General features: G+C 43.2%; 89 protein-coding genes, 2 tRNA genes and 1 pseudogene (1 of these 92 running past the window's edge). 47 read left to right on the plus strand and 45 right to left on the minus strand.

The genetic code is table 11. The features are described from left to right. Positions 1 to 308 precede the first annotated feature (308 nt). The gene (locus B4G81_RS12775) at positions 309 to 1355 is read left to right on the plus strand and encodes a DUF6340 family protein (protein WP_294083110.1); all 1047 of its coding nucleotides are present in this window, start codon (positions 309 to 311) and stop codon (positions 1353 to 1355) included. 437 nt (positions 1356 to 1792) lie between these two features. Next, positions 1793 to 3757: a transcription termination factor Rho gene (gene rho, locus B4G81_RS12780; RefSeq protein ID WP_294083112.1), complete on the plus strand. Its 1965-nt coding sequence runs from the start codon at positions 1793 to 1795 to the stop codon at positions 3755 to 3757. 134 nt (positions 3758 to 3891) lie between these two features. Here rho and truA read toward each other — a convergent pair whose 3' ends face one another. The 8 genes from truA to B4G81_RS12820 all read right to left on the minus strand — a co-directional run bounded on the left by truA (position 3892) and on the right by B4G81_RS12820 (position 12271). Then, on the minus strand, positions 3892 to 4641 hold the full coding sequence (truA, locus tag B4G81_RS12785) for a tRNA pseudouridine(38-40) synthase TruA (RefSeq protein ID WP_294083114.1): 750 nt from the start codon (positions 4639 to 4641) through the stop codon (positions 3892 to 3894). Positions 4642 to 4725: 84 nt separating this feature from the next. Then, complete coding sequence (locus B4G81_RS12790) at positions 4726 to 5496, minus strand: 3'-5' exonuclease (protein ID WP_294083115.1); 771 nt, start codon at positions 5494 to 5496, stop codon at positions 4726 to 4728. 10 nt (positions 5497 to 5506) lie between these two features. After that, positions 5507 to 6631: a DNA polymerase III subunit beta gene (dnaN, locus tag B4G81_RS12795; protein WP_294083117.1), complete on the minus strand. Its 1125-nt coding sequence runs from the start codon at positions 6629 to 6631 to the stop codon at positions 5507 to 5509. A gap of 179 nt (positions 6632 to 6810) precedes the next feature. Further along, complete coding sequence (gene xerD, locus B4G81_RS12800; protein ID WP_294083118.1) at positions 6811 to 7704, minus strand: site-specific tyrosine recombinase XerD; 894 nt, start codon at positions 7702 to 7704, stop codon at positions 6811 to 6813. Between the two features lies 1 nt (position 7705). After that, on the minus strand, positions 7706 to 10219 hold the full coding sequence (locus B4G81_RS12805) for a hybrid sensor histidine kinase/response regulator (RefSeq protein WP_294083119.1): 2514 nt from the start codon (positions 10217 to 10219) through the stop codon (positions 7706 to 7708). A gap of 8 nt (positions 10220 to 10227) precedes the next feature. Then, positions 10228 to 11499 (minus strand): sigma-54-dependent transcriptional regulator, encoded by a 1272-nt coding sequence (locus tag B4G81_RS12810; protein ID WP_294083122.1) that lies wholly within the window; start codon positions 11497 to 11499, stop codon positions 10228 to 10230. Between the two features lie 34 nt (positions 11500 to 11533). Continuing rightward, a complete protein-coding gene (locus tag B4G81_RS12815) occupies positions 11534 to 11878 on the minus strand; it encodes a hypothetical protein (RefSeq protein ID WP_294083124.1) in 345 nt (114 codons plus the stop codon). Between the two features lie 90 nt (positions 11879 to 11968). Further along, on the minus strand, positions 11969 to 12271 hold the full coding sequence (locus B4G81_RS12820; protein WP_294083126.1) for an FtsB family cell division protein: 303 nt from the start codon (positions 12269 to 12271) through the stop codon (positions 11969 to 11971). A 208-nt stretch (positions 12272 to 12479) separates the two neighbouring features. On the opposite strand from B4G81_RS12820, the gene B4G81_RS12825 reads away from it, so the two are divergent. The 6 genes from B4G81_RS12825 (at position 12480) to B4G81_RS12850 (ending at position 19986) form a co-directional block, all read left to right on the plus strand. Further along, complete coding sequence (locus B4G81_RS12825) at positions 12480 to 14117, plus strand: C69 family dipeptidase (RefSeq protein WP_294083127.1); 1638 nt, start codon at positions 12480 to 12482, stop codon at positions 14115 to 14117. A gap of 23 nt (positions 14118 to 14140) precedes the next feature. Further along, the gene (locus tag B4G81_RS12830) at positions 14141 to 15892 is read left to right on the plus strand and encodes a phospho-sugar mutase (RefSeq protein ID WP_294083129.1); all 1752 of its coding nucleotides are present in this window, start codon (positions 14141 to 14143) and stop codon (positions 15890 to 15892) included. A 63-nt stretch (positions 15893 to 15955) separates the two neighbouring features. Next, a complete protein-coding gene (locus B4G81_RS12835; RefSeq protein ID WP_294083131.1) occupies positions 15956 to 16414 on the plus strand; it encodes a methylglyoxal synthase in 459 nt (152 codons plus the stop codon). 223 nt (positions 16415 to 16637) lie between these two features. Continuing rightward, positions 16638 to 16973: a hypothetical protein gene (locus B4G81_RS12840; protein ID WP_294083133.1), complete on the plus strand. Its 336-nt coding sequence runs from the start codon at positions 16638 to 16640 to the stop codon at positions 16971 to 16973. Between the two features lie 226 nt (positions 16974 to 17199). Beyond that, positions 17200 to 19626, plus strand: a complete 2427-nt coding sequence (locus tag B4G81_RS12845; protein ID WP_294083134.1) for a TonB-dependent receptor — start codon at positions 17200 to 17202, stop codon at positions 19624 to 19626. 177 nt (positions 19627 to 19803) lie between these two features. After that, positions 19804 to 19986: a hypothetical protein gene (locus B4G81_RS12850; protein WP_294083136.1), complete on the plus strand. Its 183-nt coding sequence runs from the start codon at positions 19804 to 19806 to the stop codon at positions 19984 to 19986. A gap of 440 nt (positions 19987 to 20426) precedes the next feature. On the opposite strand, the gene B4G81_RS12855 is transcribed toward B4G81_RS12850, so the two are convergent. From B4G81_RS12855 to B4G81_RS12940, 18 genes and pseudogenes are all read right to left on the minus strand, one after another. Next, entirely contained in the window at positions 20427 to 21335 is a 909-nt protein-coding gene (locus tag B4G81_RS12855) for a hypothetical protein (RefSeq protein WP_294083137.1), read from the minus strand. A 53-nt stretch (positions 21336 to 21388) separates the two neighbouring features. After that, entirely contained in the window at positions 21389 to 22096 is a 708-nt protein-coding gene (locus B4G81_RS12860; protein ID WP_294083318.1) for an HmuY family protein, read from the minus strand. 74 nt (positions 22097 to 22170) lie between these two features. Further along, complete coding sequence (locus B4G81_RS12865) at positions 22171 to 24531, minus strand: TonB-dependent receptor (protein WP_294083139.1); 2361 nt, start codon at positions 24529 to 24531, stop codon at positions 22171 to 22173. 46 nt (positions 24532 to 24577) lie between these two features. Further along, the gene (locus tag B4G81_RS12870; protein ID WP_414703204.1) at positions 24578 to 25219 is read right to left on the minus strand and encodes a DUF4903 family protein; all 642 of its coding nucleotides are present in this window, start codon (positions 25217 to 25219) and stop codon (positions 24578 to 24580) included. Between the two features lie 6 nt (positions 25220 to 25225). Beyond that, positions 25226 to 25759, minus strand: a complete 534-nt coding sequence (locus B4G81_RS12875; protein ID WP_294083141.1) for a hypothetical protein — start codon at positions 25757 to 25759, stop codon at positions 25226 to 25228. Positions 25760 to 25820: 61 nt separating this feature from the next. Beyond that, positions 25821 to 27236: a hypothetical protein gene (locus B4G81_RS12880; protein WP_294083143.1), complete on the minus strand. Its 1416-nt coding sequence runs from the start codon at positions 27234 to 27236 to the stop codon at positions 25821 to 25823. A 137-nt stretch (positions 27237 to 27373) separates the two neighbouring features. Continuing rightward, on the minus strand, positions 27374 to 30136 hold the full coding sequence (locus B4G81_RS12885; protein ID WP_294083145.1) for an outer membrane beta-barrel protein: 2763 nt from the start codon (positions 30134 to 30136) through the stop codon (positions 27374 to 27376). A 12-nt stretch (positions 30137 to 30148) separates the two neighbouring features. Next, complete coding sequence (locus tag B4G81_RS12890; RefSeq protein ID WP_294083147.1) at positions 30149 to 30850, minus strand: class I SAM-dependent methyltransferase; 702 nt, start codon at positions 30848 to 30850, stop codon at positions 30149 to 30151. Positions 30851 to 31006: 156 nt separating this feature from the next. Next, positions 31007 to 33352: a ferrous iron transport protein B gene (gene feoB / locus B4G81_RS12895; RefSeq protein ID WP_414703205.1), complete on the minus strand. Its 2346-nt coding sequence runs from the start codon at positions 33350 to 33352 to the stop codon at positions 31007 to 31009. Further along, a complete protein-coding gene (locus B4G81_RS12900) occupies positions 33330 to 34382 on the minus strand; it encodes a metal-dependent transcriptional regulator (RefSeq protein ID WP_294083152.1) in 1053 nt (350 codons plus the stop codon). The genes feoB and B4G81_RS12900 overlap by 23 nt, the downstream gene beginning before the upstream one ends. Before the next feature lie 161 nt (positions 34383 to 34543). Further along, the gene (locus B4G81_RS12905; RefSeq protein ID WP_294083154.1) at positions 34544 to 36697 is read right to left on the minus strand and encodes a RagB/SusD family nutrient uptake outer membrane protein; all 2154 of its coding nucleotides are present in this window, start codon (positions 36695 to 36697) and stop codon (positions 34544 to 34546) included. A 249-nt stretch (positions 36698 to 36946) separates the two neighbouring features. Next, positions 36947 to 37345 carry a WYL domain-containing protein gene (locus tag B4G81_RS12910; RefSeq protein ID WP_349678756.1) on the minus strand — a complete coding sequence of 133 codons (399 nt, stop codon included), beginning with the start codon at positions 37343 to 37345 and terminating at the stop codon, positions 36947 to 36949. After that, entirely contained in the window at positions 37297 to 37857 is a 561-nt protein-coding gene (locus B4G81_RS12915) for a helix-turn-helix transcriptional regulator (protein WP_294083156.1), read from the minus strand. The genes B4G81_RS12910 and B4G81_RS12915 overlap by 49 nt, the downstream gene beginning before the upstream one ends. An 869-nt stretch (positions 37858 to 38726) precedes the next feature. Further along, complete coding sequence (locus tag B4G81_RS12920; RefSeq protein WP_294083158.1) at positions 38727 to 39857, minus strand: ATP-binding protein; 1131 nt, start codon at positions 39855 to 39857, stop codon at positions 38727 to 38729. Between the two features lie 151 nt (positions 39858 to 40008). Then, entirely contained in the window at positions 40009 to 40140 is a 132-nt protein-coding gene (locus B4G81_RS12925; protein WP_294083322.1) for a hypothetical protein, read from the minus strand. Beyond that, a pseudogene (locus tag B4G81_RS12930) lies at positions 40135 to 40388 on the minus strand (cell filamentation protein Fic); the annotation flags it as partial. The pseudogene B4G81_RS12930 and the gene B4G81_RS12925, both read right to left, overlap by 6 nt. A gap of 121 nt (positions 40389 to 40509) precedes the next feature. Beyond that, positions 40510 to 42639, minus strand: coding sequence for a S46 family peptidase (locus tag B4G81_RS12935; protein WP_294083160.1), 2130 nt, complete (start codon positions 42637 to 42639; stop codon positions 40510 to 40512). A gap of 144 nt (positions 42640 to 42783) precedes the next feature. Next, on the minus strand, positions 42784 to 44277 hold the full coding sequence (locus B4G81_RS12940) for an oligosaccharide flippase family protein (RefSeq protein ID WP_294083163.1): 1494 nt from the start codon (positions 44275 to 44277) through the stop codon (positions 42784 to 42786). Between the two features lie 269 nt (positions 44278 to 44546). On the opposite strand from B4G81_RS12940, the gene B4G81_RS12945 reads away from it, so the two are divergent. Further along, positions 44547 to 46091 (plus strand): glycine--tRNA ligase, encoded by a 1545-nt coding sequence (locus tag B4G81_RS12945; RefSeq protein WP_294083164.1) that lies wholly within the window; start codon positions 44547 to 44549, stop codon positions 46089 to 46091. Between the two features lie 11 nt (positions 46092 to 46102). Beyond that, entirely contained in the window at positions 46103 to 46651 is a 549-nt protein-coding gene (locus B4G81_RS12950; protein ID WP_294083166.1) for an FKBP-type peptidyl-prolyl cis-trans isomerase, read from the plus strand. Between the two features lie 52 nt (positions 46652 to 46703). Here the strand turns inward: B4G81_RS12950 and B4G81_RS12955 are convergent, their stop codons facing one another. From B4G81_RS12955 to B4G81_RS13005, 11 genes are all read right to left on the minus strand, one after another. Continuing rightward, positions 46704 to 48437 (minus strand): ABC transporter ATP-binding protein, encoded by a 1734-nt coding sequence (locus B4G81_RS12955; protein ID WP_294083168.1) that lies wholly within the window; start codon positions 48435 to 48437, stop codon positions 46704 to 46706. Continuing rightward, positions 48430 to 50226, minus strand: coding sequence for an ABC transporter ATP-binding protein (locus tag B4G81_RS12960; protein ID WP_294083170.1), 1797 nt, complete (start codon positions 50224 to 50226; stop codon positions 48430 to 48432). The genes B4G81_RS12955 and B4G81_RS12960 overlap by 8 nt, the downstream gene beginning before the upstream one ends. Before the next feature lie 89 nt (positions 50227 to 50315). Next, entirely contained in the window at positions 50316 to 51761 is a 1446-nt protein-coding gene (dacB, locus tag B4G81_RS12965; RefSeq protein WP_294083171.1) for a D-alanyl-D-alanine carboxypeptidase/D-alanyl-D-alanine endopeptidase, read from the minus strand. A 70-nt stretch (positions 51762 to 51831) separates the two neighbouring features. Continuing rightward, on the minus strand, positions 51832 to 52077 hold the full coding sequence (locus B4G81_RS12970; RefSeq protein ID WP_294083173.1) for a hypothetical protein: 246 nt from the start codon (positions 52075 to 52077) through the stop codon (positions 51832 to 51834). Between the two features lie 164 nt (positions 52078 to 52241). After that, positions 52242 to 52856, minus strand: coding sequence for a porin family protein (locus B4G81_RS12975; protein ID WP_294083176.1), 615 nt, complete (start codon positions 52854 to 52856; stop codon positions 52242 to 52244). Positions 52857 to 53115: 259 nt separating this feature from the next. Beyond that, a complete protein-coding gene (locus B4G81_RS12980; RefSeq protein ID WP_294083177.1) occupies positions 53116 to 54342 on the minus strand; it encodes a M16 family metallopeptidase in 1227 nt (408 codons plus the stop codon). Between the two features lie 21 nt (positions 54343 to 54363). After that, a complete protein-coding gene (locus B4G81_RS12985; protein WP_294083179.1) occupies positions 54364 to 55320 on the minus strand; it encodes an NAD(P)-dependent oxidoreductase in 957 nt (318 codons plus the stop codon). Positions 55321 to 55486: 166 nt separating this feature from the next. Further along, positions 55487 to 55560, minus strand: a tRNA-Asn gene (locus tag B4G81_RS12990). 30 nt (positions 55561 to 55590) lie between these two features. Continuing rightward, positions 55591 to 55664: transfer RNA gene (locus B4G81_RS12995), tRNA-Asn, on the minus strand. A 109-nt stretch (positions 55665 to 55773) separates the two neighbouring features. Beyond that, a complete protein-coding gene (gene miaA, locus B4G81_RS13000; RefSeq protein WP_294083183.1) occupies positions 55774 to 56688 on the minus strand; it encodes a tRNA (adenosine(37)-N6)-dimethylallyltransferase MiaA in 915 nt (304 codons plus the stop codon). A gap of 2 nt (positions 56689 to 56690) precedes the next feature. After that, positions 56691 to 57248 carry an IS1096 element passenger TnpR family protein gene (locus B4G81_RS13005; protein ID WP_294083186.1) on the minus strand — a complete coding sequence of 186 codons (558 nt, stop codon included), beginning with the start codon at positions 57246 to 57248 and terminating at the stop codon, positions 56691 to 56693. 174 nt (positions 57249 to 57422) lie between these two features. On the opposite strand from B4G81_RS13005, the gene B4G81_RS13010 reads away from it, so the two are divergent. From B4G81_RS13010 to B4G81_RS13040, 7 genes are all read left to right on the plus strand, one after another. Then, on the plus strand, positions 57423 to 57740 hold the full coding sequence (locus B4G81_RS13010; protein WP_294083189.1) for a hypothetical protein: 318 nt from the start codon (positions 57423 to 57425) through the stop codon (positions 57738 to 57740). Between the two features lie 43 nt (positions 57741 to 57783). Further along, complete coding sequence (gene rpoN / locus B4G81_RS13015; protein WP_294083191.1) at positions 57784 to 59235, plus strand: RNA polymerase factor sigma-54; 1452 nt, start codon at positions 57784 to 57786, stop codon at positions 59233 to 59235. 27 nt (positions 59236 to 59262) lie between these two features. After that, positions 59263 to 59877, plus strand: a complete 615-nt coding sequence (locus B4G81_RS13020; protein WP_294083194.1) for a hypothetical protein — start codon at positions 59263 to 59265, stop codon at positions 59875 to 59877. A 174-nt stretch (positions 59878 to 60051) separates the two neighbouring features. Further along, a complete protein-coding gene (gene gcvH / locus B4G81_RS13025) occupies positions 60052 to 60432 on the plus strand; it encodes a glycine cleavage system protein GcvH (protein WP_294083321.1) in 381 nt (126 codons plus the stop codon). A gap of 79 nt (positions 60433 to 60511) precedes the next feature. Then, entirely contained in the window at positions 60512 to 61018 is a 507-nt protein-coding gene (purE, locus tag B4G81_RS13030; protein ID WP_294083196.1) for a 5-(carboxyamino)imidazole ribonucleotide mutase, read from the plus strand. 62 nt (positions 61019 to 61080) lie between these two features. Beyond that, positions 61081 to 63147 carry a dipeptidyl-peptidase 3 family protein gene (locus B4G81_RS13035; RefSeq protein ID WP_294083198.1) on the plus strand — a complete coding sequence of 689 codons (2067 nt, stop codon included), beginning with the start codon at positions 61081 to 61083 and terminating at the stop codon, positions 63145 to 63147. 154 nt (positions 63148 to 63301) lie between these two features. Next, positions 63302 to 64588, plus strand: coding sequence for a bifunctional folylpolyglutamate synthase/dihydrofolate synthase (locus B4G81_RS13040; RefSeq protein WP_294083200.1), 1287 nt, complete (start codon positions 63302 to 63304; stop codon positions 64586 to 64588). Here the strand turns inward: B4G81_RS13040 and B4G81_RS13045 are convergent, their stop codons facing one another. The 3 genes from B4G81_RS13045 to B4G81_RS13055 all read right to left on the minus strand — a co-directional run bounded on the left by B4G81_RS13045 (position 64589) and on the right by B4G81_RS13055 (position 66539). After that, positions 64589 to 65140, minus strand: a complete 552-nt coding sequence (locus B4G81_RS13045) for a hypothetical protein (protein WP_294083202.1) — start codon at positions 65138 to 65140, stop codon at positions 64589 to 64591. A 166-nt stretch (positions 65141 to 65306) separates the two neighbouring features. After that, the gene (locus B4G81_RS13050; protein ID WP_294083204.1) at positions 65307 to 65783 is read right to left on the minus strand and encodes a hypothetical protein; all 477 of its coding nucleotides are present in this window, start codon (positions 65781 to 65783) and stop codon (positions 65307 to 65309) included. Positions 65784 to 65945: 162 nt separating this feature from the next. Then, the gene (locus tag B4G81_RS13055) at positions 65946 to 66539 is read right to left on the minus strand and encodes a DUF937 domain-containing protein (RefSeq protein WP_294083206.1); all 594 of its coding nucleotides are present in this window, start codon (positions 66537 to 66539) and stop codon (positions 65946 to 65948) included. Positions 66540 to 66775: 236 nt separating this feature from the next. Between B4G81_RS13055 and B4G81_RS13060 the strand changes: the two genes are divergently transcribed. From B4G81_RS13060 to B4G81_RS13170, 23 genes are all read left to right on the plus strand, one after another. Then, on the plus strand, positions 66776 to 67570 hold the full coding sequence (locus B4G81_RS13060; RefSeq protein ID WP_294083208.1) for a thymidylate synthase: 795 nt from the start codon (positions 66776 to 66778) through the stop codon (positions 67568 to 67570). Further along, positions 67567 to 68079: a dihydrofolate reductase gene (locus B4G81_RS13065; RefSeq protein ID WP_294083210.1), complete on the plus strand. Its 513-nt coding sequence runs from the start codon at positions 67567 to 67569 to the stop codon at positions 68077 to 68079. Before B4G81_RS13060 ends, B4G81_RS13065 begins: the two co-directional genes overlap by 4 nt. Before the next feature lie 4 nt (positions 68080 to 68083). Continuing rightward, a complete protein-coding gene (locus B4G81_RS13070; RefSeq protein WP_294083211.1) occupies positions 68084 to 68656 on the plus strand; it encodes an RNA polymerase sigma factor in 573 nt (190 codons plus the stop codon). A 315-nt stretch (positions 68657 to 68971) separates the two neighbouring features. Next, positions 68972 to 72238 carry a SusC/RagA family TonB-linked outer membrane protein gene (locus B4G81_RS13075; protein WP_294083213.1) on the plus strand — a complete coding sequence of 1089 codons (3267 nt, stop codon included), beginning with the start codon at positions 68972 to 68974 and terminating at the stop codon, positions 72236 to 72238. Between the two features lie 20 nt (positions 72239 to 72258). Further along, complete coding sequence (locus B4G81_RS13080; protein WP_294083214.1) at positions 72259 to 74253, plus strand: SusD/RagB family nutrient-binding outer membrane lipoprotein; 1995 nt, start codon at positions 72259 to 72261, stop codon at positions 74251 to 74253. 201 nt (positions 74254 to 74454) lie between these two features. Then, positions 74455 to 75597 carry a FecR family protein gene (locus tag B4G81_RS13085; protein WP_294083215.1) on the plus strand — a complete coding sequence of 381 codons (1143 nt, stop codon included), beginning with the start codon at positions 74455 to 74457 and terminating at the stop codon, positions 75595 to 75597. A gap of 243 nt (positions 75598 to 75840) precedes the next feature. Continuing rightward, positions 75841 to 79551 carry a TonB-dependent receptor gene (locus tag B4G81_RS13090; RefSeq protein WP_294083217.1) on the plus strand — a complete coding sequence of 1237 codons (3711 nt, stop codon included), beginning with the start codon at positions 75841 to 75843 and terminating at the stop codon, positions 79549 to 79551. A gap of 12 nt (positions 79552 to 79563) precedes the next feature. Next, a complete protein-coding gene (locus B4G81_RS13095) occupies positions 79564 to 81345 on the plus strand; it encodes a RagB/SusD family nutrient uptake outer membrane protein (RefSeq protein WP_294083219.1) in 1782 nt (593 codons plus the stop codon). Positions 81346 to 81369: 24 nt separating this feature from the next. Further along, a complete protein-coding gene (locus B4G81_RS13100) occupies positions 81370 to 82794 on the plus strand; it encodes a DUF4623 domain-containing protein (RefSeq protein ID WP_294083221.1) in 1425 nt (474 codons plus the stop codon). A gap of 91 nt (positions 82795 to 82885) precedes the next feature. Further along, positions 82886 to 84349 (plus strand): glycoside hydrolase family 10 protein, encoded by a 1464-nt coding sequence (locus B4G81_RS13105; protein ID WP_294083224.1) that lies wholly within the window; start codon positions 82886 to 82888, stop codon positions 84347 to 84349. Positions 84350 to 84394: 45 nt separating this feature from the next. Beyond that, positions 84395 to 86866 carry a glycoside hydrolase family 9 protein gene (locus tag B4G81_RS13110; protein WP_294083226.1) on the plus strand — a complete coding sequence of 824 codons (2472 nt, stop codon included), beginning with the start codon at positions 84395 to 84397 and terminating at the stop codon, positions 86864 to 86866. Positions 86867 to 86923: 57 nt separating this feature from the next. Further along, on the plus strand, positions 86924 to 89875 hold the full coding sequence (locus B4G81_RS13115; RefSeq protein ID WP_294083228.1) for a xanthan lyase: 2952 nt from the start codon (positions 86924 to 86926) through the stop codon (positions 89873 to 89875). 28 nt (positions 89876 to 89903) lie between these two features. Continuing rightward, positions 89904 to 91358, plus strand: coding sequence for a glycosyltransferase family 2 protein (locus B4G81_RS13120; RefSeq protein ID WP_294083230.1), 1455 nt, complete (start codon positions 89904 to 89906; stop codon positions 91356 to 91358). Between the two features lie 62 nt (positions 91359 to 91420). Further along, positions 91421 to 92743, plus strand: coding sequence for a SpoIID/LytB domain-containing protein (locus tag B4G81_RS13125; protein WP_294083231.1), 1323 nt, complete (start codon positions 91421 to 91423; stop codon positions 92741 to 92743). A gap of 105 nt (positions 92744 to 92848) precedes the next feature. Further along, a complete protein-coding gene (locus tag B4G81_RS13130) occupies positions 92849 to 94120 on the plus strand; it encodes an MFS transporter (protein WP_294083232.1) in 1272 nt (423 codons plus the stop codon). Positions 94121 to 94205: 85 nt separating this feature from the next. Continuing rightward, entirely contained in the window at positions 94206 to 95441 is a 1236-nt protein-coding gene (locus tag B4G81_RS13135) for an exo-beta-N-acetylmuramidase NamZ family protein (RefSeq protein WP_294083233.1), read from the plus strand. 81 nt (positions 95442 to 95522) lie between these two features. After that, the gene (locus B4G81_RS13140; protein WP_294083234.1) at positions 95523 to 96695 is read left to right on the plus strand and encodes an acyltransferase family protein; all 1173 of its coding nucleotides are present in this window, start codon (positions 95523 to 95525) and stop codon (positions 96693 to 96695) included. Positions 96696 to 96715: 20 nt separating this feature from the next. Continuing rightward, positions 96716 to 97567 carry an ATPase gene (locus tag B4G81_RS13145; protein WP_294083235.1) on the plus strand — a complete coding sequence of 284 codons (852 nt, stop codon included), beginning with the start codon at positions 96716 to 96718 and terminating at the stop codon, positions 97565 to 97567. A gap of 62 nt (positions 97568 to 97629) precedes the next feature. Then, positions 97630 to 98442, plus strand: coding sequence for an N-acetylmuramic acid 6-phosphate etherase (gene murQ / locus B4G81_RS13150; protein ID WP_294083236.1), 813 nt, complete (start codon positions 97630 to 97632; stop codon positions 98440 to 98442). 52 nt (positions 98443 to 98494) lie between these two features. Beyond that, on the plus strand, positions 98495 to 99313 hold the full coding sequence (locus tag B4G81_RS13155) for an alpha/beta hydrolase (protein ID WP_294083237.1): 819 nt from the start codon (positions 98495 to 98497) through the stop codon (positions 99311 to 99313). A 71-nt stretch (positions 99314 to 99384) separates the two neighbouring features. Continuing rightward, positions 99385 to 100509 (plus strand): lipid II:glycine glycyltransferase FemX, encoded by a 1125-nt coding sequence (locus tag B4G81_RS13160; protein WP_294083238.1) that lies wholly within the window; start codon positions 99385 to 99387, stop codon positions 100507 to 100509. A gap of 143 nt (positions 100510 to 100652) precedes the next feature. After that, positions 100653 to 101222 carry a serine protease gene (locus B4G81_RS13165; RefSeq protein ID WP_294083240.1) on the plus strand — a complete coding sequence of 190 codons (570 nt, stop codon included), beginning with the start codon at positions 100653 to 100655 and terminating at the stop codon, positions 101220 to 101222. 4 nt (positions 101223 to 101226) lie between these two features. Further along, complete coding sequence (locus tag B4G81_RS13170) at positions 101227 to 102696, plus strand: flotillin family protein (RefSeq protein ID WP_294083242.1); 1470 nt, start codon at positions 101227 to 101229, stop codon at positions 102694 to 102696. 351 nt (positions 102697 to 103047) lie between these two features. Here the strand turns inward: B4G81_RS13170 and B4G81_RS13175 are convergent, their stop codons facing one another. Together B4G81_RS13175 and B4G81_RS13180 are read right to left on the minus strand one after the other, a co-directional pair. Beyond that, entirely contained in the window at positions 103048 to 104130 is a 1083-nt protein-coding gene (locus tag B4G81_RS13175) for a 3-oxoacyl-ACP synthase III family protein (RefSeq protein ID WP_294083244.1), read from the minus strand. 119 nt (positions 104131 to 104249) lie between these two features. Next, positions 104250 to 105551: a mechanosensitive ion channel family protein gene (locus tag B4G81_RS13180; RefSeq protein WP_294083246.1), complete on the minus strand. Its 1302-nt coding sequence runs from the start codon at positions 105549 to 105551 to the stop codon at positions 104250 to 104252. Between the two features lie 280 nt (positions 105552 to 105831). Between B4G81_RS13180 and B4G81_RS13185 the strand changes: the two genes are divergently transcribed. The 4 genes from B4G81_RS13185 (at position 105832) to metA (ending at position 109487) form a co-directional block, all read left to right on the plus strand. Further along, positions 105832 to 107034, plus strand: a complete 1203-nt coding sequence (locus B4G81_RS13185; RefSeq protein ID WP_294083249.1) for a saccharopine dehydrogenase family protein — start codon at positions 105832 to 105834, stop codon at positions 107032 to 107034. 80 nt (positions 107035 to 107114) lie between these two features. Then, positions 107115 to 108029: an aspartate carbamoyltransferase gene (pyrB, locus tag B4G81_RS13190; RefSeq protein ID WP_294083250.1), complete on the plus strand. Its 915-nt coding sequence runs from the start codon at positions 107115 to 107117 to the stop codon at positions 108027 to 108029. 42 nt (positions 108030 to 108071) lie between these two features. After that, complete coding sequence (gene pyrI / locus B4G81_RS13195) at positions 108072 to 108524, plus strand: aspartate carbamoyltransferase regulatory subunit (RefSeq protein WP_294083252.1); 453 nt, start codon at positions 108072 to 108074, stop codon at positions 108522 to 108524. Between the two features lie 27 nt (positions 108525 to 108551). Further along, positions 108552 to 109487, plus strand: a complete 936-nt coding sequence (gene metA / locus B4G81_RS13200) for a homoserine O-acetyltransferase MetA (RefSeq protein WP_294083254.1) — start codon at positions 108552 to 108554, stop codon at positions 109485 to 109487. 55 nt (positions 109488 to 109542) lie between these two features. On the opposite strand, the gene B4G81_RS13205 is transcribed toward metA, so the two are convergent. Then, a complete protein-coding gene (locus B4G81_RS13205; protein WP_294083256.1) occupies positions 109543 to 110748 on the minus strand; it encodes a lactonase family protein in 1206 nt (401 codons plus the stop codon). Between the two features lie 198 nt (positions 110749 to 110946). On the opposite strand from B4G81_RS13205, the gene B4G81_RS13210 reads away from it, so the two are divergent. The 3 genes from B4G81_RS13210 (at position 110947) to B4G81_RS13220 (ending at position 112549) form a co-directional block, all read left to right on the plus strand. Then, positions 110947 to 111384, plus strand: coding sequence for a DUF5606 domain-containing protein (locus B4G81_RS13210; RefSeq protein WP_294083258.1), 438 nt, complete (start codon positions 110947 to 110949; stop codon positions 111382 to 111384). Then, positions 111381 to 112223, plus strand: coding sequence for a phosphatidate cytidylyltransferase (locus B4G81_RS13215; RefSeq protein WP_294083260.1), 843 nt, complete (start codon positions 111381 to 111383; stop codon positions 112221 to 112223). Before B4G81_RS13210 ends, B4G81_RS13215 begins: the two co-directional genes overlap by 4 nt. A gap of 107 nt (positions 112224 to 112330) precedes the next feature. Next, positions 112331 to 112549, plus strand: a complete 219-nt coding sequence (locus tag B4G81_RS13220; protein ID WP_294083262.1) for a winged helix-turn-helix domain-containing protein — start codon at positions 112331 to 112333, stop codon at positions 112547 to 112549. 1 nt (position 112550) lies between these two features. On the opposite strand, the gene galE is transcribed toward B4G81_RS13220, so the two are convergent. Together galE and B4G81_RS13230 are read right to left on the minus strand one after the other, a co-directional pair. After that, positions 112551 to 113582, minus strand: coding sequence for a UDP-glucose 4-epimerase GalE (galE, locus tag B4G81_RS13225; RefSeq protein ID WP_294083264.1), 1032 nt, complete (start codon positions 113580 to 113582; stop codon positions 112551 to 112553). Positions 113583 to 113673: 91 nt separating this feature from the next. Next, a protein-coding gene (locus B4G81_RS13230) for a S41 family peptidase (protein ID WP_294083266.1) crosses the window boundary here: on the minus strand, positions 113674 to 115343 show its 3' portion. 1576 nt of this gene lie beyond the right edge of the window; the window shows 1670 of its 3246 coding nt (coding positions 1577-3246); the start codon falls outside the window, past its right edge; it ends in the stop codon at positions 113674 to 113676.

A 115343-nucleotide genomic window follows, 5' to 3' on the forward strand; every position in this document is an offset into this window, starting at 1 on the left:
GCCAACACAATAATGTTAAATGTCATATTCAATTAGATTAGTTTGTCTCTTTCGGATAATAGTCTTTTTCGTTAAACCATTGGACAGAACCTTATTTATCAGAATTCCGCCCTTAATAGAAAAAGTATTTTGAATTAGCACTGCAAATATACATAAAATTTAGCAGCCTGTTCATACCATAGCCAATTTTATAAAAATCATAATTGTGTATTAAACCAAACCCTCAAAAATAAATCTTTATAAGGAAATCATTCTTATTATCGAAAATATGGATGAATTTTGATAACTTTGTTGTAAATTTTAATCGTATGCAAAAAGCGACTCCATTCCTGATAATTTTTCTGATGGCTTTATTGAGTAGCTGTGGGGGAATTCAATACTTCGCAGTGGAAACACGTGAACCGGCACGGGTAAATCTTCCCTCTAACATATTCTCATTAACAATTGTCAATAATGTGGTGCAGCAACCAAATGATGTGGGACATGATAGCATACCGATAGGTCACACACAACCTGAAAGGGTACAAGCAGCATCCGACAGTGCTGCTATTTTCTATACCGAAGCATTGGCCCAATTCCTGAATGAAGAAGATTATTTCCATCAGGTACTATATTATAACAAGCCCTTGAGGAGCGATAAAGATTTCTTCCGCGAAACACCTCTGGATCCCGAGACAATGAATAAGATACGGCAGGAAACCGGTGCCGATGCTATTATTTCCCTCGACAAACTAATCATCGAAACCAAAAAGAGGAATCATTTCCGGCAACAAGGTTATAACTACGCTTCCATGACCGGGAAAATACACTCTGTCCTCCGTATCTATCTACCTACAATGGATGGAAAGGTTCCGGCTGTACAATATAGTGACAGCATCCACTGGGATGGATTTGATATCCAGGACGGGAGAGCTTATGCCGACATCATGCTCCCTTCCCGGGAAGAGGCTATAAAGCAACTGGCTATAAAGGCAGCAGAGAAAATGACTTATGTATTTGCACCTCATTGGGAGATGCAGGACCGATGGTATTATACTCATTCTAATTCATCAATGCGGGAAGGTGAGGCCTACGCTAAAGGATCAGATTGGCTCAATGCAATTGAGAAATGGAAATCGGTCTATAATAGCCGCTCTAAAAAATTAGACAAGGCCAAAGCTGCCAATAATATTGCCTTGGCTTATGAGATGTCTGATGATATGCAACAAGCATTGGAATGGGCTATTATTGCCAATGACCTGTTTATTGAATCTACCGCTCCCAACTCTCTCGAAAGGAGAAGGTCATTACTTTACAGAAATGAAATTGAAAGGCGACTCAACAATACGAACCAAATAAATATGGACGATTTTTAGGAAAAAGGATATTTATATCGTTTTTACAGATTTATTTTGCCTGGATCAAAAAAAAACTGTCACTTAATTTCCTGTTTGTAAAAAAAAGATTACCTTTGTCTTCAATTCTTACAACAGTAATTTTACTCGTAACTGCTGTTTTTTAATTAAACTTTTTCTTTATTAGATTTTTTGAATTTCATTCCGTTATATTTATATTCGGCAAAGTAAGAGGATTCACTCTATTACGGCTATCCAATAGTTCCTTGGAATGATTATCATCAAAAAATAAAAACGGAAAATTCAATTTCATTATTTTAGATTCATTTTCGAAACCAATTATATCTACCCGTTTTATTCATAAAGAATGAAATCAATACATTCATCAATGAAGCCGGACAGAGAATTATTTAACAAAAATATTTATTCAAAAACCATAACGAATTTTAGACATTTACATGGCCTATAACATTATTGAGCTTAATGAAAAGCTTACAACCGAATTACGGGTTCTTGCCAAAGAGATGGGAATAAGACGTCCCGATGCTTATAAAAAGGAGGAACTCATTTATAAAATTCTTGATGAACAGGCTATTGCCGAAACAAAAAAGCTGGGTACTGAAAATGGAACTCAACAGGGGCATGCATCAAGAAAAGGGTCTGACAACAAAACAAATAACCAGAGAAACAAGAATGTTGCCAGGAAGGAAGAACCCAAAGAAACAGGAAAGGATGCGGAGAAGAAAGAAGATCTGGCTCGGCCTCAAAATAAACAGCAGCCTATTCAGTTTGTAGAGAAGCCTAAATTAGTAAAAAAAGAAACTGCCGCAGAGGAAGATGTGAAAACCCCGGCGGTTAAAAATGAAGAAACTCCCAAAGTTTCCCCTGAAACGAAACCGGTCAATAAAAAAAATAGTCCGGAGAAGGATGTAAAAATTGCTGCGAAGAAAGCCGATACATCCGAAAAGAAATCGGAAAATGAGGTCACACAGAAGGCTCCTGAGAAACCTATACAGTTAGTATTCCGTTCGTCCAAACACCGGAATGAAGAGAAAACAGTTGCACCCGCACCGGTTACATTACCCCCTGTAGTTGCAGAAGAAACTCCGGAAGAGAAAGAGGTCATACCGGTGAAAGAAGTCCCCCTCGCAGGAGGAAGGGTTTCCATGATGGATCTTATATCACCGTCACCATTACAACCCAAGCAACCCACTGCACAACAAAACAAAACGCAGCCACAATCCAATCCGGTACAAGGTCAGACATCGGTTCCGCAACAAAAAGAAAAAGATTCAGCATACGACTTTGACGGAATCCTCAATGCTGCCGGTGTATTGGAGATCATGCCCGATGGTTATGGTTTTCTTCGTTCCTCCGATTACAATTATATGTCGTCACCGGATGATATTTATGTCTCCCAATCGCAAATTCGCCTCTTCGGACTAAAAACGGGGGATGTAGTAGAAGGTCCTATCCGTCCCCCTAAAGAGGGTGAAAAATTCTTCCCGCTGGTAAAGGTTGATAACATCAACGGACGAAACCCCGACGATGTACGGGACCGGGTACCTTTCGATCACCTGAAACCTCTTTTCCCTAATGAGAAATTCAATCTGACCAAAGGGCATAACGACAGTTTATCCTGCCGTGTGGTTGACCTCTTCTCCCCTATAGGAAAAGGACAGCGGGGGTTGATTGTAGCGCAACCCAAAACCGGGAAAACGATGCTGTTGAAAGATATTGCCAATGCAATTGCCGATAATCATCCGGAAGTATATATGATTATCCTGTTAATCGATGAGCGGCCGGAAGAGGTAACAGATATGGAACGTAGTGTGAATGCCGAAGTAATCGCTTCTACGTTTGATGAACCGGCCGATCGTCACGTGAAGATCGCCGAGATCGTATTGAACAAAGCACGTCGGTTGGTGGAGTGTGGCCATGATGTCGTAATATTACTCGACTCCATCACCCGTTTGGCACGTGCTTACAATACCGTGCAGCCAGCTTCGGGAAAAGTACTCTCCGGGGGTGTGGATGCCAACGCTTTGCACAAACCGAAACGTTTTTTCGGCGCTGCCCGTAATATCGAGCATGGCGGTTCACTTACCATTATCGCCACTGCACTTACCGAAACCGGCTCCAAGATGGACGATGTGATCTTCGAAGAATTTAAGGGGACCGGTAATATGGAGTTACAACTCGACCGTAAACTCTCCAACAAAAGAATGTTCCCTTCGGTGGATATCATTGCTTCAAGCACGCGTCGTGACGACCTGCTCCTATCGCAGGAAACCCTCAATCGCATGTGGGTACTCCGCAACTTCCTGTCGGATATGAATTCGGTGGAAGCGATGGAATTCCTGCTAAACCGCTTAAGGCGTACTTCCAGTAATGAAGAATTCCTTATTTCAATGAATGATTGATTATCGGGAAACAAAAATCGGGAATCGATCAAGTTTTCCAGATCCATTTTCTATATCCAAATAAAAAAGTGAGTCTTGCACTATTGTTACAAGACTCACTTTTTTATGTCACAAATGATTTGAAAAGACCGTGATTACAACCATATATCCTCGGGATAGATTACTTTTTCCAGAAAAAGGGCATGCCCCGGAGCAGAATCACCCGCCACACTGCGGTTTGCCGCTTCAATAATATGCCGGAACCCCTGTTCATCGAGTCGTCCCCTACCCGCTTGCAGCAATGTTCCCACGATAGCACGTACCATATTTCTTAAAAAACGGTCGGCACGGATGGTAAATTCATAAAGATTTCCTTTTTGTTCCCATCGGGCATATTCAATATGACAGTTATTAGTCTTTACATCGGTATGTAACCTGCTGAAACTGGTGAAATCGTTATATTCCTTCAACACTTCACATAGAGCATTCATTCGTCCGATATCAGGTTGAAAAAATAATCGGTATGTATATTCATGGATGAACGGATCTTTCACCGTTGTCGCATAATATTTATAAGTACGCGAAATTGCACTAAAACGTGCATGAGCATCCGGACGCACCGGCTTTATCGCTGAAAGGGAAATATCTTTGGGTAGAAAATTATTGATTTTATACATCAAGTCGCCGGGAGAAAAAACATCGCCATTCCAATCGAAATGAGCTATCATCTCACGGGCATGCACCCCTGCATCAGTCCTTCCCGCCCCCACCACTGCCACGTCTTGCCGTAAAATGAGAGCAAATGCCTCTTGTAGCATTTGCTGCACACTTTTTCCGTTGGGTTGGATTTGCCAACCCACATAATTCTTGCCATTATAAGAAAGTGTAATAAAGAAACGGGGCATGATTCGATTGCATTACGTGCGAAGCACAAATAACGTGAGCGAAGCGAACGAATAACCAATGAAAATGGAGAAGCCCGGCAACAATTATCCGTTCAACGCCCTCAATCTAATTTTTGTAAGTGCTTGTTTAGTATTGAGAGGAAAGTCCCCATCCATCATCCATGCATAATAACTCGGTTCGGTTTTAAGGACCTCCTCCACCGGTTTTCCCTTATGTTTTCCGAAGTTAAAAACTTCTATACCTTTCTCGTCATATACAAACCGTCCGGCAAAATCCACATTACTGTTAAAACTACAATATTCCTTCGAGAGTGACTCTATATCATTCTGCAGATCAGGATATCTGTCGAGTTGCGATTTCAGTACTTCATAAGTGGCCAGAGTGTCAGCCTCAGCCGAGTGGGCATTCTCCAATTTTTTATCACAATAGAAAGCATACGCCGCCTCCAATGTTCGTTGTTCCTTTTTATGGAAGATAATCTGCACATCTACAAATTTACGTTTGCTCATATCGAAGTCCACACCGGCGCGAAGAAATTCTTCCGCCAGCATCGGCACATCGAACCGGCTCGAATTAAATCCGGCCAGATCGCATCCCTCCAATTGGTCGGCCAATGATCGAGCCATTTGTCTGAATGTAGGACAATCTTTCACATCATCATCGGTTATGCCGTGAATAGATGTGGCCTGTGGCGGGATTGGCATTTCAGGGTTAATACGCCGTGATTTGATCTCTTCCTTTCCATTAGGAAATACTTTCAGAAATGAAATCTCTACGATGCGATCGTGAGTAATGTTAATTCCGGTTGTCTCCAAGTCGAAGAAAACCAGAGGATTTTTTAGGTTTAACTCCATCAAATTGTCATTAATCATTCAACATCATCGGCATCAGCAGTGTCAGCATATCTTCATTTTCTTCTTTCTCAACAGGTAGGATCAAACCGGCACGTGATGGGTCGGATAGTTCCATACGTATATCGGACGAAGGTATATTATCGAGAATATCAATCAAGAATGAGGCTTTAAAACCAATGTTCATTACACTTCCCTGATACGTACAGGGAATAGTTTCTTCTGCCGTAGTCAGAAAGTCGATATCCTGGGCTGTAACCACGATTTTATCTTCTGATAGTTGGAATTTTACCAAGTTGCTGGCCGGATTGGAGAATACAGCTACGCGTTTGAGGGCATTCAGAAGTGTCAACCGGTCCAGGATGAACGAGTTGGGATTATTTTGCGGAATCACCGAATTATAGTTCGGATAACGTCCTTCCACAAAACGACATACCATCTTATAAGACGACATGGCGATATATGCGTTATTTTCATCGAATCTGATCTCAACTTCTCCTGATTCTCTTGGAAGAATCGATTTCAGCAGGTTTGCCGGTTTTTTTGGCAAGATGAACGATGAGCGTCCTTCACCTTTTGTTTCGGTAGTAGTAACACGCACCAGTTTATGTCCATCCGACGCTACGAAAGTAAGGTCTTCCGTAGTGATATCGAAATAGATACCGTTCATAACCGGTCGCAACTCATCATCGGCAGTAGCGAAAACAGTCCGGTTGATTCCCGAAAAGAGTGTATCTGCCTCTACTTTCAATGTCATGAATGACTCTTTAAGCGGTTTCGGCTCAGGATATTCATCACCCTTTAAACCGACAAAGTTATATTTACCATTGTGATAATAGAGAAAAATCTCCAGCGTTTCGTCGTTAATATCGAACGTGAGCGGCTGATCCGGCAGTTCCCGGAGCGGATCAAGCAGGTTCCGGGCATTGATAGCAAGGCTCCCTTCTCCTTCTGCACTATTCACCTCTACCGTCGTCTCTAGTCGGGTTTCGTTATCGGCAGCAGTAAGGGATAGTGTATTGCCTTTCAGATCCAGCAAAAAACAGTCGAGAATAGGTAACGTGTTTTTAGAATTAATAACTCTGCTTATCGCCTGCAAGTGGCTCAATAATGCGGCACTCGATACTACAAACTTCATATGATTAAAAATTTGTTTATTTATTTTTTCAGCAAATATATAAAATTATCCCGGTGCATCGGCTGTTTTCCTGATAAATTTTCAAGAATTCAGACTCAAAATTCAAATTTCATATTTCCAGCCATCAAATCATCCCTACTCGTCCCGATTTATAGAAATCAACAAATCATCACATCAATTTACCGGTTTCTCGGATGATGCTCAATGATTTCCTGACGCAGGAAATGGCGGTCTATATGCGTATAAATCTCTGTAGTAGTAATTTTTTCATGTCCCAGCATTTCCTGGATTACCCTTATATTAGCACCTCTTTCAAGAAGATGGGTCGCAAATGAATGGCGGAATACATGAGGACTGATCTCTTTCTTTAATCCCACCTCTTCTGCATACCGTTTAATATAGTAAAATACTGTAACCCGTGAGATCGCCTTACCTCTCGAACTGACAAAAAGGATATCCTCATATCCCTTCTGGATATGGATTTGATTCCGGTAGCAGAGCCAATCCCTGATCTTTTGTACTGCTACATTTGAAATGGGAACCAACCGTTGTTTACTCCCCTTCCCTTCCACACGTATAAACCCTTCATCGAAAAAGAGATCGGAAAAACGGAGATTTGTCAGTTCTGATATACGCAAACCGCAACTATATAGGGTTTCAATAATGGCATAGTTTCGGGTACCCTCTGGGGTGGACACATCGATAACGGCTAATAGAGAATCAATTTCTTCTACCGAAAGGACTACCGGAAGTTTCAATCCGATCTTCGGAGCCTCCAGCAACTCGGCCGGATCATCGGAGCGTATCTTCTCCAGGAGGAGAAAACGAAAATAGGATTTCATTCCTGAGATGATACGGGCAATAGAACGTGGGGAAATATTTTTATCATGCATTTCCGCAAGAAATTCCTCCAGTTGTGCCGTTTGAATCGACTCATCCAATAAATTCCCGGCATTCATAAAGTCAACCAGTTTCTGCAGGTCGGTCATATAAGCATCAATGGTATTGGCAGAGAGCCCTTTTTCCAGCAGCAAGTATCGTTTATATTTTTCGGTATTTGAATTTTGTGCCATCTTACTCTTCGTCTGTCTTCCTCTTAAGGAACATAGCTTCCCTCAAGTGGGCATCAATATCATGCAGGACAATATCTTTTTCTTCATTCGAAATAGTCTCTCCCTTTTCCAGTCTCTCAATAAGAGATACAAGACGTTTGTTACCCATTAACCGGAACAGGGGTAATGTTTTATGGGCAATTGCCTGCACTTGTTTTAAATCATTTTTCTGCAGTGCTTTTTGCAAATGGTTCCGGCTTTCAGTAGTTTCATCTATAAACGATTGTAGAATAGCATGCGACGTTGGTTTATCCTCTTTTACAAACTCAATCAGCGCCATAGCGCCTTTTTCTCCGAAAGACTGCTTTTGATCCGACAAAGCATCTTCCATAGTATCTCCCCTCTTGACATAATCGTAAATGGTACTATACAACCGTCCGGGAGTGAATGGTTTATTAAGGAAGCCGGTGAATCCTGAAGATTTCATCTTTTCCCTGGATATATCTTCCCTGGCGGATAATCCGATGATCGGAACATTCCGCATCTGTCTTCCTCCGGTACGTCGAATTTTTTCAACCAGCATCAAGCCATCGGTTCCAGGCATTTGGATATCTACAAACATAATATCGAAGGATGCCGATTGAAGAAGGGGTAACACCTTGTCAGGATTCATCTCTGTAACCACTTTTACTTTCTTCATGGCAAGCATTTCCGAAGTCATCGTCAATTGCACAGGATCATCATCGACCAAAAGCACGGAGATACCTTCCAAATTTTGTTGCCCCGATCCGGGATGATCAACCGGAGTTTGGTTATCCTCCTCTTGTGCATCCTGCAAGGGTATCTCCACTATAAATTCCGATCCTTTTCCTTTCATGGAATTGAGACGAATGGATCCATTCAATGCCTCTATAAATCCTTTGGTAATAGCCAAACCCAAGCCGCTTCCTTCTTCCCCGATAGGATTATCCAGCTGACTGAACTCCTGAAAGATCCACTGCTGGTCAACATCATCGATTCCCTTCCCTGTATCCGTCACTGAAAACAGGAGCCGCTCAGGTGACTCTCCGGACTCTAATCCGGCTCTAACCACCACACTACCTTCCTGGGTATATTTCACGGCGTTGGAGATAATATTGTTTATGATCTGCCGTATCATATAGAAATCACTATAGACAACCATTTGTGGCGGCAAATCATTTTTAATTATATACTGAAGTCCTTTTCGTCCGGCCAGCGGCTCAAATCCCGAAGCAGTATTATCAATTAGGGTAGACAAATTAAAATTCGATTCTTTTAATTGCCAGTTACCTTCGTCCAGTTTATGATAATCCAATAAGGCAGACGCAAGTTCCAGAATATGTTCACCTGATTGTTTCATATTATTCAGGTAATTCTCGTTTTTGCGGTCGCCATGAGTATCCATCAACTCAATGAATCCCAGGATTGAGCTCATGGGCGCCTTGATATCATGGGAAATGGTAAGCATCAATTTCTCACGCGAGTCGAGCAAATCAGAAATACGTTTGTTTGACGCTTCTAGTTGCCGTCTGTAGCGCTGGCTTTTATTGATATCCACTAAAAACAAGAGGGCAAAAAAGAAGGCTATACACACTGCCATACAAAAGGCCACAAACATTGTATATTGTGAATTGGAGAGAGTTTGTTCCTTTTCTTTAAGGAGCCAGATCGATTTCTCCAATTCCTCGTTCTCGATTCCTTTCAGCAACTCATCAATGCGGGAGGTAAGCATCTGATTGGCTTCGCTCATCATCTCCCGTCGGTAGAGCAACGCTAATTGGAATTGTCTTTGCCTTTCCAGATCAACCCTCTCCGAATAGCGCACCTTATTGACGATCGTATCTACAATTAGCTTAAGATCGTTATCAGACACAACTGACTGCTTCTGAATCACATAGGTAGAATCTGTGCGAGCCACAAACACATCCCGGACTCGTTCCATGAAGCCTCTTCGGGTACCAACAACGACACTGGTATCACTCTGGTTGAGATCAGCCTTATTCAAATTTTTACTTTCGAGGTATTTGGTAATTTCCTGATTCAACTTCTTGGGTACAAAACTACTCTCCCTCCTCACCACAATTCTTGGGGCACGGCTGATAGAATCAAGCAACACAGCGATTTCCTGCAGATTTACCCTTTTCTGGTCCACCAATAAGGCTATGGTATCCAGTTTGGCTATCCTCAGAGTATCATCTGCCACCTGTTTCAACTCATTGAGATTGGCCTTGATTTTTGGAGATATGGAATCATATTTGAGAAAATATTGTCCGGCATTTTCTGCACTCATCAGATTTTGCTCACTTTCAATCCCGTAAAGCATGGAAAGGGTATTTCCTACGATGAGTAATTCCGAAAAATCTTCACTACTTACCCTTTTATTGGAGTAATCAACCAGATTGCGATAAAGGCTCACCAACGCAAATGCCATTACTATCACCACAAGTATATAACCGATAATAACGGTAAATTTAATCTTTAATGATCCACTCTTTCCTTTTTCTGATGATTGCATACAGTCTTTCAGCTATTAGTAAGGACATTATAAAGCTTGATCTTATTGTAAAGCGTTTTCCTATCGATATTAAGGATAGACGCAGCCATTGTTTTATTGCCCTTGGCCAATTCCAAAGCTTCCATGATCTTTTCTTTCTCGTAATATTCTTTACGAAGCCCTTGTATGGGATTTAACAGGAGCCTTCGATCTTCATTTCTTATTCCATTCTCAAAAAGATCTGTGGCAATAGAGGCAGGTATGGTCGTACCTTCCGTCATCAAAGCCGCCTTTATGAGGCAATTCTTCATTTCCTGTATATTTCCCGGCCAGGCATAATCAACCAACCGCTCCTGTATCACAGGATCTATATTTTTTATTTGTTTATTGAGTGTGGAATTGGCAAATTGCAGAAAATGACCGGCAAGAAAATGGATTACTTCCTTTTTCCCTTCCAGCGTCGGCAATATGATGCAATCCGTTTCAATCAGGTGATAGAGTTTGGGAATAAGATGTTTTTGCAACTCCTCCTTATGCATCTCCGAACTCATGATTATCTGTACAAAATTATCATCCTTTTTTTGTTTCGTGAGAATGCTCAGCAATTCATCCTGCTCGTTGATATCGAGATGTGCCAATTGCCGGATAAATAAAAGCCCACCCTTTGCTTCATTGAATTTATGCATAAGGGGAGATTTGTCCTCGGAACCGTTGGATGACTTTTCATTATCCACAATCACCAGGGGCTTGGAGTTATGTATTCCTTTTTCGTAAATATATTTTACCACTGATAATTTTCCAGTTCCGCTATCACCAATAATCAACCGATGTCTATTATTTTCTGCTGTCGTATCAAGTTCCTTGTAAAGCAGGCTATACTCTTCCCCTGGAAATTTAACGAAATCATCGGGGAAGCGGCTTTGTTTCAACATATTTTCCTGAAGAGCAAACGCTTCATCGATCTTTTTGAAGAGTTGTTCCGGTTCAATGGGTTTGGAAATATAATCCACCGCCCCCGACTTCATTGACTCGACAGCCGACTCGATATCTGCATAGCCGGTCATCATAATTACAAGAATGTCAGAATCATATTTTTTCACCCATGCCAGAAACCCGAAACCATCTGTATCAGGCATTCTTATATCACTCAGTATTAAATCAAATGGCTGCTCTTTCACCTTCCGTTTTGCTTCAACAACACTGGAGGCCGTCTCCACCGTGAACCCTTTCTTTATCAGCCACGATTTTAACATCAGACAAATGGTGAGGTTGTCGTCAATTACCAATATGTTTTTGTGCATGTCCATAATAGAATATTAAGTAAATATACTAAATTTATGGTTTATTTTTTTCTTTTTCCAGTTCACGAGGAATCATAAAGGCTGCATACAATAGAAAAACAGCACCTACGATCATAACCAGCACCCATTCATTGCGCTCCCTGAACATAAGATAAGTCGCTATCATCATCAATATACACGAAAATAACTGAAAATTAAACAGCCTCTTACCGCGAATGCTCTCTCCCGGATAGGGATTGGTGAATGTAATGATAGTAAAAACTGCTACCGAAACCGCCATTACCCATGGTGCTATGTCGGGAAAAAACAGATATAGCATCGCTGAAACCAAAATCAGAATACCGGAAATCCGAAATAAAATATCTTTTAAAGAAAACATTACACCGCTATTTGAGAAATATCAACCAAAATTCGATTATGAACTTACAAATATATTACTTTTTTTAAACTTTTCCGTCAAAATATACCTTCACTTATCCTCTTTAATGATAAAGACCTCTTCATTTTCCTTCTTCATCAGATAATTTTCCCGCGCAAACTTTTCCAGGTCCTCTTTATTGGATTGTAATTCATCCAGTTTCTCCTTGTCCGTTTCGGCTTGTCGACGGTAAAATTCAATCTGGTTTTCAAGATCTTTAATCCTGGACTCGTATCTGATCCTTTTGGTCACACTGCTGTCACTAAAAAAAAATAACATCGCAATCAATATAACCAGAATCATGATCTGATAGAAACTAAGTCCCAATATCCTATTCGTTCCGAATCTCTTCATATATTTATTCATAATACAAACCTAACCACTTAGGTATCGTTTTTTAAATATACAAAAATATCTCTTTTTTCCAATTACGCGAACCATTGCAGGGAAATAAATACAAAATAACCATACCACTCTTTGGCATGATTGAACAAAATAAAGTATCTTTACGCTCACTTTAAGAATCCGGGTTGAGTGTTATTCTAAAATATTATCGAATCATATGAACAAAATTATTACCGCAATTGCGTTGTTATTCGTAACCTTCACATCCTTTCCCTGTACAAACTTACTGGTCGGGAAGAAAGCTTCCATAGATGGATCCACACTTATTTCCTATGCCGCCGACTCTTATGCGTTGTACGGAGAATTGTACCACTGGCCCGCCCAACAATACGGTCCAGGTGAAATGTTGAAAGTCTATGAGTGGGATTCGGGAAAATACATGGGCGAAATACCACAGGTATTGCAGACCTACAACGTGATCGGCAATATGAATGAACACCAACTTGCTATTGGAGAAACAACCTTTGGCGGACGGAGCGAATTATCCGATTCTACGGGCATCATGGACTATGGAAGCCTTATTTATATTACATTGCAACGTGCTTCAAATGCCCGTGAAGCCATCACTATAATGACAGATCTCGTAAAGGAACACGGTTATTACAGTTCTGGAGAATCGTTTTCTATAGCCGATCCGAATGAAGTATGGGTGATGGAAATGATCGGGAAAGGACCGGGAAAGAGAGGTGCTGTATGGGTAGCCATACGTATTCCTGACGACTGTGTATCAGCCCATGCCAACCAGTCACGCATCCAACAATTTCCCCTAAATGATCCTGATAATTGCATTTATTCGTCCGATGTGATTTCTTTCGCCCGGGAAAAAGGATATTTCAACGGCACAGATGCCGATTTTAGTTTTGCCAAGGCATACGCACCCCTCGATTTTGGCGCATTACGCTACTGTGAAGCGCGAGTTTGGTCGTTCTTTAATAAAATAAACAAAGATATGGCCAAATATGTAACTTATGCACAGGGGAAAACCACAGATCCGATGCCACTCTATATCAAGCCCGACAGAAAGTTGAGCGCACAGGATATACAGGAGATGATGCGCGACCATTATGAAGGAACCGAACTCGACTGGCGCTTTGATGTAGGTGCCGGACCATTTAATTCTCCTTACCGGTGGAGTCCGCTCTCTTTCGAAGTCGATTCCGTGGAATATTGTAATGAACGCCCTATTGCCACACAACAGACAGGTTTCTCTTTTGTGGCACAAATGCGTTCGTGGTTACCCAATGAAATAGGTGGTATCCTCTGGTTCGGTATCGATGATGCGGCACAAACGGTCTACTATCCGTTCTACTGCGGCCATATCGAAACACCCCTCGAAATGTCGGTAGGGAACGGAGACTTACTCACTTTCTCATGGACATCCGCTTTTTGGATCCATAATTGGGTTTCCAATATGGTCTACACCCGGTATAGCGATATGAGCATTGATATGAAAAAGGTGCAATCGAAACTCGAAGAACAATTCAGGATTGCACAGCCTGACGTGGAAAAAGAAGCTGCAATACTTCATGAACAATCTCCCTCTCAATCTGTTCATTATCTGACACAATACACCAATAACCTCGTCAAAGAAGGCGTAGCAGAGTGGAAAAAACTGGGTGAGTATCTCATGGTTAAATATGTAGACGGTGTAATCAAAAGAGAGGAGGATGGGCAGTTCAAACGCAACCCTTATGGGGAGCCGGCTTCGCCTCTACGCCCGGGATATTCAAATGAATATTACAAGAAGATAGTCGACCAAACAGGCGACAAATACAAAGTACATCCTATTAAATAAACAATTAATAAGACTGTTTTAACATGGAAGAAGAAACGTTATTAGCCCAAGTCACCGACAAGGCAAAATCCTGGATTAAAGGAAATTACGATGCCAAGACGAAAGAAGAAGTACAGCAAATGCTCGACAATGACGATAACACACAATTAGTCGATGCATTTTATAAAGATCTTGAATTCGGGACAGGTGGTCTGCGCGGTATTATGGGTGCCGGCACCAACCGGATGAATATCTATACGGTAGGCTCAGCCACCCAAGGTCTTTCAAACTACCTCAAAAAAGAATTTGCCAATCTGGATCAGATTAAGGTAGTGATTGGACATGACTGTCGTAATAACAGCCGTAAATTCGCTGAAATATCCGCCGATATTTTCAGTGCCAATGGCATCAAGGTCTATCTTTTTGAAAACCTGCGTCCCACCCCTGAAGTATCCTATGCCATCAGGAGGTTGGGTTGCCAGAGCGGGATCATGATCACCGCTTCTCATAACCCCAAAGAGTACAATGGCTACAAGGCTTATTGGGACGACGGAGCCCAGGTGCTTGCTCCACACGATAAGAATATTATCGCCGAGGTCAACCGTATCAAATCGGTGGACGACATCCACTTCGAGGGGAATAAGAGTCTGATCGAAATTATCGGAAAAGATATGGACAAGGCCTTCATTGATGAAGTGAAGAAACTGGTACTCTCTCCTGACGCGATTGCTCGTCATAACGACCTGAAAATTGTCTATACCCCGATCCATGGCACAGGAAGTACGCTGGTGCCCGATGCCTTGAAAGCAGTGGGTTTCACGAATATCATCACTGTTCCCGAACAGGATGTGATAAGCGGTGATTTCCCCACAGTGGTCTCTCCTAATCCCGAAGAACCGGCGGCACTCGATCTGGCCATTAAAAAAGCCATCCAGACCGGAGCCGATTTAGTGATGGCATCCGATCCCGATGCAGACCGTATCGGAACGGCTATTCGTGATAAGAACGGAAATTTCATCCTGGTGAATGGGAACCAAACAATGTTAATCTGCCTTTACTATCTGATGACTCGCCGGGACGAACTCCAATTGCTTACCGGCAAGGAATATGTGGTAAAGACTATCGTTACTACCGAACTGGTCAAAGAAATCGCCAACAAAAAAGGTATCGAACTATTCGATTGCTATACCGGTTTCAAGTGGATTGCAAAAATCATCCGCCAGAACGAAGGAATAAAGAAATATATTGGTGGTGGAGAAGAAAGTTACGGTTTCCTTGCAGGCGATTTTGTACGCGACAAGGACTCCGTATCGGCCTGTACCCTTTTTGCCGAGATAGCGGCCTGGGCACGTGACAACGGAAAAACTATGTATGAATTGCTGCAGGACATCTATCTTGAATACGGATACTCCAAAGAAGTGGGTATCTCCCTCGTACGTAAAGGAAAGGAAGGCGCCGACGAAATAGAAGCAATGATGAAGAATTTCCGGATGAACCCATTGACATCTCTGGGAGAATCACCCGTCACACTGGTGAAAGACTTTGCCAAACTCGAAGCGGTAGATCATCTTCGCGGTGAGCATATATCATTGGAAATGCCAACTACCTCTAATGTGTTGCAATACTTTACAGAAGAAGGTACCAAACTCTCCATCCGTCCTTCGGGAACAGAACCCAAGATCAAGTTCTATATCGAAGTGAAGGGGGGTTTTGCAAAAACAAGAGAAGCGCTGGAAGAGGCTGAAGAGACGGCAAACCGTAAGATCAGCGCTATTCGTGAGGAATTGGGAATTTAATATACCAAATCCAACATCTGACATCTCCAATAGTCTTGATGCTTGGTTCTAAAAGTCTAAAAAATGAAACGAAAACTGACAATAGCTTTGGTGGCACATGACCACCGTAAAGCCGATATGGTGGAATGGGTGATGTATAATGCCGACTTTTTGTCGCAACATCACCTCGTATGTACCGGCACCACCGGCACATTAGTACGTGAGGCTTTATATGAAAAGGGCGTGTATCCTGACTTCACCATCATGAATTCGGGACCGATGGGTGGCGATGCAGAAATCGCAGCCATGGTAGTACGAAAGGAGATAGACCTGGCTGTTTTTCTGATAGACGACCTCAATCCGCAACCCCACGAAGCGGATATCATGATGTTGCTTCGCCAATGCCGGGTACATAACATTCCTATTGCCTGCAACCGGTACAGCGCTGATCTAATGATCACCAGCAGTCTCTGGGATGATGATGACTATGCACCCTCACCACCCCGGTATGAGAAGTTCGACAGGGATACTTTGAACCTCTGACACTACATGAGGATATACAAAAACCCCCACTGGCAAATAATTGTCACTGGGGTTTTTTGTATATGCCATTTAGGAAGTAAACGTACCAAAATTTTGAACTGTACTGTTTTTTTATTTTGTCCGGTCAGTCTGATTTTATATTTTTACATTTTCAGAATTTCAAATATCATCGAATAAAGTGAAAACGGTATTCAGGAATAGCCTATCAAAACAGGTCGCGCGATTGTTAATCGTAGCGCTCGGCTTGTCTATCCTGAACAATGCCGTTTTCCTGCATGCGCACCGTTTGCCCGATGGACAGGTCATCCTGCACGCCCACCCGTATAAAAAGAGCCAGGACAAGGCACCGATTCCTATCACAGCACACCATCACACTGCCGCGGAATTGTTTGTTTTAGCGCAACTCCAGTTTCTCTTCTTTGTTTTGGTTACGTTGTCCGCCTCTGTCTTCAGAATTGGCTATAAAAGAGTTTTCCCTTATATTTACCCGTCACTACATCTCAAATACTACGCAAAACCAAGAGGGCGTTCCCCGCCTATTCCCGACGGGATAAATTGATAACTTTCAAAAATTAAATCATTTTTCTTCTTTCCGGAGAAACGGTTACTGACTGTACCGTATCGCCGATGAATTTGTTTTTCGCTATGGCATATCGAGAACAGGATTGCTTTAGATACACGGAAAATATTACCCGTTTTTTTAATCCTCCTCCACCATTCCCTATAAAATGGGTAAAATTGACAAAATGGGATTTTCGGAGGAGACTCAAACATTGAATAAACTTATGAGAAAAATTATAATAATTGCTATAATCATTTTTACCGCTGTTATTGCGGGAAGGGCGCAAGCAAAAAGAGGCACGGACGCCAATATTGTGGGCGACGTGCAGAGCAAAGGGGAACATGTCCCTTACGTGACAGTATCGATTGATGGAACAACCATCGGCACTTCAACTGATGCTACCGGACACTTCCAGTTAATCGACCTGCCGACAGGAGAATTGACGGTGCGTGTCAGCGGCGTAGGTTACAAGAGCGTTACCCGAAAAGTGACTACGAAAGCCAATACTACCGAGGAGATCAAATTTATTATTGAGGAGGATCCGCTCCAGTTGGAAACGGTGGTGGTAACCGCCGACCGGAACCAGACCAACCGTGCCGAAGCGCCGGTAGTGGTCTCATCCATCTCCCCGCAGTTGATGGTGCAGACCCAGTCGGTGAACATCGCCGAGGGGCTTTCCTTTACTCCGGGACTCCGGACGGAAACCAACTGCCAGAACTGCGGGTTCACCCAGCTCCGGATGAACGGGTTAGAAGGGCCTTATACGCAAATATTATTGAACAGCCGACCGGTATTCAGCGGATTGGCGGGTGTATATGGACTCGAACTGATCCCCACCAATATGGTGGAACGGATGGAAGTAGTGCGCGGCGGCGGCTCGGCCCTCTTCGGGGGAAATGCCATTGCCGGAACGGTCAACATCATCACCCGGGAGCCGTCCAGAAATTCTTTCAATGTGGAAAGCAGGATTGGAACGATTAACGTGGGTGGACGTAAAGGCTCCAATACGAGGACTGACGCACAGCTGAACGTGAACGCGTCCGTAATCAGCGACAACCGCAAAACGGGAGGGTATATCTACACCATGTTGCGGAACCGCGGGGCGTATGATGCCAATGGCGACGGCTTTAGCGAGATGGTGGAGATGGAGAACACCACCTTCGGCTTCAACGCGTTCCATAAGCCAGGCAGCAAGAGCAAGATCTCGCTCGACGGGTACCGGATCAGCGAATACCGCAGGGGCGGTAACATGCTCGATCATTTGCCGCACGAGGCCGATGTGGCGGAACAACTCGAACACCTTATCTCGGGAGGAAACCTCTCCTATGACCTCTTTACCAACAATAAATATGACAAGCTGAACCTTTATGTGTCGGCCCAGCATGTGGCACGGGCTTCCTATTATGGCGCCGAACAGGATCCCAACGCTTATGGAGATACCAAGGGGCTGACCTCTTCGGTGGGTGCCCATTACAACCTGAACAGCGACTGGTTTTTGTTTGCCCCATCCTCCACTGTCTTCGGGATTGACAACACCAATGACAGGCTAAAGGACGTGAAGTTGGGTGCAGGTGGAGAGGCGAACACTACCCTCGCCGACCAGACTGTAAATACGTTGGGGACATTTGTGCAACATGATTGGAAATCGAACAAGGTGAACCTCTCGTTAGGATTACGTTATGACTACTATCGTATCAAAGATACGGAAAGCGTAAGCGATGACCCCAAAGGCGGAGTGCTGGTGCCGCGCGCCAGTGTGTTATATAAGATTACCCCCGATTTGCGTTTCCGTGCGGGATACGCCAGGGGTTACCGTGCCCCGCAGATCTTCAATGAGGACCTCCATATCGACCTGGTAAATGCCACCCGTGTGGAGACACGTAACTCCCCCGACCTGAAACAGGAGACTTCCAACGCGTTTACCGCCTCTTTCAACTCGGTATTCGTCTGGGGAAGCACCTATCACGATTTTCTGGTGGAAGGATTTTACACCTCGCTGAATGATCCTTTCTCCAATGAGTATGCGCTGATTGATGAGAATGACGAATCGCGCGGATTCTATTACGAGAGGGTGAATGCCGAAGATGGCGCTTATGTGGCCGGGGTGAACCTCGAACTGAAATCGCTCTTCTCCACCAGCGTGGAGACACAGCTTGGTTTTACTTTCCAGTCCAGCCGCTACAAGACGGCACAGGCCTGGGGAGATGGGGACGAAAGTGTCTCGAAGAATTTTATGAGAACGCCGGGCCAGTACGGATATGCTACTTTTATCTGGAAGCCGACACACCACTTCAACACCTCCTTCTCGCTCAACTACACAGGACCGATGGATGTGCCGCATTTTGGTCTTAATGTCGACGATTTTGAAGGTGCTGAACGGGAAAAGGTGCTGGCAGCTATCAAAAATGGAGATATTATTGAAGGTGAAATGCTAAAAAGAACCCGCAGTTTTGTTGTGGCAGACCTGCTGCTCTCCTATGATTTCCATCTGGGAAAAGAAACTACTTTGGAGTTCTTTGGCGGCGTGAAGAATATCTTCAACCGGTTACAGAAGGACTACGACAAGGGTCTTTACCGGGATGCCAGTTATATTTACGGCCCCTCGGCGCCACGTACCATCAACGTTGGTTTCAGGTTCGGCAATCTGTAGGGTTACCACGTATTAGATTTTTGACGGGAAAATATATGCTTTATCCGGGTACTTCTCCCCATTACAGGGAGAATACCCGGATAAATAATATAAAATCATCAGTAGAAAATACAGCTATGATTAATGTGATTTGATATAAAACCGAATCTGAAAATTCTACTATCTTTGTTTACACTTATGAAGCTGGCAGACATACCCATCAGGCGACATGTAAAAGTGAAGTGTGATGCCAATCCATATGACCCCACTTGGGATACCTACTTCTTGAAGCGAAAGCACAAAAGCAGCCGCACACGTACCTCCCGAAAGGGAACTTTATCGGAAATCGCTGCCTGCAAAGGAGCGGATGAGCCGATTTAGCTTTATGAGAACTAAATTTTGAATTATCGGAGCTGTATGCGGTGAAAGTCGCACGTACTTAATGACAGCTTACCAAAAGCCAAAAGGCTAACCGTTGTTGGTATCGACAAAATAGTAAGTTACAAAGACACATCAAAATATCTTTTAGAAGTTATCAACATTCAGGGAAATCAGGAAAACTCGTTAATGCAGGTTGTGGATATGGTTAAGACGGACACCACTGATTTTTTGGACTATGCAGTCTTGATTTCAAATTCCAAAGCAAATAGACCAATTCAAGAAATGAAATAAAAACGCTCAACACACCTAAGCCAACCCGGGGTCTGTGATTGTTCCTGTAAAGGTTATGATAGAGACAAATTGCCCCAATTGACCTGCGAAGAAAGATCTTGCCATCGGCAATTATACTTATCCAAGCGGTACAGCCCGAAAGTGATGACTTATTTTTTCTCTCTTTCATTTATCGTATTTCTGTTTACCTTCTTCTTTTTGGCTGCTATATACCACAAGTACACAACGAGGAAGGTAAAAGCTATAAGGAGGATGATCATCTCTGTTGTATGTTCCATCGGGTCAGTCCATATTTCACTGAAGAAATTGACCCTTCCCAATATCTCCACCGGTGTCCAGAAAACAATGACCGTAGCGATTGCAAAACGTATGTTGGCACCCCATGCCCCGATTTTCAACTGTTTGATGAACATGAAAATTGATCCGATAAAACACCCTAAGCCGACCAGGAATGTAACCGGATGATGATCGCCAAGCAGAAGAGGGTCATAACAGAACATCAGCAACAGGTAAGAAGTCCACAGGATCATGATCAACTCCATGAAGGTGATGATGGACACGTGGCGTGTCATTGGTTTTGCCACGATGATATCCCTCTTATTCCTGAAAAACCTTTTCTGCCACCAATTGATGAAATTGCATCCGGTACGTGCGCTGAACAGGTATAGTGTCATAATCATCGCCCATAGCCCAAAGGTGGCAGGCAGTATCAGGTATTCGGGTTTGGTAACCACCTCTCCATTTACAATTTCAGGTTGTACCCCGTAGCGGTGGGCGTAATACATAAAGAGGAATTCCACCCAACCGGTCCAGAAGAGAAGCCCTCCAAAAAGCCCCCATAACGTTTGCCGGGTATCTCCTTTAGTGAATACACCGCGTATAACCATGAACAATCCCACGGCACCCATGGCAAAAGCCGAGTAATGCATCGTAGTCCTGTCCATCAGATGCTCCATTGTAATCATCAATGCATGACCCAGTGGCATCACGAACAATACTGTGAAAAAGGAAACCAAGGTTATAAACCAGTAATTTGATTTTTTTGATGTAGTGTTCATTATTTTTAAATCTGTTAATAGCGATTATTTCTCTTATTTATTGTTCAATATACCTACGGTTGCAGTTCATCGCAATAATAACTTATCTGGCCACCCGTATCGCCAATTTCAGTATTCGTATTGTACCAGCTGATTATCTGAAGTTTAAAATAACGTCCCCCGTCTGCTGAACGTACCACATAAGTGTGGAACGACGGCAAATAGACGGGAGGCGGACCAGAAAATTCCATAGAGTTGGCTAATAATCTATTGGCACTGGTTAAAGTCTTTTGAGGCCCGTTGTTGGGGTCGAACCAGGGGTTGTCCTTAAAATCGAGATTATGCTCGATAAGGTATTTGTTCCAGTCGTTCTGCGACATGGTTACATACACGTCGGTATCGGTATCCACGATCCATTCGGCATTCGCAGGCAGTTGCGATACGCTCGTCCATTTGTCATAAGTTCCATATCCGAGATCGATGGCACCACCCTGCCCTATCCCGCTGGTACCACTATTGGTGCGCAGACGGTAGCCGCAGAAAGCCAGGTCCCAGTCGGTACGTTCTTTCTGGTCTCCTTCGGAGATATCCCGGTTAGGCATCGTCCGGTTGAAGACCTCACCCGTACGGAGGTTGAAGTAGAGCCAGTCATTGGTCACTCCGGTGGTATAACCCGACACGCGGGGCAATATTTTTCCCGTGAATTCTTCGGCACCATAATCCACACATCCGGTGATCAGCAAGGAAACGGAGATTATTCCGCAGACGGCTGTCAATACCATCCGACCATGTAAATACCGAAAAATATGTATCAATCTGTTTGACTTTATCTTACTATTCATCACATTTGTCTTCTTCACTTCTTAAAAACCCTAATCATTTCCTCAATCATCAATTCCACTTGCAGGTGGGCACGTGCTCCCGCTGTGGCAGGGATATTGAACATGGTCACACCCGAACCGAGTGTCTTGGGTTGATAATTAAAGATATTATCCACGCCCAATGTCACTTTCACCATATTGTTAAAAGTCTGCGATACCGATGCGTTGAACAAGGCATAAGCCGGAAGTTCGCAACGGAAATAGGCATCACGGGTACGCCCTTCCGATTCCACATATACCCGGTCCTGCACGTCGAATGTCTTTTCTCCCATAAACGACATGTTGAAGTTACCCGTCAACCGGTAACGTGGTTTCCTTAACCGGTATTCAAGTCCGGCCGTGGCAGCATGGGGGGAGGACGTACTTATCTGCACGCCGTCCCGCTTGCTCACATCCACGTAAGAATAAGTTGCATTGAGTGTCATGAAGTCGAACATACGCCATCGTGCCAGCACTTCACCCCCCAACAGTCGTTGCCGGCTGAGGTTCATATATTCGAAATTGTATTGCATGTCATAAATCCGCCAAACACCTTCGATCTTGTCACGGAAGTAGTTTCCGTATAAAGTACCCGAAAGGAACAACCGGTCGTTGCTGTATTCCGAACCGAGGGAAATGTAATTATTTTTCTCCGGTTGCAGGTATTCGTTCCCCTTGATCTGGAACATGCCCAGGTGGTCCCAGTTGAAAAACAGTTCCTTGATGGAGGGTGAGCGGTAACCCATGGAATAGTTGGCACGGAAACTCCATTGTTCATCGGGTGAATACTTGGCGGCAATCTTGGGCATACCCATAAAGCCGAAAACCCGTGAAAAGTTGGTACGCACACCTGTGGATATCATCCATCGGGGATTGATGGTCCACTCGTCCTGAAGGAAATACTCTGTTTCTTTCAGTGAGCGCGTGGTCATTTCCCGGTTGACGAAACGGTCGCTGGTGAGGTCATCAGTGAAGTGCTCGACACCGAAGATAAGGTCATGCCCCTCGAAATAGTGGCTGGTGATGGTCAGTCTCGGTTGCAATATGCGGGATTTATACACTTTCTGGCGTTCGTCGCGACGTTCGTGACGTTTGAAACGGTCATAAAAATCGGTATGCAATCCGGCTGTCACCGAGAACCAGTCCTTTATCTTGTAGGTTGCCTTCGCACCTCCCGTGAAATCGCGCGACTGCGAGAATACCAGGTCCTGTATCATATCGTATGTATTCATGAAGAACAAGCTTCCATATACCTGCATCGTCAGTCTGTCCGATGGATCCCAATAGAGCTTCTGCGACGCGGAGACATGTTCGCTGCCCTCGATCCCCATAGGAGGACGGGGCATGTAACTTCTTATAATGATATCCTCATCGAGGAAGGGATTTGCCTCCTTGGTATACACTTTCCGGTCGTTCTCTTCCTGATAAAGGTAAAAACCATCGCTTACACTGTACCACACATCGGTCTGCGAGGTGAATTTTCCGGATCTGGCTCCTGCCGACACCCAACTTTGCAGGTTGGGCCGGTCGACATTCTTCTCGAACATATACTGAAAATCCTTTTTCGATATATCCTTGTAATTGCGCTCATTCATCTGCCCGTAGCGCACTCCCGCTTCTACACGCAGAGGTTTCGTCGCTTTTTTGGTAATCAGGTTGATCACGGCGCCGGCAGCGCGTGATCCATATAATGTGCTGCTCGCCCCTTTCACGATCTCGATACGGTCCAGTGCGTGCAGGTTGAAGCGCTCATAATCGAGGTTGCCCGCCATGTCACCCGTCATGCGTTCGCCGTCCATCAGGAACAGCACATGGCGGGCATCCAGCCCCTGCATCGATATTTCGTTGCCGAACCCCACTTTCTGTATGTTCAATCCCGGCGTTTCCTGTTGTAATGCCTGTTGCAGGTTGCCGTAACCGGCATTCACCAGCGACTGTCCGCTGAGCACCTGCGTGGCCACGGGTGACAACTTCATCGGCCGTGCCGTACGAGATCCCGTCACCACTATCTCATTCAATCCCATCACATCCTGATCAAGGTAAAGAGTCAGCTCCTTCGTCCCCCGGTCGATTATTCCCGTAAGCGGGACAAAACCCATCGACGAAATACGGTAATGGCATACTCCCGTTTGCGGTATTGTGAATGTGACAATTCCATTTATATCGGTAACGGTAAAGGAGGACTTTTCCATCTTCTCGTTACCTGCATACTCCACATTGGCGGCGATAACCGGCTGTCGTGTCCCTTTTTCAAGGATGGTCAACCTGACGGTACGGTCTGCCATCACATTCAAACAGACAAACAGCAACAGGAACAGGGAGAATATTTTTCTTCCGGTTTCTATTTTTATGATCATTTTCTATATATTTCTATTGATAATTCCTCTACCCTTAAACGAATTATCAACCTATACCCAACTCTTCCTTTTTCTTTTGCAAGTCTTTTTCAAATTGTTCAAATTCCTCTTCAAAACGGTTAATCCGGGTTTTGTCAATGGTTTGCAGGAAGCACTCGGAGCGGACAATCATCACATTGTAGTCCACAATAAACTCTATCTGTTGTGTATTGACGTTCAGATAACCATCCACACGCGCACCACTCCCTTCCATATTATCCGCCGCATTCTCTCCCACGGTGGTTACATTTCCATCTTTTCCCTGGAATTTAATCCAACCGGCACCAGTGTATTCGTCTTTCTCCCACGAATTGAGTTGCATAACAGTAGTCGCACATCTAAAAGTAATTACCATGGGCATCTTTCCAACGGTAAAATCTTTCAATGTCAATACCATCTTACCGTCATTACGCCATGAGAAATTGAACATGGTAGGACAACCGGTTTCAAGCAGTGTCTTGTCCACTCCATTCAAAGTCGCTTTGGTTGACAGTACTATATCTCCATTCAATATCTCTTTTGCCTTTTCCAGATACTCATCTGAAGGCGGCTCCTGGGTTATTTTCTCGTCACTCTCACAAGAAATAAATCCAGAAGCCACCACAAAAAGGCAAATAATTAAACCAAGTATTTGCTTATTTGCCATCATAATCTATTACGGTGTAAAAATTGAGCTTGTAAAGCTAACCTGTGCCGGATACATTGATATACCAAGATATTCACCTTTTACTTTCAACGTAAAGTTCATTTCTTTTGTTACCGGATCAATTGATGCACCGGTAAATGCAGTTGCATTAGTTCCATCAAGATATAAAGGTATTGTTAAATAAGGGAATATATTTAACTTTAGAGTTCCGACTTGTCCTGACCCGGCGGTAGTTGTCATATTACCATTCGTTGCTACCGATATCGGTAAATCTATCGTAATGGTTCCCGGCATACTACCTATCTGAGGCAGCGTACCTTGCAATTTATCTGCGGAAATAACCTTGAAAGTCATCTCCCGATCCTCATAATCGTCATTTCCGTTCATTATAATATTATGCAGTAGTCCCGTATAGGAACCCACAAAATTAGAAGGAACAGTCATCGGAGAAACGACAACTGAGGGCCCATCACTCCCGTTGGCTGCATTAATCCAGCCAACACTTGCCATTATAACGGCAAGGCTAAAAATTAATTTTTTCATATTGCGAAAAATTTAATAAGTGAATAAACAAAGATAAGAATAAGACAGTCCTCGAAGAAGATTATTTATTTTCCCATTCGATCGCTGTGTTTTTTGGGCAATTTAAACCCTGAAAAGTAGGTACTATACCAGGGCTTTTAGATACTTTATTCGCTTTATCGTAGTATTTATTAATAAAAGCTGTTGTCTCCGATCTGTTATAGGTGGATTCCGAACAAACAAAATACGTTGGTAGAGGTTCATCCCAAGGTTGATAGTTATCAGTCAAATTAGGATAAGTTATTTTGCATTTCGTAGGCAAATCCCCCATAAAAAATCCGTATAACATCTGAATCTTGCTTAGATCAATACTTTCCAACGCCGGTAAACATTCGAGATCCATTTGATAAGCATAAAGCTTGTCTTTAGCCGGTAATATTATTTCTTTCAATGACGGGCAATCAATTGCATTCACACGACTACCAATAGAGTTATCACCTTCAATATCGGTATTTCCCTGACCCCATATCGGTGAAGCGCCAAGGTCTATACTTTCAATACCATCTATACCTTCCAAATGGATAAACTTCAGCATATCCGCTTCAGAGAAGTCTATACCTGCAGAAGCGTCAAGATTGGAAAAATATATTGTAGTAGTATGTTTACCTATTTTGATACGAGGTGTTTTAACCTTTTCCGACGATAAGATACCAATACCCATTCCTTCCCAATAAGGGTGATTGGTAATGTATTGCAGCCCTTCAAAGCTACTAACACTCATGAAAGCAATATTGACGATGGAAGTTTTTTGGGCATTCCCAAATCTTTTATTGATATCAATCTGATCACCGGTGAACATATCGGAAAACGTCTCTTTTAGATAAGCTCTCAAACCTTGATCGGGAATATTTCTTAATGTAGTATATTTTTGAAGTGTGCCTTTATCATCTGCCATCTTCATATCAATGGTACCGTCTTCTATTTTTGATTTATTTTCGCGATAGAAGCGCATCAGTACATCAATATTATCTTTTGCCGTTTCCGGCAGGTAGAGTTTAGTAATACTTCGTAAAGGTGTAATGGACTCATCACCATTCTCTTCAATTTTCACAGTTATCAATTTGTCAAACTCATATATATTATTACCCGTCAAATCAATTGCAGTAATCTGTGAAGGAAGTAAAGAAAAATCGAACGCCGAGCCATAACCGTTGTCGGAAAGATCGACTTCAATAAGTTTAGGGAAAACATCCAGACCGGATAAGTCACTAATTTTAGTACCCGAAAGATCTAATTTTATGGTATTCTGCGCCTTTTCATCAAGGACCAATTGTCCTGCTGCGTTAAAGGTGAATCCCTGCTTGACCAGCACGGCTTTCAACTCGGCATTCTTTACTTCAACATCTTCAAATTTAATCGGATCATCTTTGTCACACGCTGTGAAGTTCAATCCCAAGGCGACTAAAGCCATTACAAAAAAAATAGTTATCTTGTTCATCTTTTGAATTAATGTTTTTAAGTGTAATCATATAAATACATTACAAAAATAGCCTTAAAATAGTAGCTCCACAATCCCTAAAAATGAGGTTTTTTTACCAAAAAAATACTAACAAATAGGGAGGAAGACGAAGGTATCTACTTCTGGAGAATGATATTGAAATTATATTTGAAAGATATAATGAAATAGCTACTAACATGGGGTGTGTAATGTTCATGGAAACCCTCGGCTGTAACGCTTCGTTCATATTCTTTTTTCTTGCTGAGTATATCGGACCAGTAAGCTGACAGTTCGCCTTGTTTCTTTTTCATGAATCTCCAAGAAACACCGGTATTCCAGACTAACTGATGATCTCCTCTCCCGATATTTGTTCCATTACGAAAAATATAAGTGGCATCACTTGTTATCTGAAGATTACCGGGTAAATTGGCTAAGCTATTAATGGTTATGGTGTAGTTGCGAGTATAGTTATCAGTCTGTCGTAAATTGTTAAGTGAATGCAGAAAACGCCAGTTGCCCACAGTTTCAAAGCTTCCCCATTTTGGTAAATATGAAAGTCGTAAGTTGGCATTAAATCCCGTACTTCGGGTAATGCTTCTTTCAGGTTGTTCGCTTCGCCCTTCATTGACAAGGTTTATATTTTGGTTATATGAACTACCAGTCTGGGCAACAATCCTAAACTTACTAAGACGTTTCATATAACGCAACATACCATTTCCACTCCAATTTCCGTTTATATTGACCGGATAGCTCTCACGTCCTCCTGTATGTAGATTGTAGATTACGGTATGTGTTATACTATTGATGGTATTCTGCCAATTTAGTATGGCTGAAAAATTCCGGCCATTATCAGTAAAATCCAAACGGACTGATTGACTATATGTAGTTTTCAAGTCGGGATTCCCCCTTGTTATATTGAGCGGATCGCTATTGTCGGTTAGTGATAGCAAATCGTTCAATGCAGGCTGACCGGTATTTCCCTGATAGTTGAAACCTATCCGGTATTTCTTCTTCTTCCAGTTTACCATTACCAACGGTTCTATTCCCATTATATTGTTTGCGGTATCAGCTTGCAACAATCCGGTCTTCTGATCGATGCTCCTTCGCTCCGGACGGACAGTAAATCCGGTATTCAAATCCCATCTTTCATTTGAATAATGCATACGCAATGCGAGTTCATGGGCAAGTGTTCGACTATTACTTCGATTACTCAAACTGTCGATATAATCCGACTCATATCCAGGTGGAAGTTTACCCCGTTGAATATTGTCTGCTTCATCATCGATAAAGCCGGATAAATCATAAGTGTTCCGGTCGCTCTCCTGTATATTACGAACCAGGTTATAGGATAACTGTACATTGAATTTTTCAGTAACGGGATGCGTAAACATCAGGCCTATACTTTGATTTCTGTTTCCTGACGGGCTGAGGTGCGACTGGACACGATTTAAAATAGAGTCTTTTCCTGTTTCGTTTTGTAAACGGTAATAGGTGATGGATGAATTCATCACACTTCCATTATCTCCACTATTATTGGCATTTTGAAAAACAAGGCTGATATTGCTCCCTTTCGAGTTAATCCTACGCGTTAAGTTAGCACTAATAGAATATGTCTTCATCCGATTAGAAGAAAGCGAATGCATCGTGTTATCATTAATCTTCACGTTATCTGAAAGATGGTCGATCTCTGCAAATGGATCCTTCAGGTCAGCCTGGGGATCGGCGTCAAACAGTGCCTGACGGATCCTGTTTGAGCCTTCCCCTTCCATATAATTAAAATTACCAAATACATTGAAATATGTTTTATCATCGATTTCCCAAATCAATCCTGCATAAGCACCAAACGCATTCTGTTTGTTGATATTCTCATCGGAAGATAACTGATAACGGTTTCCGGAGGAAAGGTATTGCTCGGTAACTCCGGTTGACTGGTTGCCATCACGGTTGTTGGTATATGTGGCATTGCCATTGATAGATATCTTTTTTGCAGGTTTAACGGTAAAATTGGCTCCTACCATGTGTTGAATATTGTCCTTGTACCGCGATGTCATCTCCCGATTACCCGAGTTGGCTATCAGGGAGATATTTTCTCCATTTTGCTTGAAATAGTTGCCTATCAGTTCCGACTCCTTTTTTCTGTTGTTCCCCCGGCCGGCCTTGACCGATCCCAGCATAGTGCCGCTGAGTTCACCCTTGGTCTGGATATCCAACACGTAATTTTCACCACCCGAACGGATACCGGTAATCTTTTCCAACGGGTTTCTCTTATCATACACTTTTATTTTACTGATAAGTTCCACCGGCAGGTTTTCCAGCGCCATCCGGTTGTTACCGGAGAAAAATTCCTCCCCGTTCACATTGATGGAAGAGATATCTTTACCATTGTAGCGCAGGGACTTGTTCCTTTGGTCATATTCCAGGCCCGGAATGCGTTTCACGAGTTCCTCCAGATAGGACCCTTCAGGCGTTTGAAATGCTTCGGCATTGATTACCGTGGTATCACCCACTTGTACAATCTCGCGGAGCGGAGCGGTAATTACAAATTCAGCTAACTCCACTCCCTCCCTCAGGAAAATGGTTCCGGCATCGACAGTAATTTCATTTACTCCAATCTCAATATAAGCGGGTTCCATACCGGTGTAAGAAACCCTCATAAGATATTGTTTATTCTTTGCGGCAGCAAACCTTACATTGAAATATCCGTCGCTTTTGGCAATCCCGCCTATGACCAATGTGGAGTCTTTTGCTTCAAGTATGGAAATATTGGCATCAGGTAGCGGCTGGCTTTCCTTATCAAATATGGCATACACCTTTCCATGGGCTGTTTTGACCTGTTGAGCAGATAAAACAACCGGAATCATTAATAAGATAAGGAGTAATAACCGTATTTTCAGATACATTTTCACCAGATACTATATCGTCGATCCCCCATGTAAATCCGGATTTGGCTTTTTGTGTGTTATCCAACCCATATATATCGAAGATTGGAAAAAGCGTAGCGGTTTCTCGAATCCGGCTTCCTGCAATAGTTCCGACAAGCGTTCTTCGGATACGGTATGAAATTTATTTTCAATTCTATTGAGACGTTCGCTGATTTCCTGCTCGTTCAACCCTTGCGGCAAAAGAAGTTTAAGGACTTCTAAATTATCCCTGATCTGTTTTTTATCACCGGTGATGTCGAGTATTACGAACTTAGCTCCAGGCATTAATCTATCAGCAATACCTTTCAGAATTTGCAGTTTATTGCCATTGTCTTCAATAAAATGTAGAACCAACAAAAGTGTAGCGGCATTATATTTTTTGTCGATAGCAAGGTCTGTAACCAAACCCTCGATTAGCTTTACGTTATCGCGGTTTTTTAATTTTTCACGTGCCTGAATGATCATGCCCGGCGAGGGATCTATTCCCGTAATCTGCCATCGTTCCGGTGAATTGACAAAACACATGATTTCATTACCCGTTCCACAACCAACAACCAGTAATTCTTTCGGATAGGCATCACTCAATAAATCAGGAAGATGACCCATGAAATAATGGTAGTTGGGTATCCACCTTTCCACAAACTGATCATAGCCCGTCGCCCTTTCATTTTCAAATATCTCTATTTTCCTCATTTTCCAATCAGCTACCATATTGAAACTCCAATTTATTCGCAACAAAAATACAGCCTCTACAGGAAGTTTTCAATCCCTCAAAATTGGGATTTTTTTGACGGAAAGGCACTACTTTTGGGGAGTTTATGATGATAAAAGCCTGTTAGCTATAATTTGTCAGGATAAGGGATGTATCAAAAACCAGATGTGTGTGGTGAGGAAACAAATGGTAAATCCTAAAGCCAATGGCAAGAAGGTGGAAACCATCGTCCATTTCACGCTTCTGGTTTCCTTGTATATCGTGAAGATAGTGGTGGAACAGGGGTTGTGCAGCAGGCTGAACAACATAAGATTCACGGCCGTGAGAGTGGTCCATCCCCCGGCGCGCAGGATATCCCCTGTCTGGCCGATGGAAGCATTGTCGATCATCACGCCCGCTCCTGCTCCCACACCGGTAATTCCGGTCATCAGGACGGTAAGCATCAATATGGTGGGAATCACGATTTCATTGGCCGGTACGGCGATAATATACGCCAACAGGATAATGCCGTTTAATCCGAAAATAAGCGCGAATGGATTGGACCAGTCGATGAAATATTCCGCCAGGCTGACCCCGCTAATAGTGACATTGGCTACCAACCAGATGACAATTCCGGCCGGCACGGCGAAGACCATAGCCCGCCATAATACGAAAAGTGTACGGTCGATAAGCGAAGTATACAAGGTCTGCCATATCCGCGGAGGACGGTATGGAGGAAGTTCCAGGCTGAAAGTGGAGGCTTCCCCTTTCAACACCGTTTTGCTCAGTCCCCACGACACGACAAGGCTCAGAAAAATTCCCAATAGGGCGACACCCACTACAGCGGCAGCGGAAACAACGCCGGCCATGGCCGCAGGCACAGCGGCACCGATAAAAATGGTAGCGATAAGAATTTGGGTCGGCCACCGTCCGTTGCAGAGGGAGAAATTGTTGGTGATAATGGCAATTAGTCGCTCTCTAGGACTGTCGATCACACGTGCCGCCACCACTCCGGCGGCGTTGCAGCCGAACCCCATACTCATGGTCAGCGCCTGCTTGCCATGTGCCCCCGCTTTACGGAACAGGCTATCCATATTGAATGCTACCCGCGGAAGGTATCCAAAATCTTCCAGCAAAGTGAAAAGCGGGAAAAAGATGGCCATTGGCGGCAGCATGACGGATATGACCCAGGCCATTGACAAGTAGGCACCGTCGATCAGGACGCCGCTCAGCCACCAGGGAAAATGGGCAGCCTGCGCCCATTCGTTCAGCAGGGGGTGCAGCTTGTCCACCAATAGGGAAAACAACAAACCCGAAGGGTAATTGGCGCCCGAAATAGTGATCCAGAAAACGCCGGCCAGCAGCAGGAACATGATGGGAAATCCCGTCCATTTGCCCGTTACTATCTTGTCGATCTTCAAATCGAGGCTGTAAGGCGGTTTGTTTCCCGACAGAGAGACTGTTTTTTGGGCGACTGCCGATGCTTCGGAGTAAATGGTCTCGATGACGGTATCGTGGAAGTTCAGCCCAAGATCCCACCGCTCCGCGTTGGCGACGGACAATACCTCTTCCCGCTCTTTCAAAGTATTTTGTCCTTGTTGTGATGCAGTTCCTTCCCGCGATGTAACTCTTCCCTGTGATGTAACTCTTTCCTGTGATGTAACTCTTTCCTGTGAAGCCAACCCTGCCTTCAAATCCCTCTCTTCTTCTGAAACGGTAGAAGGCAAATCCTGCTTCAGCGAACCCAGATCGCCCGACCGGATGGCATCGATAATACTTTGGTCGCCTTCGAGAAGGCGCAGGGCGACCCAGTTCACATTGGGAAGGTCGGGAAAAACCCCGTTTATCTTTTCGGCAATCACCGATATCGCATGCTTCAGGTTGGCCGGCTGGCTTTTTATCCGGCGGGGCTTGCAGGTATATTTCCCCGAAGCCACCTCCTCAATAGCAGACAGGAGCTCTTGCATTCCTTGCTTGCTCCGCGCCGAGGCGGCAATCACGGGAATTCCCAATTCACGGGAAAGCGCACGGATATTTATTTCAATATGGTTCCGGCGGGCTTCATCCATCAGGTTGACGCAGAGCACGGCCCGGTCGGTTATTTCAAGGATCTGGAGGGTGAGGTTCAAATTCCGTTCGAGGCGCGTGGCGTCGGCCACAATGACCGTGACGTTGGGCCGCCCAAACAATATGAAGTCACGGGCCACCTCCTCATCCACACTCGTGGAGAGTAACGAATAGGTACCCGGTAAATCGACCACCTTGTATCTTTTTTCATTATAAGAGTATGCTCCTTCGGCACGGGTGACCGTTTTCCCCGGCCAGTTGCCGGTATGCTGCCTCAGTCCGGTGAGGTTGTTGAAAACCGTACTTTTACCCGTGTTGGGATTACCGGCAAGCGTGATCACATAATCGGCATTTTCCAGATCTACCCCCAAACGGGTCAAGTTTTCCTTGTGATATACGGGACAAGCTTCACAACTATTTTTTGCTTCCATAATCATCCTTTTCTTTGTTCCTGATGAAAATCTGGTCGGCCTGGCTTCGCCGGATCCCGATAGTGGTTCCCATCACCCGATACCCTACGGGATCACCCGAGGCGCTCTGGATGATGGCAGAAATCCGCTGTCCCGGGACAAGCCCCAGGTCCATCAACCGGCGGCGCTGTTGCCCCTGGAAATTAAGTGAGATCCCCACCACTTCGGCCTTTTCTCCTACTTTAAGCGACGACAGCCGTTCCTGTTTTACTGAAGCCACATTTTCCCCGACCACAATTTCTACCGTTACCGCTTCCGCGAACCGGGGTATCAATACACGCTCTTCTCCATCAGCGGCGAAGATTATCCTGTCTTTCTCCGTTTTCAGGACATAAATTTGCAATCCGGGATAAAGCCCCTCTGCTGCCAGTTGTTGATAAATTTCTACCGGTTCATCTTCTATATGGATGATGCGTGCCACATCACCCTCTTTTAACTCGCTTAAGGGCTGACCTTTATGGACAGGCAACTCCCCCGTAGCAGAAGGAATGGGGTCTCCATGCGGGTCAAAAGCCGGATTACCGATACGGGCAGCCAGTTTCTCCACATCTTCCCCGGTCAAGGTGTGCTCGAGATAATCGGCTTGGGTATGCCATTCGGTATGCGGCAATCCGGTCTCATCGGCGAGGTAACGCTCCCAGACCCGGTGCATCCGGATGACACGCAAGGCATAAGAACGCCCGGTTTCCGTCAGGCTATAGCTCCCGTTTGCCGAAGAAATCAAATCCAACGATTGAAGCCGCTTCAACAATTTATGCAACTTCTCTTTGGATATGCCCAGATTGTCCGAGAGGTTTTCCGGTTTACATTCCGAGCCCTTGTACTCGCAGTCATACAAATACTTTAGCGCATCCTCCAACAGCACACGTTGACTATCGGTATTTAATCTTTTTAATTTTGCCCATAATCCTTTTTGCGGCCAAAATAGCCAGCAAAGGAAAAGGAGAAGCAAAACGAAAATCGATATTGAAATGATGGGATAATAATAACTCTCCATACGATTTCCACTACTATTTGATGTTCATCATCACCATTGTTTAGAAGCCACAAAATTATATATTTAGATTCATCCAGCAAAAGATTTAAAGGTTGGACGTTGTAATATTCCGGTGCAACAGAGTCTTCGTTTCTAATATAGTCGAACCACATAACCAAGTATCAATACCCGGGATTTTGTCTCAAGTTAGGGTTCATCATTAATTCGACGTCCGGAATAGGAAATAAGTCTCTATAAGACTGTAGATTCAATTTCTCTATAGCCATTCCGTTTCTTTTTAGGAAGTCGAAATAGGAAAAATTTCCCTGTAATTCATCTCTCCAACGTTCTTGTATTCCTTCAAGTGTTATTGTTGAGGATGGAGTAACTCCACTTCGCTTTTCTACTTGGTTCAAATATTTAAGTGCTTGCCCATTTAATCCCAAATGAAAAGAACACTCTGACGCCAGTAATAATATTTCGGTGTATCTCAGGATCGGAAATATCTCCGCTTGCGAATATGCTTTTTTGAAATTACTTTCGCCTTGGATTCGAACAGAGTATATATCTTCAACGTTTCCTTTTTCGAATATGTTTGAATTGCTCGCTGCAAGCGCATACAAAGCACTATTGATATTCTTTTCCAACAAATCCAGCGCTTGTTGGTATTTTTTCTCGTTTATGAGCACTTTGGCAAGGATACCTTCTGCGATGAATCGCGAAACAGGCATAAGTTGAGAATCTTTACTTTTCGATGATAATAAGAAATCCAAACATTCATTTAAATCAGTGCGGATTTTTTGAAGAGATTCATTCTTGCTTATCTGAGGAAGATCGATATTGCTTAAATCAACATTCTCCACATACACTATATTCTCCCATAATATGACCATCTGATAAAAAGCTATTGATCTCAAAGTAATACACTGGGCTTCTAGTTCCTTTGGAAGTTCTTCAAAATTAATAAGGGAATTCAATCGATTTATGAGCTGGTAATTTTTTTCCCACATACTCCTTAAGATAGAAGAAGATGGAGATATTTGATTATTGTAAAATTGAGCCCATTCATTGTTGCTTGGCTGATTGGTTGCATGGGTATAAAGTACTTCAGCTGTATAATTATAATCCAACGCTAGAAAAGCATTATCCATGATCGATTCGAAAATTTCAGACAATCTTTTGTTCTCAGAAATTTTATCCATATCCCCTTCTTGCTGTATAACTATGCTGGCGCTAAGTTTTCCGTCATAGCTGTGAATGGTAAAAGTAGTACCGGAAATGAAAGCTCCGTTAGCAGGTGCTATTTTTAATATCAGCTCTTTTTCTTGCAGCTTCGACGATAAAATTTTTATCGGAGTGTAAATTCCATCAAAATACTCTTCGGATGTGGCATTAGAGGAATTAGTAAATGGAATATTGGATTGTATGTTGATTGTAAAATCTCCTCCCTCTTTGCCTATTCTCAATGTATCTATTTCAAATGACAATACTTTTTCTTCATTTATATCACCTAATTCATTTCCTGCGATACCATCTTTATCCCAGTCGATAAAATAGGAAAGATCCAATACTTTTATGTCTTTATTTATCGAAGCATATCGTTCGACTAATTTTCTTGAAATGTAATCAATATCTAAATTGACACTCGTTGCCCATAATTCTTCTTTTATTTCAGACGAAAAAGATCCTGTTGTTTTAAAAGAACTTGACAGATTTGTAATAAATTCGGTAAATTGGGCTTCAGACCTATTCTTCAACAATACCGACGAGATCAAAATTTGTGAAGCTGCCATATTTGTTCCATCCGTAATAGATACTTCTGTAAATGATTTATCATTATTTTCTTGAAGTCCAAACATGGACAACAATTCTCCTTGAGATTTATCCTGCGCAGATTTCAATGACAAGTTTTCATTTTCCATCAAAAAAGAGATACGGCTCTTTGCAAGATGAGTCAAAATATTTACATTGACTGTGGATTGCTCCGTTAAATCGGCTAATCCGGATAATGTTATTTGTCCCTTGGATAAATCGCCGGATGTTTCATTATAAAAATAACCGTCAGCAATCAGTTCTACAAACGGCGAAGCGAGTTCGACACCTTTCAACTCAAAAGAGCCATCATCTGTATTAATCGTAGATGTAAATAATTTCCCCGTTGGAACCATATTCTGGTCAAGCTCTTGTATTGACACCTTGGAACCTTTCACAAAAGGCCCCTTTTCTATTTTTCCCGTCAAGCTATAATTTTTGCTAACAGGGAACTCAGTCCCCTTATCTTTTTCGCAAGAAATTAAAAAGAAAATCAACAGTATTAGACAACTCACTTTTTTCATCTGATTTAAAATTTATCAATTACTATAAAATGCTAAATACTTCTCTAAACCTCTAATATCTCCTACAAAGATACAACGAGTTTTATTATCCGTAAACCATATTACAATCGTTCGTTATTTTTTTAAAGTATAGTTATGCGGCAATAGCCGCAAACTCAATAAGTTCTTTGACAAGTTTATCATTTAATCAACAAAGTAAAGTTTTTCTTCTTCGGTATACGAATCAACAAAACGTGCCATAAGCAAAAATTAACATTCATAATTATGATCACTTTCTGTTACAACACTGCAAAGTTCTTTATCATCAATGCAGCCTTTCTGCACAGTTAAATATTTTTTCAGATTTTCTTCTATTTTCTTATAAAGTTGTGTTCTAAACCATTCGGGAGACAGTACCTCTACTTGTGGACCATACGAAAAAATAAGTGCTTCAAGTTCCTTGTTTGGGCACACCTCGATACTTACTATATATTCTTTTTCACTCAATACCTTTTGGGAATGATGTATGGGTTTATTCAGCACATACGGGAAACGGTCTGCATCAAATTGTAAAATAACAGTCTCTTTGATTATCTCCTCCTTAGGATGAGTTACTCCTACTATATCATCAAAAAAAGTAGAAAATCTATGAATGTATTTTTGATGAATTCTTTATCTGAAGTAGAAATTTTCCGGATACGATCCAATGCCTTATTTGATATATAAACATCATTCTCACCCTCTTCCAGTCCAAAAAGAAACCACCTGTTATTGAACTGTTTTACATGATATGGATGTACTACACTGAGAATCTCTTTCCCCTTAAAAGTCACATATCGTATTTCCAAAGACTGATGATTTACAGTAGCGTCAATAATATCGGAGAGATATTCAAGTCCTTTGAGTTTTTCATTCTGTTCAAAGGAGACAACATTTTCACTGTTTGGTCTTACCCCAAAACGATATTCCAAATTCGAAACAACTTCTTCCAACCATGCATAATTTGGAATGCCACGATATCGTCCCGACATCTCCAAAGTAGAACGCAAATTTGTCAATTCTTCGGATGATAATTCGTTTTTAAATATAGAGAAGTCCTCGTCTTTATACCGATAATAACAACGTTTACCGTTATATGAATATGCTTTGATTGGGGCATCATATACGTGCCGCTCTCTCATAAATCTAATATCCTCTCGCAATTGCCGCTCTTTAATCATCGCATCACTCCCGTATAAATCACAAAGCCGTTCGTTGACCTCATCAAGAAGATCCCCAATTTCATATAACGTTGAAAATTGCTAAAGCAACGATCAAGTATCTGGTAGCGTAAATTGAGCATTCTTATTGGTTGACATAAACAAGTTGAAATTTAATAACCACTAGATGGCATTTTAATAAGGCAAACCTCCACAATCCTTGATATTATTACATTAAATATTTTCATATCCTCTTCGTTTGTTCTATAGAATTATATAATTTGCGACGAAATGTGCGATTTTTCATCAATAGTGATTATTTAACGCCTACTACAGACTGAATAAAATTTAGTAAAAAAGGATTACTCCCTTTTTGCTTCACCAAAAAAAGTTGTATTTTTATTATTGATACAAACAAAATGCAACAATGGGTTAAAGATAGTAATAAACATTCAATCGTTTAGACGATTTTGAAACAAATTTTGGAAAGTAGTCAATTATGAGTTATCGAGAATGACTCGACAACTGAAATTATATCTGGATTATTGTTTCGTTCTCCTACTCAAGGCGTAAAATAGTGGCCGGTGGAAAACTGAACAATGCAAACAATACGTTAGTTTTCTTGATGAGGTACAACTTTATCCGCATTTCTCTCGATGCTTAACCCAAATTGCAGCTAAGTCGAATTAATTACCCATTTACCTATATCTGGTTAATTTCTCTTTCAGCACCTGAACCAATCCTAACCATTTTCCTGATGTCAGGAAAATGGTTAAAAATCGATTCACCTGCATCTATGCAGGATTCTTTAGCCTTATCGATTACTTTTGAAAAAATCATCTGAACAGAGCTTATACAAAATCCAGATAATTATCCCTATTGATAATATCGTAAGTAGCGTCAGGATATGTCTTTTTAAAAATATCCGGTATCTTCGGTTTTTTATCTCCCCTTTTGAATTCAAATGCGGTAAGGGAACCTGCGCCTTCCTCTATAAGATCTATCTCTTGTTGATCATACGTTCTCCAGAAAAAAAATTCTTTACCCAAGCCCTGATTATAATTAGCCTTGATGCGTTCGCTTATCAGATAATTTTCCCATAACGAACCTGCATCTTGTCGAATCGAGAGAGGGTTAAAATTGCCAATAATAGCATTACGAATGCCATTATCGGTAAAATACCATTTACCTGCTTTTGTCACCTCTTTGCGTAGATTACGGGCGTAGGCTCCAAGACGAAAAATGACAAACACCTTGGAAAGCAGGTCGAGGTATTTTTCAACGGTATTCTTACTCATACCAAGCTGTTTACCCAGTTCGTCATAAGAGACTTCATTCCCGAGTTGAAAAGCAATCAGGCGTAAAAGGTCTTTCATTTTTCCCGAATTCTTCAATCCATCAATTGCCAAAATATCTTTCAGCAGGTAAGCATCTACAATATCACGCAAATAATCACTCTTACGCTCAAAACTATCCAATGTCACCACTTCGGGGTAAGCTCCATAGATTAAACGCGACTCAAGATTCCGGCGGGTTTCCAATGCTGTTTCAACTGATGCTATTTCTCTTTGTGAGAGTGGAGTTAGATGAAATTTTGTACTTCTTCCCACTAACGGCTCTCCGGCCTTATTGAGTAAATCGAATGAAGAAGATCCACTTGCAATCACACGAATACCTTCAACCTCATCAACAATAAGCTTTAGTTTTGATCCAATATCGGGTATATGTTGTGCTTCATCTATAGCCAATAAATCCACACCTTCCAAAATATGTCTGTAATTGGCAATAGATCGTTCTTTCAAAAGGGCCAATGTATCGTAATCTTCTCCATTGAGTAGCATTACTTTCCCTTCAAATCTATCTATTAACTGCCGCATCAACACAGTTTTCCCTACTCTTCTTGCCCCAAAGATAAGAATAGCCCTATTGGGTTCTATCCTGACCGCTATCCTGTCTTGTAATAATCGTTTTATTGGTTTCACTACTTCTTTTTATTTTGGACAAAAATAGAAATAAATCATTACAGTGACAATTTTTACGTAAAAATTGTCACTGTAATGACGTTTTTTGGCTTTCTATTAATTACCATAATAAAAGTTGTTCCTATTTTGTAATCATCAAAGCACTCTTTCTTCACTCATTTTCTTCATAATAATAGGAATAGTCAATTCCCTTCATGAACATTTCACGACTGTGGATTTCATCCGTGAGGGCATCTTTTAGCAATGACTTTAACCCGGCACTGTTTACGGAACTTTGTATCATCACTCCATCATAATCGAGAACGTTTGATAGTCTCTTTTTCCGTCAGGTGCTTTCAATTTCAATTGGGGAGTGACACTACCCAGTTCGTTTCCCTCTTTTTTCAGTTTGGCTTTGAGATATTTCCAGTAGTTTCGTGTTTTTATATAATCGTTTTGGCTTGTGAGCACGGCAACAATATCCAAAACGGAAAACAACCATTTGTTGTTTTCTTCATCCCAAACAGCATGCACTTCACGTGAATAAACCATCTTCTGTTCTCATGGATTTGTAATGAACATATTTAAAGGAGCTAAAATACAATAAATTCCTGTTTTTACGGGTAAAAACAGGAATTTATTGTAGAAAAATCAGAAACAGGAAGGCACTTTTTCACCTTTTTACCAGCTTCAGCTCGTCGATCACATTGGATGCACCCATCACCTTGTCGATGACATACAGTACGTAACGGATATCCACGCTGATCATACGTTGCATTTCCGGTTCAAAGAGGATATCGCCACTCAGTGATTCCCAGTTTCCGTCGAATGCCAGTCCGATCAGCTCTGCATTTCCGTTCAGCACCGGGCTCCCCGAATTACCACCGGTGATATCGTTATTCGATAGGAAATTAACTCTCAACACACCTTCCGGATCAGCATACCCACCGAAATCTCCGGAACGGATGGCGTCTAAGATATAGTCCTGCACATTGAACTCGGGATCACCCGGTTTTTGTTTTTCCAATATACCTTTTGATGTAGTATAGTAATTATACCATACAGCATCTCGGGGTTGGTATCCGCTCACGGTTCCATAACTCATCCGTTGGGTAAAGGTAGCATCGGGATAAAAAGTCTTGTCGGCATCCATCTCCATCAATGCAGCCATAAATTCTCTTTCTCCTTTAAGCATCTTCTCATAGGCGGACATCATCTGTCCCGACAGTTCATATCCCATATCAGCTGTAGACAGTGCCAGTTGCATCGCCGGGTCCTGTGTAAGCGATTGCGTATCGGCTGTTTTGAGCAATTCCAGCAAGTCTTCCAACGTAGTAAACCGCGTATTGGCGAACAACCATCCAGCATATTGTTCATAATCTCCACCAAACTCCTCTTTTACTTTTTGGTAGATATCGGGATGATATTTCTCCGGAACACGTTCAGCATAAAGTTTCATTAATACAGGAAGCACTTTCCTGTCGAGAGCCGGTTCATAATTCTTATATGATTCGATAAACCGTTCATTGATAAACTCCTGCTTATCTGCTTCGGCACCATTGCTATCGAATTGCAGGATGGTATTAGCAAAGCGAATCAGTTCAATTCCGTTATTGAATGTTTCCAGAAAATAGGTAGTATAAAGAGCCATATCGTTTGAATCCGTATAAGCTTCTTCCAGCATGGGAAGCATGTTACCATACCTGGCCTTGCGTACCGGACTCCGATTAATCCACTCCTGTAATCTTTTCTCTAGCTTCTCTTTTTCAGGAATCACTGCAAGATTGGTCAGTGCTTCATTCATCCCCATGGAATTTTTCCAGTAATTGGAGCTGCCGGCATATTTATTGGCATATTTGATACGAATTGTATCGTTCTTAGTCATAGCATCCCACCAGATATCTTGTTTGGCCCCCCTCACTTCTATCCGGGGTTTGTTTTCCGATTCCATCCGCTGACGGATACCCCAGGAGGACATATAGCGTTGCGTACTGCCCGGATATCCCACCGTCATCGAATAATCACCATCAGTAACACCCTTGAGCGATACCGGAACCACATATTTGGGTTGATAGGGTACATTTTCGCTGCTGTAAGCAGCAGGGCGATTGTCTTTATCGGCATATACACGGAATACAGAGAAATCGCCCGTATGGCGTGGCCACATCCAATTGTCGGTATCTCCTCCGAATTTTCCCACAGAAGAAGGCGGGGTGGTGACAAGTCGTACGTCACGAAATTGATCGTATTGCACCAGATAATATTTATTACGTGAGTAAAAAGGAATTATCCTGACACTGGTAAAAGGATCATTTTCATACTCTTCCATCATCACCGTGGAGAGAGAATCAATAGCCCGCTCACGTTGTATTTCACTAAGGACAGAAGGCACCTGGGACAATAACCGCTCCGTCACATCCGTCATCGACTTCAGGAAGGAAACAGTAAGCCCATCGGCAGGTAATTCTTCTCCTTGCGACTTTGCAACAAACCCGTCCTTCAGATAGTCATGCTCCACCGCACTCAACTTCTGAATGGCTCCGTAACCACAATGGTGGTTGGTAAATATCAGTCCCTGATCAGAAACTGCCACACCGGTACATCCACCGCCAAAGATTACTACTGCATCTTTCAACGACGGTTTGTCCTCATCATATAATTGATCCACTGGAAACGTAAATCCCAACTCTTTCATGCGGGCAATACTCTCCCTGTTTAACTCTTTGAGCAACCACATGCCCTCATCGGCTCTCACCATTACCGCCGCAAGAAATATTGCGACCAACAAAACTAGTTTCTTCATAAATTACTTTTTTGCACTTAGCTGCCTGCCTTTCATTTCAGACAGACGCTTATTTTAATTATAAATATTTATAAACCCTTTAAATTCTAATTATCGTAAATATTATCATCATATTTTTATTCCGTAAATCATCACATCAGTAAATCAATTAAACCATTTCCCCACCACCGGCAATGCCCGCAAAGGCAGTTCCTTTTTAACAACCACAAAGATATACACCGCGATTAACAGCGTATTGACCAGTAACCGCAACCACACGTTCGGCACATAGGTATACACCAGTGTGATTCCCGCAAAAAGAATCATGGACAAGATGAAAAAGGATCCTGCCGATTTGAGATTATAAGGAATAGGATAATTTTTTTGTCCCAAGAAATAGGAAGCCAGCATCATGACCAGGCTGGCTATAAGCAATGCCCATGCGCAAGCCATATAACCGAACCGGGGAACAAAAAGGATATTGATCGCTATAGTAATCACAAAACCAATGATAGATATATATGCCCCCCACCGGGTCTGGTCCGTAAGCTTATACCACAACGAGAGATTAAAATAAACACCCGAGAATAGATCTGCCAAAAGAACAATAGGCACTATCTTTAATCCCTCATAATAGCCTTCGGGGATCAATTTCTTGATTATATCGATATAACCGGTTGTCACTAAAAAGATCAGTAGCCCAAAAATAATAAAATACTTGGTCGCATCACTGAATGACTGACGATCATCAGCAGCACCTTTGTTCTTCGCGAAGATGAAGGGTTCAAAGGCATAACGAAAAGCCTGGGTAAACATCACCATGATCACTGCGATCTTAATATTTTGCGTATAAATACCCAATTCGGTAAATGCCACAGCTTTATCCGGATAGATCCAGGGAAAAACAATTTGAGCCACAGTCTGGTTCAATATGCCCGCTATGCCCAATATAAGCATGGGAAACGAATATCTTAGTATCTGGCGTAATAATACACGATCAAATGTGAACTTGATTTTCAGTTCAGGCGATACCATCAGAAATTGAATAACCGATGCGGTGAGGTTAGAAATCAGTATATAATCTACCCCATGGTTAATATCGAACCAGGAAAAGATATCAGGAAACAGTGTTTGCAGCCAAGGACAAGCCAGAAAGAAAAAGAGGTTGAATATAATAGTCAACACCACATTAGCTATCTTGATCGCTGCAAAACGAATAGGCCGTTTTTTGAAGCGTAGATTTGCGAAAGGGATAGCACCCAACACGTCGAAACAGAGAATAATTACCAACATTAACAGGTAATGTGGTTTCATGGCTACACCACCCAGTACAAAAGCGGCCGGTTCTAATAATAAAAGTGCCGCCACAAAGAAAAGCAACGTAGTGGAAGCAATACTGATGAAAGTGGTGGTGAAAACTCTTTCGGGATTCTCCTCTTTATTGGCATAACGGAAGAAACCGGTCTCCATACCATAAGTGAGTATCACCTGCAAAAGTGCTACCCAGGCGTAAAAATTACCTAACACACCGATATCAGAAATCTTCGGCAGTGCAAAAGCCCAATAGAGCGATAAAAACCAGCTAAGGAGTCTGGGCAGGACACTTCCCACTCCGTAGAAGAAAGTCTCCTTTGCCAATGATTTCATTCCTCCTGCCATATTATCTCTATAATTTTTGAAGATTGTTGTAAAATAGTGAAAAACTAAAAACCGGAACCAAGACTACTTTGGATTTAATAATTGGTAATTGGTAATTAGTAATTAGTAATTGACTGATAAACTCTCTTTCCCTCATAACGATGGCAAAGGTACTATTTTTCTTTGTAGCATCCGGCTCTAAGCGCACCATTATTTATCTTTAAGAAGAATGATAGCAAAAATATGAAAAAAAAAAGCTTACTTTGCAGGTCGAAATTGAATTTATATTTATGGCACAGGACGACGTTTTTAAGAAACTGGTATCGCATTGTAAAGAATACGGGTTCGTATTTCAGTCGAGTGAGATTTATGATGGGTTAAGCGCCGTATATGATTACGGGCAGACGGGTGTGGAACTCAAGAACAACCTCAAGAAATACTGGTGGGACAGCATGGTGCTGCTGCACGAAAATGTGGTGGGGATCGATTCTGCCATTTTCATGCATCCTACCATCTGGAAAGCATCGGGACATGTGGATGCTTTCAATGATCCGCTCATCGACAACAAAGACAGTAAAAAACGGTATCGTGCCGACGTGCTGATAGAAGACCACTTGGCCAAATTCGATGAAAAAATAGAAAAAGAGGTACAGAAAGCGGCGAAACGGTTCGGCGAACAGTTCGACGAAGCGATGTTCCGCGAGACCAATCCACGTATATTGGAAAACCGGCAGAAACGGGACGAAATCCATACCCGTTTCGCCAAAGCGCTAAACGACAATAATCTGGAAGAGCTTCGACAGATCATCATCGATTGCGAGATCGTGTGCCCCATCAGCGGCACGTGCAACTGGACGGAAGTGCGCCAGTTCAACCTGATGTTTTCCACCGAGATGGGCTCTACCGCCGACGGAGCAATGAAGGTCTACCTTCGTCCCGAAACGGCACAGGGCATCTTCGTGAACTTCCTGAATGTGCAAAAAACGGGACGTATGAAGATACCGTTTGGTATCGCTCAAATAGGGAAAGCGTTTCGCAACGAAATCGTGGCCCGTCAGTTCATCTTCCGCATGCGCGAATTCGAACAGATGGAGATGCAATTCTTTGTGGCTCCCGGTGAAGAATTAAAATGGTTTGAGCATTGGAAACAGCTTCGCATGAAATGGCACCAGGCGTTGGGATTCGGTGCGGACAAATACCGGTTCCACGACCATGACAAGCTGGCACACTATGCCAATGCCGCCACCGACATAGAGTTTGAGATGCCGTTCGGCTTTAAGGAGGTGGAGGGAATTCACTCCCGCACCGATTTCGACCTGAGCCAACACGAAAAATATTCCGGTAAAAAGATACAATACTTCGACCCGGAACAGGGAAAATCGTATGTGCCCTATGTAGTGGAAACTTCCATCGGGGTAGACAGGATGTTTCTTTCAATCATTGCCGGCTCTTATCACGAAGAAACACTGGAAGGTGGAGAAATCCGTGTGTTGCTGAAGCTTCCCCCAGCTCTTGCACCGGTTAAACTGGCCATACTTCCACTGGTAAAAAAGGATGGTCTGGCTGAAAAAGCACGTGAAGTGATGGATAACCTCAAATTCAGCTTCGCTTGTCAATACGACGAAAAAGACAGTATCGGCAAGCGCTACCGCCGCCAGGATGCCATCGGCACTCCTTTCTGCGCCACTATCGACCACCAGACGCTCGAAGATAACACGGTAACCATCCGTTATCGTGATACAATGGAGCAGGAAAGAATCTCTATTGATTCGCTTCAGCGTATTATCGTCGAAAAAACCGATATGAGATATTTGTTGAAACAACTGTCAGTATAAAAATTACAACAATGAAGAAACTACTATCACTGATTTTCAGCTTCTGTGCAATTATCCTTTTTGCCGCTTGCGACGACAAGACCGAGACGTTCGATGATCAATGGAAATTGGCTAACGAAACACAATTTGCCAATATTATCGCCTCCACGGTACAAGGCTATAAAAGAATTGACTCTCAATCGAAGAATGGCTATATCATGTATAAAGAGATTAAATCCGGAAATGGGGAAACACCTTACTTTACCGACAAAGTGAAAGTGCTTTATACCGGCTGGTTTAAATATGATTGGACCAAAGATGATACTTACACTGACAATCGGGGACAAACTATCTATAACAAAAAAATCTTTAGTGCAACAAATAGTAACGTTCCATATACGTTAGGAGTAAATAGTTTTATAGATGGATTTACCACTGCACTGCAACATATGCAGGAGGGCGATAAATGGGAAATATGGATACCTTGGAATTTAGGTTATGGCGCTTCTGAAAACACATCGGGAAACATTCCGGCATACACCACTCTGGTTTTTGAAATTGAACTGGTCGGCATTATATAATAACTTGCTATACAGAGAGCGCCGTTTTTTGTGAAATTATTGTTGTCACACACTATACACTTTGCATTTCTTTCATAGTCTTGTATATCCCGTTGGATTTCGTCAGTAGTTCCTGAGCTGTCCCCTGTTCAATAATCCGTCCATCCTTCAGCACGACGATCTTATCGGCATTGGCCACGGTACGCATGCGGTGGGCGATGATCAATACCGTACGATTCCTGACGAGTTCCGAGATAGCGGCCTGTATCCTGGTTTCATTTTCGGCATCCACCGAAGCAGTAGCTTCATCCAGCAACACGATAGGCGCATCTTTCAGCAGTGCGCGGGCAATGGAGATCCGTTGACGCTCACCCCCCGAAAGCCTGCTGCCATTCTCACCGATAATGGTGCGGTATCCATCCGGAAGATCGTGTACAAAGTCATCGCACAGGGCAGCATGCGCCGCACATAATACCTCACCGTCACTCGCGTCTTTCTTCCCGATGCGGATATTGTCCATTACCGTACCGTTAAAGAGCACCACATCCTGAAAAACAATCGAATAATTTTCCAGCAGAGCTTCGGGATCAATGGTGGTGATGTCCGTGCCACCCAAGGTGACAGAGCCGCTGTTTACATCCCAGAAACGGGCAGCCAGTTTGGCCACTGTGCTTTTACCTCCGCCGGAAGGACCGATCAATGCGGTGACTTCACCCTGGCGGGCCTCAAACGACACATCCTGTAAAACATCTTCTTCATCGTCCTTATACGAAAAACCGACATGGTCGAAACGGATGGTATAATCGTCCACCTGATAATCGGCGGCTCCGGTTTGTACGGGAAGGTCCATAATTTCATTCATCCGCTTGATACGAATATCAAGGAAGAACAGCACCGCTCCATGTTCCAATGCATTCAGCAGCGGGTTGAAAATCACCGAAGAGAGAATCAGGAAGAAGAGGTAAGTCAGGAAATCAACTTTTCCGGCGATCAGCAGGGTCGTACCGACCAATATCAGCGTGGGGATACCCAACTTGATAAGGGCATGTACGGTGTTGATGATTACCCCGACCAGCAATTCACCTTTGATTTGCCCCTTTTCAAACCGTTCCTGCTCGACCGACAATTCACGAAGATATGTTTCTTCCTGTCCATAAGACTTGATCTCCTGTACCTGCTGTATCCCTTCCTGGATCTTTTCGGTCACCGCGCGTTTCTGCCGGTAACTCGCCCGATGTTCTTTCGTTTGCATCTTCTTGGTGATCCATAGTATCGCCAGGGCTACGGGAACTACCCAGAAGACGGCAAGCGCCAGTTGCCAATTCATAAAGCCAAGTCCCACCATCGCCAACAGCAACGTGATAAACGACCCCACCAACTGCGGGATGGCATGAGAAAAGGTATGTTCCAGGTCGGCAGCGTCCTGCATGATCGTAGAAGTAAGGTCGGAGAGGTTTTTCTCCCCGAAGAAAGAAAGCGGCAGTTTACGCAGTTTTTCGGCAAGCGATATGCGGCGCACGGCACTCTCGTTATAAACACTCACATACGTGTTGTTATATTGAAAAACAGCAATGACATAAATGATGGCGATGGCCACCACGCTGAAAGCAATGTAGGGCCATATAGAAGAGGAGGCTGCCTCCTGCCCGTTCAAATAGGGCGACAAGAAGTGCTGCAGGAAAAGATACACCAGCATTACCGGCAACATGAATGAAATGTTCTGCAACGTGGTCCACACCACTCCCTTGATAAAATCACGCGCCCCCTGTTCGCTCATGGCAAACCGTTTCTGTATATATTTAAGCATGCTTTGCCTCCTTTCTGATGTCCCATTCGACTGATTGTTGGTATTCTTTCCACATACGGCAATAAAGCCCCTCCTTTTGCAGTAATTGCGCATGCGTTCCCTGTTCGGCAATGCGTCCTTCCTCCATCACCACGATATTATCGGCATCGGTGACCGAGGTGAGGCGGTGGGCAATCATCACCACCGTCTTGCCTTGCATCAGCCGCGCCAAGGCCAGTTGAATCTCCCGTTCATTTTCGGGATCGGCAAAAGCGGTCGCTTCATCGAGAAGGATAATAGGCGCATCCTTCAGGAAAGCCCTTGCCAGGGCAATACGCTGCTGTTCACCGCCTGAAAGGTAAATCCCTTCCGTCCCGATCTTTGTGTCGAGCCCATGCGGCAATTTATCGATGATTTCCCGGCATTGTGCCAGGTCGATAGCCCGGTCGACATCGGCCTGTGCCGCACCGGGATTGCCATAGAGAATATTCTCACGGACGGTGGTTTTGAAGAGTTCGGTATTTTGAAAAACAAACGATATATGCTTCATTAGCGCTGAAGGATAGATCCGTTTTACATTGACGCCCCCGATCGATACCACGCCATTTCCGGTATCCCAGAAACGGGCGGCAAGCCGTGCCAGGGTCGTCTTTCCGCTTCCGGAAGCACCTACCAATGCGACAGTCTTCCCTTGTGGAATGGTCAGGTCGATATGGGAGAGCGCATCTTTCACTGCCCCCTCGTAACGGAAAGAGACGTCGTTGAAACGGATATCGTATCTGGAAGGCATTGGGGTCGGCGGTTGCAAGGTCACAAGCTGCTGTTTTTCATCGGTCAGCGCTTCGATCCTCTTCACGGCTTCACCCGCCTGGCGATACCCATCGAGCACGTACATCAACTTCATGATACATTGCCCGAAGAAAGGGGTGACCAACACATAAAATATCAAGTTCAGGGTGACCTCTTGCCAGTTACCACCGACACCTACCAGGATAATTGCCACGGGAACGAGCAGGAAGGCAAAACCGTTGATGGCCACGGTATAGATCGACATCGATCTCCTCATGGATGCAGCGTATTCCTTCACCCACTTGTTATAATCCATGATACTGTCATAAAACCGCTTGAACGAATAGACCGTTTGCTGGAATACCTTTACCACAGGGACTCCGCGCACGTACTCCACCGCTTCGGTATTCATCGCTTCGAGCGAGGTCATATACTGCCCCATGGTGGCGGCATAATTCTTCCCCATCATCATATAAAACTGGGCAAAGGCAATCACCAGTGGAACCAGGCAGGCAAATCCCAGCCGCCAATCGAAAACGAACATCAATACAAGGGTGGCGACAAACACGGCGAGGCCTCCGGCCAGGTCCGGCAATTGATGTGCGACAAATGTATGCACAATGCCGGCGTTGTCATCGATCACTTTACGCATCTTTCCGCTGCTGTTCTTTGTAAAAAAGCCCAGCGGCATACGCACCGCTTTCTCCATGGCCGAATAGCGCAGGTTCCGTTCGAGGCGGAAGGCGGCCAGATGCGACAACATCAACGCGGTAAAATAAAACAGGATGAAGAGAATGGAAAAACCGAAAGCCCACCAGGCGTACCGGACAATTTCATTGCCCGAGGCAGCGGTTCCTTCCGTGAATAACAGGCGGATAATCAGCCATACGCATACGAACGGCAATATCCCTACCAGGTTTCCCAAAACCGAGAGCGTAATGGAAAAAGGCATCAAAATTCCTTTCTTTCCCATATAGCCCCTTAATAAATTGAATATGGAGGTTTGATTCTGAGATTTCATCTTGTACATGCATTTTTTACAAAATTACTGCCTCAGCACAATGATTTCAATCCCTTAAAATTGGGATTTTTTTCTCGAAATGCCCCTATTTATAGGGATGTTTCAGTCAAAAACTGCTCGATAGCACTCCTGACCTGGGGACGTGTACCATTGAACTTGTTCACCATCACGGCAAACGCATATTTTTTATTTCCATCGAGCAGGTAACCCGCAAAACACTGTACCCCTCCGATGCTGCCGCTCTTCACGAAAACTTTCCCGTTTAGTTTCGTGTTCCGGAGAAAACTACGGACTGTCCCCTCCTGCCCTGCCTTGGGCAATGATTGAAGAAAAGCATTGGAATAATCGCTTCGGTTGTACATATATACCAATAAGTCTGTCAGGAACTGCGGTGCTATTGCATTCTGTGGTGCCAGTCCGCAACCATCATACATCTGCAATGAGGAGGTGGCAATCCCTTTTCCTTTCCAAAACTCTTCTACATATTCAATGCCGGCCTCTAACGGATCGGCGTAGATATCTCCTTTGCTGTAGCGCCCCAAGGTACGGATCAGATGTTCCGCATAATGATTATTACTCTCCACATTTACCTCCCGGATGATCTCTTTCAAGGGAGGAGATGTCTGCGTGAAGACCACTTTTCCGGCACGATAACCTGTTTTCCTGCGTTCCGCCCTACAAACTCCCGAGAGATAGTCGTTACGTGCGGTTTCAATCTTCTCGATCCTGAAACCCGCACGGGAAAGATAGTCAGCCAGTGTTTCACCCAGCAACATACCCGGATCGGGAATATCGCCCTTGATACTGAATTCCGTCCTACCGCCCGGGATATTACCCCTCACCTCCCTGTCGTAAGAGAAAGGAACGCCATAAATATATCCGTTATCCTGCCCGCTATTATTCAGTGAAAGCGAATTCCGGAAGGTAATCCCTTTGATCTCCGGTTCTGTACGAAGGATCCGCGGACAATTATTTCTATCGACCGTATTAAAAAACAACCGGTAACTATTATCGAAAACACTGATACCATAAGCCCCCGCGGCATAATAGTTTCCCATATCTATCCAAGTCCATCCGGGTGCAATGCCGTCATACCCGAAGAGGTTATCCACCACGTAAATGGAATACTCCCTGTCTTTGGGAAGTGACTTTCCAAGGGCATCGGCACAATGGATAAAAAAAGCATTCTTATTTTCCCCGAACGCCTCGCTTCCCAGCGTAGGATCTCCGACACCGAAAACCAAGATACGCGACGGATCATCGGCATCGAGTGCCAGTTCGGTCTTATAACGGTAATTATCTCCCAATGTCTCCAGGACTGTGGCGGTAGTGATCAATTTAAGAATGGATGCCGGAGTAAGTGATTTCCCTGCATCGTACGAAACGATACGCTGGCCGCTTTCTAAATCAACCATGGATACTCCCAGCGAAGCGTGCTTTAGCGCCGGGTCGTTGACTAAACGCTGCAGGGCCGTCTGCGAATATGATAAAAAGGTTCCGAAAAGAAGAATAATTACAAGGCAATATTTTTTCATCGGTTTTAAATTTATCAATCTTGTTCTTCGATAGTTAAATAATTCGACATACTCTTATTGATATAGATGGCTATATGATTCCATTATCTATACAGAAATTTCTCTTTTCTACTAATGCCCAGAATAATTCGCTTTCAATATATTCATCGGGAATATCCTTTTTCAAAACCTCCTTCGGCTTATATATTTTTACAGGTTCTTCCATTATGGACAGGTTACTTTCGAATGAGACAATATCTGGAGATTGCTTCAATTCTTCAACGATCTGCCTTCCTTCAGGCGAAGAGATGTCTATTGTAACTTTAACTTTTTTCATAGTCACTCCATTTATATTGATGAGTCAAATATATAAATAAATCACGACTAAAGTCACAATTTTCATTACACATTTTCAATTTACCGCTCATGCCGGGCGGCCAATAAAAAAAGATGACTCCTTTGGGGAGCCATCCGCTTATATAATCTGTTTTCTGCTTATGATCAGAATCTATATCCTACAGTGAGGTAAGCATTCTGGTTTTTGGCATCCACACCACTGATATCGGAGATATTTGTCAATCCCATATCCCAACCCAGATCCACCAAAAGCGGACCGAATTCGGCACCCACGCCAAGACCTAAACCGGCATCAAAACGTTTGAAAGCGCCATCCTGGAAAAAATCATCACTGACTTCAGCAGAGGAACCGCTTGCTTTAACCTTTACTTTTCCGCCTACACCCACTGCCATGTAAGGACCGGCATGGAAAACAAGACGGGTGCCGGGAGCAACATCCAACTTATAAGCATAATGTACCGGAAGTTGCAGATACATGGGGTTCATCGTAAGCTTTCCGGATACATCACCAAGATCCCCTTCGTATTTCGCACCTTTCGTTGTGAAAAATAATCCTGTCTGGATGGCATGGTTGAACATAAATTCATAATCGGCAGCCAATCCTATGTTGAACCCAACTTTTGCATCTGCATTGTCAAGGTCACCACTAAAGTTTGACAAGTTTACACCTCCTTTTACGCCAAGATATAGCTGCTGTGCACTTACTGACGTTACAGCAACAAGCATTGCCACGATCAGCGAGAATGTCATTTTCTTCATAATTTCATTTTTTTAGTTAAAATTTTAATTAGTTAGTTCGTTATTGGAAGATCATGTCTTCGTTTGCATTCAGACTACATCTTTCAAAAATGGTTTAAATACTACAGCATATAACATCCGACAGCCCCAAATTGTTTGATCACATAATGTATCAAATGTAAAAATTGTGGGAGAGAACACTCTACAACAATTCTCTTTCATATTTATTCATTATTTTTGCTATCCAATCAATCACCAAAATATGATAAATTACATCTGATCATACATAACTCAACTCAAAAGGAGATGTTGGGAAGATTTCATTGGCAACTTCCCTGATCTCCCGCGCTGTGATCCGGTCGATTTTGGGGAAGAGATCGTTCAACGGCGTATAGCGGTTGAAATGCAGAAAGGCCTTTCCCATCGCCAACGCACTGTTTTCATGATTCTCCGCAGCAATTCCCATCTGTCCCTTCCATTGCCGTTTGGCCCGCATCAATTGCGTAGGCGTCAATTCGTCCTGCATGATCTTCTCTATTTCTTTCTGGATCAGCCGCAGGCATCTTTCTTTGAACTTGGGGTCGCAGGCAAAGTACACAGTGAACAGACCGGTATCGGAATACAATGTCAGGTTTGACTCCACATGGTAGACCAGTCCGTGTTTTTCCCTGAGCGATACATTGAACCGGCTGTTCAGGCTTCCTCCACCCAATATATGATTGATCATATACAATACATACTTATCGGGATGGTGCATATTGAAAGTCCTCCAACCCGTTACCACATGCGACTGGGAAGTGTCTTTCCGCATCTCTTGCCTTGCAGGAACAAGGATACCTGGAGATGTACGTTGTTTGAGGGGTAATGCTCCGTTGGACGGGTTAGACGCGGATGAAAAATATTTTTCCGTCAAACGTACCACCTTTGAAAAGGGAGTTTTTCCAAAAGAGAAAAAAACCATGTTATCCGGGCGGTATTGCCTCTCAGTAAAACGTTTTATATTTACGGTATTGAATGATTGCAGCGTTTCCGGATTACCCAGTATATAGTGCCCCAAATCGTGTCCGGCAAATACCATATTTTCAAAATCATCATAGATTAATTCCGAAGGAGAATCGTCGTATGACAGAATCTCATCGATGATCACTTCCCGCTCCTTCTCTATTTGCCGCGACGGAAATTGGGAATGAAAAACAATATCGCCCAACAATTCCACCGCCCGGGATAAATATTCACCCGGGAAAGCGGCATAAATAAATGTCTCTTCCTTTGCCGTGTATGCGTTGAGCTCTCCTCCCACATCCTCCATCCGGTTGACAATATGGTGTGCCCTGCGCTTTTGTGTACCCTTAAAGAGCATGTGCTCCACAAAATGGGCCATACCGTGCTCCCCGGGAAATTCATCCCGGGTTCCGGTATTCACTGCAATACCGCAATAAGATATGTCGGATGGGAAAGAACGGTGGATAATACGTAAACCGTTCAATAAAGTGTGTGTCTGTACCATTACTTATAATCCTCTCCCCTCTCAATTCACCCTTGATACGGAGCAGGTCCCTTCATAAAATCCCACAATATTCCGTGTCATTTCCACCGACATCTTGATCCGATCCTCTATAGTTTTGGTGGCAGCATGAGGTGCAAGCACCACATTATCAAGCTCCAGCAATTCCGGAAGGATATGCGGTTCATTCTCGAACACATCCAGTCCGGCAGCCCAAATCCTGTTTTCTTTCAACGCTTTCGCCAAAGCTTTTTCATCCACCATACTGCCACGCGCAGTATTGATAAAGACAGCAGTAGGTTTCATCATATTGAATTGCCGTTCTCCAATCATATGATGTGTCTGGGATGTATAAGGTGCATTCAGAGAGATATAATCGGCCGCTGTGAGGAGTGCTTCCTGTGACATATACCGGGCCTTATATCGCTGCTCGATTGTTTCATCCAAACGATGACGGTTATGATAAATGATTTCCATGCCCGATGCCTCGGCACGGCGTGCCAATGATTGCCCGATCCTACCCATGCCAATGATACCCAATATTTTTCCATACACGGGTAAACTACTTTCGGCATACATACCCCAACTCACTCCCTCGGGAGTACGTAATTTCCGGTCGTAATAACCAATACGGCGACCGGCAGCCATCAATAGTGCGAACGTAAACTCTGCTGTTGGCTCACGTGTGCTATCGGGCGTATTAGTTACCACAATTCCCTTTTTCGTGGCATAATCCACATCTATATTGTTAAAGCCTACCCCATAATTGGAAATCAACTCCAGTTTCACTGCCCTGTCCATCATCTCCTTATCGGTATAAAAGCCAAAGTTGGGCACAAATACCTCATAATCAGGGATCAAACCCATTACCTCTTCTTTAGTAAAGTACGATTTATCAACAGGCAGGGTAACATCATATTTCCCTTCCAGCTCTTTTAGCCCCTCCGGCTTCAGACGGTATGCTATTAATATTTTTTTCATATTTTCAGAATAAAGCATCCCGGAACGTTTTCCCCGTTCAAAAAATGGGATGAAACAATTGGGTTTTAATTTTGTTTCTTACGAGAGAGTGAAGACTGTTAGAACCTTTCACTTTCCTACTAAAAATATATATAACAAAAAAACGAGCCTTTTGACCCGTTTTCCGCTCTTCCTCTTGGACTTGAACCAAGGACCCTCTGATTAACAGTCAGATGCTCTAACCAACTGAGCTAAGGAAGAATTAAATTATTTACACTTTTACCTTTTCCGCTCTTCCTCTTGGACTTGAACCAAGGACCCTCTGATTAACAGTCAGATGCTCTAACCAACTGAGCTAAGGAAGAATTTTTCTCTTTGCCGAAAAGCGTTGCAAAAGTAGTATAATTTTCCGAATAAACCAATAACTCCAAGAAAAATTATACAGAAACTATCTTCAAAAAAACCGGTACTTAATCAGGAACTATAATTTTCCGATAAGTTACATATCTCTTTTACCATATCTCCATTTTTATTCGTCAGGTTGATCCAAGTTGTTTCTTTATCTTTTTTGAACCATGTAAGTTGTTTCCGAGCATAATTGCGGGTATGCTGCTTAATCTTCTCTATGGCAAATTCCAGCGTATATTTCCCGTCGAAATAGTCGAAAAGTTCTTTATAGCCTACCGTATTAAGTGAATTCAAATGACGTTTCGGGTAGAAGTTCCTTGCCTCCTCTAACAGTCCCTCCTCAATCATCTGATCGACACGGCTGTTGATCCGTTTATACAGTTCTTCCCGATCACGGGTGAAACCAACCTTTATAATCCGGAACGGACGTTTCTTTTTCGGGTTAGTACGAAGAGACGAATATGGTTTTCCGGCCATCAGGCATACTTCCAATGCATGGATTACCCGTTTGGGATTTTTCAGGTCTACCTCATCATAAAAAACCGGATCGAGAATTTTCAATTGCCGACGTATAGGGTCAAGACCTTCATTATCGTAAAGTTCCTGTAACTCTTTTCGTAGCATTTCATCAATAGTAGGAATATCGTCGATTCCTTTGCACACAGCATCGACATACATCATGGATCCACCCGTCATCACCACCACCGGATATTGCTTATGTAATTCCCCGAGCAAAGAAAGGGCTTCCTGCTCATATTCACTGGCACTATAATAATCTCCCGGAGAAAGTGTTCCTACAAAATAATGAGTTACCCGCCGCATCTGTGCGGCAGTAGGGGCAGCCGTACCAATGGTCATTCCCCGATAAATCTGACGGGAATCGGCTGACAAAATGGGGCATCCCAATGCTTCGGCTATACACAAACCCCAATCTGTCTTTCCTACACCCGTGGGGCCAATCAACACGAGGAGCGTGTTCATTGTTAATAAAAATCATTCGTATCCGGTTCTGCCGGAGTGTCATCTAATCCGTCAAACCCCTCCCTATCCAATTCTTCCATTTCGAATTTTTCATCGCCATAAAAAGATTCGCCCATATCCAATGATAGGGTATCTGATTTTATATCTTCTATATCTGCAATCTGGTCGGGCGCTTCCCCAACGGAAAGAGTGCAGACGGGGGTCTTCAGGTTCTTGCCAGGAATAAGTTCCGATAATTCAATAAACAATGCACGTTCATTAAAATAATCAAACACAAACAGCAGTTTTTGTTTTTCATCATCCAGATAATCGCTCAAGATACACTCTTCCATTATATAAGAATCTTCATCTGAATAAGTATCCATCTCTACAAGGGTGATTTCCTGCCTCTTACGCCATTTCTCATCACAAAGAAAAAACGAGGCCATCTCCTTTTTGCTAAAACCGGTACTTGCTATAATTGCATTATACAACTCAAGAAAGGTAGCATCTCCATCTATTTTAATTTCTCTCTTGAAGTTATCTACTTCATCGGACAGGATTAGGAACTTGAATATCATTGTAATCTCCGTTTTATACATTATCTACCTTTCAAAGGTAGTAAAAAGTTTTAATTTTTTACATTTCATTGATTATTTATTCGACAGGATATACATCTCAATATGGATGAACCTAAATGTAAAAGTAGTTGTTTTATATCCATATCCCAGATAATAATAAAACAGAATAATAATATGAATCCAAAATACATGCCTGTCGATCCCGGTTATTTTGAACTTTTTGAGTCGGAAATGGAAAAAGATGAATCGAGGGTGATATATTTTGCTTTTTCCAATGAACCAGAACTGGAAGAATCACAGGGAAAAATCATCAGTATTGAAGATAAACGTGAAGAAGGCTATTTTCTTTTCTTTAAGAACGGCGACCAGATACGTCTTGACCGTATTATCGTCATTAACGGAAAACCGGGTCCTGCCTACGATGAATATGATTCATACGCCCTTGTACCGCTTACATGTCAAGCGGGTTACGATGATTGTTTTATGGAATAGAAATCATTATCTTTGCCCCACAATAGACTATTCAACTGCGTTTATGGCTCTGAAACAACAACAGGAACTAAAACAAACACAGCGTCTTTCACCCTTACAGATGCAGGTGATAAAACTGGTAGAACTGAACTCTTTGGAGGTAGAAGACCGCATAAAACAAGAGATAGAAGATAATCCCGCCCTGGAAGTGTCGGATTCCCGTCCCGTGGACGATGGAAATGACAGCAGTGAAACTACGGAGGATGTCTTATCGCAGGAGGAAATCATATTGGGAGATTATTCCTCCGAAGATGATATACCTGATTATCGACTGAATGGAAGCGATCACAAGATCAGCACCAACATAGTAGAAATCAGCTACTACGATGACAAATCGTTAAGTGACTCACTTCTTGAGCAGATTGGATTATTAAATCTTGATGGCCAACGACAACTAGTGGCGGAATATATCATTGGGAGTCTGGACGAAAACGGTTATCTACAACGCGATCTGCAATCTATTTCTGACGATTTGTTGTTTCAACAACAAATTGATGTGTCTCCATTACAGATGGAAGATGTATTGTATGAAATTCAGGATATGGAACCGGCAGGTGTGGGTGCCCGCAATTTGCGGGAGTGTCTTTTACTGCAATTAGGACGGTCTGAACTTTCTCAAGCGGTGAAACACGCACGAGAGATTCTTTCAAACTATTTCGAGGAATTCAGCCGGAAGCATTATGATAAAATTATCCGCCAGATGGATATTACAGAAGATGAATTGCGAAAGGCCATCCGTGAAATCACCTCTCTGAACCCCAAGCCGGGAAATGCATTGGGTGGCACTTTACAAACTGCCATGAACAATATCACTCCCGATTTTATCGTGGACTCCTATAACGGAGAAATATCCATTCAACTCAATAACAGCAACGTCCCCAGTTTACAGGTGAACCGATCTTTCTCAGAGATGCTTAAAGGGTATAATGAGAACCGCGAGAGCATGTCGAACGACGACAAGCAAGCTATCCTTTTCATGAAGCAGAAAGTAGATTCTGCCAAATGGTTTATTGATGCGGTAAAACAACGCCAGAACACCCTGCAGCGAACTATGGAAGCGATCGTAAGCCTGCAATATGATTTTTTCCTCACGGAAGATGAAACAAAACTCAAGCCAATGATTCTGAAAGATGTAGCCGAAAGGACCGGATTCGATATCTCTACTATATCCCGTGTAAGCAATAGCAAGTATGTACAGACCAACACCGGGATCTATCCGCTTAAGTTCTTTTTTTCGGAAGCGATGCAGACCAATAGTGGAGAAGATATCTCATCGAGGGAAGTGAAACTGATCCTCAAAGAAAGTATTGACAATGAAAATCCCATAAAACCACTTACCGATGATCAGCTTACAAAGATACTCAACGAAAAAGGATATGTGATTGCCCGGCGTACTGTAGCAAAATATCGAGAACAATTAAACATTCCTGTGGCTCGATTAAGAAAAAAAATATAACTTTGCCAATTCTAAAACAGGAAAAGGATGAAGTATATCGCACACCTGATCTCCACGGTCTTTCAACCCCTGCTGATGCCGACATACGGGATCATGCTCCTTTTTGTATATACTTACTTCGGAGTAACCTATTTAGACCAGTTTTGGCTGATACTCACTCCGGTATTCCTTTTCTCATTTGCTATACCGTCTATCCTCATTTTTCTACTATATAAGATGGGGATTATTTCCGATTTATCACTCAAAGTGCGTAGTGAACGCATCTACCCCTATCTCATCACACTGATTTCCTATTCGGTAATGATATGGTTTTATTACAAGATGCATATGCCTCTATGGTTTTTAATGATTCCAATCTCGTCAGTGGCAATAATGGCAGTTGCCATTATCATTACATTAAAATGGAAGATTAGCGCACATATGTTCGGCGTGGGAGGACTCATTGGGGGTGCCATGTCGGTAAGCTATTTCGTAGAACATTCCAATCCCTATTTTATGTTTATGGGATTATTTATTATCGCAGGGCTGGTAGGTACATCGAGGCTTATCCTCAAACGTCATACATTGGCTCAAGTGATTGCGGGTTTTTTCCTGGGATTTATACTTTCATTCGTTTTCGTATGGATGGGAACACGGGGCTGATCACTCCGGCTTATCGAAAAAAGTCCCCGATTTGAGCTTTGACAGAAGAGAATTAAATCGTATATTTACCGCGGAATAAGAAAAGGGAAAATGAGAAAGTTAATAGATGGATGAAATCAAGTGAACGTTTTTAATAGCATTATACAAATAATATTTTTTAAAATTTGAATCATGATGAATTTTCCTGAAAATGTAAAGTACTCTTCCGATCATGAATGGGTAAGAGTCGAAGGCGACGAAGCATATGTAGGAATTACCGATTTTGCCCAGGGAGAATTGGGTGAAATTGTCTATGTAGATGTAACGTCTGAAGGTGAAACCCTGAGTCAAGGAGAAGTTTTTGGAAGTATCGAAGCCGTAAAAACCGTATCCGACCTGATGATGCCCATAGCGGGAGAAATACTGGAAGTGAATGCAGCCCTGGAAGATGCACCAGAATTGGTGAACAGTGACGCATTTGGTGACGGTTGGATTATCAAAATAGCAATCCAAAATGCCGATGAATTATCGGGCCTGATGTCTGCTGCTGAATACAAAGAATTTATAGGAAAGTAAAATTGGTGTAATGATGTGATAATTTGAGGGTTTACTTCATCAACAAATCGGCACATCAACAATCAGCAAATCATTTTATATGAATCCATTAGTAAGCATTATTATGGGCAGTACCTCCGATCTGCCTGTAATGGAAAAGGCCGCCCAATTCCTGAATGACATGGAGATTCCGTTCGAGATGAACGCTCTCTCTGCTCACAGAACCCCCGGAGAAGTAGAACAATTTGCGAAAGGGGCAAAAGACAGAGGTATCAAGGTAATCATCGCAGCGGCCGGCATGGCGGCCCATCTTCCCGGAGTAATCGCCTCCATGACCACTCTCCCCGTAATTGGTGTACCCATTAATTCATCACTCGAAGGAATGGATGCCTTACTTGCTATCGTACAAATGCCCCCCGGCATCCCGGTAGCGACGGTAGGAATCAACGGTGCCCTAAATGCAGCAATCCTCGCTTTGCAGATGATCGCTACGGGTGATGAATCGGCTCAGCAGAAATTGGCAGACTATAAAATAAGCCTGAAAAATAAAATTACCAAAGCCAACCAAGAGCTGGCTTCCGTCACTTACAAATTCAAAACAAACTAAATTCAATAGTTATTCGCACTTCGTGCGTTACAACTGAATAACTATCGAATATCTACTGAAATATGAAAAAAACAGTACTTATGTCCACTGCCCTATCTCTGCTGGTAGCCTGTAACAATGGCAATAGAGCAGATAAACAGGTACCGGTTGACGACGGGATCGACTACACTACTTTCGAATATAAGGTAGATCGGTTTGCAGATATCGAAATACTGCGCTATCCCGTGCCGGGGTTCAACAGCCTGTCGCTGCAACAGAAAGAATTGATCTACTATTTATCCCAGGCTGCCCTTGAAGGGCGTGATATCCTCTGGGACCAACACAACCGTTATAACCTGACTATCCGTAGGGTTTGTGAAGGGGTTTATGAAAATTATATGGGTGACAAGTCGTCCGAAAACTGGAAACATTTCGAGATATACCTGAAACGGATTTGGATGGCCAACGGCATTCACCATCACTATTCCGAAGACAAGATCTTGCCTGAATTTCCACAGGAATATTTTGTTTCCATCGTCAAGGGAGTAGATCCGGGCCGTATGCCTTTCCGTGACGGCATGGCAGCCGATGAAACGCTCAACGAAATCCTTCCGGTGATGTTCGATCCCAAGGTGATGCCCAAGCGTATGAACCAATCAGCCGGTATTGACATTGTCGCCAATTCTGCTGTGAATTTCTATGAAGGCGTTAGCCAAAAAGAGGTAGAGGATTTTTATAACGCCATGAAAGATCCCAACGACCGGACACCGGTATCATATGGATTGAACAGTAAAGTAGTAAAAGTTGATGGAGTAGTCACAGAACAGGTATGGAAGCAGGACGGGATGTACGGCAAAGCCATCGAACGTATCATAGGATGGTTGGAGAAGGCTGCCGCCATAGCAGAGAACGATCATCAGAAAGAAGTAATCAACTCTCTGGTTTCTTATTACCGCACAGGTGACCTGAAAACATTCGATGACTATTCGGTGAAATGGGTGACCGATACCATTTCCCGGGTGGACTTTATCAATGGTTTTATCGAAAATTATGCCGATCCGCTCGGTATGAAAGCTACATGGGAATCGATGGTAAACTTCAAGAGCCTGGAAGCATCTGAACGCACCAGAATCATCAGCGAGAATGCTCAGTGGTTTGAGGATAACTCCCCCATTGACAATCGCTTCAGGAAAGAAAAAGTCAAAGGGATATCAGCTAAGGTTATTACAGCTGCCATGCTGGGGGGCGACTGCTATCCTGCTACCCCCATCGGTATCAACCTGCCGAATGCTGATTGGATCAGGCATGACCATGGTTCCAAATCGGTGACTATCGACAATATTACCTTTGCTTACGATAAAGCAGCCGAAGGGAATGGATTCAATGAAGAATTCATGTGGAGTGATACTGAACGTGAGCAAGCCAAACAGTTCGGTGTAGTGACTGACAATCTGCATACCGATTTGCATGAATGTCTCGGACATGGATCAGGTAAACTGCTGCCGGGAGTGGATGGCAATGCTCTCAAGGAACATGGTTCCACATTGGAAGAGACAAGAGCCGACCTTTTCGCCCTCTATTATCTGGCTGACCCCAAATTGGTGGAACTGGGACTTTTACCGGACAATGAAGCATACAAGACATCCTATTACCATTATATTTTGAATGGAGCCATGACCCAGCTCACCCGTATAGAATCGGGTAAGGATATTGAAGAGGCACATATGCGCAATCGGGCATTGATCTCCAACTGGGTGATCGAGAACGGAAAAGCCGATAATGTAGTGGAAATGCAACAACGTGACGGCAAAACATATATAGTGGTCAACGATTACAACAAACTGCGCATCCTTTTTGGCGAGTTACTGGCCGAAATACAGCGGATCAAGTCCGAAGGCGATTACGAAGCCGGCAAGAACTTAGTAGAAAAATATGCAGTAAAAGTAAATGCCAACCTGCATAAGGAAGTGCTGGCACGCTACGAAGCATTGGATATCGCTCCTTACAAGGGGTTTGTGAATCCGGTCTATAAACTTGTGACGGACGACAAAGGAAAAGTAACCGATGTAACTGTATCCTATAACGAAAACTATATAGATCAGCAACTGCGTTACTCAAGGCAATACTCAGTACTGCCTTTGAAGAATTAATCGAAGCATTAGTCCAAAGGAAGATAATCAATACAATGAGGGTGCATCACAAGAGTGGTTCCACCCTCATTGTATTGATTGTTGAATCGTTCAATCATTACTACCTGTCCCGGTCCGTCGGGATCAGTAAATCAACAAATCAGTAAACCGACTCATGACTTACAACGAAACGCTTGACTACCTCTACCACCAGATGCCTGAATACCAGAGAATCGGCGATAAGGCGTATAAACCGGGGCTTGACAACAGCCTTGCATTGGATAGAATATTCAATCACCCTCATCAACAATACAGAACCATTCATGTGGGAGGCACCAACGGGAAAGGCTCCACTTCTCATTTACTGGCAGCCATACTTCAGGAATCGGGTTATAAGGTAGGGCTATATACTTCACCTCATCTGATTGACTTCCGTGAACGGATCAGGATTAACGGAGAAATGATTCCCCGCGGATTTGTGATGGAGTTCGTGGAAAAACACAAAGAGCAATTTGAGCCGGTCATGCCTTCATTTTTTGAACTGACGATGGAAATGGCTTTTCTCTATTTTGCTCAACAAGAAGTAGATGTGGCTGTAATTGAGGTAGGACTGGGCGGGCGGCTCGACAGTACCAATATCATTTCTCCCGACCTCAGTATCATTACCAATATCGGCCTCGATCATATGAAGCAGCTGGGTAATACGTTACCCAAGATTGCTGCCGAAAAAGCAGGAATTATAAAACCATACACCCCTGTGGTAATTGGAGAAATGGGAAGTACCGACGTAACACAGGTTTTTATTGATAAGGCACAATCTGTAAGTGCCCCTATTGTCTTCGCAGAGCTCTATATGAATAATTTTAAAGCGGAGAGGGGCGAAGGTGAATGGTTGTTCAACGCCGACGGGTATCTTGATGTAAAGGCCGAATTAAAAGGGCCGGCGCAGGACAAAAACGCCCGGACGGTCTTGACGGCGGTGGAAGTACTCCTCGAAACCGGCTATGAAATTCCAAAAGAGGCCGTATATAACGGGTTCGCCAACGTAACCCTTATTACCGGATTATTAGGACGATGGCAACAACTACAAGCCTCTCCGAGAATTATATGTGATATTGCGCATAATGCACATGGGATACGCTATGTGGCAGAACAACTGCAATCAGAAAAATTCAAGAGACTTCATATCGTATTTGGCATGGCCAACGATAAGGATGTGAAAGCCGTACTAAACCTATTGCCCAAGAATGCTGCATATTATTTCACCCAAGCTTCGGTAGAACGTGCTATGGATGAAAAAACGCTGGCAAGTCATGCTGAAACCTATGGATTAAAAGGTAACTGTTACACCGCCGTGGCCGAAGCAATAAATGCCGCGAAAGAAAACGCCGATAAAAATGATCTCATTTTCATCGGCGGTAGTTCCTTTATCGTAGCGGATGCATTACCACTATTTATATGATTACCAAATCAATACGAGCCTAAAATTATAACTGGGAAGAAATTCTGCCATTTCTTCACTTCCGAACAAGTCTGAAGACTGAATATAAAATGCAACAGACGGTTTTTCTACACCATCTTTTTTATATTGTATATCAAAACTGATCGTCTCGGTATAAAACGGATCCGCATCACCATAAGATTGCACATAGGGAAGTAACCTTTGTACTTCATTTATATTCTGCTCCCCAATAAAAACATATCCCAACACAGCACCGTTTTTATAAATGTTTTCATTCAGTCCGGCTAATTCATATACGGCTTTATAACGTTTGTCCCTATCATCCCAACTCCAATGACCATCCTCCGTTGTGATATTCACAATTTTCCATTCCGTAAAATTAAGTTGCTCGTTATTCTGCCTTAATGCCTCTTCAATCATTCTCCTTACTTGTGCCTCAGTCAGATAATCATCCGGATAATAAGGATCATCATCGGAACAGGAATATCCTCCCAATAACACAGTCACTACACACAATGAAATAATCACTGTTTTACATAAATTCCGCCTCATGTAGATTTATTTTTTAATTATTATTTCTTGGCTTGAAGACAAAAATAGGCATTTTAAATAAAATATCTACAAAAAATTACATAAAACAGACAGTACAAAATAACTTCAAAATATTGATGCCCATATTTCATACAGAGGAAAGCCGGTAGTCAGTCAACACTCAACATTACCAAATCAATATAATCTGAAATTCCGCTGTGGGAGGATAGGGATCATAAGTTCCCATATCAGTAGATTCTAAGTAAAATGTTGCCACAGAAGATGGATTTTCTAATTGAAAATAACAACTATAAGTTTCGGTATAAGTACCTCCATCATTCATTTTGCCTACTTTCGCATAAGGTAAAGTGGTTTTAGCATCACTATTGAATTTATAATAAGCAATTACCGCTCCTTCATCAAAGATTTTTTCATCCAATTCAGGTAAGTTCACCGTAGCCTTATAGCCCCCTTTAAATTCATCTTCAGACCATATCCAATCCGGACCATTTATTTTAACATTAACGATTTGCCATTGGCCATCCAATGAATTGTCAATCATTCGTTGCACATCCCAATCCGACAGGGAATCATCCGAACATCCGTAACCCACAAAAAGTATAAGGAATGCAGCAACAGAGGAGAATAAAAATTTTCTTTTCATAATTCAGTATTTTTTAATCAATAAAATTTCTTTGCAATCTATGACGTCAAAATGGTCTTTACGTTTAACTTAAAACAGTAAAAAGGAGAAAAAGTTTAACCTATTCCTCCTCCATGCCTGGTATAGTGCTGCTCATAACTCGAGTAAGCAGCTCAGTTTTCACTATCTTTTACCCAGGAATCCTCCAAGGATATCATTTAAAGGATTACCATCGCCATCTTTGTCGAGTGCGCTACCCAGCATATCCACAAGGCCTCCTCCGGATTTGGCTTTCTGTTGGGCACCTCCTATAAGACTACCCAAAAGATCACCCAAACCACCAGCGCCGGTATTGGTCTGCCTTTTCTGTTTACCCAGATATGCCATTACGATGGGAGCCAGAATAGCCAACAATGGTCCTATCTTATTCTTACTAAGACCTGTCTTCTGGGAGATACCCTGTTCTACCCCCGCAAGATTACTCCCGAACACATGGTTTAATATACCATTGCCGTCCTGCTGCAATTCCTGTGTACGTCCTCCGAAGATACCGGAAAGGTTATCCAACAGCGAGCCGTCGTGCTTCGATTCAAGCGCCTTGTTCAGGTTCTCCGCACCGTCCCTCGATTGTACATTTTTGGTCATCCCCTCCAGTATTGCCGGTATAGCTAAACTGACCACGCTCGAGGCTTCATTTTGACTCATGCCCAATTGACCGGCTACATTTTTCACGATGGATTGCCCCGCCGTGCTCTTCAATAATTCTGATAGATCCATTTTGAATAAGTATAAAAAATAATTTCCCCAAAAATACATCTATTTAAACAATTTCTATGCAATTTTGGTTTTGACAATTAAGGAGATGAGGAATAAAACCTCATATCTCCAATTTTACCAATTTGATATATCGAATTGTCTGCTGTAAAAAAAAACATTATTTTTGTCCACCCAGATAAATTGGGTGAAAATTATATGTCTTGATTCTTGCATCTTGGCTTTTTATTCTTAAAATAATGAAACAATATCTCGACTTATTACAACAGGTACTGGACGAAGGCGTCAAAAAAGAGGACCGTACCGGAACAGGTACTATCAGTATATTCGGACATCAGAGCCGGTATAGGATGAGTGAAGGTTTTCCGGTGCTCACCACAAAAAAATTACATCTCAAATCGATCATTCATGAATTGCTTTGGTTTCTGAATGGGGATACCAACGTGAAGTACTTGAATGATAATGGCGTACGTATCTGGAACGAATGGGCGGACGAAAATGGAAACCTGGGTCATATCTACGGATACCAATGGCGTTCCTGGCCCGATTATAATGGCGGGCATATCGACCAGATATCGCAGGTAGTCAATGCCATTAAAAACAATCCCGACTCACGTCGTATTATTGTTAGTTCATGGAACGTGGCAGACATCCCCAATATGAACCTCCCACCCTGCCACGCTTTCTTCCAGTTTTATGTGGCGGATGGCAAACTGAGCCTGCAACTATATCAACGTAGCGCAGATATCTTCCTGGGTGTACCGTTCAATATTGCTTCTTATGCATTGCTACTAAAAATGATGGCGCAAGTGACCGGATTGGAAGAAGGAGATTTCATCCATACTCTGGGGGATGCGCATATCTATCTGAATCATCTGGAACAGGTGAACCTTCAACTTACGCGTGCTCCCAGAGTGCTGCCCCGGATGAATATCAACCCTGAGATAAAGAATATCTTCGATTTTCGTTTCGAAGATTTCAAACTGATGGATTATGACCCATATCCGCATATTAAAGGTACTGTGAGTGTATGATAAGCAGGGAAACAATCCATATTGCCATTATCGTCGCACTCGATGAGCAGAATGCTATCGGACGTAACGGAGGCTTACTTTGTCACCTTCCCGCCGATCTCAAACATTTTAAGGAGATCACCACAGGTCACTGCATTGTCATGGGAAGAAAGACCTATGAATCACTGCCCAAAGGAGCACTACCCAACCGCACCAATATAGTGGTCACCTCCCATTCTGCGGAAAATTATCCTGGTTGTATTGTAGTCCGCTCTATAGATGAAGCAATGACATATTGCAAAGAAGAAGAAACTGTTTTCATTATAGGAGGGGGACAACTTTACCGTTCATCGCTCCATCTTGCCGATCAGCTTTATCTCACCCGTATTCATCACACATTCGGAGATGCGGACACTTTTTTCCCGGAAATCAGTCCCCGGCAGTGGAAGTTAATTTACAGTGAAATGCATAAATCAGACGAAAAAAATCTATATGACTACTCATTCCTGCACTATATAAAAAGAAAGTAGAAAAATGCGCGCAGACAGTTGGCAAGAATTTCTGCAAGGTGACGAAAATGCTTTTTCGGAGCTTTATTGCCTTTATTTCAATGAACTCCTGGCATACGGCCTCAAAATCGGTTTCGATAAAGAGATATGCAAAGACGCCATCCAGGATGTCTTTTACAAAATATACACTTGCCATACCCAATTAACCCATATCAGGAATATAGAATCCTACCTCCTTCACTGCCTCAAAAACCGGTTATTAGATCTCTACAATGTGGAAACTAAAATCAACCATATAAATTATAATGAAATAATTGTGGAAAGTGAAGATAGTGTAGTAGAAAGAATTATCGAAAAAGAGACAGAGTTGCATTTAGAAGATAAAATCAAGCATTCGCTAAATGCATTGCCACCTAAACAAAGAAAAATAATCTATTACCATTATCAACTTAACCTTTCTTTTGATGAAATAGCCATTTTACTGGAAATGAAACCGGATACCATCAGGAAATCGATACATAGAGCCATACAAAAAATGAGAGAGACCCAACGCCTTAAAATTTCTTTCCCCATTTTTCTTTTCTCTTTCCTTCAATAAAACATGGTTAATATTTATTAATATTACCCCATTTTATTCTTTTTTTGATACTTTTGATGCAAAATAAAGCCACATAATATATCTCAGTGACTTTTTATGCGACGACCTTTTATTCAAACTTAACTACTTATGCCTATGGAAAAAAGTAAAAGTACAAAAAATGCCGTCTAATACGGCGAATCATTCAATCAGAGTGCTGTTCGGTTACGAAGTGATTCGTAATTTATTGGTAACAAATTAAAAAACGAAGGTATGCAAGTAAAGAATCCACCCAAGTTATTTTTTATAAAAATAAATAACATTTTTTCAACAATCATGCAATATTGTGTTTTAGCCGCTTTTTTCTCTGTTTTTTCTGCTACGGCAGCAAATATATATCCTGAATCCAGAACAGAAAGCGCTGAACTAAAAGAAGTGATGCTGACAGATCCATCTTACGGATTAGAAAAAAACAAGATCGATGCCGGAGCTCCTGAACAAACCGGAAAAACAATTACGGGGACAGTAAAGGATGTGCATGGGCAACCCATTATTGGTGCCAATATCATAGAAGAAGATGCTTCGTCCAACGGGACTGTCACCGATATTGATGGTAAGTTCACCCTGCAGGTAGGTAATAATGCTGCCGTCCGAATCTCTTATATTGGCTACTTGCCCCAGACGATCCATAGCACAGAGAGGACTCATTTCGATATAACATTAATCGAAGACACCCGGGCCTTGGAGGAAATAGTGATAACCGCCATGGGTATTAAAAGGGAACGGAAGGCATTGGGTTATGCCGTTTCTGATCTGGATGCGGGAGAGTTGATGAAAAATAAAAATACCAATGTTGTCAATTCCTTGGCAGGCAAAATTCCGGGGGTAAATATCACCCAAAGCAGTGGTGCAGCGGGGGCAGGGGCAAATATTATTATCCGCGGAGGAAACTCCACATCAGAAGGTCGCGAGAATCAACCATTGTTCGTGGTTGATGGTATTATTTATGATAACTCAACCACAGTGGTCGGAAATAGTGCTACCGACGGGATGACACGCAGTAATACCACATTTTCCAACCGTGTAATGGATATCAACCCTGAGGATATTGAAACAATGTCGGTATTGAAAGGGGCAGCAGCTGCTGCTCTGTATGGTTCACGAGCAGCGGATGGGGTAATAATTATCACTACAAAGAAAGGAACGGAAGGTAGGGTAAAGATTGACGTATCCAGTAAATTAAGTTCTTCATGGTCCACCAAATTACCTGAAACTCAAAAAGAATTTGGTCGCGGATATTATGAAAATAACGGCGTATTCAATGATCTTACCTATAAATCATGGGGAGAGAGAATCGATGCCGCCACTTCCCTATATGATAATATCAGGAATTTTTTTAAAAATGCAATTGTATACGATAACAATATAAGCATCTCCAGCGGCAACAGCAACAGTTCTTTCTACCTGTCGGCTTCTAATTATGACCAGAAAGGGATTGTACCTGAAACCGGATACGACAAAACTACATTTCGCTTCAATGGAGAACAAAAATATGGGCGCCTCACCGTCAATGCCAATGCTGCCTATTCAATTGCCAATACAAACAAGACACTGACTTCTGCAGGATTGTGGGATGGAGGTGGAAACGGTACGATGACGGCCCTTTATAGTTGGCCATTGACCGAAGATATGTCGAAATATTTAAACGAGGACGGCTCTAAATACCGTTTGTTTGAAGGCCGCTGGGATCTGTCCGATGATAAAGAGAATCCCTACTGGATTATCAATAAGAATAAGATGACGGATAAAACCGATCGTTTTACCGGATCACTGGGAGGATCTATGGAGATTACAGACTGGTGGAATGTATCAGCACGTGTAGGATACGATCAATATACGACAAATGCCTATACATACATGGCCCCCGGGTCAGTGGTGAAGGAAATATATCAAAATGGCCGCTTGAGTAAAAGTGACTATAATTATACATTTATCACCACCAATATCATGACCAATTTCCATAAGGCGTTTAATGATTTTGATTTCAATCTCTTGTTGGGAAATACGACTGAAAGCACAGAACGGTTAAATCAAACCCACTGGGGGTATAATTTTATTACAGCGGGAACCATCAGCTTCTCTAATATTTCAAAAGAGAACCAGTTTTTTACCGATGCTACCGTCAAAAAACGTCTGGTAGGCCTCTACGGAGAATTCCGTGCATCCTACAAAAATATGGCTTACCTCACCCTTACAGGACGGAATGACTGGTCATCCACTCTTCCTATCGATAATCGTTCTTATTTTTATCCCTCTGTCAGCGGATCATTTGTATTTACCGAAGTAATACCAAAAAACGATATCCTGTCATTCGGGAAGATCCGTACCAGTTGGGCTCAAGTAGGTAAAGATGCCAATTCCTACGCAACCCTTACCTACCTCACCGATCCTTTCTCATTTGGTTCATTTGTGGGTGTAGGTAATCAGTATGTAAGCGGAAACGCTTATTTGAAACCGGAAATACAAAGAGCTTGGGAAGTGGGAGGAGAATTCAGATTCCTGAATGGACGAATTGGACTGGATTATACTTATTACCATAGCAAGACGACCAATCAGATAGCCTCTCCACGTCTCTCAAACGCCAATGGATATATCATGTCATCCATTAATTCCGGTTCTGTCATTAACAAGGGAATGGAAATTTCGATTACGGGTAAACCGATTATAACACCTGATTTTGAATGGGATATCACTTTAAATACTTCCTATAACCGTGGGAGGCTGGGTGAATTCCTGGCTGGTGTGGAAATATTCTATCCCACCGATGCGCAATTCGGCACTATCAAGGCGGCCTCCATTCCCAACGGAGGTAATTTCCTTGCCTTGATAGGATCACGGTATGCGTACGAAACGAAAGGGGAAGGCGATCAAAAAGAGGAGATTATCGGTGGCCGTTACCAGATAGATCCAACCACAGGACTCTATAAAGTAGCAAGTAGTACAAGCGAAGTGGTAGGCAACAGGGAACCTAAATTTATTGGAGGGCTCAATAATTCTTTCAGGTATAAGGACCTGACATTCTCTTTCCTGCTCGATCTGCGTATTGGGGGCGACGTATACAACGGTACGGAATACTACATGGTCACCAATGGATTGTCTAAAAGAACTCTGGAAAACGGTCGTGAATATGTAACCGTGACAGGGGTAAACAGTGAAACAGGAGAGGATCTCAACCAGACTTATCATATCGACCAGCAATATACGATCAGTGGCACCACCTATTCGGGTAAAGCCATGATACAAAAGTACTGGGATAATTATGCTTCAAATTCATATCACTTTATCACCTCCGTCAACTGGTTAAAGTTGCGTTCAATGGCTATTAGTTATGATTTCACAAAGATGATCAAGAATCAGAGTGTTATCAAAGGACTTGCCGTAACCGTAACAGGGACCAACCTGTTCACATTGACAAACTACAAAGGTATGGATCCGGAAGTAAGTACAGCCGGGGGAACAGGTGGCTCCGGAGCCACCGGAATAGATTATTGCAGTGTCCCTGCAACTTCCAGTTTCACTTTTGGTGTAAATGTCACATTTTAATAATGAAAAAACAAGAAATTATGAAAAATCTAAAATATTGCATTGCATTGGTATGTGTAGTATTATACACCACGTCATGCAATGATTGGCTGGATGTAAATAATGATCCCGACTCTCCCAATAACAAAAGTGCCGTGGTATCAAACAGGTTACCTTGGATCCAGAAATTTTATATGTATTCCGCAGGAGCCACCAATATGCGCACCGCATGCCAAGCGGGAATCTATTACAGTAATAACACCAATAACAATCATTTGGGTGTTACCTGGGCTTGTCAACCGGGATCAACGACCACATCCTATCAGACATGGTTCGTTTCGTCAGCTGCCAACCTAAACGACCTCTATAATAAAGCGCAGGAAGAAGGAGCTTACCATTATATGGCAGCTGCCAATGTGATGCATGCATTGGGATTTATGGAAATGCTGGATCTCTATGGCGAGATCCCCTATACAGAAGCATTGGGATCTTCACCAAGTCCGGCTTATGATAATGGAAAAACAGTTTTCAACGGCTGTATCGCCAAACTGGATGAAGCGATTGAACTATTGAACCGAACCCAGGAAACAACCGCTGAAAGCCTTTCGTCGGGAGATTTATGGAATGAGGGCGATGTAAATAAATGGCTGAAACTCTGCTATGGATTGAAGGCCCGTTATCTGCTGAAACTCTCCAAGAAAACAGATTTATATAACCCAGAGGCTATCCTGGATTGTCTGTCCAGAGGTCCCCAATCCAACGCCGACAACACCTTTGCCCGTTGTTACAATAGTGCTTCAGACGTGCTTGATTACCTGTACTTTGACCCGATCATGACCAATGGGAACTGGGATTATGCCGCTTATGGCAGCAACCAGCGTATTACCAAATATTACTATGATTTGCTAACAAACATGCGGGGTTCGGGAGTGGAAGACCCCCGTATGACCAAGATTGTGCCAGCATCAATGAGTAATATTAAGTTAGATGCCAGCAATAAGGTACGGGAGTTTAAATGGCTTCGCTCTGAAGGTGTGGATATCTATGGTGATGCCACCCGTCTAATTGCCGGAGGAGCCACCTCTATACAGATTGCGACTTACGCAGACGTCGACAAGGAAATTAAATATACTATTGAGGATAATGCCGACCGTACAGCATTTATTGCTGCATTAGCCGGGAAACCCTATACAGTCAACGGAAATGACGTAACCGTTACTTATAAAGCCGGATCGGTGTATGTGAACAGCACAAATTACAAATATGCAGGTGATACCGTGTATGTCAATTTACGTACGAATTCAGTACAGACCGGGAATGCAGACCTGGGAGAACTGGATATGAACTGGTACTTTACATCACAATCCAAATCTCAGGGGGCGGTGGGGTCCACCGGGTCGTTCCAGGTTCGCCCAAATTCGGACCAGGAGATATTGACTTACCACGAAATGTGCTTTATCAAGGCCGAAGTTTATATGCGAAAAGGAGATAAAAGCAATGCGCATAAAGCATATCAGGATGGAATCAAAGCCCATATCGACATGATGCAGGAGAAACTGACCGAATGGAAATCTGCCGGACATTCAAATCCGGATATGTGGCCTATGGACGAAAGTGCCATTATGACATACCTTTCCGGTGACGCTGTTTGTCAGGACGCCGGCAGCCTTACTATGGCTGACATCATGTTACAAAAATACCTCGCCATGGGTTGTAGCATCGAAAACTGGAACGACATGCGCCGTTTCAATTACAGTGCCGGGAATATTGACAATTTTGGCGTTGTGTATCCCGGCTATGACCGCAGTCCGTTATTTGCGGGACAAGCCGAAATCATCGGTTCATCCAAAACCGACCTTACCTATTGGATGCGCCGGTGGAGGTTACCCGACACACTTGAATTGAAATATAATTCCACCAATGCAAAAGAGGCCAATGCCAATGCTTTGGAGAAATATATCTGGAGTTGTCCCGTCTGGTGGGATTGTACTACCGACGATGAATATTTTGGCTATATACAGGCCGCCCTTAAATAATAGAGGGTAAAGAAACTAATTTACAAACACTTGACAGGGCAATTCATTGATAAATTGCCCTGTTATTCTTTTATGAAAACTTATTCCCAATGCTGGAAAGTATTCCATATTTAACCATACTTAGTTAATCTTTATTAATATTGTCCTAATTCTCTCCCATACCCAGTCTTTTTATTATAACTTGAATAAAAAGAGCCTGAGATGAATTATAAGGACTTCTTAAGCGATGACCTTTTCGTATACTGGAGGATTCACCCTACAAAGGAACTGAATGCCTTTTGGGAAAATTTTATAAGAAAAAACGAAGAGCACAGAAAAGCATTCAATAAAGCGATTGAAGTATTCGAACAGATACGTGACGAACAAGACTCGTTGCAAACCACAGATACGTCTTTATTACAGGTACTAAAAAATCGGATCAAAAAAGAAAAGAAGCGGAGACTAAGGATTATCTTCACCTCTTCCGCTGCCGCAGTATTGCTCCTGACAATACTATCCACCCTCTTTATGTTGTATGAAAAGCCCGGGAATATGACTCAACAGTTATCATCCATAGGTGAAGTGATGGACAATAGCAATATTCAACTTTTTACCGGCAGCGACATGCTGGAAATAGACAACAACTCCACCCTGAACTTATCCGAAAAAAAACACAGTGCGGTTATTCAGAATCCTTTTGCAAAGAAAGAAATCGATTTGAATGATAACCGTACAAACACACTTGTGGTTCCCTATGGGAAGAGATCGACATTGATATTGGCCGATGGCTCAAAAATATATTTGAATTCCGGCACAAAAATGGAATTTCCTACCTCATTCTCCGGAAAAAAAAGAGAGATCAGGGTAGAAGGAGAGATATTCATCGATGTAAAAAAAAATAAAACACCTTTCGTGATCCATACTCCCCACTCTCAGATCCTCGTATACGGCACATCCTTCAACGTGTCCTCTTATGCCGAAGATAGAAGGGAATCGGTTGTATTGGTAAATGGCTCCGTGGAAGTAAGAAGTGAAAACAGCACCTTACTGTTAAATCCCAGTGAAATGGCAGAGATCGAAAACGGAGCAATCCTCCGTAGAAAAGTGGATGTCTCCGATTATACCGGTTGGACAAACGGTTATATGCAATTTAACAAGTCCCCCCTCAACGAGGTATTGAAAAAAATAGGAAGGTATTATAATGTTGAGTTCCGATATGCCCGAGATTTGGATATGAATAACCAGACCTGCTCCGGAAAATTATTCCTTTCGGAGAGTTTAGATGATGTTTTGCAAGCTTTTTCAAAGATGACTTATTTACAATGTGATAAACAAGATGATACCACCATATCCATCAGGAAATAACCAGAAAATCAGTATTATTTACTAAAAAAATGATGTATGCCTATGAAAGATAAAGAATAAAAAATGAAAAAAGTCGAATAATGCGGCAACATTATTCGACCAAAGTGTAAATTTTGTTGGCACAAAATTTACGAAGTGAATCTAATTTATTGGTAACAAATTAAAATTCAACACAAAGATATGCAAGAAAAGTATAACTGTGAATTATTTGCCAAGAAAATAAACGGCAAGTTTTTAAAAATCATGAAAATCTATTTTTTAATCACAATCCTTTGCATCTTTTCAGTATCAGCTGAGAACATCTACTCTCAGTCCAAAACGGTCAGTGCCGAGCTGAAAAATGTCACGTTAAAAGATGCATTCCGTGAATTAGAAAAAAGCAGTGACTATCTCTTTCTCTTTATGGATAATATAGAGAATGGTCTGTCTAAAAACGTAAATGTTTCCCTCAAAAGCAAATCCATGGACGAAATATTGGATTTGTTGTTGAGGAATACAGACCTTACCTACTCCATCGTCAACAGGCAAATCACCATTTCCAGAAAACCCGGTACCACTGACGAGAAGAACAAGGAAGAAGAGAAAACCACCATCAAGGAGGTACAACAAACCGGTAAAACAATTACGGGAACGGTAACGGATTCGAACGGCGAATCCATCATAGGTGCCAATATCGTGGAAGAAGGCACCTCTAATGGCACCATCACTGACATCAACGGCGGGTTCACGCTGAAGGTGGCCGACAATGCCACCATACGCATCACCTATATCGGTTATTTGTTCCAAATAGTCAATACAACCGGAAAGACAAGTTTCAACGTTGTGTTACAGGAAGACTCAAAAGCGTTGGACGAAGTGGTGGTAGTGGGATATGGAATTCAAAAGAAGGAAAACCTCACCGGTGCCATTTCTACAGTCAATGTGGAAGAAACAATGGGTAGCCGTCCTCTTCCAGATTTGGGACGTGGATTGCAAGGTACGGTTCCCGGACTTTCAATAGTCGTGCCCAGCGGGGAAGTAGGTTCCGACCCGGTGATGAAAATTCGTGGCCAGATAGCCTCCATTTCCGGATCAAGCGACCCTCTTATTTTGGTGGACAACGTGGAGATACCAAGCATCCAATATATCAACCCGAACGATATTGAAGCCATTACGGTGCTGAAAGATGCTGCTGCCAGTTCTATATATGGAGCCAAAGCAGCGTTTGGTGTAGTCCTTATCACTATGAAAAAGGGAGCCAAGACTGAAACGACCAATATCACCTATTCCACCAACCTGTCGTGGCAAAAACCTTTTAAAGATATAGAACTGGCCGGAATAGAGGGATTGGAATATACGTTAGATGCACATAAAAACATGAAATCCGGCGGACCGGCCGGCGGTTTCTGGCGTGTGAACGACGAAAGCCTTGAAAAAATGAAGGAATGGCAGCGCCTGTACGGTTCAACCGTCAAGAATTCTGATCCTGTATTATATGGCCGGGATTGGATCTTCGAGAACGGCGAGAAATATGGATACAGGATCTATGATCCGGTGGAAGCCATGATCAAAAACTCCGCCTTTTCACAGAACCATAATCTTTCGCTGAATGGAAGGCGCAATGATACAAGTTATAATTTGAGCATCGGTTACCTGGGACAGGAAGGAATGATGAAACCGGCTAATCACGACGATTACAAGAGGTTCACCGGAAATATAAACGTTTCTACCAAAGTAGCGGATTTCATCACTATCCGAGGAGGCGCCCGCTATTCGGACGCGACCAAACGGTATCCCAATTCATCAAGTGCCTGGGCTTTTGCTGCCGACCCATGGCTTTATCTATACAGATGGAGCCGGCTTTTCCCTATCGCCACTACCGAACACGGACAACAAATCCATGACCCCTATTGGGATACAAAGAATACAAATGATGTAATCAAAAGAGACAGGTATATAAACCTGACCGCAGGAACGACTATCGACATAACCAGTAACTGGAATATAGAGGCTGATTATGCCTACACCTCGGAAATGAAACCATTTACCATGTCTCTTCCGGTAGCCACTGCCCTTGAACACTGGTATGCACCGGTTGAATGGAGAGACGAAAATGGAGACCGGGTATATGTGGATGAAACAGGACAGGTTACAACAGACGAAGGCATGCCTGGTTATCGGTTCTACACCTCGAATTATGTAACTGACGAAGAGAGCTATTATTATCAAAATTCCTTTCTATCAGACAAGCATACCTACAACATCTTTTCCACTTACAATTTGAACTTGAAGGATTTACACAAGTTTAAATTTATGTTAGGATCTAACATCGTCTCTTATAAGTGGAATAACCACTCTTCAAACAGGTCTGAGCTGTTAGATAGCAACAATCCCCAGTTCGCTTTCACAGTGGGTAAAGAAACCGTAGGGGGCGACGCAAACTGGGATTCGCAAGTAGGATTCTTCGGACGCACCAACTATTCCCTGATGGATAAATATCTGTTGGAAGCAAACCTTCGCTACGATGCCACCTCCAAATTCCCGTCAGATATACGTTGGAAATGGTACCCTTCTTTTTCTGGCGGATGGATCATCACAAACGAAGAGTTCATGAAACCATTGGATCCAATTCTAAGCTTTGCCAAACTGAGAGCTTCATGGGGTTCTATTGGAGACCAGTCTGTATCAAACAGCCTCTATATGCCTACCATGAGTTTAGGAAAGAACAACTGGCTTACCGGTGAAGGTAAGAATTTCTTTCAACTGGGAACACCCACTCCTATTTCGGAAGTAATTACCTGGCAAGATATCGAAACCCTGAATTTAGGCCTTGACCTACGCCTATTCAATGACAAACTGGGATTTGTTTTTGAATGGTTCCAACGCGACACCAAAAATATGATTATCCCCGGTGAATCATTACCTGCTACTTATGGAGCTAATGCACCGCAAGGCAACTTTGGTAATTTACGTACCAAAGGATGGGAAATAGCCGCTGATTTCCATCACCGGTTCAACAACGGCATCACCCTCCGTGTAAATGCCAATATTTCGGACGCTATTACCGATATAACCAAGGGAGCCGACTGGAACACTCCTTGGGAAAACAGGAGTATACACAATACTTTTACTACCGGAAAACGGTATGGTGACATATATGGATACGTAACTGACCGGCTTTATCAAAAGGATGATTTTCTTTATGATGAAAACGGAAATATCATGCAAACCGTGATCATCTGGGAAGGAACCTCAAAACGCACCAACCAGTTAGCAGGCAACAATCCTGTGTACCAAACGGCTTTTGAGGATGGGAACCAAGTACTGCTAGTAAGTCCCGGAGATGTAAAATTCGTGGATGTGAACGGTGACGGATATATTACCGAAGGAAAAAATACTTTCGGCGACCCGGGTGACCAAGTGGTGATCGGCAACTTTACGCCACGGTATGAATATGGTTTGAGGTTGGGAATTGACTATAAGGACTTCGATGCATCCATCTTCTTTCAAGGCGTAGGAAAAAGAAAAATATGGGGATCTGGGCAACTCGCCATTCCCGGTTATTTCTCGAAAGAGGGGGCCATGCCAAAAGCCATTGCAGAAAATTACTGGCGGCCTGACCGTACCGATGCTTTTTATCCCCGCGCTTGGAACCTGAACGGAGCCAATGAAGGATTCGTAATGAGAAAACAAAGCCGTTACTTGCTGAACATGGCATATCTGAAGATTAAAAATATCACTCTCGGTTATACCCTACCCAAGAATATCACCCAAAACATACATCTATCCAGTGCGCGTTTTTATGTCTCGATTGAGAATTTCTTTACGTTCGACAAATTGCGTGGACTCCCTATTGACCCGGAAACGATTTCCGGCCATTCCATGCTAAGGGATAGTGGTTACAACAGTGATCGTACCGGAACCGGAAACCCCTCGTTCAGGTCAGCTTCTATAGGTGTACAAATCGGATTATAAAAATAGAATCATATGAAAAATATAATTATAACTATCGCTTTATATTTGATTACCCTGTTAATCACGGGATGTGAAGATTTTCTCGACCGTCCTCCATTGACACTGGATAATGACGAAACGGCATGGACTTCCGAACAGAAAGTAAGGCTGTATGCCAATAAATTTTACCCCACTTTTTTTGTGGGTTACAGTACCGACGTATCCGTCTTTACCGATGACGTGGTGCAACGGGGTAACCAGGGCAATTTCACCCGTGCCGTGCCTAACAGTGCCGTTTGGAGTATGACCACATTGCGGTCTATCAATATTATGATCGACAGGGTTGGAAACCGGATGGAAAATATCCTGTCGGCAGAAGCCTATAACCACTGGATGGGGATCGGCCGCTTTTTCAGGGGATTGAGGTATTCAGAACTGGTTTTTGCCTACGGAGACATACCTTACTATGATCACGTTGTAAGTGATACCGATAAGGACGACCTTTATAAACCCCGCACGCCACGCAATGATGTGATGGATGCAGTATATGATGACCTGAAATTTGCATTCGACAATGTGCGGCTCAACGACGGTGACCAATCTGTGAACAAATATATTGTGGCGGGATATATTTCCCGTATTGCCTTATACGAAGGCACATGGCAAAAGTACTATTATAAGAATAACGCACAGGCTGAAAAATTCCTTTCCTTTGCGATTGAGGCAGCAGAATTTGTGATGAACAGCGGGAAGTACGCCATTGATACCGACTTCCGTACACTTTTCACATCCAATAACCTGAAAGGCAACAAAGAATGTGTCCTTTATCGTCATTATGATAAAGCCGTAAATGTCACCCATACTGTAGCCCATTACAATAATCCACTCAACTCCATCAACTATGGAGGCACAACGGACCTGTTGAAGGCGTTTATATGTATCGATGGGAAGGTGTGGCAAAACTCTGCTATTGACGAGGCAAAAGATTTCAGAATCAGCAAACTCGTAAAAACAAGAGATTCCCGTTTCGAGGGTACCTTTTATGATAAACCCACCGTCAGCGCAAAAGGGTCTTTCTTGTTTCCAATAAAATTTTTCCCCAGATACGGAGTAAAACAAACGGAAGAACAGGGTACAACTCCCGAAGAGTTGAGTGGCGATTCGTATACCGATGCGCCGGTCCTGCGTTATGCAGAAATATTACTCAACTGGATTGAGGCGAAAGCAGAATGGGCAACCATAGGGGGTACGACTGTCACACAAGCCGACCTGGACAATTCCGTCAACCGGATACGCAACAGGCCATTGGCCCCGGAAGCTGAAGCAAAAGGAGTGCAAAAAACAGCTGCCATGCAACTTGATGCCCTCCCTGACGATCCTGATAAAGATCCAACCGTATCATCGCTGATATGGGAAATCAGGCGAGAACGGCGGATGGAGTTCATCTTTGAGAATGCGCGTCTAATGGATTTAAAACGCTGGTATAAACTCGAGTATATGGATACTGACACGAAACCGGAGTTGCTGACCGGTGCCTGGGTAAACTTCCCGACGGAGATGAGCGAGCAGCTGACCAGTACTAACGCACAAAAATTTTCGGTGACAAAAGCCGATGGTTCGGTAGTTTCCTATAACGGTACCAATAATGCCGAAATGGTGGGTTTTTATAAGGATGTAATTACCAACGGACGCCAGCCTTTCCTGAACCAGTTAAATGTCAATCCTTACCTGTCGCCGGTAGGGAAAACACAAATCGATGATTATGCCAGCAAAGGATATGTTTTACAACAGACCGAAGGATGGCCACAAAATTAATCACACTTTAAAATGGATCAAACAATGAAAAGAATCAATAATATACCAAAAAGCGGATTGTTTTTCGTCCTCTTGCTCATCCTATTCATGCTCTCATGTGGCGAAGATTTTCCGGAAAACGTAGAATCAACCAATTATGTTGTGTTGAAATCCATCAAGATACTCAATGCCGGAGTGGAAGGAACTACGGTTGTGGAGGGAACAGTAAATGAAGTGACAAAAAAAGTTTCATTCCCGCGGGTAGACCCTGAGACGGATGTGTCTGCCATACGCTTTGAAGCTGAACTGTCGGAGGGTGCCACATTGGATAAGGAAACTTACAGTTTCCATTTTGAAGAAGGGCAGGATGCCAATGATATTGTGATAAAAGTAATCAATGCACCCAGGTTTCGTGAATACTCTGTAGAACTCAGGCTCAACGTGCCGGTGTTCGGTGCTGATTTTAAGAAAGAGCAAGTTATCGACTATACGAACAATGAATTGGGAGAACCGCTCTATCCTGTTTTCACCGGTTCATTGACCAGAGGATCGGGATTTGACGGTAAGCATGTACTAATCGTTACACGGAATGCCATGGGATCGCATCTCCTGGATGTAAATGATCTGAAGAATGGCGAAATCAAACCTATCCCGTTAAATATGACGGGGGTAACTTTAGGGACATTCACCGTGAATTTAGGTGCGCAGATAAATGGACATACCTATATTGCCAATCTCTCAGGCGGCCTTGCTTCACCGTTAAAAATTTATCATTGGACAGATCCTTCCGAAGCACCGCAGGTAATTGCCAATATCGACAAGAATACGATACCCGGTGCGGGAGCACGCCACGGCGACAACCTCTCGGTAAATGTAGATGAGGACGGAAATGGTTATATCTATTTTGGAGACAATGCAGTCACACAAATACTACGATTGAAAGTGAGCAACTTTACTGAAATTTCCGATCCTGCGATATTGCCCACTCAACCCGGGCTGGGAGGCTTCATGAATATGAACCGTATCGGAAATAGTGACCAGTACCTGCTTACGGGCCACGAAGCCCCTATCATGGTCACAACTGCAAATGCCGACGTAGCGTATAAAATGGCCAATAGCTCCATTCCGCTCAGGGCATCTGATCCCAGGGTCGTCTATTTTAACGAAGAACGTTATCTGTTGACGGTTACAGCAGCACGTGGCGGCAGTGATCCCGTAGTAATGTATGTCTATGATATTACCCGGGGAGCAACCATCACCGAGGCGTTGGAAATATTTGAGGCCGGTACCAAAACACCCCTTCTCCAATATTCTCTCCTTGGTCCTACAAACGCTTCTCCTTCTACCCAGACAGGCTGGTATGTCACCAAAGATGAGGAGGGGAACGATGATAAACTGATGCTATACGGGGCATCTAATGACGCAGGATTTGTAATTGTGGAGTTCCCGAAGAAAACACTCGACGATTAAGGATGAATCAGACTTACCCTGAGTAAAAATTACTTTGGCGGCATTGCACCGCCAAAGTAATTCTTCATCTCCATATTAAAATCTCACGGCAATGAAAAGAAAAATCTATTATTATATATTGTCATTACTTTCGGCGTATGTGATCTCTTGTAGTAAGGATGATATTCCCGGTGACAAAACGCCCGATAATCCGAATTCCAAACCCGACAATGAACTGATATTCCCCAAAAAGGAAATGCGGTCGGTGTGGATCACCACTGCCTGGGGACTGGATTGGCCCATGACTCAATACGGCATGGAGGCGCAAAAGAGCCAATACATACAATATCTCGACAAGTTCAAAGAGTTACACATAAACACCGTTATCTTCCAGGTGAAACCGATGGGGGATGCCTTCTATAACTCTCCTTACGAGCCATGGAGCGTGTCCATCACCGGAGAAAGAGGAAGAGACCCGGGATACGATGTACTGGAATTCCTGATTGACGAGGCGCACAAAAGGGGTATGGAGTTCCATGCGTGGATGAATCCTTACCGCGTCGCCACCCGTGCCAATAACGGCACTGCTTACCCGGCATTGCATCCTTCCGTGAAACCCGAATGGGTGGTCAGTCACGAAAAGATACAGATATACAACCCGGCTTTGCCCGAAGTAAGGCAACGGTTGTCCGACATTGTGAAGGACATGATCACAAAATATGATGTGGATGGAATTCATTTCGATGATTATTTCTATCCCGATCCTTCGTCTGCCGGAACAATGGTTTCCGATGCGGACGACTATCAGAAATACGGAGCAACCTACAGCACTATAGAAAATTTCAGAAGGGCCAATGTGGATCTCGCTATCAAGGGCGTACACGACGTAATTGTAGCCAATAAGCCGGAAGTTATATTCACCATCTCCCCCGCTGCCAGTCCCGATTATAGTTTAAACACCCTGTTTGCCGATGTGGCCAAATGGTGTAAGGAAGGATGGATAGATGTGGTGATGCCGCAGTTATACCAGGAAGTAGGCAACCCCTATAACGATTTTCAAAGTAGATTAAGTTGGTGGACACAATATAACCACACTGCGACCCCCATGATAGGCCATGCGCTCTATAAATTCGGTGACAGTCAATATCCTGCCGCCTTCCAGTCGACTCTCGAATTGCAACGCCAATTCGACCTGACACGCAGAAACAAAAAGGTGATGGGAAATGCCATGTATAGCGCCAGATTTATACTTTCTAACCCAATCGGTATTACCAGTAAATTGGCTGAAATCTATAAAACTCCGACGGTAATCCCGTTTCTGGGACGTGAAGTCGCCCCCACCCCGACGAAGCCTCAAAACGTGAAAATCGAAAACGGACAGTTAATATGGAACAAGCAGGGAAACGTGAGATCTGTCGTCTATCATTTTCCTGACATCAAAAAAGAGGGGATTGTTTTGACGATCACAGACCAGACGAGCTTGCCGGTGACCGCCAACGGGTCCTATTGCGTGACAAATATCAACACAGACAATAAAGAGAGTGACCCATCAGAAATAGTAAAAAATGGGATATAACACAGTTATATTTAATATCTTTGTCGTGACTATTCAAAAGCCCGTATGAAACGAGTAAATCTAATATTGGCGCTGTTTTTGGTAATGTTGGAAGGCTATTCCCAAACATCATGGGTACGTGTCAACCAGGTCGGTTACCTGGAAGACGACGTGAAAGTAGCCGTTTGGATCAGCAAGGAAAACAATGTCATCGACGAATTTCAGGTAATAGACCCGACCACGAAAGAGACCGTCTTTACAGGATCGGAAGTGGATATTCGTCCTACCGGAAAACAACCGGCATTCGAATCATCGGCACGACTTGACTTCTCTTCACTTAAAAGGCAAGGAACCTACATCGTGAAAACAGGTAAAGCTCAATCCGCCCCGTTTCGCATAGGTAACGATATATACGCCGGGGCAGCAGATATCCCATTACAATATATGCGCCAACAACGGTGCGGATACAATCCGTTCCTGAGAGACTCCTGCCACACCCACGACGCAATCTCTGTGGGCGATCCCGAAGGCAAACGTGATGGATTATATTTCAATGCTGTCGGCGGATGGCATGATGCGTCTGATTACCTGCAATACGTGACCACATCTGCCAATGCTGTCTACCAGATGCTTTTCGCATACAGCCGGTATCCCGAATCATTCGACGATCACTATGATGCCAATGGTCATGAAGGTGCGAACGGCATTCCCGATATCCTTGATGAAGCCAAATGGGGATTAGACTGGTTGGTGAAAATGAATCCCGACGCCGATACCTATTTCAATCAACTGGCCGACGACCGGGATCATGCGGGATTCACATTGCCCAATGAACAGAAGGTCGATTATGGTTGGGGAGCGGGAAAAGAACGCCCCGTCTATTTTATCAGCCCCAAACCACAGGGGTTGTTCAAGCATAAAAACAGAAGCACCGGCATGGCCTCTACCTTAGGAAAGTATGCCTCTTCATTTTCATTGGGCGCTCAATTGCTATCGCCTTATTACCCTGAATTTTCCTACATACTGGCACAAAAAGCCAAAAATGCTTATAAGAAAGGAACAGAAAATCCCGGAGTTTCTCAAACCGCACCGGGAGGAGCACCTTATTTCTACGAAGAAGACAACTGGGCGGATGATATGCAGTTGGCCGCTATGGAAATGTACAATGTCTCGGGAGAAAAAGAGTATTTAATACAAGCCGTCCAATATGGCAGGTGGGAACCTGTCACCCCCTGGATGGGTGCCGATTCGGCTCGGCACTATCAATGGTACCCGTTCGTGAATCTGGGAAATTACCATCTGGCAACGCAGCATAATGACCCATATGCTCAAAAAGAATTTATCAGGAATATGAAAACCGGATTACAGCGTGTAAAAGATCGTGCTGAGGGTGATGCTTTCCTGAATGGAATACCCTTTATATGGTGTTCCAATAATCTGACCGTCGGTTTTATCACCCAATGCAGGTTATATCACGAAATTACGGGGGACGATTCATTCCTTGAAATTGAAACCGCCTTGCGAGACTGGCTGCTAGGATGCAATCCATGGGGCACCTCCATGATCGTGGGGTATCCCGAACAGGGCGACACCCCCGAAGATCCCCATTCGGCATTTACACATCTCCTCCAAATACCGGTAACAGGAGGTATGGTAGATGGGCCTATCTACAATTCTATTTTCAGTAATTTAATAGGCATCTACCTTGCCAATGAGGATAAATATGCCGATTTTCAATCAGATTATATAGTATATCACGATGATTATGCCGACTATTCCACCAATGAGCCGACGATGGACGGTACCGCTTCGCTCACTTATTACTTCGGCTATCTGAGTGCACAAGCAAAGAAAGTGGAAAGAGTTGCAAGAGGTATTGTTCGTGGTGACAGGTCAAAAAAGCAAGTATCGCTTGTTTTTACCGGACATGAATATGCCGACGGAGCCAATATCATACGAAAAGTATTGAAAAAAAATAATGTAAATGCTTCTTTTTTCCTTACCGGTGATTTCTACAGAAAATATCCTACCATTACCCGGGATCTTCAGAAAGACGGACATTATCTCGGACCTCATTCCGATAAGCATCTTTTGTATGCCGATTGGCAAAAGCGTGATTCTACCCTAGTTTCACGGTCTGATTTTGAGAAAGACCTTCTTAACAACTATAAGACTATGGATGAAATAGGATTAAAGATTCAATTGCCACGCTATTTTATACCACCCTATGAATGGTATAATCAGGAAATCAGTGATTGGGCAAAAAGTAGGGGTGTACAAATAATCAATTTCACGCCCGGTACCACCTCCAATGCCGATTATACTATACCCGACATGAAGAATTACCTCTCGTCGGAAACAATTTACAATAATATCCTGCAATATGAAGAGAAAAACGGATTAAATGGTTTTGTCCTCCTTATCCATATTGGTACCGATCCTAAACGGACCGACAAATTGTATAATCGACTGGAGGACCTGATAAAAGAGTTAAAAAACAGGGGATATGAGTGGAGAAGTATAAATGAAATATTATAAACAATTCATTCTTTCTTCCTATTTTTGCACAAGACTACAGATACAAAAAATGATCGCATGAGAAAATCCTTTTTTATACTGCTTCTACTGGCCGTTTATTATTCTGCTTTTTCTCAGGATACTGTGGAAAATTCCTTGAAACAGAAGTTGAATAAATCACTAACCAATATCTATCGGGAAACGCTGCTACGCCCGGGAAAAGTGACGGTGGACAGCATCGCCATCAACGAAAGGGGAAAAAACATAGAGCTTCACACCAACCTGTCACTTTCCTACCTTCCCATGCGGGAGAATACTGTCTTTCAAATATACGATAGCGTGCGCTACCATCTTCCCTCAATACAAAAAAAATACACTATAAGTATTTTCTCCGACGGACAGGAGATCAGCCATCTGGTTCCTAATTATTTCCGCGATAAGCAGAAAGACAAGAATCGGATGATCGCACATAAGGTAAAGAAACCACTTGTCACCAATATTTCTTCTCCGGTAGAAGATTTCGAAAAAGGACTACAGAATAACCATATCGCGCTGTGGCAAAGTCACGGCTGGTACTATGAACAAAAGCTCGGACGATGGGAATGGCAACGGGCACGCATTTTCCGGACAGTGGAAGATCTATATACCCAAAGCTATGTATTACCCTTTCTGGTGCCAATGCTTGAAAATGCAGGTGCCAATGTACTGATGCCGCGTGAACGGGATTACAACAAGGTAGAACTGATCATTGATAATGACCAACAATCTCAAAGATACGGCAATTCTCAATACAGTGAAACCAATGGAAAGGAAAAGTGGAGAAATGCCTATTTACCCGGTTTTAGCCATTCCAAAGAGATCTATCGGGATGGAGAGAACCCCTTTCTGATGGGGGGTGCCAGACAGGTTAAAACCATACACAGGGGAGAGGAAAGCCTCGCCGAATGGCGACCTGACATTCCAGAAGAGGGAAAATATGGTGTTTATATCTCCTATCAAACACTGAAAAGCAGTAGTGAGGACGCACTTTATAGCGTATACCATGCCGGAGGAAAAACCGATTTTCATGTCAACCAGCAAATGGGTGGCGGCACCTGGATATTTTTAGGTTATTTTCAGTTCTACAAAGGTGATAACCATAAAATAACACTTTCCAACAGGAGTAGTCGTGCCGGCAGGATTATCACTGCCGATGCAGTAAAGATAGGCGGAGGAATGGGAAATATAGGAAGATCCGAGATAAGCGGTTACCCACGTTATACCGAAGGAGCGCGTTATTGGATGCAGTGGGCAGGCATACCCGACAGTGTATACAACCGTACCGACGGGAAGGACGATTATATCGATGACTATGCGTCACGCGGTGCATGGGTTAACTGGTTGGCGGGAGGTTCATCAGCACTTCCCGGGGAAGAAGGCCTCCATATCCCTTTGGACTTGGCTTTCGCATTTCATACCGATGCAGGCACTTTCTGGGGTGATACTATCGTCGGTACACTCGGTATCTATATGACACATTTCAACAACGAACTGTTTGAAAACGGAAAATCAAGGTGGGCTTCGCGCGATCTTTCCGAACTGGTAATGGATGAAATCGTAAAGGATATCAGAAGTAATTTCGAGCCCGATTGGACGCGTCGTCATCTCTGGAACCGCTCCTATGCCGAAGCACGAATGCCAAACGTACCCACTATGTTGTTGGAGTTGCTATCACATCAGAACTTTGCTGATATGCGCTACGGGCTGGATCCTTCCTTCCGGTTTATGGTAAGCCGGTCTATTTATAAGGGAATGCTCAAGTTCCTGGCAACCCAATACAACCGTCCATATATAGTACAACCACTACCGGTTAAAGAATTCAGTACCCGTTTCTCAGGTGATAACGAAGTAGAATTAAAATGGCAACCGACCTATGATGCGGCAGAACCATCAGCAACTCCTTCCCGGTATATCATCTATACACGTCTCAACACTGGGGGATTTGATAACGGGATTATGATAAATAACAATAACTGCCGCATATCCATTCAGAAAGATAGCATCTACAGCTTTAAAGTGGTAGCAGTAAACGACGGAGGAATCAGTTTCCCTTCGGAGATCCTCTCTGTCTGCCGGAAGACACATCAACAAGGAGAAGCAATAATTGTCAACGGGTTTACAAGGATATCGGCTCCATTCAGTTTTACCACTTCCGAAGATAGCATCGCCGGATTTTTTGGAAATGAAGACAATGGCGTTCCTTATATCGCCGACCACCATTTTATCGGTCAGATGCATGAATTCCGCAGGATAATCCCCTGGATGGACGACGACTCTTCCGGATTCGGAGACAGCGATGCGAATTACGAAACCACCGCAATTGCCGGAAACACTTTCGATTATCCCTTTATTCATGGGCAAGCCTTTGCCGAAGCTGGGTATTCATTTGTCTCCTCATCCGCGGCTGCCATTGAAAAGAAAGCCGTATCTTTACAATCCTATAAGGTTGTGGATTGGATACTGGGAAAACAGCGGGAATGGACGGTAGCACGGGGAGCTAAACCTCCACGCTTTAAAACCTTCTCCAAACCAAACCAGGAGATAATCACCGATTACTGTAATACTGGTGGAAACATCATCATCAGTGGTGCCTTTGTAGGAACCGACCTATGGGATAATCCACACGCTACTACAGAAGATAGGAAATGGGCGCAAAATATTCTCAAGTACAAATGGAGAAATAACTATGGAGCTGTCACCGGACAAATCAAGGCTGTATCTTCACCCTTCCCTGCCCTCCAAGGAAACTGGACCTACTATCACACCCTCAACAGTGAGAGTTATGTGGTGGAACATCCCGATGCCATTGAACCGGCAGATAAGAATGCTTTTACCGTCTTTCGTTATTCCGAAAACAATTTAAGCGCCGGCATCCTATATAAAGGAGAACAATATAGCACAGCCATTCTGGGATTTCCCATTGAGGCCGTCAAAAGCCGGGAGGATCGTAACCAATTGGTAAAAGGGCTGGTTGATGTGATGATGCGGTGATAACTGGTAATTAATAATTGGTAATTAAATGGGACAAATAAACGCTTTTATTCTTTTTACGCAACCGGAACAAGCAAGAAAAACTATAGAGGTACTAAAACAATCGGAACTGATACAAGAAATTTTTCTGCTTACACCCGATGAAACGGTCGCAACTACGGAAGGTTGTGACAAAATCGTTATCGATAAATTACAAAGCACGGAGACGGTCAAAAAAATCGCAGATAGATCCACTACCGGTTACTCGCTCATCTTTCAGAAACCGTCCGTACTGAAACCAGGGTATTTCGCCCTCGAACGAATGACCCGTATTGCCGAAGACACCCGCGCAGGGATGGTCTATGCCGATTACTATGCAATCACCAACGGCGAAAAGAAGAATCATCCTGTCATTGATTATCAGGAGGGAAGCCTGCGCGATGATTTTAATTTCGGATCATTATTGCTTTACAATGCCGATACTTTAAAAGAAGCCGCGGCAAGGATGGATGAAAACTACCAATTTGCGGGACTGTATGACCTGCGGCTCAAAGTATCACAACACCATCCCCTGGTACACATCAATGAATATCTTTATTCTGAAATAGAAGAAGACACACGCGCCTCGGGCGAAAAGATATTCGATTACGTGGACCCCAAAAACCGTCAGGTGCAGATCGAGATGGAACTGGCATGTACTCAACATCTCAAACAGATAGGAGCCTATCTGACACCTCAATTTAAGGAGATCGAATTCAATCAACACCATTTCGAATATGAAGCTTCGGTCATCATTCCGGTACGCAACCGCGTCAAGACTATTAAGGATGCTATTGACTCTGTGTTGAGACAAAAGACCAATTTCCCCTTCAACCTTATTGTAGTGGATAATTACTCTACTGACGGCACTTCGGACGCTATTGATAAATTCAAAGAAAATAAACGATTAATACATATTATCCCTGAAAGGGACGACCTGGGTATCGGCGGATGCTGGAATCTGGGTGTGCATCACCCTAAATGCGGTAAGTTTGCCGTACAACTCGACAGCGACGATGTCTATAGCAGGAAAGATACGCTGCAAAAAATAGTTGATGCTTTCTATGAACAGCAATGCGCCATGGTGGTCGGCACTTACCGAATGACCAACTTTGATATGGAAGAGATTCCGCCGGGCGTCATCGACCACCGCGAATGGACACCCGATAACGGTCGGAATAACGCACTGCGCATCAATGGGCTGGGTGCACCCCGCGCTTTCTATACACCTGTACTGCGTAATATCAAGGTACCCAACACCAGTTACGGTGAAGATTACGCCTTGGGATTGAATATCTCACGCCACTATCAAATTGGGCGTATTTATGACGTGCTTTACCTCTGCCGTCGATGGGAAGACAATAGCGATGCCTCACTTGATGTGGTGAAAATGAATGCGCATGACCTTTATAAAGACAGGATCAGGACATGGGAACTATTGGCAAGGAAAAATATTAGCAAGTGAAAAGTGAAAAATGGAGAGTGGAGAGTAAAGAGTGAAAATGGACGAAAACTGTTATAAATAAAATGAGTGAACCATTGATTCAGGTAGGAATATTATTGAGACAACAGAAAATTGATTTTTTACTGTCCACCGGTTATAAGTTGCATGGAAAAGAAATGCAACCGGGTGATTATTCGGTTGAGGTGGCAAACGGAAAGATTCTTTTTAATGGAGAAACGTTTGATGAACTTATTTTCGAAGCCGGAGACATACACCAGAATGCTTTCGGATTAATGAACGTGATTATCGGAGTACAGTTCCATTGGGAACGAAAAGAAAACCAACAATTTTTGGGTAGCCTGAAATTTATTGTGGAAAACAACAGTATTTCGGCAATTAATATCGTTGCATTGGAAGATTATCTTACCAGCGTAATCTCATCCGAAATGAGCGCTACCAGTTCAGAGGAGTTACTCAAAGCACATGCCGTCATCTCTAGAAGTTGGCTACTGGCACAAATCCAAAAGAGTCAAACTCTTGAAAGCTCCGTAATCGGCTACCGGACTTCATTTGAAACGCCTACAGAGATATTTCGCTGGTACGACCGGGAAAACCATGAGCGGTTTGACGTTTGCGCCGACGACCATTGTCAGCGTTATCAGGGAATTACCCGTCAGTCCACTGATCTGGTAAAGAAAGTAATCAGGGAGACTCGGGGAGAAGTACTCCACTATAACGGCACCATTTGTGATGCCCGCTTTTCTAAATGTTGCGGTGGCATAATGGAGACATTCGAAAATGTATGGGAACCTGTGCCACATCCTTATCTACAGGCAAGACCAGATAATACCGAAGATTCGCTCCTACCCGACCTGACCATCGAGGAAAATGCCGAAGAATGGATCCGCACCTCTCCTCCAGCCTTCTGTAATACACAGGATGTAATTGTATTAAGACAGGTATTGAATGATTATGACCGGGAAACAGCTGATTTCTACCGATGGAAGACAACCTATACCCAGAAAGAGTTTTCCTCTATTATCAGGGAGCGTTCAGGAATCGATTTCGGAGAAATTATTGCCCTGCAAGCACTCGAAAGGGGTGCTTCAGGTCGTATTATCCGACTGAAAATCATTGGTACAGAAAGGGTGATGACAATAGGGAAAGAACTGGAAATCCGACGCATCTTATCGAAGTCTCACCTCTACAGTTCAGCATTCGTCGTGGATACCGAAGATGAAGATGACATGGGAATTCCTCAGAAATTCATATTCACTGGTGCAGGATGGGGCCATGGCGTTGGATTATGTCAGATAGGAGCCGCCATTATGGCCAAAAAGGGACAGGGTTATCTTAAAATACTGACGCATTATTTTCCTCAATCGGAAACAGTAAAAAATTATTGATGACTAATGACTAATTATGAGATATGAATTATATTGAAAAGGAAAATATTATCATGGCAAATCAAAAACGACAAAAAGTAATATCTAATTGGTAATTATATAGCGATGAAAACAACACGCAATCCCTGGACATGGATACCTACCTTGTACTTTGCCGAAGGATTACCTTATGTGGCAGTTATGGTCATTTCAGTTGTCATGTACAAACGATTTGGGTTATCGAATACAGAGATAGCCCTATACAGCAGCTGGCTCTACCTTCCATGGGTTATCAAACCGGTCTGGAGCCCGTTTGTGGATATCCTGAAAACCAAAAGGTGGTGGATCGTGTCTATGCAGTTGCTCATAGGCGCCGGATTCGCAGGTATCGCCTTTACCCTCCCCACCCCTTTCTTCCTGCAAGCATCACTTGCTTTCTTCTGGCTGATGGCTTTCAGCTCCGCCACGCATGATATTGCAGCCGACGGCTTTTATATGCTTGCACTGGACGATTCACAACAGTCGTTCTTTGTCGGTATCCGTAGCACCTTTTACCGTCTGGCCTCCATTACCGGACAAGGATTACTGATTATTCTGGCTGGCTTCCTCGAGACAAGTACCGGCAACATCTCTTATGCATGGAGTATCACTTTTTTCATCCTGGCCGGACTATTTATCGCGTTCTTTGCGTGGCATCGCTTTGTATTGCCACATCCTGCGAGCGACACGGGAAAAATGGCACATACTCCAAATGACATTCTGATCGAATTCGGCAATACAATCAAAACCTTTTTCACGAAAAAGGGAATTGGAGTGGCTATTGCCTTTATGCTGCTATACAGACTGGCTGAAGCCATGCTGGTGAAACTTACTTACCCATTTCTGCTGGACGGACGTGAGCAGGGAGGTCTGGGATTAAGCACTCAGGATGCAGGTATAGCGTATGGAACAGTAGGAGTGTTAGCACTTACGTTAGGCGGCATTGTAGGAGGGATAGTAGCTTCCAGAAAGGGATTAAAATACTGGATATGGCCTATGGCACTGACCATTACACTTCCTAACATCGCCTACCTTTTGTTGGCAATATACCAACCTGAGAATTTTATTTGGGTAAATCTGGCGGTAGCCACCGAACAGTTCGGTTATGGCTTCGGATTCACAGCTTATATGCTTTTCCTGATCTATTTCTCCCAAGGTGAACATAAGACAGCACATTATTCTATCTGCACGGGATTTATGGCACTGGGAATGATGCTCCCGGGCATGATTGCCGGCTGGATCCAGGAACAGTTGGGCTACGTGAATTTCTTTATCTTCATCGTGATAGCCATTATCCCGACACTTGTACTTATTCCCTTTTTAAAGATTGACAAGGAATTCGGAAAAGCGAAAAACTGATGTGACAAGGTGATGATTTACTGATATGATAATTTACTGATCCCGATAAATCGGGACGAATAGTGTTGATGAAGCTAATAATAATATGAATAAATTTTTACTGTTTATAGCATTCGGCCTGCTTATCCATTTGACCTCTTCCGCACAAAAGATAAACATAAAGACGGGAATCGAAGTGTTGAAAGAGTCCAATTTTAAAGTGTTGCAAGGAAAACGGGTGGGATTGATAACCAATCCAACGGGAGTCGATAACCACTTGAAGTCGACCATCGATATTCTGCATGAAGCTCCCAACGTGCAACTGATTGCCCTTTACGGTCCTGAACATGGCGTACGGGGAGATGTACACGCCGGAGATAAGATCGAATCATTTACCGATCCCAATACCGGAGTACCCGTCCATTCACTCTACGGAGCCACCCGGAAGCCTACCCAAGAGATGCTGGAAGGAGTAGATGTACTTGTTTATGATATCCAGGATATCGGATGTCGCTCCTATACTTACATCTCAACCATGTACCTGGCGATGCAGGCAGCAGCAGAAAACGATATCGAATTCGTGGTACTCGACCGGCCGAATCCGTTGGGAGGACTCAAAGTAGAAGGAAACCTGGTAGAAGAAGGATTCTTCTCTTTCGTAAGCCAACTTAGAATCCCGTATGTATACGGCCTGACTTGTGGTGAACTGGCCGAAATGCTTATCGGCGAAAAGATGATTGCACAGCCTTGTAAATTGACGGTGATAAAGATGAAAAAGTGGCGTCGTAAAATGAACTTCGAAGAAACAGGCTTACCCTGGGTTCCTACCTCACCTCATATACCTTTCGCCCATTCAGCCTATTTTTATCCTGTTTCGGGAATATTAGGCGAACTGGGCTATATATCCATCGGTGTAGGTTATACATTGCCTTTTGAGATGTTTGCCGCCAACTGGATCAATGCCGAAGAATTTGCCCGGGGACTCAACGCGAAACGGCTGTCGGGAGTTATTTTTCGTCCTATCCATCTAAAACCATATTATGCGGTTGGACAAGGAAACAACTTTCAGGGAGTACAAATATACCTCACCGATTTTCAAAAAGCGCGTCTGTCAGATATCCAGTTTCATGTAATGGAGGTAGCCGCAGCACTCTATCCTGACAAGAAAGTGTTCGATCACGCTCCTGAAAATAGGTTTAACATGTTCGACAAAGTGAGTGGCAGCGATTTTATCCGTCTTGAATTTTCCAAAAATCATCGTTTTGCAGATATCCAATCCTACTGGACAAAAGATGAGGAAACTTTCAAAAAATTATCAAAGAAATATTACCTTTACAAATAGTATGCTTCACGCGATAATAGCTGCGCCGATAAAAATTGTCAATTGTCAGTTAATAATCAGCAATCAGTAGTTTTAAAATATATGAACACAATTGATCCTTCCCTACAGAGCGGCCGTTTACTCTCGCTCGACATCCTCCGGGGAATCACTATCGCCGGCATGATTATGGTCAACAACCCCGGTTCATGGAGTGCAGTCTATGCCCCCCTCCGTCACGCCCATTGGCACGGACTCACCCCTACCGATCTGGTATTTCCGTTTTTTATGTTTATTATGGGTGTATCCACCTTTATGTCGTTACGGAAATTCCATTTCGAACCGTCGAAAGTGGCCATCTGGAAAATTATACGGCGTACCGTTCTTATTTTTGTAATCGGTCTGGCATTGGGATGGTTTGGACAACTGTGTAGGGGACTGGCCTCAGGAGAGCCTTTCATTCAAGCGGCCTCCCATTTTGATACCCTCCGTATATTAGGTGTACTGCAGCGATTGGGGTTGGCTTATGGTTTCGCAGCCATGATCGTCCTATTCGTGAAAAGTAAATATCTGCCGTGGGTAACAGCCTTGTTGTTAATAAGCTATTTCCTGATCCTGCAATTTGGAAAAGGATTCGAAATGTCGGAACAGAACATCATTGCGGTGATTGACCGTGCATTATGGGGACCCGACCACATGTATAAAGATACGACTCCTTCAGGTGAATGGATTGCATTTGATCCCGAGGGGTTGCTTAGTACGCTTCCCTCTATCGCCCACGTACTGATCGGATTCCTATTCGGCAAATTAATTGTTGACAATAAAGAGAATCATACCCGTGTGGAGAAGTTGCTGATCTGGGGTACCATCCTCTCCTTTGCCGGATTACTGCTGCAGTATGGCTGTCCGATCAACAAGAAAATATGGAGCCCTACCTTCGTCCTCACCACCACTGGATTTGCCGCCCAGCTGCTGGGCCTACTGATCTGGATCATCGATATCAATAAAAAAGAGCGGTGGAGCCGGTTCTTTCACGCATTCGGTGTCAATCCGCTTATCGTGTATATTTTTGCCGGAGTATTCGCGATCCTGCTCTCTAACATCAGGTTCACGGTGCAGGGAAAAGCCATTTCTATCAAGGGGTTTGTCTATGAGATATTACTGCGCCCCTGGGCGGGTAATTATTTCGGTTCATTGCTATATGCGCTCCTGTTTGTTACTACCTGCTGGCTCTTCGGCTATATTCTTTACAAACGCAATATTTACATTAAAATATAAGCCTATCATTGAGATAAATTATGATAACTTCGGAAAAAGAAATTTTAATTGCCGACAGTGGCGCCACGAAAACGGACTGGTGTTTTACAAAAAATGGAAAGATAATACATCGTTTTTCCGGGGAAGGTATTAGCCCCGTATTCCAGACGGGAGATGAGATCGCCCGGAAGATCAGGACGCATGTATACCCTATACTAAAAGGTGTCAGGATCGACGCGGTCTATTTCTACGGAGCCGGATGTATTCCGGAAAAAACGGGATTGGTAAGGGATGCTATTCACGAATCATTCCCCATCGATAACATACGGGTTCACAGTGACTTGATAGCAGCGACTCATAGTCTTTGCGGGCGTAATACCGGGATTGCCTGTATTCTGGGAACCGGTAGTAATTCCTGTCAATGGAACGGTGAAGAGATCGTGAAACAAATTTCACCACTCGGTTTTATTTTGGGTGATGAAGGAAGCGGTGCCGTATTGGGGAAAAATCTGGTGAGTGATGCGCTGAAAAATCAACTCACTAAAGGGCTGAAGGAGATGTTACTCGAAGAGTATGGACTTACCCCCGCAATCATCATAGAAAAAGTTTACCGGCAACCTTTCCCGAATCGTTTTTTGGCAAGTCTCTGCCCATTCCTTCTCACACATATTGGCGACCCTACTATCCGACTGATCGTTACACGCAGCTTTTCTGCTTTTTTTGAAAGGAACGTGATGCAGTATGATTATCAAAAGAATAAAGTTAATTTTGTGGGTTCTATCGCATGGTATTTTTCCACCCCCTTGAAACAAGTCGCTACAGAAAAAGGAATTGAAGTAGGGACAATTGTTCAATCCCCCATGTCGGGGCTGATTGATTACTACAATCACTAATCAATTGAAAATGACCATATAACCAACAAATCAACGAATCAACACATTATCAAAACAACAATATGTCTTTCATCAAAATAACAGAACAATCGTCATTTTATGACAATCTGGAACAAAAACCAGTTCTTGAAATCCTCACCGAGATCAACCGAGAAGACCGGAAAGTAGCACTGGCCGTGCAAAAAACCATTCCTGAAATTGAGAAACTAGTCACAGGGATAGTGGCAAGGATGCAACGTGGAGGACGTCTTTTTTATATCGGTGCCGGTACGAGCGGCAGGCTTGGTGTGCTCGATGCCTCCGAAATTCCACCTACTTTCGGTATGCCCGACACGTATGTGATTGGACTGATTGCCGGAGGAGATGTCGCATTACGCAAACCGGTCGAAGCTGCCGAAGATAACCTTGAGAAAGCATGGGAGGAGCTCACAGCATGCGATATCAACCAGAATGACGTGCTGGTAGGCATTGCCGCCTCGGGTACTACTCCTTATGTGATAGGAGCGTTACGTCGTGCACGAAAAGAAGGTATCCTTACGGCAGCCATCTGTTGCAACCCTGGTTCTCCCGTAGCCGCCGAGGCGGAGATAAAGATAGAGCCCATCGTCGGACCTGAATATGTGACAGGCAGTACACGGATGAAAGCGGGTACAGCCCAGAAAATGGTGCTGAACATGATTACTACGAGCACCATGATCAAGCTTGGCAGGGTAAAAGGCAACCGCATGGTCAATATGCAACTCACCAACCAAAAGCTGGTGGATAGAGGTACCCGTATGATCATCGATGAACTGGGACTATCCTACGAGCAGGCCAAGAATCTGCTCCTCCTCCATGGCTCAGTCAAAAATGCCATCAACAGTTATCATTCCTAATCATTCATTTTCTACCCTTAACAGTTAATTATCAGTTCTTAATTTTACAATTATGCTCCGAATTCCAACTCTCCTGCTTCTAATCGTTGTATTCACATCTGCGATGGCACAGGACATAGAATACAAAACAGTCTCCAATATCCCCTATTACCCGGGAGAAGTGCGCACGCAAGACAGTTATATTACTGAACGATGTGTACTTGATATCTACTATCCCATAAATAAAAAAGATTTCACCACCGTAGTCTGGTTTCACGGTGGCGGCCTTACAGGTGGCAGTAAAGAACTTCCCCAAGCATTAAAAGACAAAGGGCTGTGCATTATTGGGGTGAACTATCGCCTTGCTCCGAGAGTGAAGGCACCCGCTTATATCGAGGATGCGGCAGCGGCAGTGGCATGGGTTTTTAAAAATATCGGAAAATATGGAGGCGATGCGTCACGGGTATTTGTATCGGGACATTCTGCCGGTGGATACCTGGCCATGATGGTCGGTCTGGATAAACAATACCTTGCCCCCCATGGTGTTGATGCCAACAGTATCGCCGGCCTGATTCCCTTTAGCGGACAGGCTATCACCCATTTCACCATACGTGCGGAGAATAACATACCCGACAAACAACCGGTTATAGACAAATATGCACCGCTATTCCACGTACGTGCCGACGCCCCTCCCATGCTACTGATCACCGGTGACCGCGAGCTGGAACTTCTGGGCCGTTACGAAGAGAACGCCTATCTCGCCCGCATGATGAAAGTGGCGGGACATCAGCATACCCGTTTGCTCGAACTGGATGGATATGGCCATGACATGGCATATCCCGCTTTCCCCTTGATGCTGGATGAAATAACTCGCTTCAGCAAATCAAAATAAATAGGAGGACCTCATTTATTTTGCCTACCTTTGCAAGTTCAACAATTAGCTTTACTGAAAATAAAGAAGATATGCTGACGAACGTCTGTCTCAAAGGGACTGAAGAGTTATATGCCACACCTATTTTACAGCAAACAGCTTTCTGGTCGGAGGTCAAAACATCACTGGGAGTTAACACCCTTGCCATTAATTTTACAGCCCAAAGGTCCGATCTTTTTCCTAAACTGGTAGATCAGTCATATATACAATCTGACCTGCTGGTTGTGCTTCAGCAAATCGACCGGAATCATTGCGTGGCATATGTGCCTTATGGTCCGGAAATTGAACCAACCGACGAGTTCCAAGGCATGTTCCTTGAAGAACTCTCCGAATCGCTCCGATCGGTGTTGCCTATAAATTGCATACTTATCCGCTACGATCTTTGTTGGGAATCGTATTGGGCCAGAGAGAAAGATCATTTCGACGAAAACGGGATATGGAAAGGTGAACCCGAAAGCCACTCCCAAGAACTTCGTTTCAATTTCAATACACATAACTGGAATTTCAAAAAAGCCTACTCTAATATTTTACCGGCCAACACTATCTATTTAGACTTGACACGGGACAGCGAAACTCTTCTTGGAAGAATGAAGCCAAAAACCCGCTACAATATTAGATTAGCACATCGAAAAGGGATAACGGTAAGATCGATGGGGATGGAAGGAATGGATATCTGGTATGAACTCTATAAAGAGACCGCTACCCGTAACCATCTACTGTTGAACGACATAAAATACTTTCGGGCAGTACTTGATGCCCGAGCGGACAATACCAGTTCGCCAGCCGACGTGAGCCTGCTGATCGCAGAGTACAACGGTAAACCACTCGCAGCCATGTTTTTGGTCATCACAGGGAACAGAGGATCTTATCTTTATGGTGCCTCTTCATCGGAACATCGCAATCTGATGGCTACCTATGCACTTCAATGGGAAGCAATCCTCAAGTCCCAACAGGTGGGTTGTACCGAATACGATATGTTCGGCATTTCCCCTTCCCCCGACCCCGAACATCCGTTATATGGTTTATATAAATTCAAATCAGGCTTCGGAGGCGATATATACCACAGCCTGGGATGCTGGGATTATCCGCTTGATAATAAAAAATATACCCTCTTTCGTGCCTCTGAACTCCACAGTCAAGGGTACCATTTAAGTTAAAACTTTATTAAAATTTACTTTTCTATTTAAAATTCATTTCATATCTTTGGGTTATGTAAAAACTCATCGTTTTCGTCAAGCAAGATCGGAACAGATCTATTTGTTTTACCGTGCATAGAAAACATTTAATGAAATTGAATTTTATGAATATCCTACAAAATGCCGAACCCTTGCTGCGAATCTTTTGGTATATCGCAGCTCCTGTTACTGTGATTTTTATAATTCAGACAATCCTTACGTTTGTGGGAGGGGATTCCATGGATGGAGTAGAAGCCGATTTCGAAGGTGACCTGAGTGATGGAGACGCTCCTTTTCAACTGTTCTCACTTCGGAACCTCATCAATTTCTTACTTGGCTTCGGATGGGGAGGAATCACATTTTACACCCTTATACCAAATAAAACACTGCTTATTTCAGTGGCCGTAATTACAGGCATCCTGTTCGTTGCTATCTTTTTCATCACGGTCAAGATATTCCTGCGACTGGCCGAAGATAATTCGTTCAAGATGGAAAAGGCACTTCATAAAACAGCCGAAGTATATCTGACTATCCCGGCCAACCGTATGGGAAAAGGTAAAATATTGATCAGCGTAGGGGGATCGCTGCGGGAACTGGATGCCCTTACCGACGAGAAAGAACCCATCTATTCCCAATCCACGGTAAAAATTGTCAAAATTGAAAATAACAATATTCTAATAGTTGAAAAAATTTAAATATATGTCACCCGAAACACTATCATCGCCCATGTTTTTAATTATTGTACTTGCTGTCGTCATCTTTGTGACCATTCTTGCGCTGGCATCACGCTTTAAAAGATGTCCTTCCGATAAAATATTGGTCGTCTACGGACGTACCGGCGGATCATCCGCACGTTGTATCCATGGTGGAGGTGCTTTCATCTGGCCTGTTATCCAAGACTATGCCTATCTCGACCTCAAGCCATTATCGATAGAGGCCAACCTCACCAATGCACTGAGTCGCCAGAATATCAGGGTAGACGTCCCATCCCGTTTCACCATCGCCATCTCATCCGAACCGGAACTAATGAACACCGCCGCAGAAAGGTTACTCGGACTTACCCCGGACAAAATCAGGGAACTGGCTTCCGATATCCTTTTCGGACAACTCCGTCTGGTGATTGCCACGATGTCTATCGAAGAGATCAACTCCGACCGTGATAAGTTCCTCGAAGCCATCTCCAAAACAGTCGACTCGGAGTTAAAGAAGGTAGGATTAAAACTGATCAATGTGAATGTAACCGATATCAAAGACGAGTCGGGTTACATCGAGGCATTAGGAAAGGAAGCTGCCGCCAAGGCCATCAATGAAGCCAAGATAAGTGTGGCGGAACAGGAAAAAATTGGAGAAACCGGTAAGGCCATAGCCGATAAAGACCGTGAAGTGAGCATTGCCGCTGCCCGTAAGGACGAGGCGATCGGTAAAGCCGAAGCCGACAAGCTAACTCGTATCAAAACCTCGGAAGCCAATGCCACTGCGGTAGAAGGAGAAAATACGGCAAAGATCACCATTGCCCAATCCGATGCTGCACGCCGGGAAAAAGAAGCCGAAGCGGCACGCCTTGCCGTAGCAGCTGAAAAAGTACAACAAGCAAAAGCGTTGGAAGAGGCCTATTCTGCCGAACAGAAAGCGGAAAATGCCCGTGCGGAGCGCGAACGTTCTACAGAGACTGCCAATATAGTAGTACCTGCTGAAATAGCCAAGCAAAAAGCCATCATCGACGCTCAGGCCGAAGCCGAACGCATCCGTGTACAGGCCAAAGGAGAAGCTGATGCCATCTTTGCCAAGATGGATGCCGAAGCACGCGGCCTATTCGAGATATTGAACAAACAGGCGCAGGGATACAAAGATGTGGTTTCGGCGGCAGGAGGTGATCCCGACAAAGCCTATCAGCTGCTGATGATCGAAAAACTGCCTGAACTAATCAAGACACAGGTAGAAGCGGTGAAGAACCTCAAGATCGACAAGGTAACCGTTTGGGATTCCGGTAACAATCAGGACGGCAAAGGATCCACCGCCAACTTCCTCTCCGGGTTGATGAAGACCATTCCCCCACTCGACGACCTCTTCAATATGGCCGGAATGAACTTGCCCAATTATCTAAAAGGAGAAAACAAACCGGAAATTATTCCTATAGAAGAATCCGATTCTGAAGCCGATGAACAATAGTTAGATAACAGAGCACAAACCGATACCTGGGTTATACTCAGTAGATCCTATAAAATGGAAAAGCTTCGGGTGCCGTTAAACGGATAGAACGGCTACCTGCATCATTTTTTTTACGCGGCTCGTAAGGTAACAACGTAACGGATTTCCATCTTAAAATAACAGATGAGGATATTTACAAGAAAACAACTCGAGGCGAAGGATAAGGACGAACTGATAGATATCATCCTGTCCCTTCAAACAACAATAATATTCAATCAGCATTAGATGCAGACTTGTAAATAAGTAACTACCCAGACCTGAATAAACCTGAGTTAGTTATGGTATTTTTATAAAAATAAGGGAAAAACTATCTTAGGGAATGCGGTACACAATGCTATTGATATTCATACCCGCTCCTACCGAAGCCAGCACAATATTGTCACCGCTCCTCAATGCATGATTATCCATCTCTCCACGCATAACCATATCCAATAACGTAGGGACGGTAGCTACCGATGAGTTCCCTAACCAGGATATAGTCATCGGCATAACATGCTCAGGCACCTCTTTTAAATCATAGAGCTGAAACAAACGCTTCAGAATGGCATCATCCATTTTCCCGTTCGCCTGATGAATCAACACCTTGCTCACCTTATCAATAGGTAAATTCAATTTGTCTAGTCCCGCCTTGATCGTTTTAGGTACATTTTCAAGGGCATATTGATAGAGACGACGGCCATTCATCTTGAGGTAATAATCTTTTTTCTCCGCCAATTCCGGTTTATAAGAATATCCCATGTGAAGCATATTCACATAATCTAACGCATCACTGCGCGAGTTATGTCCGATTATACCTATGGGTGAATCACTTTCCCTCGCCTCCAGAATGGCAGCACCCGCACCATCAGCATAGATCATGCTATCGCGGTCATGCGGGTCGGATATGCGCGACAGCACGTCAGCACCTACCACTAAGATTTTTTTCGCATCTCCCGAGCGCAGATAATAATCGGCTTGAATCACCGCCTGTACCCATCCCGGACAGCCAAACAAAATATCATACGCCACAGCGGAGGGATTGGCAATACCCAATTTTTGCTTCAGACGGGCAGCCATCGTCGGCAACACGTCTATACGCATATTCTCCACCGTTGTTTCCCCGAAGTTATGGGCAAAAATAATGTAATCGAGTTCTTCCTTATCTATTCCCGCTGATTCTAAAGCTCTCCGGGCGGCAATTAAAGCTAAATCGGAAGTAGTCTCATTATCCGCAGCATACCGCCTTTCGGCAATAGTGGTAATCTCTTCAAATTTACGAGTGATCTCTTCATTAGGAGTGGCCAATTTTTCCCCGGTAGAGTCATAAAACTCATAATTATGGAAAAACTCATTCTTTATCTGCTTGGCAGGAACATAGCTGCCCGTACCCGTAAAAACACTATAAAGCTTACTCATTACAAATTATTCTTAGTTAACTTGATAACCTTACAACTTTTTTTTAAATTCCATTTTTTTCTTAGAAAGTACAAAAGTACATGATTTTTTCTAAATAAACCACTAACCGGCAAACCATTTTAATTTGCTTCAGTTTCGGGTATCCGGCTGATGACCGGATTGGAAATATCCTCATAAAGTTGTAGGTCGAAATACTTAGCGGCTGCTGTCACATGGTCAAGCACATCGGAACATATATTTTCATATTTAAGCCACTCGGTAGTAGCAGTAAAAAAATAGAGTTCGAGAGGAAGCCCTTTTGAGGTGGGTTGTAACTGACGGACTAATATCAGTAATTCCTTATGCACATGAGGATGATTCTTCAGATAAGAAAGAATATACTGCCGAAAGAGTCCCATATTGGTCAGATTCCGTCCATTGATAGGAAGCGACTTATCAGCGTCGTTTTCTCGATTATATTCATTGATTTCTTCACTTCTGGTACGGATATAATCTGTAATAAGTCCTATTCTTTCCAATTCTTTCAACTCCTCATCTTCCATGAAGCGGATAGTGGATTGTTTCACAAAAACGGAACGTTTTAACCGCCTTCCTCCGGTTTCCACCATGCCACGCCAGTTCTGGAACGATTCCGATACCAATGAATACGGAGGAATAGTGGTAACGGTCTTGTCGAAATTCCGGATTTTCACGGTCGTAAGTGAAATCTCAAACACATCACCATCGGCATCATACTTGGGCATGGTGATCCAGTCACCAATACGTACCATGTCATTGGCCGAAACCTGGATACTGGCCACAAACCCCAGGATAGGATCTTTGAATACCAGCATCAGCACAGCGGAAAGGGCTCCCAGACCGGTAAGTATATGCGTCGGATTTTGTCCGGTAAGGATAGAGAACAAGATAATAAAACCAATGCAATACAATACAATTTTTATCACCTGCGCATAGCTTTCCAGGGGTTTATCCCTCAGTCTCGGTCTCTTGGAAAGAGTGTCGAAGAAAGCATTCAGGACGGACATCAGAAGCCATATCACATAGAATATCAAGAAAATGTCGATCAATTTATTGGCAAAAATCATTGTTTTGGGGAATTGATCGAAAATAATGGGAATAGAGCCCTTTATCAGGCTGTAAGGAATCACCATTGCCAGATAATGTGAGAAACGTCTCTTGGAAAGATTTTTCAGGAATTCGGCACGTGTTATTTTTCCAAAACGATCCAGCAAATTCTGAAGGATAATACGAGTAAGGTATTGCACCACAAAAACCAAGGCTATCAATACAACCAGTAAGATGACAAGGTTGATATACTTGACCCAGCTATCTCCAACACCCATGTTTTTAAGTAATTCAATAGACCAGTCGCTGATTGCATTGGTCGAGCGCGAGATTTGTTGAATATTTTCTTCGTTCATCGGAGTATATATTTTTAAATATGTATAAGCGAGCATATGTAACACATAGTGGACAAAGGTATAATTTTTAACTAAATTGTCAAAACCTATAATTTAATTTTAGGCCCCCGATTTCCTTAATTTTCATGCCATCCCTTTTTTTCATTTTCATCGTTTATCACCCAAAGTATATCATCTTTCAAAGAATAATTGTACATTTGTGAAAGCAGTCCGTGCACCTATCATTAAGTGAAGCGGCTGCCTTCAAATCTATCATATATCTAAACAATTGACTAAGAATATGGGAAAAGTACTGATTATCGGCGCCGGTGGCGTGGGAACAGTAGTAGCCAACAAAGTGGCGCAAAACAGTGACGTGTTCACCGAAATTATGCTGGCAAGCCGTACCAGAAGTAAATGCGATACCATCGCCGAGGATGTGAAACGCCGTACGGGTGTAACCATTCAGACGGCACAGGTGGATGCTGACAGCATACCGGAGCTGGTAAAACTATTCAATGAATATAAACCGGAATTGGTGATCAATGTAGCGTTGCCCTATCAAGACCTGACCATCATGGATGCCTGCCTGGAATGTGGCGTGAACTACCTGGACACGGCCAATTACGAACCGAAGGACGAGGCCAAATTCGAATATAAGTGGCAATGGGCATACAAGGAAAAGTTCGAAAAAGCGGGGCTGACCGCTATCCTTGGTTGCGGGTTCGACCCCGGCGTGACAAGTATTTATACGGCTTATGCCGCCAAACACCATTTCGACGAGATGCATTATCTCGATATCGTGGATTGTAATGCGGGTGATCACGGAAAGGCTTTCGCCACTAACTTCAATCCCGAGATCAATATCCGGGAGGTGACACAAAAAGGTAAATATTGGGAAAATGGGCAATGGATAGAAACCAAGCCGCATGAAATTCATCAGCCTCTCAACTATCCGGAAATCGGTCCTAAAGAATCATATGTGATCTACCACGAAGAGTTGGAGTCATTAGTGAAGAACTTCCCCACCCTTAAGCGGGCCCGCTTCTGGATGACCTTCGGCCAGGAGTATCTCACTCATCTGCGGGTGATCCAAAATATCGGCATGGCACGTATCGACGAAGTGGAATACAACGGACAAAAGATCGTCCCTATCCAGTTCTTGAAAGCGGTGCTTCCCGATCCCGGTGAACTGGGAGAGAACTACACAGGAGAGACATCTATCGGATGCCGTATACGGGGTATTAAAGACGGTAAGGAGCGTACTTATTACGTCTATAACAACTGCAGCCACGAAGCAGCCTACAAGGAAACCGGCGCCCAGGGCGTGAGCTACACTACCGGTGTACCGGCTACCATCGGTGCCATGATGTTTATGCAGGGTATCTGGAAGAAACCGGGTGTATACAATGTGGAAGAGTTCAACCCCGATCCGTTCATGGAGCAACTTAACAAACAGGGATTGCCCTGGCATGAACTATTCGATATCGATCTGGAAGTATAAATTTTCCTTTAATTTCTCCCATATTATCCCGAAATCCCCTATTTTTGCCAAAAAGAACCCGCCCGTATAAATTCTAAAAAATGGGAATCAAAAGTTTAGTCAATATCGACGATTACGACAAGGATGATATCTATCGTATCATTAAAAGTGCGTCACTGTTCAAGCAGAATCCCAACCGTAATCTGTTACAAGGGAAAGTGTGTGCCACACTTTTCTTTGAGCCGTCTACCCGCACCCGGCTTAGTTTCGAAACTGCAGTCAATCGGTTGCGCGGACGTATTATCGGTTTTTCCGATGCAGCCACCAGTAGTTCCACTAAGGGAGAGTCACTCAAGGACACCATTATGATGGTAAGCAATTATGCCGACCTTATCATCATGCGTCACCACCTGGAAGGATCGGCCCGTTATGCCTCCGAGATATCACCCATACCGGTCATCAATGCCGGTGACGGGTCTAACCAGCATCCTACCCAGACAATGCTCGACCTGTTCACCATCTACGAAACGCAAGGAACACTCGAAGATCTCACCATCACCATTGTGGGTGATCTGAAATATGGACGTGCTGTGCATTCGCTTATACAGGGACTTTCGCACTTCAGGCCTAGGTTCAATTTTGTGGCTCCTGAAGAATTACATATCCCCGACAAGTATAAAACATTCTGTGAGAACCACCAGATTCCCTACAAGGAATTTACTGAATTCTCCCCCGAAGCAATTAATAGCGCCGACATCCTATACATGACCCGGGTACAGAAAGAACGCTTTACCGACCTTATGGAATACGAAAAAGTAAAGAATATATATATCCTGCATAACCGCATGCTGGACGATTCAAAAGAGAACCTGAAAGTACTGCACCCGCTCCCCCGCGTGAAAGAGATTAACCAGGACGTGGATGCCAATCCAAAGGCTTATTATTTTCAACAGGCAAAGAACGGTATGTATACACGCCAGGCTATTATCTGTGATTTAATGAAAATAGGAGGTTAAGAGATAAAGTAATTAGGTGTAATTGGTAATTTAAAGAATTCTATGGGAAAAGAACTACAGGTTGCAGCATTGGAAAATGGTACGGCCATTGACCATATACCCGTCGATGCCGTTTTTAAAGTGGTTTCATTGCTTCAATTGCAAAAGCTGCAAAACCGGATAACAATAGGTAATAATTTGAAGAGCAGCAAAATGGGATCCAAAGGGATTATCAAAGTATCGGATAAATTCTTTCGTGAAGATGAACTTAACCGCATTGCTTTGGTTGCACCCAATGTGAACTTGAATATCATCCGTAATTTTGAGGTGGTAGAGAAGAAAAAGGTAATCCTGCCCGACGAGATCATCGAGATCATGAAGTGTAACAATCCTAAATGTATCACTAACAATGAGCCGATGAAAACCCGGTTCCATGTGACCGATAAAGAGAATGTAGAACTTCAGTGCCACTATTGTGAAGTGAAGGTCAAAAAAGAAGATATTGTGCTTCAATAGTTATTCAAATTTACTTTGTAAATAGTTATGCCCGTCAATTTACCCGATAAATTACCCGCGATTGAGATATTAAAAAAGGAGCATATTTTTGTGATGGACGACCTGCGCGCATCCACACAAGATATCCGCCCATTAAGAATACTGATACTCAACCTCATGCCGGTAAAAGTCACCACCGAAACCGACCTGATACGCCTTCTTTCGAACTCCCCCCTTCAGGTTGAAATTGAATTTCTAGGATTATCTACACATACACCCAAAAATACTCCCATAGAACATCTCATGTCGTTTTACACTAAATTCTCAAAAATAAAGAACACCTATTATGACGGCATGATTATCACCGGCGCGCCGGTAGAAACACTGGCTTTTGAAGAAGTCAGGTACTGGAAAGAGTTTACACAGATTCTGGACTGGGCACGGACACATGTTACCTCTACCTTTTATATCTGCTGGGGCGCACAAGCTGCATTGTATCATTTTTACGGCGTTAACAAGCACCCACTGGCGAAAAAACTCTTCGGCGTTTTTAGACACAGGATCAACGATCCGTCATTCCCGCTGTTCCGGGGATTCGACGATGAATTTTACGCACCTCACAGTAGGCATACCACTCTCCTTGCCGATGAAATCGAGCAGTATCCCGAATTGACTATCCATTCAGAGTCGGATGAAGCAGGTGTGTATATTGTCTCTTCACGTGGCGGAAGGGAGTTTTACGTAACCGGCCATTCTGAATATTCACCTCTCACCCTGCATAAGGAATATATGCGCGATAAAGAGAAGGGGATGGAGTCAGTAGCTTTACCCCTAAACTATTACAGGAATAACGATCCGGAGCAACCACCACTGGTACAATGGCGTTCCCATGCCAACTTGCTATATATAAACTGGTTGAATTATTTCGTTTATCAGTCTACTCCTTTCAATATCGAAGAAATTGCCCGGTTGCAAGAGCTATAAACAAAGATTTTCTTGCGCCACTATTAGATTTATCGGCACTACAATCATGAAGTTCTCAGTTCTTAATTGTCAATTGTCCCGCGAACTTCAAGCAGACCGGTTTATCGAGATAAATATCCTGATGGGTATCGGTTAACAATCCCGTTTCGGAATCAATACGAAAGACCTGTATCATATTGTCATCCCTTCCTGCCACCAAAAGGAACTTTCCATTAGGAGTAATGATAAAATTACGTGGATGCTCAGCCGTCAATTGATATCCGGCTTTGGTGAGTGTCCCTTCGCTTGGATCAATGGCAAAGATGGCAATTCCATCTGCCTGTAATCGGTTTGATGCATAGAGGAAACGCCCGTCGGGTGAAACATGGATATCGGCACTCCCTCCTGCTCCCGTCGTATCGGCTGCAATAACCTGTTTTTGAATTAACTCGCCAAAAGAATAATCATATACAATCACTTCCCCTGACAATTCACCCAACAAATAGAGAAACCTCCCTCCGTCAGGATGAAAATCGAAATGACGCGGTCCTGTGCCTGCCGGCACACCAAACTCTTTCAAGCTATTCTCCAACAGTCCCGGCTGCCCTTCAAAAGGAGTATCGTTCACAATGAACCTGTAAAGCTTATCACTCCCCAAATCGGAAGCAAAAAGGTATTGTCCGTCCGGTGAATACCTTACACTGTGCAAGTGTGGCTTTTCCTGACGAATCGAGTCAGGTCCCGATCCTTTAAAATGCATTATCGATACTGTAGAAGCAAACATACCATTCTCCTTCACCTGAAATGAGGTAATAGTACCCCCTCCATAATTCGCCGTATGTACATTTTTACCTTTACCATCTATAGTAATATAACATGGAGAGCTACTGTTCACAGGGACAGAATTGAGCAATTCTATCTTTCCGGTCCGCTTATCGAAAGAAAAAGCATGCACGGTACTGTTAGGTTCGTTCCTTTCAGTCACGGCATAAATATATTTTTCATCAGGGCTGAGGGTCAGATACGACGGGTTGTCCACCTCCACCATACTAATGGAATCGGAACTACCGGTATCGGTATTAAAACGATACAGGTAAATCCCTTTACTTCCCTCTGCGGAAGTATAGGTACCCGCCAATAAGAACAGGTCTCCACCTGTTGTCTCCATTGCAGACCGACCTTCTTCTACAGCATTCTTATCGTTTCTTTTTCCGGAGTGGTTCCCCATACATGAAACCAGTAAAACAGCTGCCATACTCGCTATAATTATTTTTCTCATCATCCTTATCTCATTATTTTTATCGTACAAAACACATTATAGTCGAAAGTATTATGATCTCCCGTACTACACACATTCCACGAAAGTAAGTTATTTTTCCGAAACAAATTTCCTTTTTCAGAAAAAATTTGCGAATATGGCATGGACTCCGTATTTTTGCACCGTCAAAATTAAACCCGATTGTAAAACAAGAAATTAATTATGTTGTCCGAAATATTATCTATCACCGGCCGTCCCGGCTTGTACAGACTTATCTCCACAAATAAGAATATGAATATCGTAGAATTGCTCGGCGATGGAAAACGAGTACCGGTATATGCACAGGAAAAAGTGGTAGCCTTAAGCGATGTATCCATTTATACGCAGTCGGGAGACACTCCATTGCGAGAAGTATTAAAAACAATAAAAGAAAAGGAAGGCGGCAAACAAGTTTCCCTGGGAAGTAAACCTTCCGGAAAAGAACTATTCACCTTTCTGGGAGAAATATTGCCCGATTACAGTAAAGAGAGTGTGTATGCCGGCGACATAAAAAAAATAATCTCCTGGTATAATATTCTGATAGAGCACGATATCGACTTAGAGGCTGAAAAATCCGGGGAAAATGCTACGGATGAACCTGAGGCAAAAGAAAAAGGATGAACATAAAAGATATTCTTACCCGTGCAGGAGCCGGCACCATTTATATCCTGGTCATTCTTTTAGGAATACTGGGGGGACGGTATTCATTTCTTGCCGTTTTTGGTACTATCCTTGTTTTTGGTCTGTTTGAATTTTACCGGATGGTAGAAAAAGATACTTCACATGCCATCAGTAAAATATTTAATATCCTGCTTGGGGTTATTATCTTCTTATCGGTTTTCCTTCATTTGGAAGGAATTTTTACTTCTCTAATGCCGATATTCATTCTTCTATACCTGCTGATACTGATTGCATCGGCCATCTTTATCCGACGGGATGATATTTTCCATGGTATTATCTACTCAGTTTTCGGGCAGGTTTACATTACCATGCCGTTGAGCCTGCTCATGCTTATCTCCTATTCACTTCCGGCCGATATTGCCGGTTCCGGATATGATTCGGTTCTGGTGTTGGCACTGTTCATTTTCCTATGGGTCAATGATACAGCCGCCTATTTTATAGGTTCCCTGATAGGAAAGCACAAATTAATAGTACATATCTCTCCGAAGAAATCTGTAGAGGGATTTATTGCGGGCATCTTTTTCACCATACTTGCGTCTTTGATATTCGCCCATGTGTATACGGGTTTTTCCGTCACCTTCTGGATAGGATTTGCGGTGATAGTATCGCTATCCGGTACCGTGGGAGATCTGTTTGAATCGCTTATCAAGCGGACCTACAACGTGAAAGATGCAGGAGATCTTATTCCCGGGCATGGAGGCATACTTGACCGGATCGATAGCCTATTGATAGCCATCCCGGCCGTCTTCCTTTATCTGATTATCTTCTTCTCTCTTTAAAAACACTCTCCAGTGAGAACAAAAACTCTCTTAAAAACGTTTGAAAGATAGACGCAGATTAGTATGCGCACTTATAGAATATTTAAATCTTTTAAACAAGCACCACTATGGACAAGAAAAAGATTGGAATAAATGCAGGTATTATCTGGAACCTGCTGAATGATTATCAAAAGTGGAGCATCACGAAGCTTTGTAAAGCCTCCGGATTATCGGAGAAAGAGGTTTACACTGCCATTGGCTGGTTGGCCCGCGAAAATAAGATCGAATTCGATCAACCAACCGACGGCAGTGAACAATTCTATCTGGTAGTGGAATATTATTTCTAAACTATTTCACCACTTTTTCGCATAGATGCTGTTGCCATTTCCAGGCAGAAGCCATGGTATCTTCAATAGTTTCTATCGCTTTCCAACCTAACACGTTATTGGCTTTATCGGGTTGAGCCCAGATCTGCTCGATGTCACCTTTTCTGCGTCCTACAATTTTGTAATTTAACGGCTTTCCAGACACTTTTTCGAATACCTTAATCAACTCCAGCACAGACAAGCCGGTTCCGGTTCCCAGATTAAAGATTTCCACTTTATCGTCCGACTTATTCTCCAGCATCCGTTCAACGGCAATCACATGGGCTTTCGCCAGATCCACCACATTGATAAAATCGCGGATACAGGAACCATCGGGCGTATTATAATCATCTCCAAAGACACTCAGCTGTTGACGGATACCGATACCTGTCTGGGTGATATAAGGCACTAAGTTCTGCGGTACACCCAAAGGCAATTCGCCAATTTCTGCCGACGGATGAGCGCCGATAGGATTAAAATAACGGAGGATAATGCTTTTAATGGGAGCACCTGAATGAATAAAATCGCGAATAATCTCTTCATTGACCTGTTTGGTATTGCCATAGGGTGATGTTGCCGGTTTAACAGGAGCGTCCTCATTGATAGGATTCTGGTCGGGTTCTCCGTAAACTGTACATGAAGAAGAAAACACAATTCCTTTCACACCATATTGAGGCATCAGCTCCAGTAAATTGATCAACGATACCAGATTATTGCGATAGTACATCAATGGTTTCTCTACCGACTCACCCACTGCCTTACTGGCAGCGAAATGAATAATACCGTCAAATGAATACTTCTTAAACAATGCTTTCATCGCTGCAAAATCGGTACAATCCAACTTATCGAAAACCGGACGTTTACCGGTTATACGGGTAATGCCCTCCAACACGTCCGCATTGGAATTGGACAGATTATCAACAATTACTACATCATACCCCGCCTGTTGCAATTCAACTACGGTATGTGAACCGATATATCCGGTTCCTCCTGTTACAAGAATTTTTTTAGCCATAGACTTTATTTAATTACTAATTTCAATTATCAATTTAATCTGACCGGCAGATAATGATACGATTAAATACTTAGCCCCCTCTTTTCATTTTTCACTTTTCACTTTTTAAAAGTTCCTCCACGGCGCGCTTTAGTTGCAAATCATCCTCACTGAGCAATGATTCCGCGGTATTATATATCTCTATATCGGGTTCTAATTGATTATTTTCCATCACACTACCTCTCATATCTACCACGGTTACCTGGGGAATACCGAACACTAGCGAGGGATCGATCTGTGTCTCCCACCATACAGCAGTCATTGTCCCCGGTACCGGAGCACCCACCAGCTTGCCAATGCCCAATTCTTTATAGACCCAGGGGAAGCCGTGTGCATTGGAATAATTACTCTCTCCCATCAATACGATAGAAGGTTTATTCCATTTATTGAAAGGATCGCTACCAATATATTCACCCCGCGGCATAAACCGTTGATATTCTTTTCCACTCAAAAGGGTAGCCAGGTCGTCATGCAACCAACCTCCACCATTAAAACGGGTATCCACCACCACAGCCTCCTTATTCCTGTATTTTCCGAGCAGGTTCTGATAAACATCCCTGAAGCTGCTACTATTCATTCCCCGGATATGTACATAGCCAATACGACCGCCGGAATACTTCTCAGTCAGTTCCTCCCTTTGTTCTACCCAGCGGTTGTATAGTAACTCATTTTCCTCTGCGGAAGTAATAGGTTTTACAATTTCTTCAAAACGGGCTCCTTCACCGGGTACATAGGCAGTGATTATCACATGCTTTCCGGCTTTACCATTGAGTAGGTGCCACCAAGTTTTTCCGGCTTCTATTTTTTCACCGTCAATTTTCTCCACAATCACTCCCGGTTTGAGTTTTGAATCTGCTTTAATCAACGGGCTCCCTTTCATAATCTCTTTAATTTTCTGTCCGTCTCCTTGATGAGTATCATCCCAGAACACACCCAATGTAGCCGTCTGCCAACTACTCCGGGGAGCCGAGTAGCGGGCTCCGGTATGTGATGCGTTCAATTCACCCAGCATTTCCGACAACATCTCTGCAAAATCGAAATTATTATCGATATGAGGAAGGAACCGGCGGTATGAATCTCCATACATCTTCCAGTCCACACCGTGTAACTCCTTATCGTAAAATTTATCTTTCACCTGCTTCCATGCATGATCAAAAATATAACTCCTTTCCGCGGCACCCCGATAGTTAAAGGGAGCCGAAAATGATACATCAGTCACCTTCCCTTCTTCTATCTTCTTGATCTTACCCTGTGATACAAGGTAAAGTTTCTTTTCCTCCTTATCCGGAAGCAACAATCCAGATCCAACATCTTTAGCTAATAGCTTGGTAGTATTTTCAAGAAAATTCTGCTCCCACAGGTCCACACCTTTTTCAAAACTGGCCAGATAATAGAGCTTGGAGCCTTCTTTATTGAGATAAGCGTCCGATAAACTGGAAGAATGACGCGTGAGACGTATTATCCTGTGGCGACGATTGTCAAGATCAAAAGTAAGCGGCTCCACCGTTTTTATAGAGTCCTTCCCTACATTTGATTCATCTTTTGATTTCTTGTCTTCCTTTTTTCCTTTGGATCCAGACTTCTTACCGTTATCCTTCGCCTCTTTTTCCATCTCTTGCTTCAGGGCACGTTCTTCTTTGTCCATCCGAAATTCATCATAAGCATCTGGAGTGAGGAACATCAGGTAAGCATCACGATGTGCACCCCAACTGCCATGGCTAC

This window comes from Proteiniphilum sp. UBA5384 (assembly GCF_002410825.1).
In the GTDB taxonomy this organism is placed as follows: Bacteria; Bacteroidota; Bacteroidia; order Bacteroidales; family Dysgonomonadaceae; genus Proteiniphilum.

Coding starts and splice junctions, on each gene's coding strand:
- B4G81_RS13070 (WP_294083211.1), top strand. CDS start 68,084: ATGCGCGCAGACAGTTGGCAAGAATTTCTGCAAGGTGACGAAAATGCT.
- murQ (WP_294083236.1), top strand. CDS start 97,630: ATGTCTTTCATCAAAATAACAGAACAATCGTCATTTTATGACAATCTG.
- B4G81_RS12980 (WP_294083177.1), bottom strand. CDS start 54,342: ATGGTACAGACACACACTTTATTGAACGGTTTACGTATTATCCACCGT.
- B4G81_RS12945 (WP_294083164.1), top strand. CDS start 44,547: ATGGCACAGGACGACGTTTTTAAGAAACTGGTATCGCATTGTAAAGAA.
- B4G81_RS12890 (WP_294083147.1), bottom strand. CDS start 30,850: ATGAGGAAAATAGAGATATTTGAAAATGAAAGGGCGACGGGCTATGAT.
- B4G81_RS13090 (WP_294083217.1), top strand. CDS start 75,841: ATGAAAATCTATTTTTTAATCACAATCCTTTGCATCTTTTCAGTATCA.
- miaA (WP_294083183.1), bottom strand. CDS start 56,688: ATGAACACGCTCCTCGTGTTGATTGGCCCCACGGGTGTAGGAAAGACA.
- B4G81_RS12870 (WP_414703204.1), bottom strand. CDS start 25,219: ATGATGGCAAATAAGCAAATACTTGGTTTAATTATTTGCCTTTTTGTG.
- B4G81_RS13210 (WP_294083258.1), top strand. CDS start 110,947: ATGTTGTCCGAAATATTATCTATCACCGGCCGTCCCGGCTTGTACAGA.
- B4G81_RS12850 (WP_294083136.1), top strand. CDS start 19,804: ATGAAGCTGGCAGACATACCCATCAGGCGACATGTAAAAGTGAAGTGT.
- B4G81_RS13165 (WP_294083240.1), top strand. CDS start 100,653: ATGAATATCCTACAAAATGCCGAACCCTTGCTGCGAATCTTTTGGTAT.
- B4G81_RS13145 (WP_294083235.1), top strand. CDS start 96,716: ATGATAACTTCGGAAAAAGAAATTTTAATTGCCGACAGTGGCGCCACG.
- B4G81_RS13105 (WP_294083224.1), top strand. CDS start 82,886: ATGAAAAGAAAAATCTATTATTATATATTGTCATTACTTTCGGCGTAT.
- feoB (WP_414703205.1), bottom strand. CDS start 33,352: ATGATTATGGAAGCAAAAAATAGTTGTGAAGCTTGTCCCGTATATCAC.
- B4G81_RS12790 (WP_294083115.1), bottom strand. CDS start 5,496: ATGGAGTTAAACCTAAAAAATCCTCTGGTTTTCTTCGACTTGGAGACA.
- B4G81_RS13065 (WP_294083210.1), top strand. CDS start 67,567: ATGATAAGCAGGGAAACAATCCATATTGCCATTATCGTCGCACTCGAT.
- B4G81_RS13060 (WP_294083208.1), top strand. CDS start 66,776: ATGAAACAATATCTCGACTTATTACAACAGGTACTGGACGAAGGCGTC.
- B4G81_RS13055 (WP_294083206.1), bottom strand. CDS start 66,539: ATGGATCTATCAGAATTATTGAAGAGCACGGCGGGGCAATCCATCGTG.
- B4G81_RS13125 (WP_294083231.1), top strand. CDS start 91,421: ATGAGTGAACCATTGATTCAGGTAGGAATATTATTGAGACAACAGAAA.
- B4G81_RS13095 (WP_294083219.1), top strand. CDS start 79,564: ATGAAAAATATAATTATAACTATCGCTTTATATTTGATTACCCTGTTA.
- B4G81_RS12915 (WP_294083156.1), bottom strand. CDS start 37,857: ATGAGAGAGCGGCACGTATATGATGCCCCAATCAAAGCATATTCATAT.
- B4G81_RS13045 (WP_294083202.1), bottom strand. CDS start 65,140: ATGAGGCGGAATTTATGTAAAACAGTGATTATTTCATTGTGTGTAGTG.
- B4G81_RS12880 (WP_294083143.1), bottom strand. CDS start 27,236: ATGAACAAGATAACTATTTTTTTTGTAATGGCTTTAGTCGCCTTGGGA.
- B4G81_RS13005 (WP_294083186.1), bottom strand. CDS start 57,248: ATGATATTCAAGTTCCTAATCCTGTCCGATGAAGTAGATAACTTCAAG.
- B4G81_RS12940 (WP_294083163.1), bottom strand. CDS start 44,277: ATGGCAGGAGGAATGAAATCATTGGCAAAGGAGACTTTCTTCTACGGA.
- B4G81_RS12900 (WP_294083152.1), bottom strand. CDS start 34,382: ATGGAGAGTTATTATTATCCCATCATTTCAATATCGATTTTCGTTTTG.
- B4G81_RS13085 (WP_294083215.1), top strand. CDS start 74,455: ATGAATTATAAGGACTTCTTAAGCGATGACCTTTTCGTATACTGGAGG.
- B4G81_RS13050 (WP_294083204.1), bottom strand. CDS start 65,783: ATGAAAAGAAAATTTTTATTCTCCTCTGTTGCTGCATTCCTTATACTT.
- B4G81_RS13215 (WP_294083260.1), top strand. CDS start 111,381: ATGAACATAAAAGATATTCTTACCCGTGCAGGAGCCGGCACCATTTAT.
- dacB (WP_294083171.1), bottom strand. CDS start 51,761: ATGAAAAAATATTGCCTTGTAATTATTCTTCTTTTCGGAACCTTTTTA.
- B4G81_RS13155 (WP_294083237.1), top strand. CDS start 98,495: ATGCTCCGAATTCCAACTCTCCTGCTTCTAATCGTTGTATTCACATCT.
- B4G81_RS12925 (WP_294083322.1), bottom strand. CDS start 40,140: ATGATACAAAGTTCCGTAAACAGTGCCGGGTTAAAGTCATTGCTAAAA.
- B4G81_RS12970 (WP_294083173.1), bottom strand. CDS start 52,077: ATGAAAAAAGTTAAAGTTACAATAGACATCTCTTCGCCTGAAGGAAGG.
- B4G81_RS13135 (WP_294083233.1), top strand. CDS start 94,206: ATGAATAAATTTTTACTGTTTATAGCATTCGGCCTGCTTATCCATTTG.
- B4G81_RS12855 (WP_294083137.1), bottom strand. CDS start 21,335: ATGAACACTACATCAAAAAAATCAAATTACTGGTTTATAACCTTGGTT.
- B4G81_RS12835 (WP_294083131.1), top strand. CDS start 15,956: ATGAAACGAAAACTGACAATAGCTTTGGTGGCACATGACCACCGTAAA.
- B4G81_RS13180 (WP_294083246.1), bottom strand. CDS start 105,551: ATGAACGAAGAAAATATTCAACAAATCTCGCGCTCGACCAATGCAATC.
- B4G81_RS12955 (WP_294083168.1), bottom strand. CDS start 48,437: ATGCTTAAATATATACAGAAACGGTTTGCCATGAGCGAACAGGGGGCG.
- truA (WP_294083114.1), bottom strand. CDS start 4,641: ATGCCCCGTTTCTTTATTACACTTTCTTATAATGGCAAGAATTATGTG.
- B4G81_RS13020 (WP_294083194.1), top strand. CDS start 59,263: ATGAAGTATATCGCACACCTGATCTCCACGGTCTTTCAACCCCTGCTG.
- metA (WP_294083254.1), top strand. CDS start 108,552: ATGCCCGTCAATTTACCCGATAAATTACCCGCGATTGAGATATTAAAA.
- B4G81_RS12825 (WP_294083127.1), top strand. CDS start 12,480: ATGAACAAAATTATTACCGCAATTGCGTTGTTATTCGTAACCTTCACA.
- xerD (WP_294083118.1), bottom strand. CDS start 7,704: ATGGCACAAAATTCAAATACCGAAAAATATAAACGATACTTGCTGCTG.
- pyrB (WP_294083250.1), top strand. CDS start 107,115: ATGGGAATCAAAAGTTTAGTCAATATCGACGATTACGACAAGGATGAT.
- B4G81_RS13075 (WP_294083213.1), top strand. CDS start 68,972: ATGCAATATTGTGTTTTAGCCGCTTTTTTCTCTGTTTTTTCTGCTACG.
- B4G81_RS12985 (WP_294083179.1), bottom strand. CDS start 55,320: ATGAAAAAAATATTAATAGCATACCGTCTGAAGCCGGAGGGGCTAAAA.
- B4G81_RS12845 (WP_294083134.1), top strand. CDS start 17,200: ATGAGAAAAATTATAATAATTGCTATAATCATTTTTACCGCTGTTATT.
- pyrI (WP_294083252.1), top strand. CDS start 108,072: ATGGGAAAAGAACTACAGGTTGCAGCATTGGAAAATGGTACGGCCATT.
- B4G81_RS12975 (WP_294083176.1), bottom strand. CDS start 52,856: ATGAAGAAAATGACATTCTCGCTGATCGTGGCAATGCTTGTTGCTGTA.
- B4G81_RS12885 (WP_294083145.1), bottom strand. CDS start 30,136: ATGTATCTGAAAATACGGTTATTACTCCTTATCTTATTAATGATTCCG.
- B4G81_RS13160 (WP_294083238.1), top strand. CDS start 99,385: ATGCTGACGAACGTCTGTCTCAAAGGGACTGAAGAGTTATATGCCACA.
- B4G81_RS12775 (WP_294083110.1), top strand. CDS start 309: ATGCAAAAAGCGACTCCATTCCTGATAATTTTTCTGATGGCTTTATTG.
- B4G81_RS13100 (WP_294083221.1), top strand. CDS start 81,370: ATGAAAAGAATCAATAATATACCAAAAAGCGGATTGTTTTTCGTCCTC.
- B4G81_RS13010 (WP_294083189.1), top strand. CDS start 57,423: ATGAATCCAAAATACATGCCTGTCGATCCCGGTTATTTTGAACTTTTT.
- B4G81_RS13205 (WP_294083256.1), bottom strand. CDS start 110,748: ATGATGAGAAAAATAATTATAGCGAGTATGGCAGCTGTTTTACTGGTT.
- B4G81_RS13170 (WP_294083242.1), top strand. CDS start 101,227: ATGTCACCCGAAACACTATCATCGCCCATGTTTTTAATTATTGTACTT.
- B4G81_RS13035 (WP_294083198.1), top strand. CDS start 61,081: ATGAAAAAAACAGTACTTATGTCCACTGCCCTATCTCTGCTGGTAGCC.
- B4G81_RS12810 (WP_294083122.1), bottom strand. CDS start 11,499: ATGCACAAAAACATATTGGTAATTGACGACAACCTCACCATTTGTCTG.
- B4G81_RS13040 (WP_294083200.1), top strand. CDS start 63,302: ATGACTTACAACGAAACGCTTGACTACCTCTACCACCAGATGCCTGAA.
- rho (WP_294083112.1), top strand. CDS start 1,793: ATGGCCTATAACATTATTGAGCTTAATGAAAAGCTTACAACCGAATTA.
- B4G81_RS13130 (WP_294083232.1), top strand. CDS start 92,849: ATGAAAACAACACGCAATCCCTGGACATGGATACCTACCTTGTACTTT.
- dnaN (WP_294083117.1), bottom strand. CDS start 6,631: ATGAAGTTTGTAGTATCGAGTGCCGCATTATTGAGCCACTTGCAGGCG.
- B4G81_RS13185 (WP_294083249.1), top strand. CDS start 105,832: ATGGGAAAAGTACTGATTATCGGCGCCGGTGGCGTGGGAACAGTAGTA.
- B4G81_RS13220 (WP_294083262.1), top strand. CDS start 112,331: ATGGACAAGAAAAAGATTGGAATAAATGCAGGTATTATCTGGAACCTG.
- B4G81_RS13140 (WP_294083234.1), top strand. CDS start 95,523: ATGAACACAATTGATCCTTCCCTACAGAGCGGCCGTTTACTCTCGCTC.
- rpoN (WP_294083191.1), top strand. CDS start 57,784: ATGGCTCTGAAACAACAACAGGAACTAAAACAAACACAGCGTCTTTCA.
- B4G81_RS12865 (WP_294083139.1), bottom strand. CDS start 24,531: ATGATCATAAAAATAGAAACCGGAAGAAAAATATTCTCCCTGTTCCTG.
- B4G81_RS12820 (WP_294083126.1), bottom strand. CDS start 12,271: ATGAAGAGATTCGGAACGAATAGGATATTGGGACTTAGTTTCTATCAG.
- galE (WP_294083264.1), bottom strand. CDS start 113,582: ATGGCTAAAAAAATTCTTGTAACAGGAGGAACCGGATATATCGGTTCA.
- B4G81_RS12875 (WP_294083141.1), bottom strand. CDS start 25,759: ATGAAAAAATTAATTTTTAGCCTTGCCGTTATAATGGCAAGTGTTGGC.
- gcvH (WP_294083321.1), top strand. CDS start 60,052: ATGAATTTTCCTGAAAATGTAAAGTACTCTTCCGATCATGAATGGGTA.
- B4G81_RS13115 (WP_294083228.1), top strand. CDS start 86,924: ATGAGAAAATCCTTTTTTATACTGCTTCTACTGGCCGTTTATTATTCT.
- B4G81_RS12935 (WP_294083160.1), bottom strand. CDS start 42,639: ATGAAGAAACTAGTTTTGTTGGTCGCAATATTTCTTGCGGCGGTAATG.
- B4G81_RS12805 (WP_294083119.1), bottom strand. CDS start 10,219: ATGCAATCATCAGAAAAAGGAAAGAGTGGATCATTAAAGATTAAATTT.
- B4G81_RS12860 (WP_294083318.1), bottom strand. CDS start 22,096: ATGGTATTGACAGCCGTCTGCGGAATAATCTCCGTTTCCTTGCTGATC.
- B4G81_RS13120 (WP_294083230.1), top strand. CDS start 89,904: ATGGGACAAATAAACGCTTTTATTCTTTTTACGCAACCGGAACAAGCA.
- B4G81_RS13175 (WP_294083244.1), bottom strand. CDS start 104,130: ATGAGTAAGCTTTATAGTGTTTTTACGGGTACGGGCAGCTATGTTCCT.
- B4G81_RS13110 (WP_294083226.1), top strand. CDS start 84,395: ATGAAACGAGTAAATCTAATATTGGCGCTGTTTTTGGTAATGTTGGAA.
- B4G81_RS13080 (WP_294083214.1), top strand. CDS start 72,259: ATGAAAAATCTAAAATATTGCATTGCATTGGTATGTGTAGTATTATAC.
- purE (WP_294083196.1), top strand. CDS start 60,512: ATGAATCCATTAGTAAGCATTATTATGGGCAGTACCTCCGATCTGCCT.
- B4G81_RS12815 (WP_294083124.1), bottom strand. CDS start 11,878: ATGTTTTCTTTAAAAGATATTTTATTTCGGATTTCCGGTATTCTGATT.
- B4G81_RS12960 (WP_294083170.1), bottom strand. CDS start 50,226: ATGAAATCTCAGAATCAAACCTCCATATTCAATTTATTAAGGGGCTAT.
- B4G81_RS12830 (WP_294083129.1), top strand. CDS start 14,141: ATGGAAGAAGAAACGTTATTAGCCCAAGTCACCGACAAGGCAAAATCC.
- B4G81_RS12950 (WP_294083166.1), top strand. CDS start 46,103: ATGAAGAAACTACTATCACTGATTTTCAGCTTCTGTGCAATTATCCTT.
- B4G81_RS12905 (WP_294083154.1), bottom strand. CDS start 36,697: ATGAAAAAAGTGAGTTGTCTAATACTGTTGATTTTCTTTTTAATTTCT.